This is a genomic window from Inquilinus sp. Marseille-Q2685 (assembly GCF_916619195.1).
GTDB lineage: Bacteria > Pseudomonadota > Alphaproteobacteria > DSM-16000 > Inquilinaceae > Inquilinus.
Genome location: NZ_CAKAKL010000002.1, coordinates 1,684,721 through 1,796,635, shown reverse-complemented (window position 1 = coordinate 1,796,635; position 111,915 = coordinate 1,684,721). Strand labels below are relative to the sequence as shown.

The 111,915-nt window shown below is 70.1% G+C and carries 108 protein-coding genes, 1 tRNA gene and 1 riboswitch (2 of these 110 only partly in view); of the genes, 52 read left to right on the top strand and 57 right to left on the bottom strand.

Going from position 1 to position 111,915, the window contains the following annotated elements; genetic code table 11:
• The 4 genes from LG391_RS17525 to LG391_RS17510 form a co-directional block, all read left to right on the top strand.
• Positions 1–627, top strand: the end of a protein-coding gene (locus LG391_RS17525) for an MFS transporter (RefSeq protein WP_225769287.1). The gene continues 765 nt to the left of window position 1, outside the view; 627 of the gene's 1,392 nt are visible here — the last part of the coding sequence; its start codon lies beyond the left edge, outside the window; its stop codon occupies positions 625–627.
• A gap of 64 nt (positions 628–691) precedes the next feature.
• Entirely contained in the window at positions 692–964 is a 273-nt protein-coding gene (locus LG391_RS17520; protein WP_225769286.1) for a CopG family ribbon-helix-helix protein, read from the top strand.
• Positions 961–1,275, top strand: coding sequence for a type II toxin-antitoxin system RelE/ParE family toxin (locus LG391_RS17515; protein ID WP_225769285.1), 315 nt, complete (start codon positions 961–963; stop codon positions 1,273–1,275). Before LG391_RS17520 ends, LG391_RS17515 begins: the two co-directional genes overlap by 4 nt.
• 63 nt (positions 1,276–1,338) lie before the next feature.
• Positions 1,339–1,980 carry a LysE family translocator gene (locus LG391_RS17510; RefSeq protein ID WP_225769284.1) on the top strand — a complete coding sequence of 214 codons (642 nt, stop codon included), beginning with the start codon at positions 1,339–1,341 and terminating at the stop codon, positions 1,978–1,980.
• 2 nt (positions 1,981–1,982) lie between these two features.
• Here the strand turns inward: LG391_RS17510 and LG391_RS17505 are convergent, their stop codons facing one another.
• Positions 1,983–2,963, bottom strand: a complete 981-nt coding sequence (locus LG391_RS17505) for a tripartite tricarboxylate transporter substrate binding protein (RefSeq protein ID WP_225769283.1) — start codon at positions 2,961–2,963, stop codon at positions 1,983–1,985.
• Between the two features lie 230 nt (positions 2,964–3,193).
• Here LG391_RS17505 and LG391_RS17500 point away from each other — a divergent pair, with 230 nt between their 5' ends.
• Positions 3,194–4,135, top strand: a complete 942-nt coding sequence (locus LG391_RS17500) for a metFprotein (protein WP_225769282.1) — start codon at positions 3,194–3,196, stop codon at positions 4,133–4,135.
• Positions 4,136–4,479: 344 nt separating this feature from the next.
• Here the strand turns inward: LG391_RS17500 and LG391_RS17495 are convergent, their stop codons facing one another.
• Together LG391_RS17495 and LG391_RS17490 are read right to left on the bottom strand one after the other, a co-directional pair.
• Positions 4,480–5,040 carry a hypothetical protein gene (locus tag LG391_RS17495; protein WP_225769281.1) on the bottom strand — a complete coding sequence of 187 codons (561 nt, stop codon included), beginning with the start codon at positions 5,038–5,040 and terminating at the stop codon, positions 4,480–4,482.
• Between the two features lie 177 nt (positions 5,041–5,217).
• Positions 5,218–6,099 (bottom strand): YihY/virulence factor BrkB family protein, encoded by an 882-nt coding sequence (locus LG391_RS17490; RefSeq protein ID WP_225769280.1) that lies wholly within the window; start codon positions 6,097–6,099, stop codon positions 5,218–5,220.
• A 130-nt stretch (positions 6,100–6,229) separates the two neighbouring features.
• Here LG391_RS17490 and LG391_RS17485 point away from each other — a divergent pair, with 130 nt between their 5' ends.
• The 3 genes from LG391_RS17485 (at position 6,230) to LG391_RS17475 (ending at position 11,796) form a co-directional block, all read left to right on the top strand.
• Positions 6,230–8,557: a molybdopterin guanine dinucleotide-containing S/N-oxide reductase gene (locus tag LG391_RS17485; protein ID WP_225769279.1), complete on the top strand. Its 2,328-nt coding sequence runs from the start codon at positions 6,230–6,232 to the stop codon at positions 8,555–8,557.
• Between the two features lie 224 nt (positions 8,558–8,781).
• Positions 8,782–10,092, top strand: coding sequence for an O-acetylhomoserine aminocarboxypropyltransferase/cysteine synthase family protein (locus LG391_RS17480; protein WP_225769278.1), 1,311 nt, complete (start codon positions 8,782–8,784; stop codon positions 10,090–10,092).
• A 291-nt stretch (positions 10,093–10,383) separates the two neighbouring features.
• Positions 10,384–11,796, top strand: a complete 1,413-nt coding sequence (locus LG391_RS17475; protein ID WP_225769277.1) for a M20 family metallopeptidase — start codon at positions 10,384–10,386, stop codon at positions 11,794–11,796.
• Positions 11,797–11,962: 166 nt separating this feature from the next.
• Here LG391_RS17475 and LG391_RS17470 read toward each other — a convergent pair whose 3' ends face one another.
• From LG391_RS17470 to gnd, 3 genes are read right to left on the bottom strand one after another with little or no spacing between them, the layout of a single operon-like run.
• Positions 11,963–12,820, bottom strand: coding sequence for an HAD family hydrolase (locus tag LG391_RS17470; RefSeq protein ID WP_225769276.1), 858 nt, complete (start codon positions 12,818–12,820; stop codon positions 11,963–11,965).
• A complete protein-coding gene (zwf, locus tag LG391_RS17465) occupies positions 12,802–14,331 on the bottom strand; it encodes a glucose-6-phosphate dehydrogenase (RefSeq protein WP_225769275.1) in 1,530 nt (509 codons plus the stop codon). The genes LG391_RS17470 and zwf overlap by 19 nt, the downstream gene beginning before the upstream one ends.
• Before the next feature lie 3 nt (positions 14,332–14,334).
• Positions 14,335–15,318, bottom strand: coding sequence for a phosphogluconate dehydrogenase (NAD(+)-dependent, decarboxylating) (gene gnd / locus LG391_RS17460; protein WP_225769274.1), 984 nt, complete (start codon positions 15,316–15,318; stop codon positions 14,335–14,337).
• Positions 15,319–15,460: 142 nt separating this feature from the next.
• Between gnd and LG391_RS17455 the strand changes: the two genes are divergently transcribed.
• From LG391_RS17455 to LG391_RS17440, 4 genes are all read left to right on the top strand, one after another.
• Positions 15,461–17,917, top strand: a complete 2,457-nt coding sequence (locus tag LG391_RS17455; RefSeq protein ID WP_225769273.1) for a glucan 1,4-alpha-glucosidase — start codon at positions 15,461–15,463, stop codon at positions 17,915–17,917.
• Between the two features lie 53 nt (positions 17,918–17,970).
• Positions 17,971–18,759 carry an ROK family protein gene (locus LG391_RS17450; protein ID WP_225769272.1) on the top strand — a complete coding sequence of 263 codons (789 nt, stop codon included), beginning with the start codon at positions 17,971–17,973 and terminating at the stop codon, positions 18,757–18,759.
• A 165-nt stretch (positions 18,760–18,924) separates the two neighbouring features.
• Positions 18,925–19,773 (top strand): alpha/beta hydrolase, encoded by an 849-nt coding sequence (locus LG391_RS17445; protein ID WP_225769271.1) that lies wholly within the window; start codon positions 18,925–18,927, stop codon positions 19,771–19,773.
• Between the two features lie 32 nt (positions 19,774–19,805).
• Positions 19,806–21,362: an ABC transporter substrate-binding protein gene (locus tag LG391_RS17440; protein WP_225769270.1), complete on the top strand. Its 1,557-nt coding sequence runs from the start codon at positions 19,806–19,808 to the stop codon at positions 21,360–21,362.
• A 386-nt stretch (positions 21,363–21,748) separates the two neighbouring features.
• On the opposite strand, the gene cynS is transcribed toward LG391_RS17440, so the two are convergent.
• The 4 genes from cynS to arfB all read right to left on the bottom strand — a co-directional run bounded on the left by cynS (position 21,749) and on the right by arfB (position 24,486).
• A complete protein-coding gene (cynS, locus tag LG391_RS17435; RefSeq protein ID WP_225769269.1) occupies positions 21,749–22,234 on the bottom strand; it encodes a cyanase in 486 nt (161 codons plus the stop codon).
• A 69-nt stretch (positions 22,235–22,303) separates the two neighbouring features.
• The gene (locus LG391_RS17430; protein ID WP_225769268.1) at positions 22,304–23,026 is read right to left on the bottom strand and encodes a site-2 protease family protein; all 723 of its coding nucleotides are present in this window, start codon (positions 23,024–23,026) and stop codon (positions 22,304–22,306) included.
• Between the two features lie 19 nt (positions 23,027–23,045).
• Positions 23,046–23,975, bottom strand: a complete 930-nt coding sequence (locus tag LG391_RS17425) for a DUF2167 domain-containing protein (RefSeq protein ID WP_225769267.1) — start codon at positions 23,973–23,975, stop codon at positions 23,046–23,048.
• Between the two features lie 94 nt (positions 23,976–24,069).
• A complete protein-coding gene (gene arfB / locus LG391_RS17420; protein ID WP_225769266.1) occupies positions 24,070–24,486 on the bottom strand; it encodes an alternative ribosome rescue aminoacyl-tRNA hydrolase ArfB in 417 nt (138 codons plus the stop codon).
• Between the two features lie 82 nt (positions 24,487–24,568).
• Between arfB and LG391_RS17415 the strand changes: the two genes are divergently transcribed.
• From LG391_RS17415 to LG391_RS17390, 6 genes are all read left to right on the top strand, one after another.
• Positions 24,569–25,477, top strand: coding sequence for a LysR family transcriptional regulator (locus tag LG391_RS17415; RefSeq protein WP_225769265.1), 909 nt, complete (start codon positions 24,569–24,571; stop codon positions 25,475–25,477).
• 95 nt (positions 25,478–25,572) lie between these two features.
• Positions 25,573–26,307, top strand: a complete 735-nt coding sequence (locus tag LG391_RS17410; RefSeq protein WP_225769264.1) for a gamma-glutamyl-gamma-aminobutyrate hydrolase family protein — start codon at positions 25,573–25,575, stop codon at positions 26,305–26,307.
• Positions 26,307–27,197 carry a serine hydrolase gene (locus LG391_RS17405; RefSeq protein WP_225769263.1) on the top strand — a complete coding sequence of 297 codons (891 nt, stop codon included), beginning with the start codon at positions 26,307–26,309 and terminating at the stop codon, positions 27,195–27,197. The genes LG391_RS17410 and LG391_RS17405 overlap by 1 nt, the downstream gene beginning before the upstream one ends.
• A gap of 8 nt (positions 27,198–27,205) precedes the next feature.
• Complete coding sequence (locus tag LG391_RS17400) at positions 27,206–28,207, top strand: peptidoglycan-binding protein (RefSeq protein WP_225769262.1); 1,002 nt, start codon at positions 27,206–27,208, stop codon at positions 28,205–28,207.
• Positions 28,208–28,272: 65 nt separating this feature from the next.
• Complete coding sequence (locus LG391_RS17395) at positions 28,273–28,728, top strand: hypothetical protein (RefSeq protein WP_225769261.1); 456 nt, start codon at positions 28,273–28,275, stop codon at positions 28,726–28,728.
• Positions 28,729–28,761: 33 nt separating this feature from the next.
• Positions 28,762–29,394, top strand: coding sequence for a hypothetical protein (locus LG391_RS17390; RefSeq protein WP_225769260.1), 633 nt, complete (start codon positions 28,762–28,764; stop codon positions 29,392–29,394).
• 390 nt (positions 29,395–29,784) lie between these two features.
• Here the strand turns inward: LG391_RS17390 and LG391_RS17385 are convergent, their stop codons facing one another.
• Positions 29,785–30,441, bottom strand: a complete 657-nt coding sequence (locus LG391_RS17385) for a hypothetical protein (protein WP_225769259.1) — start codon at positions 30,439–30,441, stop codon at positions 29,785–29,787.
• A 15-nt stretch (positions 30,442–30,456) separates the two neighbouring features.
• Entirely contained in the window at positions 30,457–32,718 is a 2,262-nt protein-coding gene (locus tag LG391_RS17380) for an ATP-dependent helicase (protein WP_225769258.1), read from the bottom strand.
• Positions 32,719–32,822: 104 nt separating this feature from the next.
• Between LG391_RS17380 and LG391_RS17375 the strand changes: the two genes are divergently transcribed.
• Positions 32,823–33,305: a GNAT family N-acetyltransferase gene (locus LG391_RS17375; RefSeq protein WP_225769257.1), complete on the top strand. Its 483-nt coding sequence runs from the start codon at positions 32,823–32,825 to the stop codon at positions 33,303–33,305.
• A 4-nt stretch (positions 33,306–33,309) separates the two neighbouring features.
• Here LG391_RS17375 and LG391_RS17370 read toward each other — a convergent pair whose 3' ends face one another.
• From LG391_RS17370 to LG391_RS17330, 9 genes are all read right to left on the bottom strand, one after another.
• Complete coding sequence (locus LG391_RS17370) at positions 33,310–33,828, bottom strand: hypothetical protein (RefSeq protein ID WP_225769256.1); 519 nt, start codon at positions 33,826–33,828, stop codon at positions 33,310–33,312.
• A 29-nt stretch (positions 33,829–33,857) separates the two neighbouring features.
• A complete protein-coding gene (locus LG391_RS17365) occupies positions 33,858–34,379 on the bottom strand; it encodes a pentapeptide repeat-containing protein (RefSeq protein ID WP_225769255.1) in 522 nt (173 codons plus the stop codon).
• Between the two features lie 47 nt (positions 34,380–34,426).
• Positions 34,427–35,359 carry a DMT family transporter gene (locus LG391_RS17360; RefSeq protein ID WP_225769254.1) on the bottom strand — a complete coding sequence of 311 codons (933 nt, stop codon included), beginning with the start codon at positions 35,357–35,359 and terminating at the stop codon, positions 34,427–34,429.
• 152 nt (positions 35,360–35,511) lie between these two features.
• Positions 35,512–36,438 (bottom strand): ABC transporter substrate-binding protein, encoded by a 927-nt coding sequence (locus tag LG391_RS17355; protein WP_225769253.1) that lies wholly within the window; start codon positions 36,436–36,438, stop codon positions 35,512–35,514.
• A 69-nt stretch (positions 36,439–36,507) separates the two neighbouring features.
• On the bottom strand, positions 36,508–37,512 hold the full coding sequence (locus LG391_RS17350) for a ribose ABC transporter permease (protein WP_225769252.1): 1,005 nt from the start codon (positions 37,510–37,512) through the stop codon (positions 36,508–36,510).
• Positions 37,513–37,525: 13 nt separating this feature from the next.
• Positions 37,526–39,085, bottom strand: coding sequence for a sugar ABC transporter ATP-binding protein (locus tag LG391_RS17345; protein WP_225769251.1), 1,560 nt, complete (start codon positions 39,083–39,085; stop codon positions 37,526–37,528).
• Positions 39,066–40,325: an ROK family transcriptional regulator gene (locus LG391_RS17340; RefSeq protein ID WP_225769250.1), complete on the bottom strand. Its 1,260-nt coding sequence runs from the start codon at positions 40,323–40,325 to the stop codon at positions 39,066–39,068. The genes LG391_RS17345 and LG391_RS17340 overlap by 20 nt, the downstream gene beginning before the upstream one ends.
• A gap of 156 nt (positions 40,326–40,481) precedes the next feature.
• Positions 40,482–41,861: a HAMP domain-containing sensor histidine kinase gene (locus tag LG391_RS17335; protein ID WP_225769249.1), complete on the bottom strand. Its 1,380-nt coding sequence runs from the start codon at positions 41,859–41,861 to the stop codon at positions 40,482–40,484.
• A gap of 1 nt (position 41,862) precedes the next feature.
• Positions 41,863–42,522: a response regulator transcription factor gene (locus tag LG391_RS17330; protein WP_225769248.1), complete on the bottom strand. Its 660-nt coding sequence runs from the start codon at positions 42,520–42,522 to the stop codon at positions 41,863–41,865.
• 171 nt (positions 42,523–42,693) lie between these two features.
• Between LG391_RS17330 and LG391_RS17325 the strand changes: the two genes are divergently transcribed.
• The 3 genes from LG391_RS17325 (at position 42,694) to LG391_RS17315 (ending at position 48,111) form a co-directional block, all read left to right on the top strand.
• Complete coding sequence (locus LG391_RS17325) at positions 42,694–43,473, top strand: MipA/OmpV family protein (RefSeq protein ID WP_225769247.1); 780 nt, start codon at positions 42,694–42,696, stop codon at positions 43,471–43,473.
• An 88-nt stretch (positions 43,474–43,561) separates the two neighbouring features.
• Entirely contained in the window at positions 43,562–44,776 is a 1,215-nt protein-coding gene (locus tag LG391_RS17320) for an efflux RND transporter periplasmic adaptor subunit (protein ID WP_225769246.1), read from the top strand.
• Positions 44,777–44,790: 14 nt separating this feature from the next.
• On the top strand, positions 44,791–48,111 hold the full coding sequence (locus tag LG391_RS17315) for an efflux RND transporter permease subunit (protein ID WP_225769245.1): 3,321 nt from the start codon (positions 44,791–44,793) through the stop codon (positions 48,109–48,111).
• Between the two features lie 93 nt (positions 48,112–48,204).
• Here the strand turns inward: LG391_RS17315 and LG391_RS17310 are convergent, their stop codons facing one another.
• The 5 genes from LG391_RS17310 to LG391_RS17290 all read right to left on the bottom strand — a co-directional run bounded on the left by LG391_RS17310 (position 48,205) and on the right by LG391_RS17290 (position 52,157).
• Positions 48,205–48,597, bottom strand: coding sequence for a GFA family protein (locus LG391_RS17310; RefSeq protein WP_225769244.1), 393 nt, complete (start codon positions 48,595–48,597; stop codon positions 48,205–48,207).
• Positions 48,598–48,718: 121 nt separating this feature from the next.
• Entirely contained in the window at positions 48,719–49,444 is a 726-nt protein-coding gene (locus LG391_RS17305) for a class I SAM-dependent methyltransferase (protein WP_225769243.1), read from the bottom strand.
• A gap of 10 nt (positions 49,445–49,454) precedes the next feature.
• Positions 49,455–50,363, bottom strand: a complete 909-nt coding sequence (metF, locus tag LG391_RS17300; protein WP_225769242.1) for a methylenetetrahydrofolate reductase [NAD(P)H] — start codon at positions 50,361–50,363, stop codon at positions 49,455–49,457.
• On the bottom strand, positions 50,360–51,310 hold the full coding sequence (locus tag LG391_RS17295; RefSeq protein WP_225769241.1) for a metalloregulator ArsR/SmtB family transcription factor: 951 nt from the start codon (positions 51,308–51,310) through the stop codon (positions 50,360–50,362). Before LG391_RS17295 ends, metF begins: the two co-directional genes overlap by 4 nt.
• A gap of 220 nt (positions 51,311–51,530) precedes the next feature.
• Positions 51,531–52,157, bottom strand: coding sequence for an HAD family phosphatase (locus LG391_RS17290; protein WP_225769240.1), 627 nt, complete (start codon positions 52,155–52,157; stop codon positions 51,531–51,533).
• Positions 52,158–52,223: 66 nt separating this feature from the next.
• On the opposite strand from LG391_RS17290, the gene maiA reads away from it, so the two are divergent.
• From maiA to LG391_RS17275, 3 genes are all read left to right on the top strand, one after another.
• Entirely contained in the window at positions 52,224–52,865 is a 642-nt protein-coding gene (gene maiA, locus LG391_RS17285; RefSeq protein ID WP_225769239.1) for a maleylacetoacetate isomerase, read from the top strand.
• Positions 52,866–53,053: 188 nt separating this feature from the next.
• The gene (locus LG391_RS17280; RefSeq protein ID WP_225769238.1) at positions 53,054–54,319 is read left to right on the top strand and encodes an MFS transporter; all 1,266 of its coding nucleotides are present in this window, start codon (positions 53,054–53,056) and stop codon (positions 54,317–54,319) included.
• On the top strand, positions 54,306–55,196 hold the full coding sequence (locus tag LG391_RS17275; protein WP_225769237.1) for an amidohydrolase: 891 nt from the start codon (positions 54,306–54,308) through the stop codon (positions 55,194–55,196). Before LG391_RS17280 ends, LG391_RS17275 begins: the two co-directional genes overlap by 14 nt.
• Positions 55,197–55,198: 2 nt before the next feature.
• On the opposite strand, the gene LG391_RS17270 is transcribed toward LG391_RS17275, so the two are convergent.
• A complete protein-coding gene (locus LG391_RS17270) occupies positions 55,199–55,609 on the bottom strand; it encodes a VOC family protein (RefSeq protein WP_225769236.1) in 411 nt (136 codons plus the stop codon).
• 66 nt (positions 55,610–55,675) lie between these two features.
• Between LG391_RS17270 and xth the strand changes: the two genes are divergently transcribed.
• Both xth and LG391_RS17260 read left to right on the top strand, forming a co-directional pair.
• Positions 55,676–56,455, top strand: coding sequence for an exodeoxyribonuclease III (gene xth, locus LG391_RS17265; protein WP_225769235.1), 780 nt, complete (start codon positions 55,676–55,678; stop codon positions 56,453–56,455).
• A gap of 29 nt (positions 56,456–56,484) precedes the next feature.
• Positions 56,485–57,069, top strand: coding sequence for an SOS response-associated peptidase (locus tag LG391_RS17260; RefSeq protein ID WP_225769234.1), 585 nt, complete (start codon positions 56,485–56,487; stop codon positions 57,067–57,069).
• A gap of 270 nt (positions 57,070–57,339) precedes the next feature.
• Here the strand turns inward: LG391_RS17260 and LG391_RS17255 are convergent, their stop codons facing one another.
• A complete protein-coding gene (locus LG391_RS17255; protein WP_225769233.1) occupies positions 57,340–58,326 on the bottom strand; it encodes a quinone oxidoreductase in 987 nt (328 codons plus the stop codon).
• A 93-nt stretch (positions 58,327–58,419) separates the two neighbouring features.
• Between LG391_RS17255 and LG391_RS17250 the strand changes: the two genes are divergently transcribed.
• Positions 58,420–59,295: a LysR family transcriptional regulator gene (locus LG391_RS17250; RefSeq protein ID WP_225769232.1), complete on the top strand. Its 876-nt coding sequence runs from the start codon at positions 58,420–58,422 to the stop codon at positions 59,293–59,295.
• A 6-nt stretch (positions 59,296–59,301) separates the two neighbouring features.
• Here LG391_RS17250 and LG391_RS17245 read toward each other — a convergent pair whose 3' ends face one another.
• From LG391_RS17245 to LG391_RS17220, 6 genes are all read right to left on the bottom strand, one after another.
• The gene (locus tag LG391_RS17245; protein ID WP_225769231.1) at positions 59,302–60,603 is read right to left on the bottom strand and encodes an O-acetylhomoserine aminocarboxypropyltransferase; all 1,302 of its coding nucleotides are present in this window, start codon (positions 60,601–60,603) and stop codon (positions 59,302–59,304) included.
• A gap of 5 nt (positions 60,604–60,608) precedes the next feature.
• The gene (locus LG391_RS17240; RefSeq protein WP_225769230.1) at positions 60,609–61,097 is read right to left on the bottom strand and encodes a CoA-binding protein; all 489 of its coding nucleotides are present in this window, start codon (positions 61,095–61,097) and stop codon (positions 60,609–60,611) included.
• Between the two features lie 7 nt (positions 61,098–61,104).
• Entirely contained in the window at positions 61,105–61,917 is an 813-nt protein-coding gene (locus LG391_RS17235) for an enoyl-CoA hydratase (protein ID WP_225769229.1), read from the bottom strand.
• Between the two features lie 116 nt (positions 61,918–62,033).
• The gene (locus tag LG391_RS17230; protein ID WP_225769228.1) at positions 62,034–62,951 is read right to left on the bottom strand and encodes an NAD(P)-dependent oxidoreductase; all 918 of its coding nucleotides are present in this window, start codon (positions 62,949–62,951) and stop codon (positions 62,034–62,036) included.
• A gap of 13 nt (positions 62,952–62,964) precedes the next feature.
• Positions 62,965–63,423 carry a carboxymuconolactone decarboxylase family protein gene (locus LG391_RS17225; RefSeq protein ID WP_225769227.1) on the bottom strand — a complete coding sequence of 153 codons (459 nt, stop codon included), beginning with the start codon at positions 63,421–63,423 and terminating at the stop codon, positions 62,965–62,967.
• Between the two features lie 26 nt (positions 63,424–63,449).
• Entirely contained in the window at positions 63,450–63,890 is a 441-nt protein-coding gene (locus LG391_RS17220) for a cupin domain-containing protein (RefSeq protein ID WP_225769226.1), read from the bottom strand.
• Between the two features lie 89 nt (positions 63,891–63,979).
• Between LG391_RS17220 and LG391_RS17215 the strand changes: the two genes are divergently transcribed.
• Both LG391_RS17215 and LG391_RS17210 read left to right on the top strand, forming a co-directional pair.
• Positions 63,980–65,386, top strand: a complete 1,407-nt coding sequence (locus LG391_RS17215) for a PLP-dependent aminotransferase family protein (protein WP_225769225.1) — start codon at positions 63,980–63,982, stop codon at positions 65,384–65,386.
• A 111-nt stretch (positions 65,387–65,497) separates the two neighbouring features.
• Positions 65,498–66,403: a LysR substrate-binding domain-containing protein gene (locus tag LG391_RS17210; RefSeq protein ID WP_255646677.1), complete on the top strand. Its 906-nt coding sequence runs from the start codon at positions 65,498–65,500 to the stop codon at positions 66,401–66,403.
• A 39-nt stretch (positions 66,404–66,442) separates the two neighbouring features.
• Here LG391_RS17210 and LG391_RS17205 read toward each other — a convergent pair whose 3' ends face one another.
• A complete protein-coding gene (locus tag LG391_RS17205) occupies positions 66,443–66,637 on the bottom strand; it encodes a DUF2798 domain-containing protein (RefSeq protein WP_225769223.1) in 195 nt (64 codons plus the stop codon).
• Between the two features lie 248 nt (positions 66,638–66,885).
• Here LG391_RS17205 and LG391_RS17200 point away from each other — a divergent pair, with 248 nt between their 5' ends.
• Complete coding sequence (locus tag LG391_RS17200) at positions 66,886–67,350, top strand: DUF6130 family protein (protein ID WP_225769222.1); 465 nt, start codon at positions 66,886–66,888, stop codon at positions 67,348–67,350.
• Between the two features lie 73 nt (positions 67,351–67,423).
• Positions 67,424–67,846 (top strand): PaaI family thioesterase, encoded by a 423-nt coding sequence (locus LG391_RS17195; RefSeq protein WP_225769221.1) that lies wholly within the window; start codon positions 67,424–67,426, stop codon positions 67,844–67,846.
• A 6-nt stretch (positions 67,847–67,852) separates the two neighbouring features.
• Here LG391_RS17195 and LG391_RS17190 read toward each other — a convergent pair whose 3' ends face one another.
• Complete coding sequence (locus tag LG391_RS17190; RefSeq protein ID WP_225769220.1) at positions 67,853–69,682, bottom strand: calcium-binding protein; 1,830 nt, start codon at positions 69,680–69,682, stop codon at positions 67,853–67,855.
• 290 nt (positions 69,683–69,972) lie between these two features.
• Here LG391_RS17190 and LG391_RS17185 point away from each other — a divergent pair, with 290 nt between their 5' ends.
• The 3 genes from LG391_RS17185 (at position 69,973) to rpsI (ending at position 72,241) form a co-directional block, all read left to right on the top strand.
• A complete protein-coding gene (locus tag LG391_RS17185) occupies positions 69,973–71,100 on the top strand; it encodes a helix-turn-helix transcriptional regulator (RefSeq protein WP_225769219.1) in 1,128 nt (375 codons plus the stop codon).
• A 201-nt stretch (positions 71,101–71,301) separates the two neighbouring features.
• Complete coding sequence (rplM, locus tag LG391_RS17180; RefSeq protein ID WP_225769218.1) at positions 71,302–71,760, top strand: 50S ribosomal protein L13; 459 nt, start codon at positions 71,302–71,304, stop codon at positions 71,758–71,760.
• Between the two features lie 4 nt (positions 71,761–71,764).
• Complete coding sequence (rpsI, locus tag LG391_RS17175) at positions 71,765–72,241, top strand: 30S ribosomal protein S9 (RefSeq protein WP_304608500.1); 477 nt, start codon at positions 71,765–71,767, stop codon at positions 72,239–72,241.
• Here the strand turns inward: rpsI and LG391_RS17170 are convergent.
• Both LG391_RS17170 and LG391_RS17165 read right to left on the bottom strand, forming a co-directional pair.
• Complete coding sequence (locus tag LG391_RS17170; RefSeq protein WP_225769217.1) at positions 72,159–73,103, bottom strand: hypothetical protein; 945 nt, start codon at positions 73,101–73,103, stop codon at positions 72,159–72,161. The genes rpsI and LG391_RS17170 overlap by 83 nt on opposite strands.
• Before the next feature lie 90 nt (positions 73,104–73,193).
• Positions 73,194–73,751 (bottom strand): helix-turn-helix transcriptional regulator, encoded by a 558-nt coding sequence (locus LG391_RS17165; RefSeq protein ID WP_225769216.1) that lies wholly within the window; start codon positions 73,749–73,751, stop codon positions 73,194–73,196.
• Between the two features lie 81 nt (positions 73,752–73,832).
• Here LG391_RS17165 and LG391_RS17160 point away from each other — a divergent pair, with 81 nt between their 5' ends.
• From LG391_RS17160 to LG391_RS17150, 3 genes are all read left to right on the top strand, one after another.
• Positions 73,833–74,948 carry an aminotransferase class I/II-fold pyridoxal phosphate-dependent enzyme gene (locus LG391_RS17160; protein WP_225769215.1) on the top strand — a complete coding sequence of 372 codons (1,116 nt, stop codon included), beginning with the start codon at positions 73,833–73,835 and terminating at the stop codon, positions 74,946–74,948.
• 99 nt (positions 74,949–75,047) lie between these two features.
• Positions 75,048–76,007, top strand: coding sequence for an N-acetyl-gamma-glutamyl-phosphate reductase (gene argC / locus LG391_RS17155; protein ID WP_225769214.1), 960 nt, complete (start codon positions 75,048–75,050; stop codon positions 76,005–76,007).
• Positions 76,008–76,011: 4 nt separating this feature from the next.
• Positions 76,012–76,563 carry a gamma carbonic anhydrase family protein gene (locus LG391_RS17150; RefSeq protein WP_225769213.1) on the top strand — a complete coding sequence of 184 codons (552 nt, stop codon included), beginning with the start codon at positions 76,012–76,014 and terminating at the stop codon, positions 76,561–76,563.
• 3 nt (positions 76,564–76,566) lie between these two features.
• Here the strand turns inward: LG391_RS17150 and LG391_RS17145 are convergent, their stop codons facing one another.
• Positions 76,567–77,553, bottom strand: coding sequence for a lysophospholipid acyltransferase family protein (locus LG391_RS17145; RefSeq protein WP_225769212.1), 987 nt, complete (start codon positions 77,551–77,553; stop codon positions 76,567–76,569).
• A gap of 260 nt (positions 77,554–77,813) precedes the next feature.
• Between LG391_RS17145 and LG391_RS17140 the strand changes: the two genes are divergently transcribed.
• Both LG391_RS17140 and LG391_RS17135 read left to right on the top strand, forming a co-directional pair.
• Entirely contained in the window at positions 77,814–78,014 is a 201-nt protein-coding gene (locus LG391_RS17140) for a hypothetical protein (RefSeq protein ID WP_225769211.1), read from the top strand.
• A gap of 33 nt (positions 78,015–78,047) precedes the next feature.
• Positions 78,048–79,418 carry a tetratricopeptide repeat protein gene (locus LG391_RS17135; RefSeq protein ID WP_225769210.1) on the top strand — a complete coding sequence of 457 codons (1,371 nt, stop codon included), beginning with the start codon at positions 78,048–78,050 and terminating at the stop codon, positions 79,416–79,418.
• Positions 79,419–79,520: 102 nt separating this feature from the next.
• Here LG391_RS17135 and LG391_RS17130 read toward each other — a convergent pair whose 3' ends face one another.
• Entirely contained in the window at positions 79,521–80,249 is a 729-nt protein-coding gene (locus LG391_RS17130; protein ID WP_225769209.1) for a DUF6065 family protein, read from the bottom strand.
• A 98-nt stretch (positions 80,250–80,347) separates the two neighbouring features.
• Here LG391_RS17130 and LG391_RS17125 point away from each other — a divergent pair, with 98 nt between their 5' ends.
• Complete coding sequence (locus LG391_RS17125) at positions 80,348–81,121, top strand: transporter substrate-binding domain-containing protein (RefSeq protein WP_255646674.1); 774 nt, start codon at positions 80,348–80,350, stop codon at positions 81,119–81,121.
• 39 nt (positions 81,122–81,160) lie between these two features.
• Here the strand turns inward: LG391_RS17125 and LG391_RS17120 are convergent, their stop codons facing one another.
• The 5 genes from LG391_RS17120 to coaA all read right to left on the bottom strand — a co-directional run bounded on the left by LG391_RS17120 (position 81,161) and on the right by coaA (position 83,848).
• Complete coding sequence (locus LG391_RS17120) at positions 81,161–81,391, bottom strand: hypothetical protein (RefSeq protein ID WP_225769208.1); 231 nt, start codon at positions 81,389–81,391, stop codon at positions 81,161–81,163.
• Between the two features lie 25 nt (positions 81,392–81,416).
• On the bottom strand, positions 81,417–81,581 hold the full coding sequence (locus LG391_RS17115; protein WP_225769207.1) for a hypothetical protein: 165 nt from the start codon (positions 81,579–81,581) through the stop codon (positions 81,417–81,419).
• Positions 81,582–81,682: 101 nt separating this feature from the next.
• On the bottom strand, positions 81,683–81,892 hold the full coding sequence (locus tag LG391_RS17110; protein ID WP_026873756.1) for a cold-shock protein: 210 nt from the start codon (positions 81,890–81,892) through the stop codon (positions 81,683–81,685).
• A gap of 214 nt (positions 81,893–82,106) precedes the next feature.
• Positions 82,107–82,865: a phosphotransferase family protein gene (locus LG391_RS17105; protein ID WP_225769206.1), complete on the bottom strand. Its 759-nt coding sequence runs from the start codon at positions 82,863–82,865 to the stop codon at positions 82,107–82,109.
• Positions 82,866–82,867: 2 nt separating this feature from the next.
• Complete coding sequence (gene coaA, locus LG391_RS17100; protein WP_225769205.1) at positions 82,868–83,848, bottom strand: type I pantothenate kinase; 981 nt, start codon at positions 83,846–83,848, stop codon at positions 82,868–82,870.
• 104 nt (positions 83,849–83,952) lie between these two features.
• Positions 83,953–84,063: riboswitch (SAM-I-IV-variant riboswitch) on the top strand.
• 44 nt (positions 84,064–84,107) lie between these two features.
• Between coaA and LG391_RS17095 the strand changes: the two genes are divergently transcribed.
• Positions 84,108–84,383, top strand: a complete 276-nt coding sequence (locus tag LG391_RS17095; protein ID WP_225769204.1) for a hypothetical protein — start codon at positions 84,108–84,110, stop codon at positions 84,381–84,383.
• A gap of 6 nt (positions 84,384–84,389) precedes the next feature.
• Here LG391_RS17095 and phaC read toward each other — a convergent pair whose 3' ends face one another.
• Complete coding sequence (gene phaC / locus LG391_RS17090; protein WP_225769367.1) at positions 84,390–86,120, bottom strand: class I poly(R)-hydroxyalkanoic acid synthase; 1,731 nt, start codon at positions 86,118–86,120, stop codon at positions 84,390–84,392.
• A gap of 353 nt (positions 86,121–86,473) precedes the next feature.
• Between phaC and LG391_RS17085 the strand changes: the two genes are divergently transcribed.
• The 6 genes from LG391_RS17085 (at position 86,474) to LG391_RS17060 (ending at position 93,220) form a co-directional block, all read left to right on the top strand.
• The gene (locus LG391_RS17085) at positions 86,474–87,490 is read left to right on the top strand and encodes an OmpA family protein (RefSeq protein ID WP_225769203.1); all 1,017 of its coding nucleotides are present in this window, start codon (positions 86,474–86,476) and stop codon (positions 87,488–87,490) included.
• 43 nt (positions 87,491–87,533) lie between these two features.
• Positions 87,534–88,754: an LL-diaminopimelate aminotransferase gene (locus LG391_RS17080; RefSeq protein ID WP_225769202.1), complete on the top strand. Its 1,221-nt coding sequence runs from the start codon at positions 87,534–87,536 to the stop codon at positions 88,752–88,754.
• Complete coding sequence (locus LG391_RS17075; protein WP_225769201.1) at positions 88,751–90,043, top strand: homoserine dehydrogenase; 1,293 nt, start codon at positions 88,751–88,753, stop codon at positions 90,041–90,043. Before LG391_RS17080 ends, LG391_RS17075 begins: the two co-directional genes overlap by 4 nt.
• Before the next feature lie 143 nt (positions 90,044–90,186).
• Positions 90,187–91,158 (top strand): class II fructose-bisphosphatase, encoded by a 972-nt coding sequence (gene glpX, locus LG391_RS17070; protein WP_225769366.1) that lies wholly within the window; start codon positions 90,187–90,189, stop codon positions 91,156–91,158.
• Between the two features lie 175 nt (positions 91,159–91,333).
• A complete protein-coding gene (gene recJ, locus LG391_RS17065) occupies positions 91,334–93,106 on the top strand; it encodes a single-stranded-DNA-specific exonuclease RecJ (RefSeq protein ID WP_225769200.1) in 1,773 nt (590 codons plus the stop codon).
• A 38-nt stretch (positions 93,107–93,144) separates the two neighbouring features.
• Positions 93,145–93,220 (top strand) — tRNA-Glu (locus LG391_RS17060).
• 331 nt (positions 93,221–93,551) lie between these two features.
• Here the strand turns inward: LG391_RS17060 and LG391_RS17055 are convergent.
• From LG391_RS17055 to dgoD, 4 genes are all read right to left on the bottom strand, one after another.
• Positions 93,552–95,933: a right-handed parallel beta-helix repeat-containing protein gene (locus LG391_RS17055; RefSeq protein ID WP_225769199.1), complete on the bottom strand. Its 2,382-nt coding sequence runs from the start codon at positions 95,931–95,933 to the stop codon at positions 93,552–93,554.
• 386 nt (positions 95,934–96,319) lie between these two features.
• Complete coding sequence (locus tag LG391_RS17050; RefSeq protein ID WP_225769198.1) at positions 96,320–97,060, bottom strand: FadR/GntR family transcriptional regulator; 741 nt, start codon at positions 97,058–97,060, stop codon at positions 96,320–96,322.
• Positions 97,053–97,829, bottom strand: a complete 777-nt coding sequence (locus LG391_RS17045) for an SDR family oxidoreductase (protein WP_225769197.1) — start codon at positions 97,827–97,829, stop codon at positions 97,053–97,055. Before LG391_RS17045 ends, LG391_RS17050 begins: the two co-directional genes overlap by 8 nt.
• A gap of 1 nt (position 97,830) precedes the next feature.
• On the bottom strand, positions 97,831–99,003 hold the full coding sequence (gene dgoD, locus LG391_RS17040) for a galactonate dehydratase (RefSeq protein ID WP_225769196.1): 1,173 nt from the start codon (positions 99,001–99,003) through the stop codon (positions 97,831–97,833).
• A 203-nt stretch (positions 99,004–99,206) separates the two neighbouring features.
• Between dgoD and LG391_RS17035 the strand changes: the two genes are divergently transcribed.
• The 4 genes from LG391_RS17035 to LG391_RS17020 are packed head-to-tail and all read left to right on the top strand — an operon-like array spanning position 99,207 to position 105,056.
• The gene (locus tag LG391_RS17035; protein WP_225769195.1) at positions 99,207–100,133 is read left to right on the top strand and encodes a carbohydrate ABC transporter permease; all 927 of its coding nucleotides are present in this window, start codon (positions 99,207–99,209) and stop codon (positions 100,131–100,133) included.
• Positions 100,133–100,978 (top strand): carbohydrate ABC transporter permease, encoded by an 846-nt coding sequence (locus tag LG391_RS17030; RefSeq protein WP_225769194.1) that lies wholly within the window; start codon positions 100,133–100,135, stop codon positions 100,976–100,978. The genes LG391_RS17035 and LG391_RS17030 overlap by 1 nt, the downstream gene beginning before the upstream one ends.
• Before the next feature lie 22 nt (positions 100,979–101,000).
• The gene (locus tag LG391_RS17025; RefSeq protein WP_225769193.1) at positions 101,001–102,290 is read left to right on the top strand and encodes a sugar ABC transporter substrate-binding protein; all 1,290 of its coding nucleotides are present in this window, start codon (positions 101,001–101,003) and stop codon (positions 102,288–102,290) included.
• Between the two features lie 57 nt (positions 102,291–102,347).
• Positions 102,348–105,056 (top strand): glycoside hydrolase family 2 TIM barrel-domain containing protein, encoded by a 2,709-nt coding sequence (locus LG391_RS17020; protein ID WP_225769192.1) that lies wholly within the window; start codon positions 102,348–102,350, stop codon positions 105,054–105,056.
• 149 nt (positions 105,057–105,205) lie between these two features.
• Here the strand turns inward: LG391_RS17020 and LG391_RS17015 are convergent, their stop codons facing one another.
• From LG391_RS17015 to LG391_RS16985, 7 genes are all read right to left on the bottom strand, one after another.
• Positions 105,206–106,663 (bottom strand): substrate-binding domain-containing protein, encoded by a 1,458-nt coding sequence (locus LG391_RS17015; protein WP_225769191.1) that lies wholly within the window; start codon positions 106,661–106,663, stop codon positions 105,206–105,208.
• Between the two features lie 347 nt (positions 106,664–107,010).
• Positions 107,011–107,817 carry a calcium-binding protein gene (locus LG391_RS17010; RefSeq protein ID WP_225769190.1) on the bottom strand — a complete coding sequence of 269 codons (807 nt, stop codon included), beginning with the start codon at positions 107,815–107,817 and terminating at the stop codon, positions 107,011–107,013.
• Between the two features lie 247 nt (positions 107,818–108,064).
• Positions 108,065–109,951: a Gldg family protein gene (locus tag LG391_RS17005; RefSeq protein ID WP_225769189.1), complete on the bottom strand. Its 1,887-nt coding sequence runs from the start codon at positions 109,949–109,951 to the stop codon at positions 108,065–108,067.
• Between the two features lie 5 nt (positions 109,952–109,956).
• Entirely contained in the window at positions 109,957–110,691 is a 735-nt protein-coding gene (locus tag LG391_RS17000; protein ID WP_225769188.1) for an ABC transporter permease subunit, read from the bottom strand.
• A 1-nt stretch (position 110,692) separates the two neighbouring features.
• Entirely contained in the window at positions 110,693–111,451 is a 759-nt protein-coding gene (locus LG391_RS16995) for an ABC transporter ATP-binding protein (protein ID WP_225769187.1), read from the bottom strand.
• Positions 111,448–111,783, bottom strand: coding sequence for a DUF3467 domain-containing protein (locus LG391_RS16990; RefSeq protein WP_225769186.1), 336 nt, complete (start codon positions 111,781–111,783; stop codon positions 111,448–111,450). Before LG391_RS16990 ends, LG391_RS16995 begins: the two co-directional genes overlap by 4 nt.
• A 26-nt stretch (positions 111,784–111,809) precedes the next feature.
• On the bottom strand, positions 111,810–111,915 hold the end of the coding sequence (locus LG391_RS16985; protein ID WP_225769185.1) for a peptidylprolyl isomerase. It continues 818 nt past the right edge of the window; the window shows 106 of its 924 coding nt (coding positions 819–924); its start codon lies beyond the right edge, outside the window — the gene reads right to left on this strand; it ends in the stop codon at positions 111,810–111,812.

Here is a 111,915-nt window from a genome sequence, read left to right as displayed (position 1 = left end):
CGGCTGTTCCCCTCCGACGCCTTCACCTTCGGCTCGACCGTCGGCGCCGGCCTCTGGGTGGTGCTGCTGATGCCGGTGGCGCAGGCGGCGACCACGGTCTATCTCAACATCACCATCCAGCATCTCTGGGGCTACGGCCCGACCATGGCCGGCTATGTCAGCGCCCTGATGGCGCTGGCCTGGAGCGGCTCGGCCGTGCTGGTGGCCGGCATCGTCCGGCCGGAGGCGCAGCGCCGGCTGATCCGGCTCGGGCCGTTCCTGCTGGCGCTCGGCCTGCTCGGGGTGATGGCGGCGCTGGCGGGGGGCCAGCCCCGGCTCCTGGTGCTGTGCCAGGTGTTGATCGGCGCCGGCTTCGGCATCTCCTGGGCCTTCCTCAGCCAGGCGGTGATGGAGGCGGCGCGGCCGGGCGAGCGCGACGCCGCCTCGGCCCTGCTGCCGACGCTGCAGTCCGGCGGCTACGCCATCGGCGCCGCGGTGTCCGGGCTGATCGCCAACGCGGCCGGCATGGCCGCGGCGCTGACGCCGGAGGCGATCATCCCCGCCGCCACCTGGGTCTTCGGCATCGCCGCGCTGCTCGGCACGCTGGGGTTCCTCGCCAGCTTCGGGGTGCGGCCGGGCGGGCGGTAAAGTAGACTTCGATGCGCCGCAGCTTCTGTGCTAGAATGTACACAATCGCACACGGGAGCGGATGATGGCCGAGAGCACCACCATGACCATCCGGCTCGACCCCGAGGTCAAGGAGAAGCTGGGCCGGATTGCGCGGGACACGCGCCGCAGCCGGTCATTCCTGGCTGCGGAGGCCGTCGCGGCCTTCGTCGACCGCGAGCTGGAGATCATCGAGGGCATCCAGCGCGGCCTCGCTGATATGGAGGCGGGCCGGGTCGTGCCGCATGAGCAGGTCATGGCCGAAGGCCGCACCATCATCAGCGCTGCAAAGGCGGCGAAGAAGGCCGGCCGCGGGTGAGGACTGTCGTCTGGTCCGACGCCGCCCGGCGCGACTATCTCGACATCATCCGATACATCTCCGAGGACGACCCTTTCGCCGCGGACTCGGTCGCGGATCGGCTGGATGCGGCTGCCTCGCGGCTCGCCCATATGCCGACCGGCCGTCGGGGGCGCATTGTCGGGACCTATGAGAAGATCGTGACGGGACTGCCCTACATCATCGCCTATGCCATCGGTGCGTCGCCGACGGGCGGCGAGGCGGTGACCATCCTGCATGTCATCATGGCGCGCGTGACTGGCCGGCTGGGCGCTGGCCAACGTAGCGTCTGACTCGACTCTGCGCCGGCCGCGCCGCTACCGTCGCCAGAGTAACGAGCGGAACGGGAGGTGGCGATGCTGGCGGGTTCGATCCTGGCGTTTCTCGGGGTGTCGGCGCTGGTCATCGTCACGCCCGGGCCGGACACCGCAGTCACCGTTCGCAACGCCCTGCTCGGCGGCCGCGCCGGCGGGATCTTCACGGCGCTGGGCGTCTCGGTCGGCCAGGCGGTCTGGGCCTTCGCCACCAGCCTCGGCATCGTCGCCCTGCTGGTGGCGTCCGAGCCGCTGTTCCTGGCGATGAAATATGCCGGCGCCGCCTATCTTGTCTGGCTCGGCCTGCACGCGCTGCGGGCCGCCTGGCGGCCGGGCGAGGGTGGGGAGGACGCCGCCGCCGCCGCGAGGCCGGCCCGGCGCCTCGGCCGCGGCGCGGCGTTCCGCCAGGGGCTGGTCAGCGATCTCGGCAACCCGAAGATGGCGGTGTTCTTCGCCAGCCTGCTGCCGCAATTCGTGCCGGCGGGCCAGCCGGCCTTCACCGCCTTCCTCGCCCTCGGGCTGGTGTTCAGCCTGATGACCTTCGCCTGGCTCGCCGCCTATGCCGTCGCCGTGGCCAAGGCCGGCGACGTGCTGCGCCGGCCGCGCATCCGCCGGGCCATCGAGGGCGTCACCGGCGCGCTGCTGATCGCGCTCGGCCTGCGGATCGCGGCCGAACAGCGGTAGGGCTACTGCGCGGTGGCGCCGGAGGCCTCGACGATCGGCTTGTACTTCGCCTTCTCGGCCTTGATATAGGCCGCGAACTCCGCGGCGGTGCTGCCGATCGGCTTGGCGCCCAGCGGCTCGATCCGCGCCCGCACCTCGGGCAGGCGCATGATCCGCTGCACCTCGGCGCTCAGCTTCTCGACGATGGCGGGCGGCGTGCCGGCCGGGGCCAGCAGCCCCTGCCAGGAGGTGATGTCGAAGCCGGGAATGAACTCCGCCATCGCCGGCACGTCCGGCAGGGTCGGCGTCCGCTCCAGCCCGGTCACCGCCAGCGGCCGCACGGTGCCGGCGCGGGCCTGCTCCATCGCCGTCGGGATGTTGTCGAAGATCATGTCGACATGGCCGGCGACGACGTCGCCCAGCGCCTGGGCGCTGCCCTTGTAGGGCACATGGGTCATGTGCGAGCCGACATGGATCTCGAAGGCAGCGGCGGCGAGGTGGATCGAGGTGCCGAAGCCGGAGGAGGCATAGCTGTGCCCGTCCGGCTCGGCCTTCAGGAGCGCGATCAGCTCCGGCACCGACTTGGCCGGGAAGGACGGGTTGACCACCAGCAGGTTCGGCAGGGTCGCGGCCAGGGAGATCGGCGCGAAATCGGCCTCGGCGTCGTAGCCCAGGTCCTTGAACACCCAGGGGTTGATGGCATGGGTGCCGACCGTGCCCATGCCCAGCGTGTAGCCGTCCGGCTCGGCCTTGGCCAACTGCTCGGTGCCGATGCCGCCGCCGGCGCCCGGCTTGTTCTCGACCACGAAGGGCTGGCCGAAGGTCTTGCTCATCTCGTCGGCCAGCAGGCGGCCGAACAGGTCGGTGTTCCCGCCCGGGGCGAAGGGCACGATGATGGTGACCGGCTTGGCCGGCCAGGCGTCCTGGGCGGAGGCCCGGCCGAACGGCAGCAGGGCGGCGGGCAGCAGGACGGCCAGGCAGACGCACAGCGCTGACTTGGACATGGTTCCCCCTTCGATGACGGCGGCCTCGCGCGGGCCCGCTTCCGGTCCTACTATGCCAAAGCCCGTCGCCGCTGGCACGCGCGGGACGCCGTCGCCGCAGGGTGTCGCAATCGCGCCGCGGTGTCGCCTTCCGGACAGTTCCCGTCGTCGGCGATGCAGCGCGGAGGCCCCGGCATCACCATCTTGTCATCAAGCGCCGGTGATGGCGCCGTGCTCACGGAGGACGGTGGATGCTGGGGTTCAATCGGTCGGCCAAGGTTGTCTCTCTGCCGACGCCGAAGACGGCGGTGGTCGATCTGTTCCACGGCCTCTCGATCGAGACCGCGCCCGGCATCGCCGCCAAGACCGCCAGCTACGGCGCGCATCTGCCGGCCGGCACCCCGGTCTACGTCACCATGCTGCCGGGCGCCGATCTCGGCGAGATCGTGCAGACCGCGGCGCGGCTGCGCGGCGAGGGGCTGGTGCCGGTGCCGCACATCGCCGCCCGCAGTCTGGAAAGCCGGGCCCAGCTCGACGACTATCTCCGCCGCCTCGCCGGCGAGGCCGGGGTCGACCGGGTGCTGGTGATCGGCGGCGGCGTGTCGACGCCGGTCGGCCCGTTCGACCGCAGCATGCAGGTGCTGGAGACCGGCCTGCTGCAGCGGCACGGCGTCAGGACCATCGGCGTCGCCGGCCATCCGGAGGGCAGCAAGGACATCCCGGCGGAGGAGATCGCCCGCGCCGTCGCCGAGAAGAACGCCTACGCCAAGGCGACCGGCACGGAGATGTACATCGCCACGCAGTTCTGCTTCGACGCCGAGGCGATCATCGTCTGGGACCGCGCGCTGCGCCGCGCCGGCAACGAGCTGCCGATCCATCTCGGCCTGGCCGGCCCGGCCAAGCTGAAGAGCCTGATCCACTACGCCGCGATGTGCGGCGTCGGCCCGTCGATGCGGTTCCTGACCCGGCAGGCGATGAACATCGCCAAGCTGGCCTCGGTGTCGGTGCCCGACAGGCTGCTGACCGAGCTGGCGGACTATCGCGCCAAGGACCCGGGCTGCGGCATCGCCCAGCTGCACCTGTTCGCCTTCGGCGGGCTGGAGCGCTCGGCCCGCTGGGTCAAGGCGATGCAGGAGGGCCGCTTCACCCTCGACGGCCGCGGCGGCTTCGCCATGGACGAATCGCTGGACTGATCCCGGACCACCGGTCCCGGAACGGAAACGGGCGCCCCTAGGGCGCCCGTCGTGTTTCGGCCGTGTGCCGGACGCCTGGCCCGGATCTCCCACACCCCCTATGCCCTGCGTCGCCTTGCGGCGAGTCGGATGCGGGGGCGGGACGCGAAAAGCGTATAGGGACATACGGTTGAGCGGCCCGCCCCCGCAGGCGGCCGCCGCAAGACGACCCTTCGGGCCGGTTGAAAATGCCGACAGGGTGCGTCGAACGGCTTGCCCGATGCATAAGCATCGCGCTGCGCCGCTCTCCTGCCCCGTCGGCATTTTGAACCGGCGCAGGTCGCAGGGGGTGTGAGATATCCGGGCTAGGAGGCGTCCGGGATCAGCTTGGCGCGCAGCGACCGGCGCGCCTCGTGGTCCAGGCGCTGCAGCGCCTCGCGGATCTGCTGGGTGATGGCGCCGGCCTCGGCGTCCGGGTTGCGGAAATAGGCCTGGGCCTCGGCGATCAGGGCCGGCAGCGCGGCGGCGGCGGCCTTGGCCGCGGCGGCCGGCGACGACGCCTTCGCCGCCATGCCGCGGATGCTGGTGGCCAGCTCGGCGGCGGAATTCTTCCAGCCGGCGGGGCCGGTGTCGGACAGGTCGGTCGCCGCCTCCTCGACGATCTGGTCGATCAGCACGCCCGAATCCCGCGCCCCGGACCAGGAGGCGGCGAGGCGCCCGTCGCGGTCGCGCACCTCGGTCCAGCGGAAGGTCTGGCGTTCCTCGTCGGTCAGGATGCGCTCCACCCGCGCGAACATGCCGCTGACCGGCCGGGACCAGGCGGCGGGCAGGGCCGCAAGCTGCTCCCGCACCCTGGCATCGACGCGCGCGCCGCAACTCTTGAGCAACTGCTTCAGACGCTGTGGGGCCCGCTGCTTGATCGCCATCTCTCTTCGCTCTCCCTACTACCTACTGCCGACCTGTGTACGCCCCGGCGCATTGCTCCCGTCGTTCAGGGGCGCCACGACTCCAGACGTTCCAATCAAATGGGCTTCGTCCCGTAGAATCAAGTCACAGCCGGTCGTGATTGGCGAGTCATTCCTTGGGTTTAAGACAAATCGGCGTCAGGGGCCGCGCCGGCCCTTGCGGTCCCGCTCGCGCTCGATCTCGGAGTTCAGCTCGGCGCCGATCAGGAAGATCACCGTCGACAGCCAGATCCAGGTCAGGAAGCCGATGACGGCGCCGAGCGAGCCGTAGGTCGCGCCGTAATTGGCGAAGCGGGCGACGTACCAGGAGAACAGCATCGACCCGCCGAGCCAGACGGTGGCGGCGATCACGCCGCCCCAGTTCAGCCAGTGCTCGCGCCGGCCGCCGGGGCCGTAGCGGTAGACCAGCGTCAGGGCCGCGATCGTCGCCAGGTACAAGGCCGGCCAGCGCAGCAGCCGGATCAGCGTGCCGGCGGCGGATTCCAGCCCGATATAGGTCAGCACGATCGGCGCCGCCACCACCACCGCCAGGGCCAGCACGGCGAAGCCGATGGCGCATAGGGTGAACAGCAGCGACACCAGGTTCAGCCGGATGAAGCCGCGCCGCTCCTCCTCGTCATAGGCCACGTTCAGCGCGTCGAACATCGCCTTGACCCCGGCATTGGCGCTCCACAGCGAGATCGCGAGGCCGGCGAAGAAGGCCAGGCCCAGGCTCTTCGGCGGCTGGCTGGCGATGCGCTGCAGCTGCCCGGCGATCAGCTCCAGGCTGCCGGCGGGCAGGATGAAGGCCAAGTCCTCGATATTCCGCTGCACGGTCGAGACGTCGGCGACCAGGCCGTACAGCGAGACGAACACGCCGATCGCCGGGAACAGCGCCAGCAGCGTGTAATAGGCGACGCCGGCGGCCAGCGCGAAGACCCGGTCCTCGCCGATCTCGCCCCAGACCCGCCACAGCACGACGCCCCCGCGCCGCGCCCTGCGCCGCCACCGCCGCTCCGTCGTCCTGGTCTCCGCCGCCATCGCGATTCGGCGCCTCCCCCCGTCCGGGCAACCATAGGTGTTGGCGGCCATGACGGAAATCCGGTTGACGACGGCATTTCGGCTGCGACCATCTGGGGCCCCGCTGCTGCGACCACAGGGAGACCTGCCCGTGCCCCGTCTGAGCCCGTCCTCCAGCCATTACGGCGCAGTCATGGCCGTCGTCGACGGCGACAAGATGGTCGGCATCCAGCCCTATGCCAGCGACATCGACCCGTCGCCGATCATCAACTCGCTGCCCGGCATGGTGCACGGCAACCTGCGCATCCCGCAGCCGATGGTCCGGGCCGGCTGGCTGGCGAAGCGGCACAGGAGCGACGGCAGCCGCCGCGGCGCTGACGCCTTCGTGCCGGTGTCGTGGGAGACGGCGCTGGAGCTGGTGGCGGGCGAGCTGCAGCGGGTGCGGACCGACCACGGCGCCGAATCCATCTATGGCGGCAGCTACGGCTGGGGTAGCGCCGGGCGGCTGCACAACGCGCCGACCCTGCTGCGCCGCATGCTGGGCTTCACCGGCGGCTACACCGCCTCGGTCAACAACTACAGCTTCGGCGCCGCCCTGCCGCTGATGCCGCACATCATCGGCGACTTCAACCGGGTGCTGGTCGAGACCACCGACTGGCGCAGCATCGCCGCCGACGGCCGCCTGGTCGTCGCCTTCGGCGGCATGCCGCCGCGCAACAGCCAGATCGCCTCGGGCGGCACCGGCAAGCACACCCAGCGCGACTGGAACCGCCGCAGCCGCGAGGCCGGGGTGCAGTTCGTCTATATCGGCCCGGTGCGCGACGACATGGCGGAGGAGGCGGGCGCCGAATGGCTGGCGCCGCGGCCGAACACCGACACCGCGATCATGCTCGGCCTGGCCCACACTCTGGTGGCCGAGGGGCTGTACGATCGCGGTTTCGTCGACCGCTACACCACCGGTTTCGACCGCTTCCTGCCCTACCTCATGGGCCGGTCCGACGGCACGCCGAAGGACGCCGACTGGGCGGCCGCGATCTCCGGCCTGTCCGCCGACACCATCCGCGGCCTGGCCCGGCGCATGGCCTCGCAGCGCACGCTGATCAGCCTCAGCTGGTCGCTGCAGCGCTCCGACCATGGCGAGCAGCCCTACTGGATGGGCACGGTGCTGGCGGCGATGCTGGGCCAGATCGGCCTGCCCGGCGGCGGCATCGGCTACGGCTACGGCGCCGAGGCCAATGTCGGCTCGGCCAGCGACGGCCGCAGCCGCACCCGCATCGTCCCCGGCCCGAACCCGACCGGCCGCTACATCCCGGTCGCCCGCATCTCCGACCTGCTGCTGCGGCCGGGCGAGACCGACGACTACAACGGCCACAGGATCACCTATCCCGACACCCGGCTGGTCTACTGGGCCGGCGGCAACCCGTTCCACCACCACCAGGACCTCAACCGCCTGCTGCGCGCCTGGGCGAAGCCGGAGACGGTGATCGTGCAGGAGCCGTGGTGGACGCCGGTGGCCCGCCGCGCCGACATCGTGCTGCCGGCGACCACCAGCTTCGAGCGCAACGACATCGGCGGCGCCGCGCGCGATCCCTACATCCTGGCCATGCCGCAGGCGATCCCGCCGGTCGGCCAGGCGCGCAGCGACTTCGACATCCTGACCGAGCTGTCGGACCGGGCCGGCGCCCGCGAGGCCTTCACCGAGGGCCGCGACGAGATGGGCTGGGTGCAGCATTTCTACGAGAACGACCGCCGCACCGCCGCCGAGTCCGGGATCGAGCTGCCGGGCTTCCAGGAGTTCTGGGAGATCGGCCATGTCGAGCTGCCGCTGTCGGCCAGGCCGAAGATCCTGCTCGAGGCCTTCCGCGCCGACCCGGTGGCCAACAAGCTGCCGACGCCGAGCGGCCGGATCGAGATCTTCTCCGACCGCATCGCCGGCTTCGGCTATGACGACTGCCCGGGCCACCCGATGTGGTTCGAGCCGGCGGAATGGCTCGGCTCGCCGGAGACCGAACGCTTCCCGCTGCACCTGATCTCGAACCAGCCGAAGACCCGGCTGCACAGCCAGCTCGACGCCGGCGTGACCAGCCGCAGCGAGAAGGTGGCGGACCGCGAGCCGGTGTGGATCCACCCGGCCGACGCCGCCGCCCGCGGCATCCAGGACGGCGACGTGGTGCGGCTGTTCAACGACCGCGGCGCCTGCCTCGCGGGCGCGGTGGTCACCGACCGGGTGATGCAAGGCGTGATCCAGCTCGCCACCGGCGCCTGGTACGACCCGGAGGTGCCGGGCGAGATCGGGGCCATGTGCAAGCACGGCAACCCGAACGTCCTGACCCGGGACAAGGGCACCTCGCGGCTGGGGCAGGGGCCCAGCGCCCACACCTGCCTGGTCGAGATCGCCAGGCTCGAAGGCCCGGCGCCGCGCGTCACCGCCTTCGACCCGCCCGTGATCCTCGACCCGAGGGCCGAGGCGGCGGAGTAGGGGGGAGGCGCGTCCTCCCCTGCTGTCATTGCCGGGCTTGACCCGGCAATCCAGAGAATGTCGACACCTTCTGGATGCCCGGGTCAAGCCCGGGCATGACAGTTTGTGCACATGAATTTGTATTATAACAAAATCAACATTCAAAACCGATATTTATAAATTGAACATCGATCAGATCGCGTTAATATATCTCCCGACGCCGCTGCCTTCCTCGGGAGAGTTCCATGTCCGAACCGGCGCTTCGCCCTGAAACCCTGGCCCTCCATGCCGGCTGGCGGGCCGACCCGGCGACCGGCGCCGTGGCGGTGCCGATCTACCAGTCGACATCCTTCCAGTTCCAGGACACGGAGCATGCGCGGAAGCTGTTCGCGCTGGAGGAGCTGGGCAACATCTACAGCCGCATCGGCAACCCGACGGTCGACGTGCTGGAGCAGCGCGTCGCGGCGCTGGAGGGCGGGGCCGCGGCGCTGGCCGTCGCCTCCGGCCAGGCGGCCTCGGCCTTCGCGGTGCAGAACCTGGCCCGTGCGGGCGACAACATCGTCAGCTCGACCGACCTCTATGGCGGCACCTGGAACCTGTTCGCCAACCGTCTGGGCGAGCAGGGCATCGAGGTTCGCTTCGTCGACCCGGCCGACCCGGAGAATTTCCGCCGCGCCGTCGACGACCGCACCCGCGCCTTCTACGCCGAAAGCCTGCCGAACCCGAAGCTGACGGTGTTCCCGATCGCCGAGGTCGCCGCCATCGGCCGCGGGTTCGGCATCCCGCTGATCGTCGACAACACCGCGGCGCCGGTGCTGCTGCGGCCGCTGGAGCACGGCGCGGCTGTGGTGGTGTACTCGACCACCAAATACATCGGCGGCCACGGCACCTCGATCGGCGGGCTGATCGTCGACGGCGGCAATTTCGACTGGGCCGCGCACCCTGAACGGCAGCCGGCGCTGAACACGCCGGATCCCAGCTATCACGGCGCGGTCTGGGTCGAGGCGACGAAGCCGCTCGGCCCCGTTGCCTATATCGTCAAGGCGCGGACCACGCTGCAGCGCGACCTCGGCGCCTCGCTGTCGCCCTTCAACGCCTTCCAGATCCTGCAGGGGCTGGAGACGCTGCCGCTCCGGATCGAGCGGCATTCCCGCAACGCCGGCGCGGTCGCCGCCTTCCTGGCGCAGCGCAAGGAGGTGACGCGGGTCATCCATCCCTCGCTGCAGACCGGCGCGGCCCGGGAACGGGCGGAGAAGTACCTGAAGGGCGGCTATGGCGGGCTGGTCGGCTTCGAGCTGGCCGGCGGCGCTCAGGCCGGGCGGCGCTTCATCGACGGGCTCAGGCTGCTGTACCACGTCGCCAATATCGGCGACGCCCGCAGCCTGGCGATCCACCCGGCCTCGACCACCCATTCGCAGCTGACGGCGGAGGAGCAGCGGGCCAGCGGCGTGACCGAAGGCTATGTTCGCCTGTCGGTCGGCATCGAGCATATCGACGACATTCTCGCGGACATCGAGCGCGGCCTGGCCGCGGCAAGGTTGGCCGAGGCGGCCTGACCTTAAGCAGGCTCCATCCATCTATCCTCCCCCTCCCCTCGCGGGAGGGGGTAGGGGGAGGGGGGTTGTCGATGAGGTAATGGGTACAGGGCAGCCAGGACGGCTGTCTTCTCCGACGGTCGTCCGGCATCGGTCCCGGCGGCGCCAGTACCCCCCTACCCCCTCCCGCAAGGGGAGGGGGGATGAAACGGGACAGGCCTGCTTTCCTGCCGCAGGGGCTTGGCGAGCCGCCCCCCATTTGCGACCGTTGCAGCGCCGGGCCCCGACGCCCGGCCTCCAGCGGAGGCAGGGATGACACGGGACGCGGCGATCGCCGGCGCGGCGCGCTATTTCGACGAGGGCGGCTTCCTGGCCGATCTCGACCGCCGCATCGGCATCCGCACCGAGAGCCAGGCGGCCGACCGCGCGCCGCTGCTCGACTACCTGCAGCGCGAGATCGGCCCGAGCCTGGCCCGGCTCGGCTTCGACCTGCACCTCGTCCCGAACCCGGCCGCGCCCGGCGCCCCGGCGCTGATCGCCCTGCGGCAGGAGGGCGACGGCCTGCCCGGCGTGCTGTGCTACGGCCATGGCGACGTGGTGCTGGGCGCGCCGGAGCGCTGGCGGGCCGGGCTCGACCCCTGGCGGATCACCGTCGAGGGCGACCGCTGGTACGGCCGCGGCACCGCCGACAACAAGGGCCAGCATTCGATCAACATCGCCGCGGTCGAGCAGGTGCTGCAGGCGCGCGGTGGCCGGCTCGGCTTCAACATGGCCTTCCTGGTCGAGACCAGCGAGGAGATCGGTTCGCCCGGCCTGGACGAGATCTGCGCCGCGAACCGCGACCTGCTGGCCGCCGACGTGCTGATCGCCTCGGACGGGCCGCGGCTCGATGCGGGCCGGCCGATGATCGCGCTGGGCACCCGCGGCGTGATCAATTTCGACCTGCGCCTGACTCTGCGCGAGGGCAGCCACCATTCCGGCAACTGGGGCGGCCTCCTGCCCAACCCAGCCACCATCCTGGCCAATGCCGTCGCCGCGCTGGTCGATGCCCGCGGCGCCATCCGGGTGCCCGGGCTGCGGCCGCCGCCGGTACCGGAGTCCGTGCGCCGGGCCCTGGCCGATGTCGCCATCGCCCGCGACGCCGAGGGCGCGATGCTGGCCGAGGGCTGGGGCGAGCCGGGGCTGAGCCCGGCCGAGCGGGTGTTCGGCTGGAACGCGCTGGAGGTGCTGGCCTTCACCGCCGGCACGCCGGACGCGCCGCAGAACGCGATCCCGCCATCGGCCCGGGTGCACTGTCAGCTGCGCTTCGTCGTCGGCACCGACGTCTCGGACCTGCCGGGCACGGTCGGCGCCTATCTCGAGTCCCAGGGCTTCCGCGGCATCGAGGTCAGCGAGTCCGGCACGCCGATGCCGGCGACGCGTCTCGACCCCGACGACCCCTGGGCGCGCTGGGCCGCCGGCTCGATCGCCGCCACCACCGGCGCCGCGCCGATGGTGCTGCCCAATGTCGGCGGGTCGCTGCCGAACGAAGTCTTCGCCGGTACGCTGGGCCTGGCCACGGTCTGGGTGCCGCACTCCTATGGCGGCTGCCGCCAGCATGGGCCCGACGAGCATTTGCTGGCCCCGCTGGCCCGCGAAGGGCTGCAGATGATGACGGGGCTGTTCTGGGATCTCGGCGAGACCGGCGCCGCCGTGGCGCGGCAGCGTCAGGTCCATACTGGATAGGCCGGAGCCACCCCCTCACCCGAAATCGCTGCGCGATTTCGACCTCTCCCCAAGGAGAGGTAAAGGAGGCCGCAGCTCGAATTCCCCTCTCCTCGGGGAGAGGGAGGGGCCCGGCGCGAAGCGACGGGAGGGTGAGGGGGCAGGGCCGTGCAGTTGGAGCTGGCGCCTATGCCCTCGGCGCCCGCGGCAGCAGGAAGCGGTCCACCGCCTGGGCGAAGCCGTCGGCGTCGTTGCCGGCGGTGACGAAATGGGCCAGCGCCTTCACCTCGTCGATGGCGTTGCCCATGGCGATCGACAGGCCGGCGGCGCGGAACATCGGCACGTCGTTGGCGGCGTCGCCGATCACCGCCACCGCGGCCGGGTCCACCCCCGCCGCCGCGGCGATGCGGCCGACCGCGTGGCCCTTGTCGGCCTCGGGGTGGTTGATGTCGAGATAGTAGCGCTGCGACCGGGCGGCGATGGCGCTGCCGCCCAGCAGGCCCCGCAGCTCCGCCTCGCAGCGGGCCAGCCTCTCGAAGTCGCCGGAGGCGCCGACGATCTTGCCGGCGCGCGCCAGATAGGGGTCGAGATCGGCGACAATGGTCGGTTCGAACCCCACCGTGCGCCGCTCCAGCGGCACATATTCCCCGTCCGGATCGGTCGCGATCCACTGATTGTCGGCGAACACCCAGGGATCGGCGCCGAAGCGGCGCAGCGTCGCCAGCGCGATCCGCGCCGCCGCCTCCGGCACCGCGAGTTCCGACACCACGCTCCCGTCGGGCCGGAAGATGGTGCCGCCGTTGAAGCCGCCCAGGGGCAGGGCCAGGCCCAGCTGCATGATCAGCCCGGCCAGGCCGCGCGGCGGCCGGCTGGAGACGATCGAGAAGCCGATCCCGGCCTCGCCCAGCCGGCGCACCGCTGCCACCGAGGCCGGGGTCACCACCTTGTCCGGGTCGGCCAGCGTGCCGTCGACGTCGGAGATCAGCAGGGCGATGCGCCCAGCGGGGGCGGCGGGGTGCTCCGGCATCAGGTCAGCGGCAGCCATTGGTACCCGTCCCGCGCCAGCAGCTCGTCGGCGCAGGCCGGGCCGTCGCTGCCGGCCGGGTAGATGTCCGGCGGGTCGGTCAGCCCGGCCCAGAGGGTCTGGATCGTCTGCACCTCGGACCAGCCGGACTCGATGTTGTCGGCGCGCTGGAACAGCGTCGGGTCGCCGGTCAGGCAGTCGTAGATCAGCGTCTCGTACCCGGTCTGCGGCTCCGCCTTGAAGTGCTCGGCGTAGCGGAAATCCATCTCGACCTGGCCCAGCCGCATCTCCCGCCCCGGCACCTTGGCGGCGAAGCGCAGCGAGATGCCCTCGTCCGGCTGGATGCGGATCACCAGCAGGTTCGGCGTCGGGGCGTTGACCGCGTCGCGGAACAGCACCGCCGGCGCCCGCTTGAACTGGATCGCGATCTCGGTGCGCCGCACCGCCAGCGACTTGCCGGTGCGCAGGTAGAACGGCACGCCGGACCAGCGCCAGTTGTCGATCGCCAGCTTCATCGCGACATAGGTCTCGGTCCGGCTGTCCGGCGCCACGTCCGGCTCCTGCCGGTAGGCCGCGCGCGGCTTGCCCAGCACCGTGCCGGCGCCGTACTGGCCGCGCACCACCACCTTGGCCGCCTCCTCGGGCGTCAGGTCGCGCACCGCCTCGACCACCTTGGCCTTCTCGGTGCGCACCGCGTCGGCGTCGAAGGAGTTCGGCGCCTCCATCGCGGTCATGGCCAGCAGCTGGAACAGGTGGTTCGGCACCATGTCGCGCAGCGCCCCGGTGGCGTCGTAGAAGCGGCCGCGCCGCTCCACCCCCACCGTCTCGGCCGCGGTGATCTGCACATGCTCGATATGGTCGCGGTCCCAGATCGGCTCGAAGATGCCGTTGCCGAACCGGAAGGCCATGATGTTCTGGACCGTCTCCTTCCCGAGATAGTGGTCGATCCGGTAGATCTGCCTCTCGGATGCCACGGCCAGCAGCCTGGCATTCAGGTCCCGCGCCGAGGCCAGGTCGGTGCCGAACGGCTTCTCAACCACCAGCCGGCGGAAGCCGACGTCGCTCTCGTCCAGCAGGCCCGCGGCCGACAGCGCGGTGGCGATCGGGGCGAAGAAGCGCGGCGCCACCGCCAGGTAGAACACCGCGTTGGACTTGCCGGTGGCCTTGCCCCGCTGGTCCAGATGCTCCGCCAGCCTCTGGAAGGTGCCGGGATCGGCGAAGTCGCCGGTCAGGTAGTGGATGCCGGCGGCCAGCCGGCCCCAGGCGGCCTCGTCGATGGCGCCTTCGATGCCGATCGTGTGGAGCGCCTGGCCGAGGGTCTTGCGGAAGCCCTCGTCATTGTTCTCGACCCGGTCCACCCCGAGGATCTCGAAGCCGGGGTCCAGCAGGCCCTCGCGCATCAGGTGGTAGAGGGCCGGGGTCAGGAGGCGTCCGGTCAGGTCGCCCGAGGCGCCGAAGATGACGAAGGTGCAGGGCGGGGCCGGCGGGGTGCCCGCCGGCTTCGCGGGGGAGGGCGAGATCAGCGCCGCCATGGCTCAGCCGCCCGCCGCCCGTTCGACATGGCCGCCGAATTTGTGCCGCATCGCCGACAGCAGCTTCTCGCCGAAGGTGTGCTCCTGGCGCGAGCGGAAGCGGACATAGAGCGCGGTCGACAGCACGTCGGCCGGCACCGCCTCCTCCAGCGCCGCCATCACGGTCCAGCGTCCCTCGCCGGAATCGGCGACCGACCCGGTGTAGTTCGACAGGCTCTCGTTCTCGGCCAGGGCGATGGCGCTGAGGTCGAGCAGCCAGGAGGAGACGACGCTGCCGCGGCGCCACACCTCGGCGATGTCGGCGAGGTCCAGCGTGTAGCGCTCGGCCTCCGGCAGCTCCTTCGAATCCTTGTTCTTCAGGATGTCGAAGCCCTCGGCATAGGCCTGCATCAGCCCGTATTCGATGCCGTTGTGCACCATCTTGACGAAGTGCCCGGCGCCGGCCGGCCCGGCATGGATGTAGCCCTTCTCGGCCCGCGGGTCGCGGCCCTCGCGGCCCGGCGTGCGCTCCACCGTGCCCAGCCCCGGCGCCAGCGCCGCGAAGATCGGGTCCAGATGGTCGACCGCGGCCTTGGTGCCGCCGATCATCATGCAGTAGCCGCGCTCCAGCCCCCAGACGCCGCCGGAGGTGCCGACGTCGACATAGTGCAGGTCCTTCGGCTCCAGCGCCGCGGCGCGGCGGATGTCGTCCTTGTAGAAGCTGTTGCCGCCGTCGATGATGATGTCGCCGGGGCTCAGCAGGCCGGCCAGCGCTGTCACCGTGTCCTCGGTCGGCGCGCCGGCGGGCAGCATCACCCAGACCGCGCGCGGCGGCGTCAGCCCGGCCACCAGGCCGGCCAGGTCCGCGGCCGGCGTGGCGCCGTCGGCGGCCAGCGCCTTGATCGCCTCGGCGCTGCGGTCGTAGACGACGCATTCATGGCCGGCGCGCATCAGGCGCCGGGCGATGTTGCCGCCCATGCGGCCGAGTCCGATCACCCCGAGCTGCATTCCACAGGTCCTCTCGTTTCCTTCGGCTGCGCTGATGGTAGCGTACCAACGCGTGATGACGCCGATGGTGCGCCCGCGCCGCGCCGGTTTCGAGTCCGAATGACCGGACGGGCGGCGATCGGGCGCCGAGGGAGGACATGCGATGGATCGAGGCGAGCAGCCGCCGGGCGCGCCCGGCGGGCCGGCGCGGTGGACGTCCAGCGCCAAGTCGGGGGTCGGCACCGCCCTCTCCGGCACCAGCCGCGTGTGGTTCACCCTCAGCCACGGCATCCTGAACGAGATCTACTTTCCGCGAATCGACACCGCCTGCGTCCGCGACCTCGGGCTGATCGTCACCGGCCCGGGCGGGTACTTTGCGGAGGAGAAGCGCGACGCCCGGTCGGAGACGCGGATGCTCGAGGCCGGCGTGCCGGCCTTCCGGCTGGTCAACACCGCGCTGGACGGCCGCTGGCGGATCGAGAAGTCGGTGCTGGCCAACCCGCTCGGCCCGGTGCTGCTGCAGGAGATCGTCTTCACCCTGCACGAGGGCGAGCCGGCGGACCACCGGCTGTTCGCGCTGTTGGCGCCGCATCTGGTCAATGCCGGCGCCGACAACACCGGCTGGGTCGACGACTATAAGGGCACGCCGATGCTGTTCGCCCGCGGCACCGATGGCGTCTCGCTGGCGCTGGCCGCCTCGGTGCCCTGGCGTGCCCGTTCGGTCGGCTATGTCGGCACCTCGGACGGCTGGCAGACGCTGTCGCGGACCGGCGCGCTGAACCCGGCCTGGCGCCGGGCCGAGAACGGCAATGTCGCCCTGGCCGGGGAGATCGACCTGGCCGCCGCGCCCGATGGCCGCTTCCTGCTGGCGCTCGGCTTCGGCGAGCGGCCGGAGGAGGCGGCGCACCACGCCTTGGCTGGTCTGCAGTGCGGCTTCGCGGCCGCGCGCGACCTCTATGTCGAGGGCTGGCGGCGCTGGCAGTCCGGGCTGCTGCCGCTCGACGGCACCGCCGGCTCCGAGACCGTCGCCTACCGCACCAGCACGGCGGTGCTGGCCAGCCACCAGACCGTGGAGTTCCCCGGTGCGGTGATCGCCTCCCTGTCGATCCCCTGGGGCTTCGCCAAGGGCGACGAGGATCTCGGCGGCTACCACCTGGTCTGGCCGCGCGACCTGGTCGAGACCGCGGGCGGATTCCTCGCCGCCGGGGCGGCGGCCGAGGCCAGGGCGATCCTCGGCTATCTGCAGGCGATCCAGGAGGCCGACGGCCACTGGTCGCAGAATGTCTGGCTCGACGGCACCCCGTACTGGAACGGGGTGCAGATGGACGAATGCGCCTTCCCGATCCTCCTGGCCGACATGCTGCGGCGCGAGGGCGCGCTGAGCGGGGAGGAACTGGCCCGCTTCGTGCCGATGGTGCGGCGCGCCGCCGGCTTCATCCTGCGCAACGGCCCGGTCACCGGCCAGGACCGGTGGGAGGAGGATGCCGGCTACTCGCCCTTCACTTTGGCGGTGGAGATCGCGGCCCTGCTGGCCGCGGCCGACATCCTGGAGCCGTCGAGCGCCGAGGAGGCGCGCTGGCTGCGCGAGACCGCCGACGCCTGGAACGACGAGGTCGAGCGCTGGACCTTCGCCGAGGGCACGGCGATCTGCGGCAGGCTCGGCCTCAAGGGCTACTATGTCCGCATCGCCCCGGCCGATGCGGCGGATGCGGCCTCGCCGCTCGACGGCTATGTGCCGGTGAAGAACCGGCCGCCGGGCGACGATGCGCGCAAGGCCGCGCTGCTGATCAGCCCCGACGCCCTGGCCCTGGTGCGCTTCGGCCTGCGTGCGCCGGACGACCCGCGCATCGTCGACACGGTGCGCGCGATCGACGCGGTGCTGAAGGCGGAGCTGCCGCAGGGCCCGGTCTGGTACCGCTACAACGACGACGGCTATGGCGAGCATGCGGACGGCGCGCCCTTCGACGGCACCGGCATCGGCCGGGCCTGGCCGCTGCTGACCGGCGAGCGCGCGCATTACGAGCTGGCCGCCGGCCGCGTCGACGCGGCCAGGGCGCTGCTGGCGACGCTGGAGCGGTCGGCCGGGGAGGGCGGGCTGCTGCCGGAGCAGGTGTGGGACGCCGACGACATCCCGGCGCGCGAGCTGTTCCGCGGCCGGCCCTCGGGCAGCGCCATGCCGCTGGTCTGGGCTCATTCCGAGCATATCAAGCTGCTGCGGTCGCTGCGCGACGGCCGGGTGTTCGACCTGCCGCCGCAGCCGGTGCGGCGCTACCAGGTCGACAAGGTGGTCTCGCCGGTCCGCTGCTGGCGCTTCAACCAGAAGCGGCGGGCCCTGCCGGCCGGCAAGGCGCTACGCCTCGAGCTGCCGGCGGCCGCCACGGTGCACTGGACCCTGGACGATTGGGGCACGATCCGCGACGACACCACGGCCGGGACGCCTTTCGGCCTGCATGTGCTCGACCTGCCGACGGCTTCGGCGCCGCCCGGCACGCGGATCCGCTTCACCTTCCGGTGGCGCGATCCCGAGCGGTGGGAGGGCGCCGATTTCCTGGTGACGATCGACGGCGAGACCGGCATCGCCGTCGGCCACGCGGCGGCCGATGCGGCCGGCGAAGATTGACGCTGCCGGAAAACGGCCGACATGCTGACAACGGTCACCAAGGAGGAACGCGCGTGAAGCCTGGCATCCTGGCCATCGATGTGGGGGGCACGGGGCTGAAGGCCGCCGTGATCGACGACCGCGGGCGGATGCGGTCCGACCGGCAGCGGGTGCCGACGCCGCATCCCTGCCCGCCGAAGCTGTTCCTCGACACCATCGCGGCGCTGGTCAAGCCGCTGCCCGAATTCGACCGCATCGCCGTCGGCTTCCCGGGCGTGGTCCGCGACGGCCGGGTGATCACCGCCCCCAATCTCGGCACCGGGGACTGGGCCGGCTTCGGCCTGGCCGCCGCCCTGTCGAAGCGGCTGGGCGGCGCCCCGGTGCGGATGGTCAACGACGCCGAGATGCAGGGGCTGGCCCTGGTCGAGGGCAAGGGGCTGGAGCTGGTGGTCACGCTCGGCACCGGCGTCGGCACGGCCCTGCTCCGCGACGGCGTGCCGACGCCGCATCTGGAGCTGGCGCACCACCCGCTGTCCAAGAGCGGCAAGACCTATGACGAGTATCTCGGCAACGCCGCCTACGAGAAGATCGGCAAGAAGCGCTGGAACAGGCGGGTGAAGCGGATGCTGGAGGTGCTGGAGATCCTGCTGCATCCAGACCGGATCCATCTCAGCGGCGGCAACGCCAAGCATATCGACTTCGAGCTGCCGAAGGGCGTCGCCATCGCCTCGAACGAGGCCGGGCTGGAAGGCGGCGCCGGGCTGTGGCGCGAGCCGGCGGCCCCGCGCAGGCCGGCGGCCAGGCGCCCGGCCGCCAAGCCCGCGCCCGCCAAGCGCACCGCGACCCGCCGCGCGAAGGTCTGACCGGCCGGAGGCGCGATCCCGCGGCCGCGATCGACCGGCCGTTCCAGAGTCTTGCGTTTCCAGATCATGAAGGACTGAAGCTTCGCCTGAATCGCCGCAATAGTGCTTTTCATGCGCCTAAAAACATGCCTCACTCTCCGGAAGGGACGAGGCAGGGGAGGCGTCATGGCGCGGCCGCACGGGCACGGACGGGTGCTGACATCCAGCGATTTCGGGGCGACCACGGTCTATGCCTGCGGCCTCGACCAGCGCTTCAGCTACTGCGCCTATGTGCCGGAGGATTACGACGAGGACGGTCGGGACCGCTGGCCGCTGGCGGTGATCGTGCACGGCACCGAGCGCGGCATGCAGGCCTATCGCGACGGCTTCGCCGATTTCGCCGAACGGCACGGCGTGATCGTGCTGGCGCCCTTGTTCCCGGTCGGCATCACCGAACCGGGCGACCTGTCCAGCTACAAGCTGCTGCGCGCCGGCGACCTGCATTACGACGCCGTGCTGCTGGCGATGATCGCCGAGACCCAGGCCCGCTACCGGATCGAGGGCGACCGGGTGCTGATGTACGGCTTCTCCGGCGGCGGCCACTTCACCCACCGCTTCCTCTATCTGCATCCGGAGCGGCTGCTGGGCGCCTCGATCGGCGCGCCCGGCGTCGTCACGCTGCTCGATTTCGAGCATGACTTCTGGGTCGGGGTGCGCAATTTCGAGGCGGTGTTCGGCAAGCCGCTCGACCTCGACGCCATCCGCCGGGTGCCGGTGCACATGGTGATCGGCGGCGACGACACCGAGACCTGGGAGATCACCGTCAAGCCGGGGGACGCCTGGTGGATGCCGGGCGCCGACATCGCCGGCCGGAACCGCCAGGACCGGATGCGATCGCTGCGCCGCAGCCTGGAGGTCCAGGGCGTCGCCGTCCAGCAGGACACCATCCCCGGCATCGGCCATGACGACCGCAAGCTGCTGGGCGCGGTGAAGAGCTTCTTCGGGGAGGTGCTGGCGCGGCGAAAAGCGGTCTGAGGTTCACCGACAACGACAAACAGGGGGCAGTGATGAAGGCGATGTTCGGCGGGCTCGCGCTCGCCCTGGTCCTGGCTGCCGGCGCTTCGGCCCAGGACACGCCGCGCGACGGCGGCACCATCACCGTGGCGCTGAACGCGGATATCCGCAGCAGCGACCCCGGCATCAACCGCGACGGCAACACCGACACAGTGATGCAGCATGTGGTCGAATCCCTGGTCGGCTACCGCGAGGACCTCACGGTCGGCCCGGCCCTGGCGGAGTCCTGGACGGTCACGGATGACGGCCGCACCTACGACTTCAGGATCCGCAAGGGGGTGCTGTTCCACAACGGCAAGCCGGTCACCTCGGCCGAGGTGAAATGGAGCTGGGACCGGCGCTGGGCGACCGACAGCTGGACCTGCCGGCCGCTCTTCGACGGCAGCGCCGGGCTGAAGGTCGAGGCGGTGGAGACGCCGGACCCCGAGACGATCCGCTTCCGCCTGGCCGAACCGAACGCCCTGTTCCTGGCGCAGCTGGCCAACATCCAGTGCTTCGCCACCGGCACGATCAGCCCCGACAGCCTCAACCCGGACGGCAGCTGGAACGCGCCGGTCGCCACCGGCCCGTACAGGCTGGCCTCCTGGAAGCGCGGCGAGGCGGTGGTGCTGCAGCGCTTCGCCGGCTACAAGCCGCTGTCCGAACCCGGCAGCGGCTATGCCGGCGCCCGCATCGCCCATGCCGACACCATCCGCTTCCAGATCGTGCCCGACCCGGCGACGGCGGAGGCGGCGCTGGCCACCGGCGGGGTCGACCTCATCTCCAGCCTGGCGCCGGGGCAGATCGACCAGGTCAAGGCTAATGGCGGCACGGTCGAGACCGCCCAGGGCCTCGGCTGGTCGGTGGTCCTGGTCCAGACGGCCGATCCCCTGCTGTCCGACCTGCGCATCCGCCGGGCGATCGCCCATGCGCTCGACCTGAAGCAGATCGCCCAGGCGCGGACCTACGGCCTGACCGAGGCCAACCCGTCGGCCGTGGCCCGCAGCAGCACCTTCTTCGACGAAAGCTTCCTCGACTGGCCGGCCTACGACCCGGCCAAGGCGCAGGCGCTGCTGCAGGAGGCCGGCTACAAGGGCCAGCCGATCACCATCCAGACCAACAAGCGCTACGACGGCATGTACGACAACGCCGTGATGATCCAGGCGATGCTGGCCGCGGCCGGGATCGACGCGCGGCTGGAGGTGCTGGACTGGGCGACGCAGCTCGACAACTACATCGCCGGCAAGTTCCAGCTGCAGTCCTTCGCCTTCTCGGCCCGGCTCGACCCGTCGCTGCTGTACGGCATCCTGATCGGCAGCAAGGCCGAGGACCCGGGCAACCAGTGGGACGACCCGAAGGCGGCGGAGCTGCTGGCCCGGTCGATCCGCACCGAGGATCCGGCGAAGCGCAAGCAGGCGCTGACGCAGCTGCACGCGCTGATGGCGCAGCAGCTGCCGATCATCGGCCTCTACTACGACCCGGCGGTCGACGCGGTGGGGCCGAAGCTGAAGGGCTACAAGCCCTGGGCCGCCGACAAGCCGCGGCTCTGGGGCGCCTGGAAGGCGGAGTGAGGGAGCCGATCGCCTTCTTCGGATCTCCCCCTCCCCTTGCGGGCTACGGCATTCACACGTCGATCGGTGACACCGACGGCGGGCATATGAGCAGATTGCCTCTCCCGCTTGCGGGAGAGGTCGGACATCCGAAGGATGTCCGGGTGAGGGGATGGCGGCCTTGCCGGAAGCACAGCTTTGCGGCGAGCGAGCGCATGATCCGCTCTTGTCCTGAAACGCTGGCCCTGGTGTCGCGGCCGGACCGCCCTCACCCGGTCTCGCTGCACGAGCCCGACCTCTCCCGCAAGCGGGAGAGGCAGAAGGATGGTGCTCCGAGATCTGTGAATCCGATAGTCCCGCAAGGGGAGGGGGAGAGCGGATTTCCAGGCTTCAGTCTCTCGGTCGTCCTACTCCTCCCTGTACCCGAATGTCTGGGCGTTGCCGGTGGCGCCGTAATAGCGGTAGGGCAGGAACTTGCCGGACATGGTCAGCTTCACCCGGTCGCCGTTGGGGTCGGGCTGGCGCTCCATCTGGAAGTCGAAATCGATCGCCGACATGATGCCGTCGCCGAACTCCTCCTGGATCAGCTCCTTCCAGGTGGTGCCGTAGACCATCACCAGCTCGTAGAAGCGGTAGATCAGCGGGTCGGTCGGCGGCGCCTGGAACGAGCCGCGATAGGGCGGCTCGTTCAGCATGCGCTGCTCCGCCGGGGTCAGGCCGAACAGGATCGCGGCTTCCGCTGCCTGCGGCTTGGTCAGCTTCATCTGCCCCAGCAGCGCGGCGGTGACCAGCACCGGCGAATGGCCGCCGATGGTCTCGGCGATCTCGCGCCAGGTCCAGCCCTTCTCCCGCTTGATGTCCAGGATCTTCTCGGTCAGCTCCTCGCGCTTCATGGGGCGTCCTCTCCGATCGGTGATTGCGAACCGATCGCAGGATCATGCAACGGCCGTGCCAGCGCGGGATCAGAAGGCGCGGCTGCCCTCCAGCATGCCGTGCACGCTGTAGGTCATGATCGCCAGCAGCGCGGTCAGGCCGAGATACAGCACGCCGTATTCGATCCGGGCGTCCAGCGGCGCGTTGTAGTAGGCCTGGGCCTCCGGGCTGTTGGGGTCGTGGCGCCAGGCCTTCAGCACCTGCGGCGCCGCGAACAGCGCCACCAGCAGCAGCACCGGGCTGGGCCGGTACAGCAGCAGGCCCAGCATGATCGGCGCGCCCAGCAGCCAGACCCGCGGCGACAGGATCGCCGTGATCCGGCCGCCGTCCAGCGGCGAGACGGGCAGGAGGTTGATCAGGTTCAGGAAGAAGCCGGAATAGGCCACGGCGAGCAGCAGCCGGCTGTCCACCTCCCGCGCCCAGAAATAGGCGGCGAAGGCGCCGAGGGTGCCGAGGAACGGGCCGGCGAAGGCGACATAGGCCTCGGTCTCGACATTCATCGGCTGCTGCTTCAGCTGGATCCAGGCGCCGACGAAGGGGATGAAGGTCGGCGCCCCCACATTCAGCCCGCGCCGCTTCGCCGCGATGTAGTGCCCCATCTCGTGCACCAGCAGCATCAGCACGAAGCCGGCGGCATAGCCCCAGCCGAAGACGAAGGCATAGGTGACCAGCGACAGCAGCATCGTGCCGCCGGTCACCGCCAGCGGACCGAACTTCAGGCCGCCGACCAGCAGGAGAAGCGCCTTGATCATGACCGGTGCCGGGCTCCTCTCAGGCGACGCCGCCGTCGCGCGGTTTGCGCCGGAACAGCTTGGCCAGGGCGACGCCGAGAACGCCGAACCCGATGACGAAGACCTTGGCGAATTTCAGCACGAAGGCGCCGATGATGGCGATCAGCCCCAGCTTCTTCGCCGCGACGCCGGCCACCAGTGCCGCCAGCCCGTATTCGGCGACCCGGTCGGTGCTCTCGTTGAAGTCCGCGTAGCGCTTGCCGGGGTTGTAGCTGATCGCGCCGAGCAGCTCGCGGGCGTATTTCTTGTCGCCCTCGATCGTCGCCGTCGACGTCACCAGGTTCAGGCCGAAATAGCCCTCGCGTCCCAGCGCATAGGTCTTGTAGTTGGCCGTGCCCTGGTCCTGCGGGTTGTCCTTCTCGACCACCTTGGCGGACCAGACCAGGCGATGGGTCGCGGCATCGTATTGCGGCACCTCGATCCAGCCGGTCACGGCCAGGGGCGGAAAGCCGCGGGCGATCCGGTCCTGGTTCTCGGCCTCGGTGCCGTCCTTCAGGCTGGCCAGCAGCTCGTCGGCATTCCAGTCCTTGGCGTCGTCGTCGCGGATATAGCCTTCCTGGGTGTAGTCGATCGACGCCGACCAGTTCTCGTCGCTGAGCGGAAACACCAGGCCGATCAGCGTCGGGCTGGCGCCGTTGCCCCAGGCGCGCAGCAGGCGGGCCGATTCCTGCTTCGGCACGAAGGCATAGCCTTCGGGCAGGGCCAGCGTGCCCTGGTCGATCAGCGGAATCTCGGCAGGCCCCTGCTGGACCACCTTCCTGGCCGCATCCCACGCGGCATCCTGCTCCGCCTGGATCGCGGCCGCCTGGTCGGCAGGTGTGGTCGCGGGCGGCGTCTGCGCGGCGGCGGTGCCGGCCAGGGCCAGCGTCAGCGCGATCGCGAGCACGCGATGCGACAGGCCAAACCTCATGATGATGTTCCCCTCCGGTGTCCCACGGCCCCCCGGCGCATGGGACGATCATCATAAGCGCGCAAGATGGCGGCAATTTGAAGCGAATTCTTCCTCAGTCCTCGCCCGGGCTGCCGCGCATCCGCTTCACCGCTGACCGCTTGCTCTTGGCGTCGAGCCGCCGGATCTTGCTGCCCAGCGTCGCCCGGGTCGGCCGGCGCTTCTTGGGGGCGACGGCGGCGCGCTGGAACAGCTCGACCAGCCGGGCCAGCGCCTCGGCCCGGTTGCGCTCCTGGCTGCGATGCTCGCGGGCGGTGATGACCAGCACGCCGTCCTTGGTCAGGCGCTGACCGGCCAGCGCCTCCAGCCGGGCCCGCATGTCGTCCGGCAGCCCGGCGCGGTCGACCGGATAGCGCAGCTGCACCGCGGTCGCGACCTTGTTCACGTTCTGCCCGCCGGGGCCGGAGGCGAGGATGAAGCTCTCCTCGATGTCGCGCTCGTCCAGCGCGATGCGGGCGGTGATGCGGATCATGGCCGGGACCCTCGCACGGCCGGGCGTGCTTGTCATGCCCCCGCCGCTGTGCCATGCCGGACCCCGGGAGGACTCCGGTACGATGACCATCAGGCTGAGGCATATCGAGGCGCTGCAGGCGGTGCAGAAGGCCGGGTCGATCACCGGCGCGGCCGAGCTGCTGAACGTCTCGCAGCCCGCTGTCAGCAAGCTCTTGCGCCATGCCGAGGACCAGCTGGGCCTGCGCCTGTTCGAGCGGGTGAAGGGCAAGCTGGTGCCGACCCGCGAGGCCAAGCTGCTCGAGGTCGAGATCGACCGCACCTTCGCCGGGCTGGAGCGGATCTCCAGCATCGCCGCCAACCTCCGGCGCGGCCGCGAGGGCCATGTCCGCATCGCCTGCCTGCCCAGCCTCGGCTTCGGCTTCATGACCGAGCAGATGGCCTCGTTCCACCGCCGCCACCCGGGCGTCAGCTTCGACCTGCGCACCCACCACACCCGCGAGATCCTGGATCTCGTCGCCACCAACAGCCTCGACCTCGCCATCGCCTATGAGCCGGTGCTGCCGCCGGGCATGCGCAAGATCGCGATCGGCACCTCGCGGCTGGTGCACCTCTCGACCGCGCCGCTCCGGCCCGGCGAGGCGGCGGAGATCACGCTCGACCGGATCGACGTGGAGACGCTGATCGGCGTCGACCCCGACACCTCGATCGGCGCCACCCTGTCCGACGCCTTCGACCGCGCCGGCATCCGCTACGCCCCGAAGAACCTGATCCAGACCTACTATCTGGCGCTGCCGCTGGTGCGCTACGGCGCCGGCTCGGCCATCGTCGACGAGCACACGGCCCAGGCCTGGGCGGTGCCGGACGTCACCGCCCGCGCCATCGTGCCGGAGATCACCCTGCCGATCACGGCGCTGCACCACGAGAACTACCCGCTGTCGCAGGCGGCGCATCTGTTCCTCGACCACCTGACCGGCAAGCCGACCCAGCGCACCCGCAGCGCCAGGCGATAACGGCCGATGCGGATCCCATAACCGGCCGGAATTTGACAGGGACGAGCAGGGCCGGGCATCACGGAGGAACCCGTTCCGCTTCCTGCAGGACCATCATGCCCAGCGCGAAACCCGTCATCGGAGTGACCCTGGATGCCGAGGAGGCGGGCGGCTATTCCTCCTCGCCCTGGTACGCGCTGCGGCAGAACTACTGCGGATCGCTGGCGGAATACGGCGCCGTGCCGCTGGCGCTGCCGCATCTGGTCGACGCCGTCGACCGCTATCTCGGCCTGTGCGACGGCGTCGTCGTCACCGGCGGCGGCTTCGACGTCGACCCCTCGCTCTACGGCGCCGGCTCGGTGCACGAGACGGTGAAGACCAAGCCGGTGCGCACGCAGTTCGAATGGGCGCTGGTGCAGGGCGCGGTGGCGCAGAACAAGCCGGTGCTCGGCATCTGCGGCGGCGAACAGCTGCTGGCGGTGGTGCTGGGCGGCACGCTGGTGCAGCACATCCCGGCCGAGATCGACAACGCGCTCGACCACAGCCCGGAGCGCAAGATCCACGATCCTGCGGGCTGGAAGGCGGCGCATGAGGTCGAGGTCGCGCCCGGCACGCTTCTGGCCCGCATCACCGGCGCGGCGCGCTTCGGCGTCAACAGCTCGCACCACCAGGCGGTGAAGGCGGCGGGGCCGGCCCTCGTCGTCTCCGGCGTCGCCCCCGACGGGGTGGTCGAGGCGGTGGAGCATCCGGGGCAGCGCTTCTGCCTCGGCGTGCAATGGCACCCGGAGTACCTGCGCAGCGAGGCCGACCGCGCCGTGCTCGCCGCCTTCGTCGCCGCCTGCGCCGGCTGATGGACGCGCCCGCCATAGGACCGCAGCTGGTCCGCGACCTGCTCGACGCGTTCGAGGGCGAGGTCGGCCCCGAGGATTTCGGCCTGAGCGTCCGGCTCTATCCCGGCCGGCTGCGCGACGGCGCCGCCGACCGCTACTCGGACGGGCCGGTCTTCGGTCATCGCGACGAGGTCGCGGTGTACCCGGCCAGCACCTGCAAGAGCTTCTACCTGGTTGCCTTCCAGCACTGGGTCGAGGCGGGGCTGCTGCAGCCGGACGAGGAGGATCTGCGGGCGCTGTCGGCGATGATCCGCCAGTCCAGCAACGACGCCACCACCTACCTGTTCGGCCGCATGACCGGCACCACGCCGGGGGGACCGCTGCCGGAGGCGGAGATGGCGGCGTGGTGGGACAGGCGCCAGGCGATCCAGCGCTGGTTCGAAAGCTGGGGCTGGCCGGAGTTCGATCGCCTCCGGCTGTGGCACAGCACCTACGAGGATTCGCCCTATGGCCGCGAGAAGGCGGCTCGGGCCCATGGCGGCAATCTGATCGCCCCGCGCGCGGCGGCGGCGCTGCTGCACGGCATCGTCGCCGGGCAGCTGGTCTCGCCCGCCGCCTGCGGCCGGATGATGGAGCTGCTCGACCGCGAGCCGGAGCGCGACCCGGACCGGCTGCCGCCCGGCTATGAGGACCAGGTGCGCGGCTTTCTCGGCGAAGCCCTGCCGCGCGACGTCCGGCTGTGGTCGAAGGCCGGCTGGACCGGGGAGACCCGGCACGACATGGCCTATTGGGAGGCTCCGTCCGGCCGCAGCCTCGTCGCCGCGGTCACCACGGTCGGCCGGCACATGGCCCGGAACCGGCGCTTCCTGCCGGCGGTCGGCGCCCGCCTGCACATGCTGCTCGAAGCCTGAGGATCCGGATGCCGCCCGTCTGGCACGATGACGACCGGTCGCCGAACTACGCCCATCTCGGGGCGCCCTTCGCCGACACCCTCTTCACGGCGGGGGCCGGAGCCTTCGAGACGCTGTGCCGCCTGTCCCCCTTCCCGCCCCGCGGCACGAAGATCCTGTTCGGGCTGCGCGGCTGCGCCCCGGCCGAGCCGGACTCCGCCGGCAGATGGTCCGAGGCGCTGCGACTGCGCGAGGCCCGCCCGGATCATCACGTGCCGCGCTGCGTCCTCGGGGTCTGGGACCGGCCGGCGGGGCGGCTGGCCGCCTGGCCCGGCTCGACCGTCCCGAACGCGCACTACATGCAACGGCAGGCCGAGGCGCCGGACCGGCGCATCGCCAACATGCTGGCGCCCGGGCTGCACCCCTATGTCGTCGGCCCGCATGTGCCCGCCGGCCGCCCGGCGGAGGAGGGGGCGTTCCAGCTCGACCGCACCGTCGAGGTGCCGGTGTGGCGCTCGCTCGACGCCGCTGGCTACGACCTGACCGGCCGTTTCGACATCTGCGCGCCGGAGGACAACATCCACGCCGCCGGCTGGCCGGGCGACGGCATCGAGTTCTCCTCGGCCGGCTGCCAGACCCTGCCGGGCCGGCACCTGCCGCCGGCCGACCCGACCGGCGCCTACGCCGCCTTCCGCGTGGCGGCGGGGCTCGCTGCCGGCCCGGACCCGGCCGAGACCGGCCTGGCCTTCGACGACCTGCTGGTCACGGGCCGGCACCTGCGCTTGGTGGCGGAGCGTGGCGCGAATTCCGCTCTGGCGCGGCTGATGCCGGGGTCGAGCGGCCACGAAGTGCGGCTGCTGCAGGACGCCTTCATCGGCCTCGGGCTGATCCCGGACTGGGGCTTCACCGCCGGCGTGTTCAACGGCTTCACCGCCAAGGCGGTCTACGACTGGCAGGCCGCCTCCGGCCGGGTCGCGGACGGCGTGCTGCGGCCGCGGGAGGCGGAGGCGCTGGGCTTCCCGCTGGGCTGAGCCGGGACAGGGGTTCCCATGGCGGCAGCGGCATCTAGCTTCATCGGAAACCGAGGGGCTTCGCGATGAAGGCGCTGCAGTTCCTGGCCGTGGTGCTGACCGCCCTGGCGCTGATCCCGGGCGGCGCGCATCTGCTGGCCATGCCGAACAAGCTGGGCTTCGACGAAACCGCCTATTTCACGGTCCAGGGGATCTATCGCGGCTGGGCTCTGCTCGGCATCCTGCTGGTCGCGGCAATCGCGGCCGACCTTGCTCTGGCGGTCGGATCGCGGCGGCAGCCGGTGCCGTTCCGGCTGGCCCTGGCCGGCGCCCTGTGCCTCGCCGCCACCCTCGCGGTGTTCTTCCTGTGGACCCACCCCGCCAACCAGGCCACGGCGAACTGGACCGCCGTGCCGGACGACTGGGCGGCGCTGCGGCTGCAATGGGAATACTCCCACGCCGCCAACGCGATATTGACGTTCATAGCCCTGTGTCTGGTCACGCTCTCGGCCCTGCGCTGGCGGCCTCCACGATCGCAGTAGTATTATCGGCTGGGTATGTTCATGCTATGTTCCATGGACGCGACGCAGACCGATCGGACATCGGAGGCCGCGCCCGCTCCTCAGGAGGAGCGGGCGGCCCGACATCTGCGCATGCTCGCCCGGGCGGCGGACGTCCATATGGAGATCATCGAGGCCACCCGCACCGAAGCGGTGGAGGCGCCGCAACCCGGGGTCGACTATGGCCAGCGGATCGCCGTCGTCACCCGGTCGCTGCGGCTGACCCTGCTGCTGGAGGACAAGCTGTCGCGGCAGGCGGAGGAGAAGCGCAAGGCGGCGGCGCAGCGCGAGGCGGCGCAGGAGGACTGGCACGGGCTGCGGGTGCAGCTGGCGATGATGGCGGCGGCCTATGAGGTGTCCGGGGACGGCGAGGAGGCCGACCGCCGTGAAGCCGAGATGCATGAGCGGCTGGAGCGGCCGGAGGTGGTGGAGCTGATCGAGGCCAGCCGGCCGGAGGTGGCGGTGGCGGCGCTGTGCCGGCGCTGGGGCTATCCGGTGCGGGTGGAGCAGTGGCTGGAGATGGCGGACGAGGCGATGGAGGAGCTCGGCTTCCTGCCGCCGCAGGACGGCGAGGACGATCCGCCTGCGGACCCGCCCAAGCCCCGCTCGGCCGCCCCTGCCCGCCGCAAGCCGCCGGATACCGGGTAGACGCGATCCCTCCAGCTGTCATTGCCGGGCTTGACCCGGCAATCCAGAAAATGTCGACGCATCTCTGGATGCCCGACCTCGGGCATATCAGCTGGGGAACGGGAACTGGTTCGCGTGCCGCGAACCCAACCCGCGAAATCGACACCGCCGCAGCCTTCCATTCTCCCCCTCCCCTTGCGGGAGGGGGCAGGGGGAGGGGTCTGCGCGCGTCCGCGCGCGAATGGGCAGGGCGCCGAACTCACCGTCCATGCCGGCTGCGGCAGTCTGGGCCGGCTCGATCCGAGAGAACCCCCTCCTGCAAGGGGAAGGGGAGGATCAAAGGCATAGGTCGAGTCGAATGGCTGAGCTCTGAAAAGGTCTCGCTTGCGGGAGAGGTCGGGCGGTCCCGCTCTACGGCCCGGCCTTCAGCACCAGCGGCGACAGGTCGGTGACCTTGTCCTTCAGCGCCGCGGCCAGCTCGGCCGGGCAGGCGGTGCCGACGCCGGACAGGCTGCACAGGCGCAGGTCGTCGATGTCGGCGCCGCCTTCGGCGATCTGGGAAGACGACAGCGGCAGATGCGCCTTGTCGTAGCCGGCCAGCGGCCAGATCCGGCGCGCGACGTAGATCGCCTCGCGGCCGACGGCGATGTGCAGCAGCTGCATCTCGCCTTGGCCGTCGGCCTTGCGCCTGGTGCAGCCCAGCGCGGTGCGGACGGTGCCGGCCGGGTCGTTCCGGACCTGGCCCTGGACCACGTCGTCGCAATCCTGTTTCAGGGCGTCGGCGCTCTCGCGGATGAAGTCGGCCGGGTCGCTGCCGCCCAGGCCGCCGATGCGGGTCACGGTGATGCTGCCCTCCGCGGCCCGGGCCGGGTCGGCGCGGCGCCATTCGACCACGGTGGTGCTGCCCTCGGTGCCGGCGAAGCTGCGGGTCCAGCCGGCCGGCAGGGTCAGGGCCAGGATCTCGCCGTTGCCGCCGGGCAGGACCAGCGTGCTGCCCGTCTCCGCCGCGGCCGCGCCGGATACCCCCAGCGCGGCCAGCAGCGCCAGCGCCGCGCCTCGAACCATCATCTTCATCCTGCTGCCTTACTGTCCTGCCTCGGCGGCGGGGACGACGAAGCTGTCCATCACCCGCTTCTCGCCGGAATGGTCGAAGGCGATGGTCAGCTTGTCGCTGTCGACGCTCCTGACCTCGCCATAGCCGAACTTCTGGTGGAACACCCGGTCGCCGATGCTGAACGCCCGGGACGGGCGCGGCCGGGCCTGCACCTCATAGCCGCTGCCCTCGATCACCGTCGGGGCCCGGCGCATGAAGCCGGCCTGGGACGGCGCCGTCCACAGCCGGGTCGGCGCCGCCTCCGCCGCGAAGCGGCCATAGCCGCCGTCGCCGAAGCCGGTCTCCGACGTGACCTCGACATGGGCGTCCGGCAGCTCGCCGACGAAGCGCGAGGGCAATGCGGTCTGCCATTGCCCGTGGATGCGCCGGTTGGCGGCGGCGGAGACATAGGCCCGGCGCTTCGCCCGGGTCAGCCCGACATAGGCCAGCCGCCGCTCCTCCTCCAGCGCCGCGATGCCGCCGTCGTCCAGCGCGCGCTGGTTCGGGAACACCCCTTCCTCCCAGCCCGGCAGGAAGACATGGGCGAACTCCAGCCCCTTGGCCGCGTGCAGGGTCATCAGCGTCACCTGCTCGCCGGTCTGGCCGGCCTCGTTCTCCATCACCAGGCTGACATGCTCGAGGAACGCCTGGAGGGTCTCGAAATCCTCCATGGCGTTGATCAGCTCCTTCAGGTTGTCCAGCCGGCCCGGCGCCTCGGGCGACTTGTCGGCCTGCCACATGGCGGTGTAGCCGCTCTCGTCCAGCATGGTCTGGGCCACCTCGACATGCGGGGCCTGCTCCAGCATCCGGCGCCAGCGCTCGAAATCGCCCATCAGGGTCCGCAGGGCGCCGCGCGGCTTCGGCTTCAGCTCGTCGGTCTCGATCAGCCGCAGCGTCGCCTCGGTCAGCGCCACGCCCTGGGCGCGGGCGACCGTGTGCAGCAGCTGCACGGTGGCGTCGCCCAGGCCGCGCTTCGGCACGTTGACGATGCGCTCGAAGGCCAGGTCGTCGTCCGGCTGCGCCACCACCCGCAGATAGGCGATGGCGTCGCGAATCTCCTGCCGCTCGTAGAAGCGCGGGCCGCCGACCACGCGATAGGGCAGGCCGAGCGTCAGGAACCGCTCCTCGAACTCGCGCATCTGGAAGCCGGCGCGCACCAGCACCGCGATCTCGTTCAGCGGCACCTTCTGCCGCTGCAGCCGCTCGATCTCGTCGCCGACCCAGCGCGCCTCCTCCTCGCCGTCCCAGACGCTGCGGACGATGACGGACTCGCCGCCCTGCTCCTCGGTGAACAGGGTCTTGCCCAGCCGCCCCTGGTTGTGCGCGATCAGCCCGCCGGCGGCGCCCAGGATGTGGCTGGTGGAGCGGTAGTTCTGCTCCAGCCGGATCACGGCGGCGCCCGGGAAGTCCTGCTCGAAGCGCAGGATGTTGCCGATCTCGGCGCCGCGCCAGGAATAGATCGACTGGTCGTCGTCGCCGACGCAGCACAGGTTGCGGTGCTTCTGCGCCAGGAGGCGCAGCCACAGATACTGCGAGACGTTGGTGTCCTGGTACTCGTCGACCAGGATGTAGCGGAACCGGTCCTGGTAGTCGGCCAGGACGTCCGCATGCTCCTGGAAGATGGTCAGGTTGTGCAGCAGCAGGTCGCCGAAATCGCAGGCGTTCAGCGTCCGCAGCCGCTCCTGATAGGCGATGTACAGCTGCAGCATGCGGCCCTGCGCCACCTCGCCGGCATCGGCCGGCTTTAGCTTGGCCGGGGTCAGGCCGCGGTCCTTCCAGCGCTCGATCACGCCCAGCAGCACCCGGGCCGGCCAGCGCTTCGAATCGATGCCGTCCGCCTCGATCAGCTGCTTGATCAGCCGGATCTGGTCGTCGGTGTCCAGGATCGAGAAGTTGGAGCGCAGCCCCACCAGATCGGCATGGCGGCGCAGGATGCGGGCGGCCAGGGCGTGGAAGGTGCCCATCCACCAGCCCTCGGTCGGGGTGCCCAGCAGGTGGGACACGCGCTCGCGCATCTCGCGGGCGGCGCGGTTGGTGAAGGTGACGGTCAGCACCTGGCTCGGCCAAGCCTTGCGGGTCGACAGGATATGGGCCAGGCGGGTGGTCAGCACCCGGGTCTTGCCGGTGCCGGCCCCGGCCAGCACCAGCACCGGGCCGTCCAGCGTCTCGACCGCCTGGCGCTGCGCCGGGTTCAGGTTCTGCAGGTACGGCGGCTCGAAGCCGGCCGGCATGTTCCGGGAAAGTTCGACCATGCGTCTCCTATAGCATGACCGGGCTGCGTCGGAACCTTCGGCGTCCGGTTGACGCAGTCGCAGGCTCCGTTGAGGATCGCCGCGACCCTGCTTGAGAGCCTGCCATGACCGACCTCGTGATCCGCCCCGCCGAGCCCCGCGACGCCAGGGAGATCCTGGCGATGATCACCGAGCTGGCGGTGTTCGAGCGCGAGCCCGACGCGGTGCTGGCGACCGAGGCCGACCTGCTGCGCGACGGCTGGGGGCCGGATCCGAAGTTCGAGGCGCTGATGGCCGAGCGCGGCGGCCAGGTGCTGGGCTTCGCCCTGTTCTTCTCCAGCTACTCGACCTGGGAGGGGCGGGAGGGGATCTATCTCGAGGATCTCTATGTCCGCGACGCCGCCCGCGGCCTCGGCGTCGGCCGGGCGCTGGTGGCCCGGATCGCGCAGCTGGTGGTGGCGCGCGGCGGCAAGCGCCTCGACCTCTCGGTTCTGACCTGGAACCCGGCGCGGGAGGTCTACGAACGGCTGGGCTTCGAGCACAAGTCGGACTGGACCGGCTACAGGCTGAGCGGCGAGAAGCTGGCGGCGCTGGCGAAGGCGGGCTGACGGGCTACCGGTTCCGTTGCCGGAAGAACTCCAGGATGATGCAGAGGACGACCGGCACCAGGTTGAGCGCGACGATCGTCCCGGTCAGTCCGGTGTCGAGATAGAGGCCGAGCGACAGCGCGCCGCGGAACGGCTCCAGCCCGATGCCGTAGGAGGGCGTGATCGACATCGTCGAGACGTTGGCGACCAGCGTCACCGGCAGCCGCGCGATCATGTGGAAGTGGTAGGCCACTCCGGCGGTGTAGAGGATCGGGATCTGGCTGGCCTGGACCAGCAGGGACAGGGAAAAGCCGAGGCCGCGGCGCTTCCACAGCAGGGCGCCGGCGGCGATGCAGAGCAGCATCAGCAGCGCCGCGGCCAGCAGGACCAGCCACTGCGTCGCGGCGATGATCGCCGAGCCGTCGCGATAGATCCGCTCGCCGATCTCGGTCAGGCCTGCGATCCCGCCGACGATCTGGATCACCGCGATGACGCGGTCGAGGGGGAGGGCGAAGCCCCGGGGAGTGCGGTCGGTGCTGGTCATCGGTCGCTCTGTTCGCTCTTCGGCCGCCGCTATTCGCACAGCCCGATCGAGCCCTCGGCGCAGATCTTGGCGCCGTCGGTCCAGGTGGCGCCGGACAGGTCGGCGCCGCGGAACACGGTGCCGCGCAGCTCGGCCCCGGTCAGGTTGGCGCCGCGCAGCCTGGTACCGACGAACCGGGCGTTGCGCAGGTCGCTCTTGCTCAGGTCGGCGCCGGTCAGGTCGGCGTCGGTGAAGTCGGTGTTGGTCAGGCGCGCGGAATCCAGCTTGGCGCCCTGCAGGGTGGTGCGGATGAACTTGGCGCCATAGGCCTCGGCGCCGGTCAGGATCGCCCCGTCCATCGTCGCCCGGGTCAGGCTGACGTCGCGCAGCTGGGCACCGGTCAGGTCGACGCGGCTCAGGACCCGGCCGTCCTGCAGGCAGCGCCGCCAGTTCACCCCCGGCGCCGCGGCATCGGTGCAGCCGGCCCATGCCGTCGCGGCCGGGCCGAGCAACAGGGCGACGGAAAGGGTGAGGGCCCGGGCGACTCGGGAGCCGAAGGATGCGACCGACATGGCCGGACAGTCACCGATTCCCACGACTCAGCGCAAGCGCGCCGACGTCACATCGACTTGCCGACCGGGCGGATGATCCGGCGCTGCCGCTCGCGGAGGGCGATGAACAGGCTGGAGCCGACGATCACTGCGGTGCCGAGCAGCTCGATCGGCGTCGGGAACTCGCCCCAGGCCAGGAAGCCGAGGCCGAGGGCGAAGACCAGCGAGGCGTAGTCGAAGGGCGCGATCACCGAAGCCGGGGCCAGCTGATACGCCTTGGTCATCAGGATCTGGGCGACACCGCCCAGCACGCCGACTGCGACCAGGATCGGGATGTCGATCGGGTCCGGCCAGACGCCGACGAAGGGCAGGGTGGCGGCCCCGACCACGGCGCCCGACAGGGTGAAGTAGAAGACGATGGTGACGTTCGATTCGGTGTCCGCCATCTTGCGGATCGAGACCATGGCGAAGGCGGTGGCCAGGGCCCCAGCGAGCGCCACCAGCGCGCCGAGCGAAACGCCGGTGGCGGGGGTCGGATGCACCACCAGCAGCACGCCGACGAAGCCGACCACCACCGCGCTCCAGCGGTAGATCCGCACCGTCTCGCCGAGCAGCGGGATGGCGAGCAGGGTGATGAACATCGGCGCGGCGTAGCCCAGCGCCGTCGCGGTCGCCAGCGGCAGCATGCCGAGCGCGGTGAAGCCGCAGAACATCGCGACGAGGCCGGAGCCGGAGCGGCGCAGATGCCCGCCCAGCCGCTCGGTCTTCAGCACCCGGAAGCCGCCGAGCCGATACACCAGCCACAGCACCGGGATCATGGCGAAGAAGCTGCGGACGAAGACGATCTGCCCGACCGGATACTGGTCGCCCAGCTGCTTGATCAGCGCCGACATGCAGGTGAACAGGGCGGCCGAGGCCAGCTTATAGCCGATGGCGGGCAGAATGGAGGCCGGGGCCGCTGCCTCAGCGGACCCTTTCGGTTCGGCCTGGGAGATCGTCATCGGAAACGGGGCCCGTTGCGGCTCGATGTTCCCCAAGACTTACGCCGGACGAATCGGCAGGGCCATCGCCGATCGCGCCGGGTCTGCCATGCGCCGCGGTTCCGGACAGGAAACCTGGGCTGGGTCCGCGAACCCAGCCCAGGCGACGATGCTTACTCCCCGGTCCAGCCCTTGTAGTCGTTGACGTTGTCGCGGGTGACGAGGGTCGAGGGGATCAGGGTCGGATCCTGGGCCGGCTTCTGGCCGTTCAGCAGGCCGACGCCTTCCTGCACCGCCTTGCGGGCCATGAAGAACGGGTCCTGGGCCGAGGACGCCTGCACCAGGGTGTTGCCCTTCAGGGCGGCGACGATGTCGGGGGCGCCGTCGACCGAGGTGATGATGATGTCGCTGCGGCCGAGCTGCTTGGCCGCCAGGTCGGCGCCGATCGCGGTCGGGTCGTTGATGGCGAAGACGCCGTCGATCTTCTCGAACCGGGTCAAGAGGCTCTGCATTACCGCCAGGCCGCCGTCGCGCGAGCCCTTGGCGTCCTGGTCGCCGGACAGGATCTTCAGGTCAGGCAGCTTGTCCCAGACGTTGTGGCAGCCCTTGACCCGGTCGACCACGGCCGAGACCTGGGGGCCGTTGATGATGACGACGTTGCCCTTGTTGCCGAGCTTGTCGGCGATGTACTTGCAGGCGATCTCGCCGGCCTGGACGTTGTCGGTCGTGACCGTGGCGTCGGCGCCCTCGGCCGCGGTGTCGACCGCGACCACGGTGATGCCGGCGGCCTGCGCCTTCTTGATCGCCGGGCCGATCGCCTTCGGGTCGCCCGGGTTCAGCAGGATCATGTCCACGCCGGCGGCGATGAAGTTGTCGATCTGGGTGAACTGCTTGCCCAGGTCGTAGTCGTAGCCGACGGCCTGGACCTCGACGTCCGGGTTGGTCTTCTTCGCCTCGAACTCCGCGCCCTTGGCCAGGGCGACGAAGAACGGGTTGCCCATCGAGCCGAGCGAGACGCCGATCTTCTTGAGATCCTTGGCCTCGGCGGCGCCGACCGAAAGCGCCAGCGCGACGCCGGCGAGCAGGACATGTTTCAGCACGTGGATCCTCCCCTGGTCTCTGCGATGGAGCCGGCGGGGCGACCAGAGATCCCGCCGGCGCTGGGAACCTCAGGTGCGGGCCGATCCCTGCAGGCGCAGCCGGTCGAGCGCGACGGCGCCGATGATGATCAGGCCCTTGATGATGTACTGCCAGACGTCCGGCACCCCGACCAGGATCAGCCCGTTCGACAGCACGGCGATGATCAGCGCGCCCACCAGCGTGCCCCAGATCGAGCCGATGCCGCCGACGAAGGAGGTGCCGCCCAGGATCACCGCGGCGATGGCGTCGAGCTCGTAGCTGACGCCGAGCTGGGTGCCGTTGGCGGCGTAGAGCCGGGCGGCCGACATCACCCCGCCGAGGCCGGCGAGCAGGCCGGAGGCGCCGTAGACGAACAGCAACACGCGCCAGACCTTGATGCCGGACAGCCGGGCCGCGTCCGGGTTGCCGCCGACCGAGTAGATGTGCACGCCCAGCACCGTCCGCCGCAGCACCAGCCAGGAGATCACGATCACCAGGAAGGCGATGATCACCAGCCAGGGCACGCCGAAGAGGGTGCCGTTGCCGATGAAGTCGAAGGACAGGGACGGGTTGAACACGGTGGTGTCGCCGCCCAGGAGGCGGGCGATGCCGCGCACCGCGGTCAGCGAGCCGAGGGTGACGATGAAGGGCGGCAGCCGCAGGAAGGCGATCAGCACGCCGTTGGCGAGGCCGAAGCCCAGGCCGGCGAGCAGGCCGAACAGGATGCCGACCATGCCCATGTCGGGGATCAGCGATCCGATCACCGCGACCATGGCGGAGGCCGCCAGGATCGAGCCGACCGACAGGTCGATGCCGCCGGTCAGGATGACGAAGGTCATGCCCGCGGCCAGAACGGTGTTGATCGCGGCCTGCTGCATCACGATCGACAGGTTCTGCCAGGAGGCGAAGCGGCCCCCCTCGCTCATGAAGTAGAAGGCGATGCACAGCAGGACCAGCACCGGCAGCATGCCGAGGGTGCGGATCAGGCCCTGGATCATCAGCCGGCGTTCGGCGTCGCGGTTCACGGCGGAGGTGGTGGCGGCGTTGTCGGCCATGATTGACGATCCCTTACTGGACGGTGGCTGCGGCGGGGTCGGTGATGCCGGTGGCGAGGGCCATGATCGCCTCCTGGGTCAGCGGGCGGCCCGAGGCGCCGCCGGCCTCGCCCTCGATCCGGCCCTCGCGCATGACGAGGGCGCGGTCGGCGATGCCGATCACCTCCGGCAGCTCCGAGGAGATGACGATGACGCCGATCCCGGCCTTCGCCAGCCCGTCGATGATGCGATAGATCTCCGACTTGGCGCCGATGTCGACGCCGCGCGTCGGCTCGTCGAGGATCAGGATGCGCGGCTTGGTCTCGAGCAGGCGTGACAGCAGCACCTTCTGCTGGTTGCCGCCGGACAGCGCCCCGACCGTGACCTCGGGGTTGGCCACCCGGATCTTCAGCGCGGCGATGGCGTCCCGCGCCCGGACCTTGGCGCGGGCGCGGTCCAGCACGCCGCCGGCCCGGGCATCGGTGCCGCAGACCACGAGGTTGATGTTGTCCTGCACCGACATGTCGAGGAACAGGCCCTGGCCCTTGCGGTCCTCGGTCAGGTAGGCGATGCCGGCGGCGATGGCGTCGCCCGGCCCGTGGATCTGCAGCGGCTTGCCGTCGAGGGCGACCTCGCCCGCGGCCTTCGGCTCGGCGCCGAAGATCAGCCGCGCCAGCTCGGTGCGGCCGGAGCCGACGAGGCCGGCGATGCCCAGCACCTCGCCTTCGTGCAGCTCGAAGCTGCAGCCGCGCACCCGGTGCCCGTCGGCGATGTCGCGGACCGCGAAGATCACCCGGCCGCGGCTCTGATGCGCGTCGTGCTCCTTCTTGTAGAAGCCGGAGATGTCGCGCCCGACCATCATCTTGACCAGGGCCTCGGCGGACAGGCCGTCGCGGTCCAGCGTGCCGACATAGCTGCCGTCGCGCAGCACCGAGACGCGGTCGGACAGCTCGTAGATCTCCGACATCCGGTGGCTGATGTAGATGATCGCCAGCCCCTCGGCCTTCAGCCGGCGGATCAGCTCGAACAGCCGGTCGGTCTCGCGCGCCGACAGGGCGGTGGTCGGCTCGTCCATCACCAGGATGCGGGCCTGGGCGTGGATGGCGCGGGCGATCTCGACCAACTGGCGCTCGGCGATCGACAGGGCGCCGACCAGCGTGGTCGGGCGGAAGCTCGCGCCCAGCCGCTTCAGCACGTCCTCGCAGCCCGCCAGCATGGCCTTGCGGTCGACGAAGGGGCCGGATTTCGGCTCGCGGCCGAGATAGATGTTCTCCGCCACCGTCAGGTTCGGCGACAGGCTCAGCTCCTGGTAGATCACGGCGATGCCCAGCTGCTTGGCGGCGAGCGGGCCGTTGATCGTCACGTCCTTGCCGTCGAGGCGGATGGTGCCGCCGGCATCGGCCTGGTAGGCGCCGGACAGCACCTTCATCAGGGTCGACTTGCCGGCGCCGTTCTCGCCCATCAGGGCATGGATCTCGCCCGGATAGACGGTCAGGTCGACCCGGGTCAGCGCCTTCACCCCCGGAAAGGTCTTGGAGATGCCCCGCATCTCCAGGACCGGCGCGGGGGCGGCGTTAGTCTGCGGCTGCAGCATGGTCGCGCCATCCTCTCTCGTCGGCGCTGCGGGTCAGGATCGAGGCCCGCGGCGAGAAGCTGAAGAACATCGGCAGGCTGGCGGCGCCGATGGCGCCGGCGTCGCAGCCGAAGGAGCCGTGCAGGAGGCGCGGCGGCTGGCCGGCCTCCGGCACGGTGGCGGCCAGCCGCGCCTGCAGCCGGCCGATCAGGGCGTCGATCAGCCCGTCGTCGATATCGGCGTCGATGATCACGCTGCGCACCTCCAGCAGGGCGGCGGCGGACCAGATCGCGTCGGTCAGGGCGTCGACGCAGTCCCCGACCCATTCCGCCACCGCCGGCCGGCCGGCGGCGATCGCGGCCTTCAGGTCGGCGCGGCCGCCGCCCGGCAGGCCGTGGAAGGCGAGGTGGCGCGACAGCGCGTTCAGCGAGGCCCGGGTCAGCAGGATGTCGCGGCCGTCGGCGGGGGGGGGGGCGGAGGCGAGGCGCCCCGGCCCGACCGGCAGCAGCGCCACGTCGCCGGCATTGCCGGTCGGGCCGCGCAGGCAGTCGCCGCCCAGCACCACGCCGCCGCCGATGGCCGGGCCGATGAACAGGTACAGGAAATCGTCGATGCTGCGGCCGATGCCGTAGAACAGCTCGGCCACGGCGGCGGCGGTGCCGTCGTTCTCGCCGAAGACGGGCAGGCCGGTCGCCGCCTCCAGCATCGCCGCGAAATCGACCGTGTCCCAGGCGGCGAAATCGGCCGGCGGCAGGTCCAGCTGGTGCAGCCAGGCGCCGAGATTGTAGGGCTGGGCCAGGCCGATGCCGGCCAGCTTCGGGCGGTCGGCGGGGGCCAGGACGGCCAGCAGCTCCTCGACGTCCCGGCGGGCGACGCGCAGCGCCTCGGCCGGGGCGGGCAGGAGACCGTCATGGCTGCGGCGGGCGATCACGGCGCCGCCGAAATCGATCAGCACCGCCTCCATGCTGCGCCGGTCCAGCCGCACGCCGATGCCGTAGGCGCCCCTCGGCGCCAGCCGGTACAGGGGGGCGGGCTGGCCGCGGCCGCCATCGTGCCGCTTGCCGAGCGAGACGATCAGCCCATCTCTTTCGAGCTGTGCGATGATGCCGCCGATCGCGGTGTTGGTCAGGTCGGCCAGCCGGGCCAGCTCGGCCTTCGACGCCTCGCCGGCGCGGCGCAGGGTCTGCAGCACCAGCCGCTCGTTGTAGCGGCGGAGCTGCACGGAATTCGTGCCGCGGCGGATGGCGGACGATCGTCGCACTTCCTGACCTTCCTCCCGGGCACGTGGTCGAGATTAATTGAACGCGATGGAATTAATCCCGATGCGCCGTCCGCGTCAAGGGACGGTTTCTCCCGTTCCTGCGCCGGGCTGTGACAGGAGCTTTCGCGGCCGGGGCGATGCCGAAGCCGTCAACCATTAGTATGAGGTCCGGTGGTCCGGCAGCACCGGGGGCGGAGCGCTCGGCAGCCGCAGGCGGACATGCAGCCCGCCGAGCGCGCCGGGTTCCAGCCGGTCCACCGGCACATTCATGCGCCGGCACAGCTCGGCGACGATCGAGAGGCCGAGGCCGACCCCATTGCCCCCGGAGCGCCCGAGCCGCTGGAACCGCTCGAAGGCGCGTTCAAAGGCTTCCGCCGACAGGCCGGGGCCATCGTCTTCCACCAGCAGGTCGACGGAGGCCGGCTGGACTCGGGCGACCGTGACGATGACACGGCCCGGCGAGGCGGCGTACTTCACCGCGTTCTCGACGAGGTTCCGCAGCACGATCGCCAGCAGCTCAGGGTAAGCCGTGACGGCGGCCGACCGGGGTGAGTCCAGCGTGACCTCGACGTCGCGCTCATTGGCCGATGGGACCAGGTCGGCGATGACGGACTGAACGAGCTCGATCAGATCGATGCGGCTCCCGGGGCTCCGCGTGAGATCGATCGACTGCGACCGGGCGACGTCGAGCAACTGCGCGACCAGACGGCCCGCCCGGTTCGTGGCCTCCAGGATATTGGCGAAGCGCGGCTGGATGCGCTCGGGTACGTCACCTTCGAGGGCCTCCACCTGCGCCCGGATTGCCGTCAGCGGGGTACGCAGCTCGTGGGCCGCGTTCGACACGAAGTCGCGCTCGTGTTCCAGCACCAGCTGCAGCCGCGCCATCAGGCCGTTGAGCGCGTGGGCGACCCCTCGCAGCTCGCTCGGGGCCTCCGCCTCGTCCAGCGGCGCGAGGTTTTCCTCGCTGCGATCGCGGACCTGGTCGGCGAATGCGCCGAGCGGCTTCAGGCCGGAGCGGATGCCGACAGTCATGGCAAACCTGATCAATGCCGCCGCGATCAGGACATAGCCCGCGACCAGGCCGGCCACCTGGAGCGAGGAGAAGAACGGCTCATATGTGTCGACGCCGATCGCGACCCGTGTGCCGGTACGCTCGTCCTCGAAGTTGTCGATGGTCACCGAATCGCCGTGGATATCGACCGTTCCCTTCACGGGCAGAGCCAGAAGTTGTTCTGCCGGCAGCGGCTCCGAGGCATAGAGCAGTTGCCCGTTCCGGCTGATCACGATCAGGTAGTCGTGGAGGTCGACTTCGAAGTCGGAGCTCCGTTGCGGTGTGAGCAGCGGAAACACCGTCGGCGAAGCCGGCTGTGTCGATGCGAAGGCCAGCATCAGCTGTGCCGTGTGAGCGGTCCGGCTGTGGAACGACTCGTTGTACTCCAACGCGACGGCGGCCACGATCAGGAGGGATGCCGGCGCCCAGACCGCCGCGATCAGCCAGGCCAGTCGACGGTGCAGGCGCGCGCGGATCGAGGGCATGCTATTCCCTCGGCAGCATATAGCCGACCCCGCGGATCGTCTGGATCAGATCGGCGCCCAGCTTGCGGCGGATCTGGGAGACGAACACTTCCAGCGTGTTGCTCTCGGCCTCCCCGCTCCAGCCGTAGAGGTGATCCTCGAGGGCGTGCCGGGTGAGGACCCGCCCCTGGTTCTCGACGAACAGCATCAGCAGCGCGAACACCTTCGGCGTCAACGTGATGCTTTCGCCGCCGCGCAGCACGGCGAAGGATGCGGGATCGATCCAAAGGTCCCGGTATTGCAAGCCCTCCGACGGGCGGTCGCCGCGGCGACGGGCGAGCGCGCGGCAGCGGGCCAGCAGCTCCTCCATGGCGAACGGCTTGACCAGATAGTCGTCGGCGCCGAGGTCGAGGCCGCGGACACGGGCATCCAGCTCGTAGCGCGCGCTCAGGATCAGGATCCGCAGGCCCTGACCGCCCGCCCGCTGTTCCCGCAGGACCTCGAGGCCATCCCGGTCCGGCAGGCCGAGGTCGAGGATCATCAGGTCGAAGGCGTCCAGGTCGGTGATCCCGCCGAGGCCGGCGGCGTTCTCGAGCCAGTCGACGGTCATGCCGGATCGGGTCAGGCGCGTGCGGATGGCGTCGCCGATCAGCGGATCGTCCTCGACGAGCAGGATGCGCATGACTCACTCCCGGTTGGTCGGGCGACACGGTTCCATCGGAACCTGAAGCGAAGCTGAATCGCCGCCTTCCCCATGTTCAGGTCCGGTTCAGGCATCGGTGGCAGGGTCCACGCCGAATCCGACCCAACATAAGGCATAGCCAATATGGGAAGCACATCGTTCGGCCGCGGGATGGTCCTGGCGGCGACCCTCTGCGTCACGGCGGCGGTCCAGGCGGCGGCGCGGAGCGCGGCGGCCCAGGACCAGCCTCCCGCGGAATGGTCGTTCACCCTCGGCGCCGGCGCCATGTATGCGTCGGATTACGAAGGGTCCGACGACTACACGGTGATGCCGTTGCCGTTCGTGGAGGTGTCCTGGCAGGATCGCATCCGTCTGAGCGGACTGGGGATATTCGCTACGCCATTCATGACCGACGGCCTGCGGTTCGACCTCGGCGTCAAGTACGAGTTCGGGCGCTATGAGGACGACAACGACGCCCTGAAGGGGCTCGGCGATCTCGAGGTCGGCGCAGTCGCGGTCGTCCGCTTCGGCTATGAGGCCGGTGCCGTGAACCTCGGCCTGGAAATCGCCCGTGACCTGACCGGCGACCGCAACGGCCTGACGGCCACCGCCGAGGCGGAGTACGCGATCCAGCTGCTCGACGACGTCCGGCTCAGCATGACCCCGCACCTCACCTGGGCCGACGACGAGTACATGAGCAACACCTTCGGCATCACCGCGGCCCAGGCTGCGCGATCCGCCCGCGGACTCGCCAGCTACGATGCCGGCAGCGGTCTGAAGGACGTCGGCATCAATCTCGGCGTTGGATACGCGCTGACCGACTCGATCCAGGTCATGGGCCAGGTCGGCTACAGCCGGCTGCTCGGTGACGCCGCCGACAGCCCGCTGGTCACCGATGAGGGCAGCGCCGATCAGTTCTCCGCGATGCTCGGTTTGGCCTACCGCTGGTAGCGGAGCGAGGGGCGGCGGACGCGCTCTCCGTTTCCACCCTCCCCAAGCCTGCTGGACGACGGCTCGATCGACGGATCGGTGAGGTGAGATGGTTTCGGTGTTCTGTCGTGGCGGTCGACTGAAGCCTTGGAGGCTTCTGTTGTTCTGCGCCTGCGCGGCGGCGGCGGTCATCCTGGATTTCGGCGTCCTGGCCGAGGAAGCAAGGCCGGACCAGCAGCGGATCCTGCCGTCGATCATCGTCACCGAGGCTGTGGAGCGCAGGATCGGCGATCATGTTCTTGCGACCGGCTCGATCGAGGCGATCGAGGAGATCCTTGTCTCGCCGCTCGTTGACGGGCTCTCGATCCGGGCTTTGAGCGCCGATATCGGAGACCGGGTCGAACAGGGCGGCACGCTGGCCGTCCTCGATGGCGATGCGCTGTTTCTGGAGAAAGGTCAGCTCGAGGCGAGAGTCGCCAGGGCGGAAGCCGCGGTCGTTCAGTCCCAGGCACAGCTTATCGAAGCCAGGGCGAATTCGGAGGAGGCGACGCGCGTCGCCGATCGCGCCGAGCTTCTGTCGGCCAACAAGACGGTCTCGCGGGCGGAGGTCGACCGGCTGAAGGCGCTGGCCACCGCCTCGGAGGCCCGCCTCGGTGCGGCCGAGCAGGCCCTGGCCATTGCGGTGGCGGACGCCAGGCTGGCCCGCGCGCAGCTCGATGACATCGACCTGCGTCTCGCCCGCACGGCCGTCAAGGCTCCCGTCGGCGGCGTGATCTCTGCCAGGAATGCCAAGGTGGGCGGCGTCGTCGCCGGCAGCGGTCTGCCGCTCTACACGATCATCCGCGACGGTCTCATCGAGATGAAGGCCGAAGTGGCCGAGGCCGACCTCATCAAGCTCGCGGTCGGGCAGTCCGCAGCGGTCAGGCTCGCCGGCAGCAGCACGACCGTCCAGGGGAAAATCCGCATGGTGAGACCGACGGTCGATCCGCAGACGCGTCTCGGCACCGTCCACATCACCATCGCCGATACGGCCAAGGCCCGAGCGGGCATGTATGCGAGCGCAACCATCATCGCCGAAGAGAAGCAGGCGGTCGTCTTGCCGCGGACGTCCGTCACGTCAGCGCACGGCATATCCACGGTCCGCAAGGTCGAAAATGGCGTCGTGCGGCTGGTGCCGGTGACGGTCGGCATCCAGGACGGGTCATTCGTCGAGATCCTCTCCGGCCTCGAGGCGGGCGAGCAGGCAGTGGCAAAGGCCGGCGCCTTCGTGCGCGACGGTGACCGGATCATTCCGGTCAAGCCGGCCCAGCCGTTCACCAACTGACCGGACTCGAGACCATGAACCTCTCTGCCTGGTCGATCCGCAATCCGATCGCGCCGATTCTGGTGTTCTTCGTGCTCGTCGTGCTGGGCTGGCAATCGTTCAACGCCTTGCCGATCACGCAATTCCCGAACATCGACATTCCGATCGTCTCGATCGTCGTCACGCAGAGCGGCGCCACGCCGGTCGAACTCGAAACCCAGGTCACCAAGCTGATCGAGGACGAGGTCGCCAGCATCTCCGGTGTCGATCACATCGGGTCGACGATCACTGACGGGCGATCCGCGACGTCTGTCACCTTCCGCCTGGAGGTGCCCACCGCCCAGGCCGTGCAGGATGTCGAGGATGCGGTCGACCGGATCCGCGGCGATCTTCCGGCCGCGATCGATCCCCCGATCGTATCGAGAGTCGAGTTCGAAGCTCAGGCGATCCAGACCTTTGCGGTCTCCTCGCCCGGCATGACGCTCGAAGATCTGTCCTGGTTCGTCGACGACACGGTCGTCCGGGCCATCCAGGGGCAGCGTGGCGTCGGCCGCGTCGAGCGCCACGGCGGCACCGACCGTGAGATTCGCGTCGAGCTCGATGCCGATCGTCTGGACTCCTTCGGCATCACCGCGGCCGACGTCAACGGGCAGCTCCGCCGGATGAACCTGGATCTCGGCTCCGGCCGCGGCCAGGTCGGCGGCAGCGAACAGGCGATCCGCATGCTGGGCGATGCGCGCGACGTGGCCAAGCTCGCCGACACGATGATCTGGCTGCCGAACGGCCGCTTCGCTCGGCTGTCCGCACTCGGCCAAGTGGCTGATATCGTCGAAGAGCCTCAGTCCTTTTCCCGCTTCAACGGGACCCCGGTCGTGACGTTCTCCGTGTTCCGGGCCAAGGGCGCCAGCGAGGTGAGCGTCGCCGAGTTGGTGGCCAAGACGCTCGACGACATCCGCGCGAAGCACCCCGGCGTCACCATCGAGATGGTCGACGATGCGGTCTCCATCACCCGTGGAACCTACGAGGCCGCACTGGACGCCCTGATCGAGGGCGCGCTCCTTGCCGTCCTCGTCGTGCTGGTGTTCCTGCGCAGCTGGCGATCGACGCTGATCGGGGCGGTCGCCCTGCCGCTGTCGGCCGTTCCGACCTTCTGGGCCATGGAGCTGCTCGGCTTCTCGCTGAACCAAGTCAGCCTGCTGGCCGTAACGCTCGCGACCGGCATCCTGGTCGACGACGCGATCGTGGAGATCGAGAACATCGCGAGGCACGTCCGGATGGGCAAGTCGCCCTACCGTGCCGCGATCGATGCCACGGACGAGATCGGCCTCGCGGTGATCGCCACCACCCTCGCCCTGATCGCGGTGTTCCTGCCCGTCTCCTTCATGCCCGGCATCCCGGGGCAATACTTCATCCAGTTCGGCCTGACGGTCGCGGTCTCCGCCTTCTTCTCTCTCCTGGTCGCCCGCCTGATCACGCCGGTCATGGCGGCCTATCTGATGCGCCCGACGGATATCGGCGTGGATGGTCATGGCCGTGCCGACAGCGGCATCATGAAGCTCTATGCGCGCCTCCTCGGGGTCACGACCCGCCGGCGCTACACGACGCTGCTCGCCGCCATCGGCTGCCTGGGCGTCTCCATCCATTTCATGGCCCAGATCCCGGGCAGCTTCATGCCGCCGGAGGACGATTCTCGCATCACCCTGGCGATCGAGCTGCCGCCGGGCGCGATGCTCGAGGATACGGAACGCATGACGGCGGCAATCTATAATCGGATCAAGGATATCGCTGGTATCCAGAGCGTCCTGGTGCTCGGCGGCGTGTCCCCGCGCGGCGATCTCGAGCTGAGGCTCGCCACCGTCACCGTGCTTCTCGAACCGCTCGACCATTCGCTCTTCACCAAGGTCATGAACACCGTAGTCGGCTGGATTCGGATCGCCGACCTCTATTTGCCGAAGCCGCCGTCGGCCGGCCGAACCAGGCCTCAATCACAGATCGAAGCGGACATCCTGGGCCGGCTGCGTTCGATCCCCGATGTCCGCGTCTTCAAGGTCAACGAAGAGGGCACGCACGACCTGTCCTTCAACCTGCTGTCCGAAGACGAAGCGGATCTGGACCAGGCGGTCGCGATGCTCGAGGCGAAGCTGCGTGCCGACCCGCTGTTCATCGATGTCAGCACGGACGGTTCCTTGCCCCGGCCGGAACTGCAGATCCGGCCGCGCGGCGACCGGATGGCTCGACTTGGCGTCATGCCGGAGCAGATTTCTCAGGTCATTCGTGTCGCCACCATTGGCGACACCGACGAGCAGCTGGCGAAGATCGCGCTCGGCGGACGGCTGATCCCGATCCGTGTGCAGCTCGACGGCGACTTCCGCACCGACATCGCCGCAATCCGCAACCTGAAGGTCGAGACCGGGGCCGGATCGACCGTTCCGCTGTCCAGCGTCGCGGAGATCGACACTTCGGAGGGACCGGGTTCGATCAGGCGCCATGACCGCCACCGCGTTGTCGCACTGGGCGCGAACCTGCCGGCCGGCGTAGCACTCGACACTGCGTCCGAACGCTTCAAGCAGCTCGCGGCCGAGGCCGACCTTCCTGCGACGGTTGCGTTTTTCGAGAGCGGCGATGTCGAGCTGCAGGGGGAGGTGCAACAGAGCTTCGCCAATGTGATGATCCTGGCGCTGATGCTGGTGCTGGTCGTCCTGATCCTGCTCTTCAGGGACGTGGCGCAGCCTTTCACGATCCTGTTCTCGCTGCCGCTCGCGATCGGCGGTGTCGCGGCGGGGCTGATCCTGACCCGGAACGCGCTCTCGATGCCGGTGCTGATCGGCATCCTCATGCTGATGGGCGTCGTCAGCAAGAACGCCATCCTGCTCGTCGACTTCGGCATCGAGATGATGCGTCGCGGCATGGACCGTACGGTCGCGATCATCGAAGCCGGGCGCAAGCGGACGCGGCCGATCGTCATGACCTCGATCGCAATGTCCGCAGGCATGCTGCCCTCCGCGCTCGGCGTCGGCGAAGGCGGCTCCTTCCGCGCCCCGATGGCGATCGCCGTCATCGGGGGCATCATTGCGTCGACGGTCCTGAGCCTCGTCGTCGTCCCCTCCTTCTTCCTGATCATGGACGACCTCTCACGGCTGCTCGTCCGCATCTTCGGCCGCTGGGTGGGCAAAACGGACGAGGACGGGCCGCCGCCCGATCGCGAAGCGCTGGCCAAGCTCGCCGCCGAGCGGGGCAGGGCGGTCGAAAGTCCGGGCGAGCGCGTCAGGATGCCGGATGCGATCGTTCCCGATCAGTTCGGATCTCAGGACCCGCCTGAAACCGGCCATCGCAGCCAGCCCCCGAAACAAACATGACCGTGCGATCCCGAGCCCTAACCAATTCGAGATGTCGATCAAGGCGTACCTCTCCGTCACCTTGTCATGACACCTTCGCGCCGCTCCTGCGACCTACTCCTCGAAGCGGCCCGTGGCGTCGCGATCGCGGTCGTACCGTCTCGTGAGCGGAAACGGCGGCAACCAGGACTCGCGGCGGATGATCCAGCTTTCGTAGGTCGGCATCAGCTGGTCGGGGGCGTCCAGGGCGCCCAGGTTCACTTCGATCTCGTCCGCGCTGCGGGCGAAGACGGAGGAGCCGCAGCGGGGGCAGAAGAACCGCCCGGCATAGTCGCGTGTCTCGCCTTCGATCGTCACCGCATCCTGAGGGAACACCGCGGACGCGCTGAAAAGGGCTCCATGATGCTTGCGGCAGTCGAGACAGTGGCAGAGGCCGACCCGATATGGGCGCCCCGACGCCACAATCCGGACGTTGCCGCACAGGCAGCCGGCGGTGAAGCGGTCCATGCTGCGCCTCCTCTGACATCAAGCGGACGGAATGGTTGCAACGAACGGCACTGTCATTGCAATGGCCCGCTGCGGGCGGCGCAGCGGCACGAATGTCGCGGTTCGAGGATGCGAACCCGACCTATGCGGAGCCGGGCACCGGCAGCTCGGCGATCCGCCACAGGCCCAGCGCCTTATCGCGATAGGCGCCGCCCTCCTCGGTGCAGCCCTCGACGATGACGCGGTGCGGCGCCGGCAGGCCGAAAGGCGGGCGCTGCAGGTTCAGCGGCCGCCAGTCGCCGTCGGCGATGGCGCGGTTGCCCTGCAGCTCGAGGAAGGTGGTGGTCAGCAGCCAGGTCGAGCCGGAGCGGCGGAGATTGGCGAAGGCGGCGGCGATGCTCTCGGCCGAGAGATGCACCAAGCAGTCGCGGCACAGCACGACATCGGCCTTCGGCAACAGGTCGCGGGTCAGGTCCAGGCGCAGGAAGCGGCGCCGGCCGGTCTCGCCGTAGCGCACGATGTTCTTGGCGACCAGGTCGGCGACGATGTCGCCGCCGGTGTATGAGATGCCGTCGAGATCGGTCCGGCTCATCCAGCCGAAATCGCCGCAGGGCAGGTCGAGCAGCGAGGTCGCGCCGAGCTCGCGCAGCAGGGCCGGGATCGCCTGGCGCAGCCGGGCGGTGCCGTCGAGGCCGGAGCCCAGGCCCGAGCGCGACTCCTCGGCGCCCCAGACGTTGTTGCGCCAGATGTAGTCGAAGGTGTCGGCCAGGCCGAGCCCGGCCAGCGCCCCGGTGTGGCGGCGGTAGACGCGCTGGGCCAGCGCCTCCGGCCGGTCGGCGTCGGCGAGCGGCTTGATCTCATTCGTCATCGCGGGCCTTTCAGGCGGCGCAGGCCTCGGCCCGGCGAGGGCGGATGCCGAGGAAGCGGCAGATCGCCAGCGTCAGCTCGGCCCGGTTCAGGGTGTAGAAGTGGAACTCCTCCACCCCATGGGCCTGCAGCTGCCGGCACTGCTCGACCGCGACCGAGGCGGCGACCAGCTGGCGCGTGTCCGGGGTCTCGTCCAGCCCCTCGAACAGCATCTCCAGCCAGTCCGGGATGGCGGCGCCGCAGGCGGTCGCGAACTCCTTGGTGCGGGCGAAGTTGGTGATCGGCAGGATGCCCGGCACGATCGGCAGGCCGATGCCGGCCGCGGCGGCACGGTCGCGGAAGCGCAGGAACGCCTCGGTGTCGAAGAAGAACTGGGTCAGCGCCCGGTCTGCGCCGGCATCGGCCTTGCGCTTCAGGTTGTCCAGGTCGAACTCGGCCGAAGGCGCCGCCGGGTGGACTTCCGGATAGGCCGCGACCGAGATGTCGAAGGGGGCGATGCGGCGCAGCCCCGCCACCAGGTCGACAGCATAGGCATAGCCGTCCGGCCGCACCTCGTAGGGCGCGCCGCCGGGCGGGTCGCCGCGCAGCGCCACGATGCGGCGGATGCCGGCGGCCCACAGGGCGCGGGCGACGCCGTCGATCTCCTCGCGCGAGGCGCCGACGCAGGTCAGGTGCGAGGCGGTGGGCAACCCGCTGCCGTCCTGGATCCGGGTGACGATGCCGAAGGTGCGGTCGCGGGTCGACCCGCCGGCGCCGTAGGTGACCGAGACGAAGTCCGGCGCCAGCGGCGCCAGCCGCGTCACCGTCTCCATCAGCGTCGCCTCCGCCGCCTCGGTCTTGGGCGGGAAGAATTCGAAGCTGACGATGGGGTCACGGCGGCCGGCTTCGGCCGGGGCATTCGCATGGGGGAGGTGGGTCATGCCGCGGCTCTCCGTTGCGCCGCCCGCCGGGCGGGCCAGATGGTGACGGTGAGGGGGGCGCCGGGCAGATGCACCGGCGGTTCGGCGTCGAAGCCGGCCCGCTCCAGCCAGCGGGCGAAGATGTCGTCGGGAAAGCCGAGCCAGCGATGGGCGTGCTCGGTGCGCAGATTCTCGACATCGTGCGGCGCGAAATCGGCGACGATCAGCCGGCCGCCGGGGCGCAGCACCCGCGCCGCCTCGGCGATCGCCGCGGCCGGGTCCTCCAGGTGATGCAGCACGTGGTGGACCAGCGCGACGTCGAAGGATTCGCCGGGCAGCGGCAGCTGGTACAGGTCGCCCTGCCGCACCTGGCAGTGCCGCTGCAGCCCGGCGCGCTCGATATTGGCGCGGGCCACCGACAGCATCTCGCGCGACAGATCGATGCCGACCGCGCGGCGCACCCGCTCGCCCAGCAGGATCAGCATGCGGCCGCTGCCGGTGCCGAGGTCCAGCAGGTCGCCGATCTCGCCGGGCGGCAGCAGGTCCAGGATCGCCTGCTCGACCGCGCTGTCGGCGATGTGCAGGGTGCGGATCTCGTCCCAGTGCGAGGCGTTGTCGCGGAAATAGCCGGCGGCGGCCTCGGCGCGCTGGCGCTTCACCGCCTCCAGCCGCTCCAGGTCCAGCCCGACCGTGGCGTCGGCGTCGGGGATCAGGTCGACCAGGCTGCGCGCCAGCTCGGCCACCGCGCCGGTCTCGGCCAGGCGGAAGAAGGCGTAGGTGCCCTCGCGGAACCGGTCCAGCAGGCCGGCCTCGGCCAGCAGCTTCAGGTGGCGCGACACGCGCGGCTGGCTCTGGCCCAGGATCTGCGTCAGGTCGGTGACCGACAGATCGCCATGGGCGCACAGCATCAGGATCCGCAGCCGTGTCGGCTCGGCCGCCGCCCTCAGCCCCTGCAGCAGACGCTCCACGACCCTCCGGCCTCCCGCTCCTCAGCTTGCACCGAGGGGAGGATAGCAAACTCCCAGCAAGACATAAACATGTCTTTATGTGTTTGTGTGGAGCGCCTGCGGGATAGCCCTATAAACGTCATTGCGAGCGCAGCGAAGCAATCCAGGGGCCGGTGCGCACCGGCCCCTGGATTGCTTCGTCGGCTTCGCCTCCTCGCAATGACGAGAGGGGATGAGGCGCCTACAGCGCCCCCATCTCGATCAGCTCCCGCCGTGCCTGTTCGGGCGATTCGAAGCGGATGGCGCGCATGCCGACGGCGCGGGCGCCGGCGACGTTGTCGGGGTTGTCGTCGATGAAGATGCAGTCCGAGAGGGTGAGGCCGAAGCGGCTCTCCAGCAGCCGGTAGATCCGCGCATCGGGCTTCAGCAGCTTCTCATGGGCCGAGACGATGACGCCGTCGAACCAGCCCAGGAACGGCCATTTGGTCAGCGCCAGCGCGAACTTCTCGGCCGAGAAGTTGGTGATGGCATAGACCTTGTCGCCGCGGTCCTTCAGCCCCTTCAGGATCTCGACCGTGCCCTCGATGACATGGGGCACCATCTCCTCCCAGCGCTCGTCGAAGGCGCGGATCAGGGGCTCGTGATGCGGGAACTCGGCGACCTTCGCGGCGACGGCCTCGGCGAAGGGCGTGCCGGCATCCATCGACAGATTCCAGTCATGGGTGCAGACTTCGGCCAGGAACAGTTCCATCGCCGCCTCGTCCGCGAACAGCTTGCGATAGAGATGCCGCGGGTTCCACTCGAGCAGCACGGCGCCGATGTCGAAGACGACGGTCGGACGCGGCAGGTCCGGGCGTGACGAGGTCATGGCAAGAGGCTCCGCTTCGGGCTATGTGGAGTCGCTGGTAGCACGCGGGGAAAGCCGACCCAAGCCATGAAGCTGCACACCTATTACCGCTCCTCGGCCGCCTATCGGGTCCGTATCGCCATGGCGCTGAAGGGGCTCGACTACGATTCGGTGTTCCATCATCTGCGCCGGGGCGAGCAGGCGGCCGAGCCCTACCGCTCGCTGAACCCGCAGAAGCTGGTGCCGGCGCTGGAAGGCGAGGGGGCGGTGATCACCCAGTCCCTCGCCATCATCGAATATCTCGAGGAAACCCATCCCAACCCGCCATTGCTGCCGCCCGACCCGGCAGGCCGGGCCCGGGTGCGGTCGATCGCGCTGTCGATCGCCTGCGAGATCCATCCGATCAACAACCTGCGCGTGCTGCGCTATCTGCGCTCGCCGCTCGGCCATGACGAGGCGGCGATCGAGGAGTGGTACCGGCACTGGGTGGCGGAGGGTCTCGGCGCGCTGGAGATCCAGCTGTCCCGATCGCCGGACACCGGGGCCTTCTGCCACGGCGCGATGCCGACCGTCGCCGATTGCTGCCTGATCCCGCAGCTGTACAACGCCCGCCGCTTCGACTGCGACCTCAACCCCTATCCGACGCTGCTGGGGATCGAGGAGCGGGCGGTGGCGCTGCCGGCCTTCGCCGAGGCGGCGCCGGAGCGCCAGGGCGACGCGGAAGCCTAAGACCGTGCCGGAAACACGCCGGCGCGGCCGTCTAGCGGCGGTTCCTGCGCTTCCGGTGCTCACGGACCAAACGTCCGCTGCGCTCCGGTTCTCGGAACCATCGCTATCCGACGCACGCCGACGCGTTTCCGACACGGTCTCCTGAACAACCACCGGTCCCAAAATCCGGTAACAAACGAGGGGGCAGCATGACGACGGAGACGGCCGACACCAGCCCGACCGCCTGGTTCCAGGAGATGACGCCGCCGGAGCGGCGGACCTTCTGGGCCTGCTTCGCCGGCTGGGGCCTGGATGCGATGGACGTCCAGATCTACAGCTTCGTGATCCCGACCATCATCGCGCTGTGGAGCCTGACCAACGCCCAGGCCGGCCAGATCGCCACGGTGACGCTGCTCTGCTCCGCCGTCGGCGGCTGGGCCGCGGGCCTGCTGGCCGACCGCATCGGCCGGGTGCGGACGCTGCAGCTGACCATCCTGTGGTTCTCGGTCTTCACCTTCCTCAGCGGCTTCGCTCAGAGCTTCGAGCAGCTCTTGATCGCCCGCGCCCTGATGGGCTTCGGCTTCGGCGGCGAATGGGCCGCCGGTGCCGTGCTGATGGGCGAGGTGATCCGGGCCGAGCATCGCGGCAAGGCCGTGGGCACGGTGCAGTCGGGCTGGGCCATCGGCTGGGCGGTGGCGCTGATCGTCAAGACGGTGCTGTTCCTGGCCTTCGACCCGTCCGTCGCCTGGCGCTACCTGTTCTTCATCGGCATCCTGCCGGCGGTCCTGGTGTTCTTCCTGCGCCGCTTCGTCGACGAGCCGCCGGTGTTCGCCGAGACGCAGCGCCGGATCGCCGAGACCGGCGACCGGCCCGGGCTGCTCGAAATCTTCTCCGGCCCGGTCCTGAAGATCACGATCCTGACCTCGCTGCTGACCACCGGCGCGCAGGGCGGCTACTACGCCATCACCACCTGGCTGCCGAGCTATCTCAAGGGCCAGGGCCTGTCGGACATCGGCAGCAGCGGCTATCTCGCCGTGGTCATCGCCGGGTCGTTCACGGGCTATCTGGTCGGTGCCTATCTCGCCGACCGGATCGGGCGGAAGAAGCTGTTCTTCCTGTTCTCGGCCTGCGCCATCGTCATGGTGTTCGCCTATACCAGCCTGAACCTGAGCAACGAGGCGGTGCTGCTGCTGGGCTTCCCGCTCGGCTTCTTCGGCTCGGGCTATTTCAGCGGCGTCGGCGCCTTCCTGACCGAGCTGTTCCCGACCCGGGTGCGCGGCTCCGGCCAGGGCTTCGCCTACAATTTCGGACGCGGCGTCGGCGCCCTGTTCCCGATGCTGGTCGGCTATCTCAGCGCCGGCATGCCGCTGGGCCGGGCGATCGCGGTCTTCGCGATCGGCGCCTACGCCCTGCTGTTCGTCGCCGCGCTGGCCCTGCCCGAAACCAAGGGGAAGACCCTGCATGTCGACGGCTGACCCGCTGCCCACCGCGCCGCTGTGCCAGGGCCCGGACCCGGCGCCGCGGCCGCCGCGCCGGATCGTGCTGCCGGCCGGGGCCTGCGACACCCACGCCCATGTCATCGGCGGGCCGCCGAATTACCCGCTGGTCGCGACCCGCAGCTACACCCCGCCCGAGGCGCCGCCGGAAGCCTATCTCGGCATGCTCGACGCGGTCGGCATGGCCCGCGGCGTGCTGGTCCAGGTCAGCGTGCACGGCACCGACAACCGGCTGATGGTCGAGACGCTGCAGGCCAACCGCGGCCGGCTGCGCGGCATCGCCGTGGTCGAGGCCGACGCGCCCGACGTGGAGCTGGCGCGGCTGAAGGACGCCGGCGTGGTCGGCCTGCGCCTCAACGTGCTGTTCGGCGGCGGCGTCGGCTTCGACCGGCTGGAGCGCTTCGGCGACCGCTGCCGCGAGCTGGGCTGGCACCTGCAGTTCCTGCTCGACGCCCGGACGCTGCCCGAGCTGGCACCGCGGCTGGAGCGGCTGCCGGTACCCTTCGTCGTCGACCATATGGGCCACATGCCGGTCTCGGCCGGGATCGGCCATCCCGGGTTCCAGGCGCTGCTGGGCCTGCTGCGCCGGGGCAAGGGCTGGGTCAAGCTGTCCGGCGCCTTCCGCGTCTCGACGGCCGGCCCGCCCTATGCCGACACCATCCCCTTCGCCCGCGCCCTGGTCGAGGCCGCGCCGGACCGGATGGTGTGGGGCAGCGACTGGCCGCATGTCGCGCATCCCGGTCCGATGCCGAATGTCGGCGAGCTGCTGGACCTGCTGGCCGACTGGGTGCCCGACCCGGCGCAGCGCGACGCCGTCCTCGCCGCCAACCCGGCCCGGCTGTACGGCTTCGGCTGAGCCTACGGGATGTGCGCGAGCTCCAGCTTGATCCCGTCGGGATCGGCGAAGAACACGGCGTAGTAGCCGGGGGCATAGCCGTACTCGGCGGGCGCATCCAGGACGGTCAGGTCGCGCTCCCGCAGCAGGCGGTGCAGCGCGTCGACTTGCTCGCGGCTGTCGGCATGCCAGCAGATGTGGTGCAGCCCTGGGGAGTACCGGTCGTGGCCGAGATAGGCGCGATCGGGTTTCGCCGCGACCAGGGTGAAGCGCTGCGGGGCGCCGCCGGCGGGTGCGTCCCAGGCGGCGCGGTCCGGGTCGATCTTCACCAGCTTGAAGCCGAGGAACTCCAGCACCGGCCGATAGAACGCCGCCGAGCGCTCGACATCGGTGACCGTCAGATAGATGTGGCTGAGCGAACCGAGCCTGGCCATGTGCGTTCTCCCGATCGGGCGTCCTGGACTCGGAACGGGATCCGCCGCGTCGCCGTTCCGCAGCGCATGAGAGTCGCGACCTTCAACGTCAACGGCATCAACGGCCGCCTGCCGGTGCTGCTGCGCTGGCTGGGCGAGGCGGCGCCCGACATCGTCTGCCTGCAGGAGCTGAAGGCGCCGCAGGAGCGGTTCCCGGTCGCCGCGATCCGCGCCGCCGGCTATGGCGCGATCTGGCATGGGCAGAAGGGCTGGAACGGCGTCGCCATCCTGGCGCGCGGCACCGAGCCGATCGAGACCCGTCGCGGCCTGGCGGGCGATCCGGACGACAGCCACAGCCGCTACATCGAGGCGGCGGTCGCGGGAATGCTGGTCGGGTGCCTGTACCTGCCGAACGGCAACCCGGCACCCGGGCCGAAATTCGACTTCAAGCTGCGCTGGTTCGAACGGCTCGCCGCCCGTGCCGCCGAGCTGCTGGCCTCCGGCGCCCCGGTCGTCCTGGCCGGCGACTTCAACGTCATGCCCACCGACTTCGACGTCTATAAGCCGGAGCGCTGGGTCGACGACGCGCTGTTCCGGCCGGAGGTGCGGGAGGCGTTCCGGCGGCTGACAGCGCAGGGCTGGATCGATGCGCTGCGAAAGCGGCATCCAGGCGAGCGGATCTATACCTTCTGGGACTATGTCCGGAACGCCTATGCCCGCGACGCTGGGCTCAGGATCGACCATCTGTTGCTGAGCCCGGGACTGGCCAAGCGGCTGAAGGCGGCCGGCGTCGACCGGCATGTCCGCGGATGGGAGAAGGCCAGCGATCACGCGCCGGCCTGGATCGATCTCGGGAAGGCCCGGTAAGCTGCAGCGCGAAGAGGGGGGGGACGCCGATGTGCAACGAGTACAGCTCGAAGGTGGATGTCGCGACCGTCAACCAGGACTTCGCGGCCGCGGGCATCGAGCTCCGCGCCTCCGAGGGCACGCCGAACCTCGAGGCGCGGGACAGCATCCGGATCACCGAGACGGCGCCGATCGTCCGCATGGCCGAAGGCGGGGCGGGCGACCTGGTGCAGCGGCGCTGGAGTTGGCCGGGGCCGGGCGGCAGGCCGGTCTACAACTTCCGCTCCGACGGCCGTGAGTTCGCCACCGGCCGCTGCCTGATCATCGCCGACGGCTTCACCGAGTTCACCGACCCGGCGGAGCCGGGCAAGAAGCGCAAGGACAAGTGGCGGTTCACCCGGACAGGACAGCCCTGGTTCTGCATCGCCGGGATCTGGCGGGCCGCGCCCGATGTGGGCGAGGCCTTCACCATGCTGACCACGCCGCCCGGGCCGGACATCGCGCCCTACCACGACCGCCAGGTCGCCCTCCTGGACCGCGCCGACTGGGCCGCCTGGCTGGATCCCGCCGTGTCCGCGAAGACCCTGCTGAAGCCGCTGCCGGCAGGGAGCCTGACGGTCGTGCAGATCGGCTGACCTAGGCCGGATTTCTCACACCCCCTGCGTCCTGCGCCGGTTCAAAATGCCGACAGGGCAGGAGAGCGGCGCAGCGCGATGGGGATGCATCGGGCAAGCCGTTCGACGCACCCTGTCGGCATTTTCAACCGGCCCGAAGGATCGCCTTGCGGCGGCCGCCTGCGGGCGCGGGCCGCTCAACCGTATGTCCCTATACGCTTTTCGCGTCCCGCCCCCGCATCCGACTCGCCGCAAGGCGACGCAGGGCGTAGGGGGTGTGAGAGATCCGGGCTAGACCTCCAGCAGCACCGACCCGCTGGTACGGCCGGCCTCCAGCGCCCGGTGGGCTTCCGCCGCCTCGGCCAGGGGGTAGACCGCGCCGATCAGCGGCCGCAGCCCGGCCTCGACCTCGGCCAGCACCTCGGCCGCGGCGCGGGGATAGACCACCGGGTCGGGCAGGTAGTGGCGCAGCACGCTGGGCCGGGCCAGGGCGATCGACCGCGCGGGTCCCAGCTCGCCGACATCGATCGTGGGCAGGCCGCCGCCGACCTGGCCGAGGCTGGCGATCAGGCCGTAGGGCGCCATGGCGTCGAAGGTCCGGAGCAGTGTGTCGCCGCCGACGCCGTCGATCGCCATGTCGGCGCCGCGCCCGCCGGTCGCCTCGCGCACCGCGGCGACGAAGTCGGTCTCGCGGTAGAGGATCGCGTGGTCGACGCCATGCGCCTTCGCCACCCCGGCCTTGCGGGCGTCGCCGACCGTGCCGATCACCGTGGCGCCGCGCCGCTTGGCCCATTGCGTCGCGATCACGCCGACGCCGCCGGCCGCGGCCTGGATCAGCACCGTGTCCCCGGGGCGCAGCGGCCGCACCCGCTCGAACAGCATATGGGCGGTCAGGCCGCGCACCAGCACCGCGGCGGCGACGTCGAAGCCGATGCCGTCGGGCAGGCGGATGGCGCGCTCGGCCGGCAGCAGCCGGCGTTCGGCGTAGCTGCCGGCGGGCAGCCCGGCATAGGCGATGCGGTCGCCCTCGCGGAAGCCGGTCACGCCCGGGCCCACCCGCTCCACCGTGCCGGCGCCTTCGACGCCCAGCCCGGCCGGCAGGGCCGGCTGACCGTAGAGGCCGGTGCGGTGGTAGATGTCGACGAAATTGACCCCGGCGAAGCGCTGCCGGACCAGGATCTCGCCCGGACCGGGCTCGGCCAGGGTGACGGTGTCGAGCGACAGCGCCTCCGGCCCGCCGGTGGCGTGGATGCGGATGGCGCGGGTGGTGGTGGACATGCGGCCTCCTCGGTTCGGTCGGGCGAAGATGGATCCGGTATGATCCGTTCGGAAGTCCGGGAATTCGCACGAAATCCGTGCAAAGATGCACGGATGGAATGGGGTGATGTCCGCTACTTCCTGGCCCTGGCGCGGGCCGGCTCGCTGTCCGCCGCCTCGCGCCGGCTGGGCGTCGAGCACACCACCGTGGCCCGGCGGGTCGATGCGCTGGAGGCGGCGCTTGGCACCCGGCTGTTCGACCGGCTGCCGCGCGGCTGGCGCCTGACCGCGGAGGGCGAACGCCTGGTCGAGGACGCGGCGCGGCTGGAGGAGGAGGCGCTGGCCTTCGTCCGGCGCGCCGCCGGCGGCGCCGGGGTTGCCGGGCCGGTCACGGTCTCGGCCCCGCCATTCCTGGCCAACCACTTCGTGGCGCCGCGTCTCGGACCGTTCCTGGCCGCCCATCCCGGCATCGTGCTGACCCTGATCGGCGAGAAGCGGGCGGCGCTGCTGGGCCAGCGCGAGGCCGACCTGGTGCTGCGCCTGTCGCGGCCGACCGAGCACGGCGCCGTGGCCCGCCGCGTCGGCACCATGGCCTTCGGCCTCTACGCCGCGCCGTCCTATCTGGAAGGCCGGCGGCCGGAGGACTGGGTGTTCCTGGGCGACGACGACTCCTCGGGCGAGCTGCCGCAGCATCGCTGGATGCTGGCCTTCGCCGGGCCGCGGCCGCTGGTGCTGCGCAGCAACGACATGACCACGCTGCTCACCGCCGCCCGCGCCGGCATCGGCATCGCCGCCTTGCCCTGCTTCGTCGGCGAGGCCGATGCGGGCCTCACCTGCGTCGAGGCCGACCGCGAGGGGGGCGGCAGCCGCGAGATCTGGATCGGCATCCATGAGGACCTGCGCCGCTCGCCCCGGATGCGGCTGGCGATGGACGCCATCGCCGCGATCTTCGCCCGCGAGCGCCGGCTCCTCGAGGGAGCCGGCGGATAGTCGCAGTTACGCCCCCGTCGCGGCCCGCAGCGCCTGGTCGAGGTCGGCGATGATGTCGCCGACCGATTCCAGGCCGATCGACAGGCGGATCACCTCCGGCCCGGCGCCGGCGGCGCGCAGCCCCTCCGGCGTCAGCTGGCGGTGGGTGGTCGAGGCCGGGTGGATGATCAGCGAGCGGGCGTCGCCGATATTGGCCAGGTGGCTCAGCAGCTCCACGCCCTCGACCACCTTCACGCCGGCGTCGAAGCCGCCTTTGACGCCGAAGGTGAAGACGGCGCCGGCGCCGCGCGGCAGGTACTTCTTGGCCAAAGCGTGGTACTTCGAGCCCGGCAGGCCGGCATAGTTCACCCACTCCACCGCCGGGTGGGTGGACAGGAACTCCGCCACCTTCTGCGCATTCTCGATGTGCCGGTCCATCCGCAGCGACAGCGTCTCGATGCCCAGCAGGGTCAGGAAGGCGTTCAGCGGCTGCTGGTTGGTGCCGAGGTCGCGCAGGCCGACCGCGTGGCCGTAGAAGGTGTAGGCCAGGTCGCCGAAGGTCTCGAAGAAGCGCAACCCGTGATAGCCCGGCTCCTCGGCGGTCAGCCCCTTGAACTTGTCGGACTGGGCCCAGTTGAAGCGGCCGGAATCCACCACCACGCCGCCGACCGAGGTGCCGTTGCCGGACAGGAACTTGGTGGTGGAGTGGACGACGATGTCGGCGCCGTGCTCGATCGGCCGGCACAGATAGGGGGTGGCCATGGTGTTGTCGACGACCAGCGGCACGCCGAGGTCGCGCGCCACCGCGGCGATCGCCTCCAGGTCGCTGACCACGCCGCCCGGATTGGCCAGGCTCTCGACGAAGATCGCCTTGGTCTTGTCGTTGGCGGCGCGGCGGATGGTCTCCGGATCGTCGGCATCGACGAAATGGGTGGTCCAGCCGAAAGCGCGCCTGAAGCTGTTGCCGAGCTGGTTGATCGACCCGCCATAGAGCTTGTTGGCGGCGACGATCTCGGCCCCCGGCTCCATGAAGGGGAACAGGGCCAGGAGCTGGGCGGCGTGGCCGGAGGAGGTGGCGATCGCACCGACGCCGCCCTCCAGCGAGGCCATCCGCTCCTCCAGCACCGACACGGTCGGGTTGGTCAGGCGGCTGTAGATGAAGCCCAGCTTCTGCAGGTTGAACAGCGAAGCGGCGTGGTCGACATCCTCGAACACGTAGGAGGTGGTCTGGTAGATCGGCGTCTGCCGCGCGCCGGTGGTCGGGTCGGGCCGTGCGCCGGCATGGATCGCCAGCGTCTCGAAGCCCGGGCCGCCGCTATTCTCGGACATGATCCTCACCCTCTTTTCTGGATCTTCGACGAAATCACGCGCGACGAGGTGCCCATCCAGCTCAGCTCGCCGTTCAGCCGCGCCCATTCGATCTTCGGGCAGCGGTTCATCACCACCTGGATGCCGGCGGCTTCCGCCTTCGCCGCGGCGGCGTCGTTGCGCACGCCGAGCTGCATCCAGATCACCTTGGGCCTGACCGGCAGGGCCAGCGCCTCGTCGACCACCCCGGCCGCGGCCTCGCTGTTGCGGAAGATGTCGACCATGTCGACCGGCTGCGGCACGTCGGCCAGCCGGGCGTAGACCGTCTCCTTCAGGATGGCCTGGCCGGCCACGCCCGGATTGACCGGGATGACGCGGTAGCCCTTGCCCTGCAGATAGGTCATGGCGAAGTAGCTGGGCCGGTTCCAGTTCGGGCTGGCCCCGACCATGGCGATGGTCTTCACCCCGCGCAGGATGCCGCGCAGATAGGCGTCGTCGTAGCGCTCGTGGTCCATCCCGGCCTCAGCACCCCTGCCAGACGGGCGGTCGCTTCTCGATGAAGGCGTCGATGCCCTCCTCGGCGTCGCGGGCCAGCATGTTCCGCACCATCACCTCGCTCGCATATTCATAGGCGCCCTGCAGCCCCATCTCGGCCTGCTCGTAGAAGGCCTCCTTGCCGATCGCCAGGGTCAGCGGCGACTTCTCCGCGATCTGGCGGGCCAGGGCCATCGTCTCCTCGGCCAGCCGCCCGGCCGGCACCACGCGGTTGACCAGGCCCAGCTCGCGCGCCCGGTCGGCGGTCACGGCGTCGCCGGTCAGCAGCATCTCCATCGCCGGCTTGCGGCCGACGGCGCGGGACAGGGCGACCATGGGGGTGGAGCAGAACAGGCCGATATTCACCCCCGGCGTGGCGAAGCGTGCCTCCTCGGCCGTGACGGCCAGGTCGCAGGTCGCGACCAGCTGGCAGCCGGCCGCGGTCGCCATGCCCTGGACCTGGGCGATCACCGGCTTGGGCAGCCGGGTGATCGCCAGCATCAGGGCCGAGCACTGGGCGAAGATCCGTTCGTAATGCTCGCGGCTCGGGTCGCCGCGCAGCTCCTTCAGGTCGTGGCCGGCGCAGAAGGCCGGGCCGGATGCCGCCAGCACCACGACCTTGACGGATTCGTCCTGGCGGATCGCCTGCAGCTCGGTCTCCAGCGCCAGCATCAGGGCCAACGACAGGGCGTTGCGCGCCGCCGGGCGGTTCAGGGTCAGCACGGCGACGCCGTCGGCATCCTGCCGCAGCAGCGGGACGTCCTTCGCCGGGAAAGCGGCGGGCAGCGGGTCGGCGGACATGGCGGTTCCTCGGGTCCGGTCGGTGCGGCACGCACTCTACCCCGATGCCCGGCGGATGAAACAGACGTCTTCCCGATCCTGCCGCCACGATGCCCGGCCGAGAGCGACGGCCTCGCCTACGTCCCAGGGCCCTTCCACAGCAGCGGCCGCGGCGTGAACCCGAGCTGCGCCTTGGCCCGGCCGTTGGATGCCCCGGTCAGGCGCGTGTGGTAGTAGACGGCCTCTTCGCCGATGGTCGCCAGCGCGTCCTCCACGCCGATCCGCGGCGGCTCCGGCGCATCGACCCAGCGGGCGAAGGCCGGCAGCCATTCGGCGACGGGCAGCGGGTCGTCATCGACGATGTTGTAGACGCCCGGATCGGCCGTCAGCGCGGCGACGGTCGCCGCGACCGCGTCGTCGATATGGACGAAGGACCAGACCGCGTTGCCGTTGCCGATGATCCTCGCGTCGCCCCTGCGGACCTGATCCGCGATGGCCCCTTCCGGCCGGTACCAGGTGCCGGGGCCGTAGAAGAAGCCGTAGCGCAGGACGACCCCGGCCATCGACGGCGCCGCGAGCACCCGGCCCTCGTACTCGCCCATGACGCGCGTGCTCTCGCCGACATCGCCGGGCGCATCGGCCCTGAAGCCGGCACTTTCGTCGGCGAGCCGGCCGGCGGGTGCATCCAGGAAGAAGCCGCGGGACTGCATGATGTAGCGCCCGACGCCCAGCTCCCGCGCCGCGGCGAGGAGGTTGCCGCCGCCCTCGCGATGGAGCCGGGTGTCGTCCGGCAGGGACTTGACGATGTCGGCGGGATCGGCCGGCAGCCACGTCAGCTGGTCGATCACGACATCCGGCCGGGCCGCCGCGATCGCGGCCCGCACGGCCTTCGGGTCGAAGGCATCCGCGAAGGATGCCGCGGCCCCCAGCTCGCGCAGCCGGTCCACGCCCCGGCCGGCGCGGATCATGCCGGTCACCTGGTGGCCGAGCGTGCACAGCGCGCGCACGAGCGGCAGGCCGACGGCGCCGGTGGCGCCTGCAACGAAGATCCTCACGAGCACCTCCCTGTCACTGGGCGGCCAGGACGGCCTGCGGCGTGTTGCGGAAGCTGATCGCCATACGATTGTAGGCGTTCATCAGGCCGATCGCGATGGTGAGGTCGACCAGCTCCCGCTCCTCGAACACCGTGCGTGCGGCCTCATAGGCCGCGTCTGGCACGCCGGTCTCGGAGACGCGGGTCACCGTCTCGGCCCAGGCCAGGGCGGCGCGCTCCCGCCCGTCGAACAGGGGACCGGCTTCCGCCCAGGCCTGGACCAGCGCCAGCTTCTCGATCGGCTGCCCCTTCTTCAGCAGGTCGCGCATATGCATGTCGAGGCAGTAGGCGCAGTTGTTGATCTGCGAGATGCGCAGATAGACCAGCTCCACCAGCGTCGCGGGCAGGCCGCTCTGCATGACGTAGCCGTAGACGCCGCCGAGGGCCTTCACCCCTGCCGGCGCGATCTGGTTGTAGTCGAGACGCTTGCTCATCCGTTCGCACTCCTCGCCAAGCGGGATTACTGGACCGGGGTGGTCAGGACCGTGTCGTCGGTGTCGACGACGAAGACGGCGAGCAGCCTGGCCGGCCGGGTTGCGCTCGCATTGCGGCTGACGGGATGGCTGGACCCCGGCGCTTCGTAGAAGCTCTCGCCGGCGCGGTAGACCCGGACGGGCTCGTCGTTCACCTTGGACTCGATCTCGCCCGAGAGGACATGGCCGTAGATGAACGCCGACTTGGCGTGGATGTGGGACGGCGAAGCCCCGCCCGGCGCATAATCGACGATCAGGGCGACCAGCGACTTGCCCGGGATGTTGGGGATCGCGTGCTCGAAATTCGTCGTGACGGTCTCGCCCGTGGCCTGGGCCGCGGCGGTCGTGGCGGCATCGCCCGGGCCGTGGGCCGCAGCCGGCGCCGCGACGGCAAGAGAGGCGGCGATGACGATGGATCTGATGAACATGGCGGGGTTCTCCTTTCCCCCGCCAAATTGATCCCTTGCTGGGTCAGGAATAAGCACCAGGAATCGACAAAAGTCGTGTACCACGGGCCATGGCAAAGCCTCTCTCCCTGCAGCTCGACCGATCCGCGAAGACGCCGCTGACGGAGCAGATCCGCAAAGGGATCAGTGCGGCGATCGAGAGCGGCGTGCTCGCGCCCGGCGCGCGCCTGCCGTCCTGGCTGGACCTGGCGGCGCAGCTCGGCGTGGCCCGCGGCACGGTGCGTTCGGCCTATGAAAGGCTGTCGGACGACCAGCTCATCGTCGCCTCGCGCGCGACCGGCACCCGCGTCGCGGCCCGGCCCGCTCGTCCCGTCCGGAAGGAGCCGGCGCCCGATCCCGGGTCGTTCATGGAGATGTATCGCGAGCTCACGGCCGGGCCGGCGATCTTCCAGATGGGCGTGCCCGCGCAGGAGACCCTGCCCGCCAAGCTCCTCGCCAGGATCCGTGCACAGGCCATCCGCGCGGAAGCAAGCGCCCCGGCCATCTATCCGGATCCGCGCGGCGAGTTCGAGCTGCGGCGGGAGATCGCCGCCTATCTCGCGGTCGCGCGCGGCATCGAATGCTCGCCCTCCCAGGTCATCGTCACCGCCGGATACAGCAGCGGCCTCGGGCTGGCGCTGCGGGTGCTCGGCCTCGAGGGGCGCAAGGCCTGGATGGAGGATCCCGGCTTCCCGTTCACCCGGCATGGGCTGGAGCTGGCGCGGCTGGCGATCGTGCCGGTCCCGGTCGACGCCGACGGCATCGATGTCGACCACGGCCTGCGGCACGCTCCCGATGCGGCGCTGGCCGTCGTCACCCCGGGCCAGCAAGCGCCGCTCGGCACCGCCCTGTCGCTGGCCCGGCGCCTGCGCCTCCTGGAATGGGCGGCCCAAGACGGCGCCTGGGTGATCGAGGACGACTATCTGGGCGAGCTGCAGCTGAAGGGGCGGGCCACGCCGGCCCTGGCCTCGCTCGACCGGGCCGGGCGCGGGATCCATATCGGCTCCTTCAGCAAGACCATCAGCCCGACCTGGCGCCTGGGGTTCGTGGTCGCCCCCGCGCCGCTGGCGTCAAGGTTCGCCGAGGTCGCCGCGTGCCTCGCCCCGGCACCCGGGCCGGGCATCCAGCTCGCGACCGCGGCGTTCATGCGCGAGGGCCATTACCTGCGGCATCTCCGGCGGACCAAGCGCCTCTATGCCGCCCAGCGCGACGCCCTGCTGGACTGCCTTCGGCCGCGCGCCGGGGAGGTCACGGTCGCCGGGCTGGCCGCGCTGCTTCCGCTGCCGGCCGGCGCGCCGGACCTGACCATCGCCCGGGAAATGCTGGCCTTCGGACTGGCGCCCATCCCGCTGTCGCTCTGGTACGCGTCGCCGGCCTCGGCACGATCCGGCCTGCTGCTGGGAATCGCGACGGCGCCGCAACGGCACCTCGCGCGATCATGCGACCGCCTCTGGAGCGTCATCGAACGCTTCGCCTGAGGAGCCATCTTGCGGCTGTCCCCGCGGATCGAGCCTGGGCATCGATCGCCGGCCGGGATACCTTGACGGTCGAAACCCAGTCGCCGGGGCCGGATGGATCGATTCGATGCGATGCGGGTCCTGCTTGCGGTGGTCGAGGCTGGCAGCCTGTCGGCCGGCAGCCGGAGGCTGAACGCCCCCTTGCCCAGCGTCAGCCGCAAGGTCGCCGATCTCGAGCGGCATCTCGGCGCCAACCTCATCATCCGCACCAACCGCAACCTGCAGCTCACCGATGCGGGGCGCGACTATGTCGACGCCGCCCGGAAGATCATGGCGGACCTTGAAGAGGCCGAGCGCCGGGCGTCCGGCGAGTATCAGGCGCCGCGCGGCACGCTGACGATCACGATGCCCGTGGAGTTCGGCAGCCGCTACGTGCTGCCGATCGCGCTGGACTTCATGGACCGGCACCCGGACGTGACCTTGAACCTGCTGTCGCTGGACCGCTCCGTTCACCTGGTGAACGAGCAGGTGGACATCGCCATCCGGCTCGGCGATCTCCCCGACAGCTCCCTCTATGCCGTCAAGGCCGGCGAGTTCCGCCTGCTGACCTGCGCCAGCCCGGCCTATCTGGAACGGCACGGCGCGCCCGAACACCCCACCGACCTGTCGAGCCATCACGGCATCATGTTCAACAACCGGTCGTTCTTCTGGTCGTTCACCGTCGACGGCGAGCAGATCGAGGTGGCACCCCCGGGCCGGATCGAGGTCAACACCGCGGCCAATTGCGTCGCCGCGGCACTGGCCGGCGTCGGCATCGCGCGTCTGTTCGACTATCAGATCCCCGGGGAGCTGTCCTCCGGCGCGCTCGTGCCGATCCTGACGGAGTACGGCGGCGAGCCGAGGCCGATCCACATGATCTATTCGCGCCAGGGGCTTGTCACCCTGAAGGTGCGTGCCTTCATCGACTGGGCCCTGCCGCGGCTGCGGGCGGCCAGCAGCGGTTATGGGCGCAGCGATCCGGCAGGGTCGCTTCCGTAGCGCTGCGCCGGCTCAGTTGACCAGGCGGTCGACCTGCGTCTACAGGCGCGGGCCGAGCAGCAGGATGGCGGGAATGACGATCACATAACCGGTGCCCCAGGAGCGCAGCCATGTCAGGGCGAAATCCTCCGAGAAGCCCAGGTTGAGCGCCAGAAGGACGAAGGAGATGATCCCCGTCGTCACGACGCCCATCGACAGGGCGAAGGCGATCTTCCGTTTCGTTTGCGTGTTCATGTCTCCCTCACGGGCGGCCGGCTGATGCCGGTGGGACCAGCCTGCCGTCGTTGAACCCGACGTTCCCGATCCGGCGGTTGGCCGGCACCGAATATCGCGCATCGCGTCTCCCGGCTGGAGAGCGGGAATGCGAGAGGCTGGCTCTCATTTTCTCCGGGTACGGGCTCATCCCCGGTAAGCCCAGATCTTCGCCGTTCATGGCAGCCCGAGACCGGGCCTGCCGACACGCAGGATCAAGGAGCATTGAGATGTCGAAGCTTGCCATGATCACGGCCCTCGGATTGGCCGCGACCGCCCTTCTGACGGCGGCGGGACCGGCGGTCCGGGCCGAAACGCCGAGCGCCGGGCCGACGCAGTATCTTCCGCTCCGGACCGAGCCCGAACCGAAGCTCCATGTCGACCCGCCCCTCGCCGAGCCGCTCGTCGGCAGGAGAACGGCCATCATTCCGTACCGGACGGAGAACTTCCGGATCCTGCCGATCTTCGGCGTCGGCGCGAGCGACGTGTCGCCGCGGGCAGGCCACCTGCATGTCACGGTCGATGACCTGCCCTGGCACTGGGCCGACGCTGGCGGCACGGGCGCCATCGTCCTGGCGGGACTCCCGGCCGGCGAGCACAAGGTGCTGATCGAGATCGCCACCCCCGAGCACCATGTGATCTCCGGCAAGGCGGTTTCGTTCACGGTCCCGGCGGCCCCCGGGCAGCACCACTAAGGCGGCGCATGCGGGAGCTTGCGGCGGCCGCCGCGCTCCGCCCTACTGGCGGAAACCGGAGGGGAGGGCGGCGATGCAGCCGGCGATCGAGGCCGAGGTGATGGAGGCGATCATCCGCGAGGGCGTGCCGCTGATCGGCGCCTTCGGCGTGACGGTCGCGGCGCTGGGGGCCGGCACGGCGACGCTGGTGATGCCCTGCCGCGAGGATTTCGTGCGGCCGGGCGGCACCATCACCGGCCCGGCCCTGTTCGGCCTGGCCGATGTCGCGCTGTACGCCGCAGTGCTCAGCCGGATCGGCCGGGTCGAGCTGGCGGTCACCACCTCGATGGCGATCACCTTCCTGCGCCGCCCGGCCCTGGTGCCGGTGATCGCGGAGGCCCGCCTGCTCAAGCTCGGCAAGCGCCTGGCCTATGGCGAGGTGCTGCTGTTCTCGGAAGGCGAGGACGAGCCGGTGGCCCACGCCACCGGCACCTACTCGATCCCGCCGCGCAGATGAGGCCCGCTACAACACGAAGTCTCCGGCCTTGAGGGCGATGACCCCGGTCAGCGCGATGTGGAAGTCTGAGACGCCGTCGCCGTTGATGTCGCCCCCGATGACGGTGGTGTTGCCGGACGTGGCATAACGCAATTGCCCGGCGACATGGCCGAAGGCGGCCGTGCCGATGAAGCTGAAGGCCTGGTCGCCGGCGGTCGCCGACCTGGCATCGATGGCCGACAGGTCGATCCTGTCGCCTTGCGACCGGCTGAAGTCGGTGATCCGGTCGGCGCTGGCGCCGACACCGCTGTGCGATCCGGCGGAGAAGGCGAAGCGGTCGGCCCCGGCGCCGCCGGTCAGGACGTCCCGCCCGGCCCAGCCGTTCAGCACATTGGCAAGGCTGCTGCCGGTGATGGCATCGGCGCCGCCCGAGCCGACGGCGTTCTCGACGCTCGTGTAGATGTCCCCGAACGCCTCGCCGGACGACCCGACCCGGGTGCCCAGATTGACCGTGACGCCGGCGGCCGCGGTCGCGTAGGAGGCTGTGTCCAGCCCCGCGCCGCCGTCCAGGGAATCGGCGCCGGCGCCGCCGCGCAGGATATCGTTCCCGCCGAAACCGCGCAGCGTGTTGGCGCCGCCGTTGCCGGTCAGCAGATCCGCGCCCTGGCTGCCGTTGAGGTTCTCGATGCCGACATAGGTGTCGCCCTGGGCATAGCCGCCCGCGCCCTTGCCGGTCGCGAGGTTGGCGGTGACGCCCGTGCTGCTCTCCGAATAGGTCGCGATGTCGGCGCCGTTGCCGCCCTCCAGCCGGTCGGCCCCCGACCCGCCCCGCAGGATGTCGTCGCCGTCGAAGCCATAGAGCCGGTCGCTGCCGGCCATGCCCCACAGGGTGTTGTCGCCGGATCCGCCGGCGATGTAGTTGGCGAGGGCATTGCCCGTGCCGGACAGGTCGCCGTATGTCAGCACCAGGTTCTCGATGGCCCCGAACCCGACGAGCGAAAGCGAGACGGAACTCTCGATCCCATCGATGCCGCCGTCGGCATACTCCCTGATATCATCGAGAAACACGCCGGTCGGGGAGAAGTCGACCGCGCCGACGACATAGACGTCGCCATCGGCACCGCCGTTGAGGTAGTCGACCCCGGCGCCGCCGGTCAGCCGGTCGGATCCGGCGTCGCCATCGAGCCGATCGTCGCCTGCACCGCCGGCGATCGTGTCGTTGCCCTCTTCACCGGAGCAGTAGTCCTGGCCATCACCGGCATCGAGCGTATCGTTTCCGTCGCCGGCCCGGAGATCATCATCTCCCGAACCGCCGTAGATCGTGTCGTCGCCCAGGGCTCTGCGATCGACGAAATCGTCACCCGAACCGCCGTCGATATAGAATCTGCCGTCCCCATAGGCGCCGAAATAGTCGTTGCCAGTCCCGCCGTAAATAGAACTGGTCAGGCCGGTAGAGACGGCGTGGCTGATGGAAATGTAGTCGTCCCCGGCGTCTCCGGAGTACGTTCCATTTTCGCCCCGAGCATCGTAGATGTAGTCGTCTCCGTGGCCGCCGGAGAGCTGGTCATTGCCGCTGTAGCCGTCGATATGGTCGTCGCCGTATCCGCCATAGAGTTTGTCGTTGCCGTCATTGGCGTCGCCATAGGAGGTGCCGCCATCCAGGTCGTCGTCGCCATAGCCGCCATAGATCGTGTCGTCGCCGAGGTCGCCGTAAAGAGTATCCTCGCCGTAGCCGCCATCGATCAGGTCGGCGCCGGAATCGCCCCGCACGAAATCGTTGTCGCCATAGGCGTAGATCTGATCGTCGCCGATCGTTCCGTTTATGGTGTTCTTTTCGCCGTCGCCATAGATCGCCATGTCAGCCTTCCTGGTTGATCTGAACTTGCCGCGGATATCGAGTAGGGTACCGCTGGCCGGCCGCGGCGGCGTCGTACGAACGGCGGATGTGTGCGGGCAGGGGTGGCGTTACTGTACGGGTTTCGGGTTCGCAGGGATCCGTCGGAAGAATGGGCGGGGCGATCGGGGCATCTAACCCCCGGCCAGGTTATGGCGGGCCGGCCACAATCCGGGCCCGAGGATTGCCCTGATCCGCTCGTCTTGTGGCCCCTTTCCAGGGGGCATTCGGGGCGAGCATGTTGGCGGAGGCGGTGTCCGGAGCGGTCGAGCGGATCTATGACGCGGCCCTGCGGCCGGAGGGATGGACGGACGGCCTCGACGCCGTACGCAAGCTGGTCGGGGCCGGACACGCGGTGCTGCTGACCCGGGAGGCGGGACGGCCGGCCGCCGGCCTCGCCGTCGGTGTCGACCGCGATCCTCTGGACCGGCTGGTGGACGCGGCCGGCAGCGGCGGCCCGGCGGAGGCCTGGCTGCGGGCGATCCCGGCGGGGCGGGTGGTGGCGTCGTCCAGCCTCATGGCCGATGCCGACTTCCTGCGGACCGAGATGTACAACGAGATCGTCCGGCCGATGGACGGCTTCCGCGCCGGCGTCTTCGCTTGGCACGGCCAGGTGCGGTCGCACACCGTCGCGGTCTGCCGGCCGCCCCGGCTCCGGGATTTCGCGCCGGCGGAGCTGCAGGCGCTGCAACTGGTGATGCCGCATTTCGCGGCGGCGCAGCGCCTGCGCCGGCGGCTGGCCGCCAGCGAGCTGCTGGCGGCGGAGAGCCGGTCGGTGCTGGAGGCGCTGGACAGCGGCGTGATCCTGGTGGATTCCGACTGCCGGCCGCATTTCGTCAACGGGCGGGCGGCGGAGATCGCCCGGCGGCATCGCGGCCTGCGGCTGGCCTCGGCCGGGGTGGCGGCGGCGCTGCCCGCCGAGACCGCCTTCCTGCGCCAGCTGGTGGCGGCGATGTCCGCGATCGTGGCGCGGCCGGCCGACGCCGCCCTGCCGCGATCCGCCGCCGCCGCCTCGGCCCGGCTGTGCCTGACGGATCCGGAGGGCGGCGCGCCCCTGGTGCTGACGGTCGTGCCCGTCACCGCCGTCGACCCCGTGGACGGGCGCTGCGGCCCCGCGCGGGCGGCGATCTTCCTGGCGGCGCCGGACGCCGCCCGGTCGGTCGACGAGCGGGCGCTGGTCGCCGCCTTCGGCCTGACCGCGCGGGAGGCGGAGGTGGCAGCGCGCCTGGCCTCCGGCGCGACCATCGGCGGCCTGGCGGAGGAATGGGGCATCAGCGCCAACACCGTCCGGGGCTATCTCAAGGCCGTGTTCGACAAGACCGGCACCCATCGCCAGGCCGATCTGGTCCGGCTGGTGATGCAGGGCTTCGCCGCGGCGTAATCCGGCTATAGTGCGGAACGCCAGCGATCCTGCGGCCTACGGGGAAGGTATTTAAATACCGTTCCGCTAAGTCGCTGTCGTGTCTCTGCTTTTTTCCATTGACGCCGGCGGGCCGGGCGCGTAGACAGCCGCGTCTCGCCGGGGCCCCTCTCAAGGGGCTTCCGGCGGCATCCGTTCCCGACCCTCGATCAAGGGCCCGTCATGAAGACATATTCCGCCAAGCCCGCCGAGGTGGAGAAGAAGTGGATCGTGGTCGACGCCGACGGCGTCGTTCTCGGTCGGCTCGCCAGCATCATCGCGATGCGCCTTCGCGGCAAGCACAAGACCACCTTCACCCCTCACGTCGACACCGGCGACAACGTCATCGTCGTCAATGCCGAGAAGGTCCGTCTGACCGGCAACAAGCGCCAGGACAGCATCTTCTACTGGCACACCGGCTATGCCGGCGGCATCAAGGGCCGGTCGAAGGGCCAGATCCTCGACGGCGCCCATCCGGAGCGCGTGATCGAGAAGGCGGTCGAGCGCATGATCACCCGCGGGCCCCTGGGCCGGAAGGTCATGGGCAACCTCAAGGTCTATGCCGGCCCGGCGCACCCGCACGAGGCGCAGCAGCCCGAGGTGCTGGACGTCGCTGCCATGAATCCGAAGAACAAGAGGTAAGGCCGTGGCCGATCTGCAGTCCCTCTCCGATCTGAAGCCGACCCTCGAAGGCGCCGTGGCCGAGGCCGCGCCGGTCGAGCCGAAGCGCGACGCCCAGGGCCGCTCCTACGGCACCGGCCGCCGCAAGGACGCCGTCGCCCGCGTCTGGATCAAGCCCGGCACGGGCAAGGTCACCGTCAACGGCCGCGACCAGGAGGTCTACTTCGCCCGCCCGGTGCTGCGCATGCTGCTGCAGCAGCCGTTCCTGGTGTGCGACCGGACCAACCAGTTCGACGTCATCTGCACCGTCACCGGCGGCGGCCTTTCCGGCCAGGCCGGCGCGGTCCGGCATGGCCTCAGCCGCGCCCTGGTGGCCTATGAGCCGGCCCTGCGCGGCGCGCTGAAGGCGCACGGCTTCCTCACCCGCGACCCGCGCGTGGTCGAGCGCAAGAAGTACGGCAAGGCCGGCGCCCGCCGCAGCTTCCAGTTCTCCAAGCGCTGATCCGGACCGTTTCGGATCCATTGTTCGGCAAGGGGCGCCCTCGGGCGCCCCTTCGTCGTTTTGCGGGCCGTCTTCGGGGCGAGGGCGTGGTCGCGACCAGGGTCGGTGTCACCACGGCCGGGCTGGCCGGTCCGGCCGGGGCGGGGGCGGCGACGGTGGTCGCCACGGTCGGGATCACCGCCGGCCGGGTCGGCTCGATGGCGGTGACGCCGGCGAAGCGGCGGCCGTAATCGCTGATCCGCACGCCGTTGTCGTCAGCCGGGTCGTAGACGCCGGCGGTGGCGAGGAAGCGCTCGGTCCCGTCAGGGCCGCCCAGATGCATCATCGCGCGCAGCCCGTCCCAGGTGATCGGCACCCCGGCGACATAGCCGCCGATCCGCCGGTCCAGCCCGCGCTGGGCGATCTCGCGGTCGAGATGGGCGAGGTGCAGACGGAAGGCCGCGACCTGCGCCGCCGGCGTGTCCAGGAAGTCGCCGATCGACCGGACCCCGGGATAGCCCGGGATGTGAAAGGTGCCGCGCCAGCGGTTGCGGGTGTCCTCCGCCGTCAGCGGCTCGCCAGGGTCATAGATGCCGGCGATCGCCGCCGCCGATTCGCCGAGCTGGAACAGCCCGGCATAGCCGCCCTTGTTCATCTGCAGCGGATCGCGGCTGCTCTCGGCCGCGGCCAGGAGGTCGGCGAAGGCGTGGTCGCTGGAATGCGGGATGTCGGCCGGGATGTCCGGGCCGAGCGAGATCGCGGGGCCGACCGGCGGGATCGAGACAGCCAGATCCGGCGCCGGGGGATTCTTCGCCGGCGCGGCCGTCATCAGCAGGCTGCCGGCGACGATGGCCAGCACGGCGTTGCGTCGCGATGAGGTCATCCGATCGCCGCTCTGGTGAATCCGCGGGCCGCATGGTGCCGGCCGAAGCCAGGCGAGGCAAGCATACTTTGCCCGATGGGGCGGAATGACTCAGCCCCGACCGCCCGGGCTGACCACCTTGACGAAGCGCACCGGCCCGCCTTCCGCCCGGTAGGCATAGGGCCGGTCGCTGGCCAGGCGCAGCGCGTGGCCGGCGGGGGCGGCGAGGGCGGCGCCGTCGACCTCCAGCACCAGCGTGCCCTCCAGCACCCGGATCAGCTCGACCGTCCCGGCCGGGTCCGGGGCGGCGTCGTAGCGGGCGCCGGCTTCGAGCGTCCAGTCCCACAGCTCCGCGCGGCCGCCGGAGGCCAGCAGGCGGGCGCTGCCGGCCTCGGACTGCCACATCGTCGCGAACTCCCCGGGCGGGATCACCCGCGCCGGCACCGCGGCCTCGCCGCCCACCAGCTCGGCGAAGCCGATGCCGAGCGCCGCGGCGATCTCCGCCAGCGTGGCGATGCTCGGGGTGGGTTCGGCTTTCTCGATCAGCGCCAGCATGCGAGGCGACACGCCGCTGCGCTCGGCCAGCGCCGCCTGGCTCAGACCGCGCCCCTGGCGCTCCTGCCGCAGCCGCAGGGCGATCCGCTGCAGCACCTCATGCGACGATGTCATCGGTCTTGAGCTCGCATCTTGTTGCCGATCGAGATGTAATATATTGCAGTGCTCATGGCGACGGATTTCGGGGATGCGGCGATGACCTTCCAGCCTTTCGAGCTCGAGCAGTGGCAGTCGGAATGGGAGCACACGGTCGAATACAACCTGGCCGACAGCTCGGTTCGCTGCGCCCCGGTGCGCGAGGTGCTGGGGCCGGACTCGGTCGACCGGCTGCTTGACCAGGTGCTGTTCTATCCGCAGGTGAACGGCACAGACGCGCTGCGGGCGCGGATCGCCGGGCTCTATGACGGCGCCGCCGCCGACCAGGTGCTGGTCACGGCCGGTGCGTCCGAGGCGAACCAGGTCCTGTGCCAGGCGCTGCTGTCGCCGGGCGACGAGATCGTGGTGATGGAGCCGGGTTACCGCCAGGTCTGGGGCATCGCCCGCAATCTCGGCTGCACGGTGAAGAGCTTTCCGCTGCGGCCGGAGGAGAACTGGCGGCCGGACCTCGACGCGCTGGAGGCCGCGGTCGGGCCGCGCACCCGGATGATCGCGATCGTCAACCCGAACAACCCGACCGGCAGCATCCTGACGGCGGAAGAGGCGGCGCGGATCACCGCCATCGCCGCCAGGGCCGGCGCCTGGCTGCATGTCGACGAGGTCTATCGCGGCACCGAGCGGCTGGCCGACACGGAGACGCCGAGCTTCTGGGGCGGCTACGAGCGCACGGTGGTGGTCGGCAGCCTGTCCAAGGCCTACGGCCTGGCCGGGCTGCGCGTCGGCTGGCTGGTGGGGCCGAAGGAGCTGGTCGAGGCGGCGTGGCGCCGGCACGAATACGTCGTCATCGCCACCGCCGGCCCGTCGATGCTGCTGGCCGAGCTGGCGCTGGAGCCGGCGACCCGCGCCCGGCTGGTGGCCCGGCAGCGCGAGCTGTCGCGCCGCGGCTGGGAGGGGCTGGAGCGCTGGATCGGCGCCAATGCCGACCTGGTCTCGGCGGCGCCGCCGGCGGCCACGGCGCTGGGCTTTGTCCGCGTCCATCTCGACCTGTCCTCGGTCGCGGTAGCCGACGCCATCCGCCGCCGATCCTCGGTGCTGGTGGCGCCGGGCGCGTATCTCGGCGCCGAGCATCACCTGCGCATCACCCATGGCTACGAGCACGCCCCGGCGGCGCTGGACCGGATCGCGACGGTGCTGCGGGAGCTGAAGGCGGGCTGAGGCGTCCCGCAAATATCGGCCATGACCGCGTTGCCGGTTCGGCCTCGGCCCGGGATGTGTTAAGTGATCGCTGACTGATCTCTTTCCGAGGGCAAGGCGATGCCGGCGACGGTGTTCATCGATGGCGAGGCTGGAACGACGGGGCTGCAGATCCGCGACCGTCTGGCCCGCCGCGCCGATGTCGAGATCGTCAGCCTGGCCGACCATGAGCGCAAGGACCCGGCGGCGCGCCGGCGGCTGCTGAATTCGGTCGACGCCGCCATCCTGTGCCTGCCCGACGACGCCGCGCGCGAGGCGGTGGCGATGGTCGAGAACCCGGATGTCCGGGTGATCGACGCCTCGACCGCCTATCGCACCGCGGAAGGCTGGACCTACGGCTTCCCGGAGCTGGCGCCCGGCCAGGCCGAGGCGGTGGCGAAGTCCAAGCGCATCTCCAACCCGGGCTGCTACCCGACCGGCGGCATCGCCCTGCTGCGGCCGCTGATCGACCGCGGGCTGGTGCCGGCGGAGTATCCGGTCACGGTCAACGCGGTCAGCGGCTACACCGGCGGCGGCAAGAGCCTGATCGCCCGCTACGAGACCGAGCACAAAGGGGCGCCCTTCTATCTCTACGGGCTGAAGCTGGCGCACAAGCACGTGCCGGAGCTGCAGCGCTGGTCCGGCCTGGCGCATGCGCCGATCTTCGTACCCTCGGTCGGGCGTTTCGCCCAGGGCATGCTGGTGTCGCTGCCGCTGCCGCTGTGGTCGCTGCCGAAGCAGCCCTCCGCCGCCGATCTGCATGCGGCGCTGGCCGAGCACTATGAGGGCCAGGCCTTCGTCTCGGTCGCGCCGCTGGCCGACAGCGAGGCGGCGGCGGAGCTGGAGCCCGAGGCGCTGAACGGCACCAACCAGCTGCGCCTGTTCGTCTTCAGCAACGCCAAGGAGCGGCAGGCGCTGCTGGTCGCGCAGCTCGACAATCTCGGCAAGGGGGCGTCGGGTGCGGCGGTGCAGAACCTGAACCTGGCGCTGGGCCTGGCCCCGACCGCCGGGCTGCTGCCGGCGCGGCCGCAGGCGGCCTGAGCCGATGGCCGCGGGCGCGGTGATCCTGCCCTATCGCAACAAGCAGCCGCGGATCGCGCCGGACGCCTTCATCGCGCCCGGCGCGGTGGTGATCGGCGATGTCGAGATCGGGCCGGGCACCAGCGTCTGGTTCGGCTGCGTCATTCGCGGGGACATGCAGCCGATCCGCATCGGCGCCCGCAGCAACATCCAGGACGGCACGGTGATCCATGTCGCCTCGGCCGACGGGCCGACCCATATCGGCGACGACGTCACCATCGGCCATATGGCGCTGATCCATGCCTGCACGCTGGAGGACCGCAGCTTCGTCGGCATGAAGGCCTGCGTCATGGACCGGGCGGTGGTGGAGAGCCGCGCCATGGTCGCGGCCGGGGCGCTGCTGACCCCCGGCAAGCGCGTGCCGGCCGGCCAGCTCTGGGCCGGCAGCCCGGCCCGCTTCGTGCGCCCCCTGACTGACGAGGAGCACGAGCATCACCGCAAGCTGGCGGAGGGCTATGTCGCACTCGGCGTCGAATACCGCGCCAATGTGGTTCTGGATGCGGGGACGGCTCTCTAGCCGTCAGTCCTTTAGCGCCGCCAGGCTGGCCTTGTAGGCCAGCACGCGCTGCCGCATCTTGCGCGGCCGCGGCATCATCCAGCGCTTGTGCAGCCACAGCCACTGTTCGGGCCGGGCACGGACCCAGCCCTCGACCACCTCGTTCAGCGCGATCGTCGCCGCCTCGATATCGGCCTTGCGGTCGCCGCTGCGCGGCATCGACAGCGGCGGCTCGAACACCGCGCGGTAGCGGGCGCCGGCCAGGCGCTCGATCCGCACCGGAATGACGTCGCAGCCGAGGTGGTAGGCCATGGCGACCGCGCCGGGCGAGGTCATGGCGTCATGGCCCATGAAGGGCACCTTCAGCCCGCCATTGTAGCGCTGGTCGACCATCATCCCGAGCACGCCGCCGGCCCGCAGCACCGACAGGGCGCGCTTGGCGTCCGAGCCCTCCATCCGCTTCTCCAGCAGGATGGTGCCGACCGAGCTGCGGATGCGGTGCAGCAGCCGGCCGACCAGCGGGTTCTTCGGCGGCCGGGCGATGGCGGTGAAGGGCACGCCGTGATTGGCGGCGACCGCGGCCCCGACCTCCCAATTGCCGAAATGGCCGATCGCCATCACCACGCCCCGGCCGCCCTCGCGGGCGGCCAGGAAATGCTCGATGCCCTCGACCTGGACGCGGCGGGGCCGCCGGGCCTCGCTGCGGCGCAGCCGGCCGAGATGCGGGAACTCGGCGATCACCCGGCCGAGATTGTCCCACATGCCGCGGACCACGCGCTCGCGATCGGCGGGGGACAGTTCCGGCATCACCAGCCGCAGATTGGCATCGGCCCGGCGCGAGGCGCCGAGGCGCGGCCCGAGGGTGCGGCCGACCCAGCCGCCCAGGCCGGAGGCGGCGTCGAGCGGCAGCGCCCGCATCAGCCCGTAGAGAGCGTAGAGGCCGGCCGCCTGCGTGGCCGCGGCGGCGTGCCGGCGGCCATGGCGCCGCAGCTGCTTCCGGAGGCGCCGCATGCGCGCCGTCCAGCCCGGCTGGGCCGGTTCCGAAGAATGGGTTGTGCGGAAAATGGGATGCCTCGGTTTGCTGGGGCCCGGTTCTCGAGCGGTCCGCGGCGGCGTTCGTTGGAGCCTACTCGTGGCATGAACGTCTTTCCGGCGCCAGATGTTTCGTGTTTCCGGATATTTCTCTCAAAATCGGTGAGGCCGCGCATGCGGCCTTGCGCCCGACAGGCAAGGGGCCATATCACGGCGGCCCAGCCCGAAAGGAGAGGCCAATGAAGAAGCCCCTGCCGAAGGCCGGGCCGAAGCGGCGCGATCCGCACGCGCTGATCGCCCGCCGGCTCGGCCACAAGATCGTCCCGTCCGGCAAAGTCTACAGCCGCAAGGACAAGCACCGAAGCCCCCGCCGACCGGACGGGGGCTTCGGCATTTCGGGGGTGACGCAGGACACAAGCAGCGCGGGACGGGCGGGTTAGGTTATCCTGGGTGGGTCACAGGAGGATCGGGTCATGGGCCTTCACGACAGCCGCGGCGTTCCGGTCTCGACCGCCAGCCGCGCGGCGCTGGACCGGTACGAGGCCGCCCTCGACCGGCTGCACAGCTATTTCCGCGACCCGCTGGCCGAGATCGAGGCGGCCCTGGCTGAGGATCCGGGCTTCGTCATGGGCCACTGCCTGCGCGGCACGCTGATGGCGCTGGCGACCGAGAAGGCGGCCGAGGCGCCGCTGCGGGAGAGCGTCGAGGCGGCGGAGGCGCTGGCGGCCGGCGCCAATGAGCGCGAGCGCGGCCACATCGCGGCGCTGCGGGCCTGGCTGGAGGGCGATTTCTCGGGGGCGGTCGACGCCTGGGGCCGGGTGGCCGAGGCCTGGCCGCGCGACGGGCTGGCGCTGCAGGCGGCCCATCTCGGCGATTTCTATCTCGGCCACACGCGGCTACTGCGCGACCGCATCGCCCGGGCGCTGCCGGGCTGGGACGAGGCGGTGCCGGGCTACGGCTACGTCCTCGGCATGCACGCCTTCGGCCTGGAGGAGACCGGCGACTACCGCGCCGCCGAGGCGACCGGCCGCCGCGCCGTGGCGCTGCAGCCGCGCGACCCCTGGGCGATCCACGCCGTCGCCCATGTCATGGAGATGCAGGGACGGCTGCCGGAGGGCGTCGACTGGCTGACCGGCCGCACCGGCGACTGGGCGCCGGACAACATGTTCGCCTTCCACAACTGGTGGCATCTCGCCCTCTACCATCTCGACCTCGGCGAGACCGGCACGGTGCTGCGGCTCTATGACGAGGCGATCCGGCCGCAGCCCTCGCCGCTGGCGCTGGAGACGCTGGATGCGACGGCACTGCTGTGGCGCCTCCATCTCCGTGGGGTCGATGGCGGCGGCCGCTGGGCCGAGTTGGCCGACACCTGGGCGCCGATGGCCGAGGACGGCTACTACGCCTTCAACGACATGCACGCGATGATGGCCTTCGTCGCCACCGGTCGCGACGCCGATGCCGACCGGCTGCTGGCGGCGCAGGCCCGCAGCGTGGCGGCCGGCGGCACCAACGCGGCGATGACGGCGGAGGTCGGCCTGCCGGTGTGCCGGGCGCTGCGCGCCTTCGGCGCCGGCGACTACGGCATGGTGGTCGAGCTGCTGGCGCCGGTGCGGGCGGTGGCGCACCGCTTCGGCGGCAGCCACGCCCAGCGCGACGTGCTGAGCCTGACCCTGGTCGAGGCCGCGCTGCGCGGCGGGCAGGCGGATCTCGCCCGATCCCTGGCGGCGGAGCGCACCGAGGCCAAGCCCGGCAGCCCCTTCAACTGGCGCCTGTCTGCCCGTGCCCTGCGGCTGGCGGGGGACGAGGCGGGGGCTGCGGCGGCGGAGCAGAGAGCCGGCGCGTAGGTTGGGTTCGCTGCGGCGAACCCAACATCCCGCAGCCCGAGCCATAGTTGGGTTCGCGGGCGCGAACCCAACCTAAGAAGCTTGCAATGACGGACGGGAAGCTCATTCCTCCCGGAACGGCTTCAATCTCAGCTTGGTCTGGTGCTGCGGGGCGGGCGTCCCGTTAGTGTCCAGGCCACGGTAGTAGCCCTTCTGCCACTTCGCCTCATTGGCCTCGGTGCCGGGCACGGCGAGGTCGGCCAGGAAATCGGCACGGCCCCGGTGGAAGGCCCAGTAGCGGGCTTCGAGCAGCGGGTCGTCGGCCAGCGGGCGGAACTCCGGCTCCACCGCCTCGACCGCGTCCCGTGCCAGCGGGAAGAACAGGCAGAAGGGCTCGCCGGCCGCGAACTCGACCAGGTGGTTCGGCCGGGTGAAGCGCCAGTTCATCGTGAAGCCGTAGGGCGACCAGTCGGTCTCGACCACGCCGGTCAGGGGGGCGATGCCGTCCTTCGGCGCGTTGGTTGGGCCGGAGACCCAGAGGTTGAAGCCCGGCTCGGTGCGCAGCAGCAGGGGCACGTGGAAGGTCAGGATGCCGCTGCCGAAATGCCCGACCGCCGGGGCCGGGCCATCACCTTCGGCCTCGACCCGCACCGATTCCGGCGCCGTGCCGCCGTCCCACCAGACCCGGATCGGGCTCGGGCACAGGATCTCCCAGCCATGGGCGTTGGCGATGTTGAGCGGCAGGCAGCGATAGGCGAAGCCCTCCGGCGTCGCCGACATCCAGTCGCGCGTGGCCGGGGCCGGCCGGATCTCGGGATGCGGCCCGCCGATGGTGTAGGCGATCAGCTTCATGGCGAGGATGGTAGCGGCGGCCGGCCGCGGCGACGACCCTGTTGGTAGCGTCCCAATTGTCCGACTAAGATCCTCGCCGACTCAAACCGGGAGGAACCATGCGCCTGCTCGCCGCCGCTCTGCTGCTCGTCCTGCCTGCCGCCGCCGCGACCGCGGCGGACCGCGTCGACACGCTCGACGCCGTGGCCAAGGCCGGGGTGCTGAAGGTCTGCACAACCGGCGACTACAAGCCCTTCACCTATCTCGACCCGGCCAAGGGCGAGTACGAGGGCATCGACATCGACATGGCCCGTGACCTGGCCGCGGCGCTCGGGGTGAAGGCGGAGTTCGTCAAGACCAGCTGGAAGACGCTGATGGCGGACTTCACCGGCGGCGCCTGCGACATGGCGATGGGCGGCATCAGCGTGACCTTGCAGCGCCAGAAGCAGGCCTTCTTCAGCATCCCGATCGATGTCGACGGCAAGACGCCGATCACCAGATGCGAGAATGTCGAGAAGTTCCAGACGGTGGAGCAGATCGATCAGCCCGGCGTCACCGTGATCGAGCCGCCGGGAGGTACCAACGAGGCCTTCGTGCGCGAGAAGATCAAGGCGGCGACGATCACCATCTTCCCGGACAACACCAAGATCTTCGACGAGATCCTGGCCGGCCGGGCCGATGTGATGATCACCGACGCCAGCGAGTCCCGGCTGCAGCAGAAGCTGCGCCCCGGCCTGTGCGCCGTGCATCCCGACCAGCCCTTCACCTTCGCCGAGAAGGCCTATCTGCTGCCGCGCGGCGACGTGGTGTTCAAGGCCTTCGTCGACCAGTGGCTGCATCTGCGCCTGCACGACGGCAGCCACGCGAAGTTCAGCGCGGCGTGGATGGGGTAGGGGAGAGAGGCGGCGGCCCCGGGCCGCCGCGCCGACCGGCTATTGGCCGCGCAGCCGGGTCATGGTCTTGATCGGGCCGCGGGGATTGCCGGACATCTCGGCGATCTTGCGGTCCTGGGCCTCGATGAAGGCGCGTGCCGGGGCGTCGCCGTCCAGCCCGTCGGCCTCGGAGCGGGGAACCTTGCGGTTCGAGCTCAGCGTTCCGTCCTGGTAGACGATGTTGAACAGCACGAAGCCGCTGTCGTTGGGTTGCTTCTTGGTCCGGGCCATGTCGGCACTCCGGTGACGGGTCGGGTCAGGACGGCTCGGTCTCGTCGTCCCGGGGTGGCGCGTCGCTCTCCTGGGCGGCCTTGCGGCGCGCGGTCTCTTCCTCGCGCTTCTGCAGTTTCTCCTGCTTCTTCTGTTCCTTGGCGCGGTTTCGCTCGCTGCGCTGCTGATTGTAGTTCGGCTTGAACGGCATGGCGGCCTCCTTCTGACGCGATGCGTCCGCATCGCTGCTTGTCACAAGAAAAGGAGCGCCCGACGGCGCGGGCGCTCCTGATCCGCTCCACGACCGAAGGCTCAGACGGCCTTCAGGTTCTCCGCCGAGGTCTTGCCGCGCTTCGGGTCGCGCTGCTCCTCGTAGGAGATCTGCTGGCCTTCGTTCAGGCCGCGCAGCCCGGCGCGTTCGACGGCGGAGATGTGGACGAAGACGTCCGGGCCGCCGTTCTCCGGCTGAATGAAGCCGAAGCCCTTGGTGCTGTTGAACCACTTCACGGTGCCGATCGGCATCGCTTTTCCTCCAGTTGAGGGGTGGCGCCGCGCGGAACTGCGCGACGCATCAAACGGAAAGGGGAAAGGCGAGGGATCCGCGGCCGCGAGGGCATGGCAGGCCGGCCGTCCAAACCAGAATGACCCCCTAAACATGGGGGAATACAGGCGCAATGGCAAGGTCGACGCGGAATCGGCTCGGACATGCTGGGCCGGCACAGCCGGATCCGGGGGGTCAGGGCGGCGATCCGGATGCGGCCATCGTCATCAGCCCGTCAACCTCCTCCTGCACGTCCTCGGCCAGGCGGGCGGCGGCGACGAAGGGCAGCCAGGCGAAGATCCGGTCCCGGCTTTCGCCCGCAGCCGCGGCGTAGGCATCGATATAGGCGGCGGCCAGGTCCGGCGCCACGGGCCGGATCAGCACGTAGGAGCGGCAGACATCGGCGGCGGGATCGCCGGCGCAGGCGTCCAGCCAGTCGACCACCATCTCCCGCCCCGGCGGCCCCAGGATGTTCCAGGGGTGGAAGTCGCCGTGGCACAGGCGGTCGCCCTCCGGCAGCGCGGCCAAGCCGTCCAGCAGCCGGCGCCGCAGCACCTCGTCCGGCATCCCGGCACGGCCGATATTCGCCGCCAGCCGCGCCTTCAGGCTGCCGAGATGCGTTCCCGGCCGGCCGTGGATCGCGATCTGCAGCCGGGCCATCCGCTCCAGGCAGGCCGGCACCTGGTCGGGCCGGCGGTGCATCGTGTCGGCAAGGGACGGGCCGTCGGCGCGGGTCATCGCGATGCCCCACCGGCCCTCGATCTGCCCCACGCCCCGGACCGACGGCGCGGGCAGCCCGAGCGTCTCGACCAGCGCCAGGATCGACGCCTCGCGGAACGCCGCCCGCTTCGGCGCGGCCGCCGTCGTCCGATACAACTTGACCACCAGGTCGCCGGCGTCGAAGACCTCGGCCTCCTTGCCCGATCCGATCAGCGGTCCGAGCGGCAGGTCCATGGTCACATCCGGCGCAGGGCGACGGCGTCGACCGAATGGTCGGCGGCCTTGTGCAGCACCAGCCGGGCGCGTTGCCGGGTCGGCAGGATGTTCTCGCGCAGGTTCACCCCATTGATCTGGTCCCAGATCTCGCGGGCGGCGCGGCGGGCCTCGGCCTCCGGCAGGTCGCGCTGGTGATGGAAATAGGAGGACGGGTCGCGGAACGCGGTGCGCTGCAGCAGCAGGCGGCGCTCGACGAACCAGCGGGCGATGTCCTCCTCCGCGGCATCGACATAGACCGAGAAGTCGAAGAAATCGGAGGTGACGACCGAGGCCCCGGCCGGGGCCTGCAGCACGTTCAGCCCCTCGAAGATCAGGATGTCCGGCCGGCGGACCACCTGCTTCTCGCCGGGCAGGATGTCGTAGGCGAGGTGGGAATAGACCGGCGCCTCGACCTCCGGCCGGCCGGACTTCACCGCGGCCAGGAAGCCGATCATCCGGCGCAGGTCGTAGCTCTCGGGGAAGCCCTTGCGGCGCATCAGCCCGCGCTCCTCCAGCACCGATTTCGGCCAGAGGAAGCCGTCGGTGGTCACGAGCTCGACCCGCGGGTGGTCGGGCCAGCGCGACAGCAAGAGGCGCAGCAGCCGCGCGAAGGTGCTCTTACCCACGGCGACGCTGCCGGCAATTCCGATGATGTAGGGCGGTGGCGGGCCGGGCCGGCCGAGGAAGGCGTCCTGCACCCCGTCGAGCCTGCGGGCGGCGGCGACGTGCAGGTTCAGCAGGCGCGACAGGGGCAGCAGGATGTCGGCGACATCGGCCTGCGACACCGGCTCGTTCAGCCCGCGCAGTTCGGCCAGTTCGGCCTCGGACAGCGCCATCGGCGTCGAGGCCCGGAGCGCCGCCCATTCGGCCCGGGTGAAGCGGTCATAGGCCTGGGGCCGCGCCGCGAACAGATCGGGCACGGGCCGGGCAGGGATGGGCCGGGCAGGGGAGGGATCGGGCATCGCAGGCTCCCGCTGGAGGACGGGATCAGGGTCCGACGATCCGGGGGCTGCAGGCAAGGGGGCGCCATCCCTCTTGCGCCGGACCGCGCGGCGCGCTAAATCCGGCCTCGCATCCAGAGTTGGGCTGACGCCCACGCCAACCTGCCTTCCCGGGCAAGGTGGTGGCCTCTCGCAAGAGGGGCGATGCGGCCGGACCGGCAACCAAACGGGTCGAACGCCGCGCGTCAGCCCTCCTCGCAACCGCGAAGGAGGGTTTTTCATGTCCGCATCCGCTTCCGCCGCGATTCCGCTCGCTGGCCCCGGCGACACCATCGAGCGGCTCGACGAGCGGCCCTGTCCCGGCCCGCGCGACCCGCACCGGCGGGAGATCCTCTACGCCGTGGTGCATCGCGGCGCCGGGCTGTGGACCCATCTCTACCGCGTCGTCCTGACCGCCGCGCTGCGGCCGGAGATCCATCTCGACCGGGTGCTGGAGGGCGACCGCCTGGCCGAGCTGCGGCGGGTTCATGCGCCGGCGGCGAGCCTGGCGGCGTGAGGCTCCTTACGTCGCACGAACATACCGTCCCGGCGCGTCCTCGATCGGGGTCAGCTTGCCGTCACCGGGATGCCGGGCCGGGACCTGGCCGCCAGCGTGGCGAGAGATCCATTTCTGCCATTCCGGCCACCAGGAGCCTTCGACCTGCTTCGCCCCCTTGAGCCAGGATTCGGGGCTCGCCGGCGTCCGGGTGTTGACCCAGTGGCAGTACTTCTTCGCCGCCGGCGGGTTGACCACACCGGCGATGTGGCCGGAGGCGCTGAGGCAGAAGCGCACGGGGCCGCCGAACAGCTGGGTCGCGGCGTAGGTCGACGCCCAGGGCGCGATATGGTCGTCGCGGGTCGACAGCATGAAGCTCGGCGTCTTGATCGTGGTCAGGTCGATCGGCACCCCGGCCAGGGTGATGCCGCCCGGCTGCACCAGCCGGTTCTCCTGATACATGTTGCGCAGGTAGAAGCTGTGCATCGCGGCCGGCATCCGGGTCGCGTCGCTGTTCCAGTACAGCAGGTCGAAGGGGAAGGGGTCCTTGCCCAGGAGATAGTTGCTGACGACGAAGGACCAGATGAGGTCGTTGGCACGCAGGAGGTTGAAGGTCGTCGCCATGGCCGAGCCTTCGAGATAGCCCTTGCCGGACATCTTCGCCTCGATCGTCCGCAGCTGCTCCTCGTCGACGAAGATGCCGAGCTCGCCCGGATCGGTGAAGTCGGTCAGCGTGGTCAGATAGGTCGCGCTCCTGATCCGGTCGTCCTCGCCCTTGGCCGTCATCCAGGCCAGGGTGCTGGCCAAGAGCGTGCCGCCCAGGCAGTAGCCGACGGCGTTGACCTCGCGCTCGCCGGTCGCCTGCTCGATCGCGCCCAGCGCCGCCAGCGGGCCCTCCAGCATGTAGTCGGCGAAATTCTTGCCCGCGAGCCGCGCGTCCGGGTTGACCCAGGAGATCACGAAGACGGTGTGGCCCTGCTCCACCGTCCAGCGGATCAGGCTGTTCTGCGGCTTCAGGTCGAGGATGTAGTACTTGTTGATCCAGGGTGGGATGATGAGGAGGGGCCGCCGCGCCACCGTCTCGGTGGCCGGGTCGTACTGGATCAGCTGCATCAGATCGGTCTCGAACACCACCTTGCCGGGGGTGACGGCGATGTTGCGGCCGATCTCGAAGGCGGTGCGGTCGGTCATGCTGATGGCCAGCTGGCCCTGGCCGCGCTCCAGGTCGGCCAGCATGTTCTCGAGGCCGCGGACCAGGTTCTCGCCGCGCGATTCCAGCGTGCTGCGCAATACCTCCGGATTGGTGGCGACGAAGTTGGACGGCGCCATCGCGTCGATGAACTGCCGGGTGTAGAAATCGACCTTCTTCGCGGTCTTGGCGTCCAGCCCTTCGACCTGGCGGACCGAACCCTGCAGCCAGCGGGCGGTCAGCAGGTAGGACTGCTTGATGAAGTCGAACACCGCGACCTCGCTCCAGGCCGGGTCCTTGAAGCGCTTGTCGCTCTTCTCCGCCGTCACCACCGGCTCCGCCTCCTGGCCCAGCAGGCGCTGGGCGGTGCGGCTCCACAGCGTGGCATAGTCCTGCCACAGCGACATCTGGGCCTGCATCAGCCGGGTCGGGTCGGCCATCAGCCGCTGGGTCATGGCCAGGAAGGCCGAGCCGATGTTGAGCGGGTCCAGCTCCGGCGTCTCGGCGCGGCCCTGCTTCTCCAGGAAGGCGGTGACCAGCCGGGCGCTGCGCTCGGCGATCTCGACCATGCGGCGCGCCAGCTCGGCCGGATCCGCCGGCGGCGGGGCCTCCGGCGCCGCGGTGCCGGGCTTCGCCCGGGTCTCGGGCTCGGCTTCGCCGGACTTCGTCCGGGCCTTGGGACTGGCGTCACCAGACTTCGTCCGGGTCTTGAGCTTTGCTTCGCCGGACTTCGTCCGGCTGGGGGCCGCGCGGTGGCGTTCGGTCATGGCCAAGGATCCCCTGTCTGCGGCGGCATCGCCCGAGGCGCGGAATCGGGCGTAGAATGCCGCTTATCCGCCACTTTGCACGGCCATCCTCTTTCCAGTCCACCCTTTCAACGAAGTGTGCTAGGCACGTGCCCATGCGTCGCACCGGCTCTCTCATGATCGCTTCCGCCCGCCCCGGCCTTCCGGTCCGTGGCGCCGTTGCCACCGTCGCCCTCGGCCTCGCGCTCGCGGGCTGCGGCGGCCGCATCTTCGACGGCACGCCCTATGCGGGCGACGTCCAGGCCTCCGTGCCCAAGGTCGAGACCGCCGAGGTCACGCCGCTCGGGCCGGCCGAGGCGCCGCCCGTGCCCAGCGTCGGCGGCCCGCTGGGCACGGCGCAGGCGGGCGACACCAGGACCTACACCCTGCCCGCGCTGGCCCAGACCGATGCCGACCGCGCCGCGATGCAGCAGGCCCGGGCGCAGCAGCAGGCGACACAGCAGCAGCGCCGGGCGCAGATCGAGCAGCAGCGCCAGGCTGCCTTCCAGCGGCAGCAGCAGATCGCGCAGCAGCAGGCGGCGGCGCAGCAGGCACAGCAGCAGCCGACCGGCACGGTGGCGCCGATGAGCTTCGGCCAGCGCCGCAACACCGCCGCCCCGCCGGCGATGGAGTCGATGCCGCGTCCGGCCTCGGAGCAGGCCTATCCCAATCTCGGCAGCGTGCCGCAGAAGCCGACCGACCTGCCGACGCCGGAACAGCAGGCCGCGGTGCGCAGCCAGCTTGAGGCCGACCGTGCCGCCTCGGGCGCGCCCGGCGCACTCAGCTTCGGCAACCGCGGCGCCGGCCAGGCCGCGGCGCCCGCCCCGGCGGAGGAGTCGAAGCCGGCCTTCAGCTTCAACAACCGGGTCGCCGGCACGGTCAAGTTCGACGGCGGCAGCACGACACTGCCGGCCTCGGCCAGCAGCACGATCGAAAACGTCGCCAAGACGGCGCAGAGCCCGAAGCTGCGGGTGGTCGGCTACGGCGCCGGCGACGGCGCGGCCCAGGCCAAGGCGCGGGCCGAGGCGGTGGCCGCGGCGCTGCGCGCGGCCGGCGTCGACCCGGCCCGAATCGTCACCGGCGGCTCGGCCGACACCCGGCCGAACATCACCGACGGCCAGGCCGCCCGCGTCGAAATCTATCTCGCTCAATAGGCTCAGCACCGGACGCCCCGACGGGCGTCGGGGGGACACGTCGATGACCGATCAGGACTTCCACCGAATCAAGCGCCTGCCGCCCTATGTGTTCGCCGAGGTGAACGCGATGAAGGCGGCGGCGCGAGCTCGGGGCGAGGACATCATCGATCTCGGCATGGGCAACCCCGACGGACCGCCGCCGAAGCATGTGATCGAGAAGCTGACCGAGGCGGCGCAGAATCCGCGCAGCCATGGCTATTCCACCTCGCGCGGCATCCCCGGCCTGCGCCGGGCCCAGGCCGCCTATTACCAGCGCCGCTTCGGGGTCGAGCTCGACCCCGAGAGCGAGCTCGTGGTCACCATCGGGTCGAAGGAAGGCCTGGCCAACCTGGCCCAGGCGATCACCAGCCCGGGCGACATCATCCTGGTGCCGAACCCGAGCTACCCGATCCACATGTTCGGCTTCATCATCGCCGGCGCCGCCATCCGGTCGCTGCCGATCACGCCGGGCGCGAACTTCATGGAGGTGCTGGAGCGGGCGGTGCGGCACAGCGTGCCGAAGCCGACCGCGCTGGTGCTGAACTATCCGTCGAACCCGACGGCCGAGGTGGTGGACCTCGATTTCTACCGGCCGATCGTGAAGTTCTGCCGCGAGCACGGCATCTGGATCCTGTCCGACCTGGCCTATGCCGAGATCTATTTCGACACGGCGCCGCCGCCCTCGATCCTGGCGATCCCCGAGGCGCGCGACATCGCGGTCGAATTTACGTCGCTGAGCAAGACCTACTCGATGGCCGGCTGGCGCATCGGCTTCGCAGCCGGCAACAAGCGCCTGATCGCGGCGCTGGCGCGGGTGAAGTCCTATGTCGACTACGGCGCCTTCACCCCCTTGCAGGTGGCGGCGACCGCGGCGATCAACGGGCCGCAGGAGTTCGTCGACGAGATGCGGGCACGCTATCGCCTGCGTCGCGACACCCTGGTCGAGGGGCTGCGCGCCGCCGGCTGGCCGGTGGAGAAGCCCGAGGCCAGCATGTTCGTCTGGGCGCCGATCCCGGAGGCCTTCGCCAGCATGGGCTCGCTCGCCTTCTCCAAGCTGCTGCTGGAAGAGGCGGGGGTGGCGGTGGCGCCCGGCGTCGGATTCGGCGAATACGGCGACGGCCACGTCCGCATCGCCCTGGTCGAGAACCACCAGCGCATCCGCCAGGCCTGCAAGAACATCAAGACCTTCCTCAGCCGGCGGCGCAACGACCCGCAGCCGGTCAGCCTGAAAGCGGTATCGTGACTCCCGTTCTGAAAATCGGCATCGCCGGCCTCGGCACGGTCGGCGGCGGCGTCCTCCGCCTGCTGCAGGCGCATGCCGACCTGCTGGCCCAGCGCAGCGGCCGGCGCATCGTCGTCGCTGCCGTCTCGGCCCGCGACCGCCACCGCGACCGCGGCGTGCCGCTGGACGGCGTGCGGTGGTACGACGACGCCGTGGCCCTGGCCGCCGACCCCGAGGTCGACGTGGTGGTCGAGTTGATCGGGGGATCCAACGGCATCGCCAAGGCCGTCTGCGAGACAGCGATCGTCCATGGCAAGCAGGTTGTCACCGCCAACAAGGCGCTGCTGGCCGTGCACGGCCCGGCGCTGGCGGCCCTGGCCGAGGAGGCCGGCGTGGCCCTGGCCTTCGAGGCGGCGGTGGCCGGCGGCATCCCGGCGATCAAGGGCGTGCGCGAGGGCCTGGCCGGCAACCGCATCGACGGCGTGTTCGGCATCCTCAACGGCACCTGCAACTACATCCTGACCGAGATGCGGACCACGGGCCGCGAATTCGCCGAGGTACTGGCCGAGGCCCAGAAGCTGGGCTATGCCGAGGCCGACCCCAGCTTCGACGTCGACGGCATCGACGCCGCGCACAAGCTGGCGGTGCTGGCGGCGCTGGCCTTCAACGCCCGGGTCGAGTTCGACGACCTGCACATCGAGGGCATCCGCCAGGTCTCGGCGCTCGACATCGCCTATGCGCAGGAGCTGGGCTACCGCATCAAGCTGCTGGGCATCGCCCGGCGCACCGATGAGGGGCTGTCGCTGCGCGTCCATCCCTGCATGGTAGCTGAGGCCTCGCCGATCGCCCATGTCGAGGGCGTGTTCAACGCCGTGGTGGCGCAGGGCGACTTCGTCGGCCAGGTGATGATGACCGGCCGCGGCGCCGGCGCCGGCCCGACCGCCTCGGCCGTGGTCGCCGACCTGGTCGACCTCGCCCGCGGCCTGAAGGTGCCGGTGCTCGGCGCCCCGGCCGCGCGGCTCGAGCGCGCCGCCGTGGTGCCGATGGACCATCGCCGCGGCGCCTACTACCTTCGGCTGATGGTGGTCGACCGTCCGGGCGTGATCGCCGACGTGGCCGCGGCCATGCGCGACCAGCAGATCTCGGTCGAGAGCCTGCTGCAGCGCGGCCGGTCGCCGGGCGACGCGGTGCCGCTGGTGATCATCACCCATGAGACGGACGAGGCGGCGATGACCCGGCTGCTGGCGGCGCTGGGCGCGCTGGACGCGGTGCTGGAGCCGCCACATGTCATTCGCATCGAAGATCTGTGATCATTCCGGGTACCGGCTGTCACCGAAAGCCGGTACACCCGTCGCACGATGTGTCCGCCGTCGCCCGTGAGGGCCGATGCGGCGGAGACGAGCCCGAGAGGATCGGAGAGACGATGAAACGGCCGGAAGCGAAGTCCCAGGTGATGGATCGCAACCTTGCGCTCGAGGCGGTGCGGGTGACGGAAGCCGCAGCCCTCTCCGCGTCGCGGCTGATGGGCCGCGGCGACGAGCGCCAGGCGGACCAGGCCGCGGTCGACGCGATGCGGCAGGCGCTGAACAGCCTCGCCATCGAGGGCGAGGTGGTGATCGGCGAGGGCGAGCGCGACGAGGCGCCGATGCTCTATATCGGCGAGAAGGTCGGCGCCGGCGACGGGCCGGAGATCGACATCGCCCTCGACCCGCTGGAGGGCACCACCATCACCGCCAAGGGCGGGCCGAACGCGCTGGCGGTCATCGCCATGGCCAACAAGGGCGGCTTCCTCAAGGCGCCCGACGTCTACATGGACAAGATCGCGGTCGGCGGCGACCTGCCGAAGGACCTGATCGACATCGACGCAAGCCCGGCCCAGAACCTCAAGGCGCTGGCTCTGGCCAAGCGGGTCGCGGTCTCCGACCTCGTGGTCTGCGTGCTGGACCGGCCGCGCCACCAGGAGCTGATCGCCCGCGTGCGCGAGGCCGGCGCCCGGATCATGCTGATCTCCGACGGCGACGTCTCCGGCGTCATCGCCACGGCCCAGCCGGAGACCGGCGTCGACATGTATCTCGGCACCGGCGGCGCGCCCGAGGGCGTGCTGGCGGCCTCGGCGCTGCGCTGCATCGGCGGCCAGATGCAGGGCCGCCTGCTGTTCCGCAACGACGACGAGCGCGAGCGCGCCAAGCGCCAGGGCATCGAGGACTTCACCCGCGTCTACGGGCTGCTGGACCTGGCCGGCGGCGACGTGATGTTCGCGGCCACCGGCGTCACCACCGGCCCGATGCTGCGCGGCGTCCGCCTGATCCCGGGCGGGGCGATCACCCATTCGATCGTGATGCGCTCGAAGAGCGGCACGGTCCGGACCATCGAGGCGCGGCACGACTTCCGCCGCAAGGCCGGCTTCGAGTTCGTCGGCGGCTAAGAACGGCGCATCGGGAGGCAGCCCTTCGCTGCGGCTTGTCTTCCGTCGTCATTGCGAGCGAAGCGAAGCAATCCAGGGGCCGGTGCGAGCCGCCCCTGGATTGCTTCGTCGGCTTCGCCTCCTCGCAATGACGAGAGAGTTAGGATGAGGGGGAAGAGGTTATGAGGCAGGGGCGTTGACCGCGCCGGCGCTGTTCGGCGTCGAACGCTCCGCCAAGGGCGCGCGCTGGATCGGCCGCGCCGCCGACGACAGGCTGGCGCTGGCCCTCTCCCAGCGCCACGCCCTGCCGGAGCTGGTCGCCCGGGTGCTGGCGGCGCGCGGGGTCGGCCTCGACGATGCGCCCGCCTTCCTCAATCCGACGCTGCGGGCGCTTCTGCCCGACCCCTCGGTGCTGCGCGACATGGACCGCGCGGCGGAGCGCATCGCCCGGGCGGTGACCGGCGCCGAGGGCATCGCCGTGTTCGGCGACTACGACGTTGACGGCGCCACCTCGACCGCGCTCCTGGTCCGCTATCTGCGCGCTCTCGGGGTCGAGCCGCAGATCCACATCCCCGACCGCATCGCCGAGGGCTACGGCCCGAACGCTCAGGCGCTGGAGAAGCTGCGCGCCGGCGGCGCCCGCCTGGTGGTGACGGTCGATTGCGGCACCACCGCCTTCGACGCCCTGGAAGGCGCCGCGGCCTCGGGCCTCGACATCGTCGTGCTCGACCACCACACCGCCGAGCCGCGCCTGCCCAAGGTGGCGGCGGTGGTCAATCCGAACCGGCTGGACCAGGATCCGGGCCTGGGACAGCTCGCCGCCTGTGGCGTCACCTTCCTGGCGCTGGTGGCGCTCAACCGCACCTTGCGCAAGGCCGGGGTCTTCGCCAACAGGGCCGAGCCGGATCTGATGGCGCTGCTCGACCTGGTGGCGCTCGGCACCATCTGCGACGTGGTGCCGCTGACCGGGCTCAACCGGGCGCTGGTGGGGCAGGGGCTGAAGGTGATGGCGCAGCGCCGCAACACCGGCCTCGCCGCCCTGGCGGACGTGGCGCGGGTGACCGAGACGGTCGACGCCTACCACGCCGGCTATATCCTGGGGCCGCGGATCAATGCCGGCGGCCGCATCGGCCGGGCCGATCTCGGCGCCCGCCTCCTGGCCACCGAGGACCGGGCCGAGGCAGCGCGGATCGCGGCGCTGCTGGACGAACACAATGTCGACCGCAAGACGGTCGAGGCCGAGGTGATGGCCGCAGCGACCGCCCAGGTCGAGGTCACGGAGTCCGGGCCGGTGATCCTGGTGGCGGGTGAGGGCTGGCACCCCGGCGTGGTCGGCATCGTCGCCGGCCGGCTGCGCGAGCGCTACGGCCGCCCGTCCTGCGTGGTCGGGATCGAGGGCGGCATCGGCAAGGCGTCAGGCCGCTCGGTGCCCGGCGTCGATCTCGGCGCCGCGGTGATCGCGGCGCGCCAGGCGGGGCTGCTGCTGTCCGGCGGCGGCCACCGCATGGCGGCGGGCTTCACCGTGCGCCAGGAGCGGATCACCGAGCTGCGCGCCTTCCTGGCCGAGCATATCGACGGCCAGGTCGACGAGCCGATGGTGCCGCTGGTCGAGCTCGACGGTACGCTGGTGGTGGAGGCGGCGACGGTCGAGCTGACGGAGACGCTGTGCCGCCTCGGCCCCTTCGGCGCCGGCAACCCGGAGCCGCGCTTCGCCCTGCCGCGGGTGCGGGTGGTGGCGGCATCGGTGGTCGGCAGCGGCCATGTCGCCTGTACCCTGGTCGGGCCGGATGGCGGCCGCCTCAGGGCGATCGCCTTCCGCTGTGCCGACCAGCCGGTGGGCCAGGCCCTGCTGCGCCGCGACGCGCTGCTGCATGTCGCGGGCACGCTCAGGCTCGACCGCTGGAACGGCAACACCCGGGTGCAGCTGTTCGTCGAGGACGTGGCGCCGCTCTGGGCCGAAAACGCTTGATTTCCCCGGCCGCTGCCGGTAGGTCTCTGCGCCGCGCCGACCCCTTCGTCTAGAGGCCTAGGACATCGCCCTTTCACGGCGGTAACACGGGTTCGAATCCCGTAGGGGTCGCCAAGACTGGCGTGCTGGCTGTCGGAACGCGCCGCGTCGACCAGCACGCCAGCCAGAGGAAGCGGCCACCGCCTGGGCCGCGCCGCCCGAACGATGGGTGGCGACAGGGGCGGCCAAGATGGATCCGCCGGCTCCGGGTCGGTAGGCCGCCCCGTGAAAATCATCTGGTCCGAGGAGAAAGGGCTGGCGTCGAAGGAGGCCTGCCCAGTCGGCATGGCCGATAGGAGGCGATCGATGCGGCGATCAGGCCGAGGACATAGCCACCTCATCACTACCGAAGCCCCAAAGGGGCCCCGCTGATGCGAGGCCCCCAAAATCAGCAACTCCGTTCCCGTCAGGTCGGGATCGTCTGTATCGAGAATTTAATGTGCTGGAAGAATCCAGCGCTCACGGTGTCAGGGTTTGGAGGGTTGGGCACGTTCGCATTGGCCCCGACGCGGAAGAACAGAGAGTCCCGTTGAGCGGCATTGGTGATCGGCATGCGCTGCGTATAGTGTTTCCACGTCGAGCTGGTGATGTTCGTCCGAACCCGTTTGGTCGCGCCGTTGATGGTGGAGAAGGTCGAGAAGTAGAGGGTCCCGCTCGTTGCCTTCGCCCAGAAGTCAACGATCAGGATCTGGTTCCAGAGAGCCTGCGCGGCATTTGTTGCCGCGTTGGGGCTGACATTTACGAAGCTGTCGGCCCCGGCGGTGCCCGTAATGGCAATCGAGCCGACTCCGCCGATGATGTTGGTGGTATCGTATGACCAGGCAGTGCCGGAAGTCCCTCCATAAGTCAGAAAGGATGTGTTGGCCGGTTTGGTCGTAAACGACGCGTCGCTGTCAATGAATGTCCAGGGCATGATTGGCGCGTCGGTGATGATGCCACTGAACTTGCGCCGGTCGGAGCTGCTATTGGGGATGTAGTATTTCCCAAGGGGGAAGGTGCCCATGAAGATGTTGCCGCCAAACTTCAGAAGGGCGTCGCCGTCTCCAGGGTCATTGTCGAGCGACAGGTTGGGAGTGCCGTTGGCGAAGCCATTCCAGGTGATGCCGGCGCGGGTTGACTTGATCGACCCGGCCGAGGCGCCCTGGTTCGAGACCAACGTGTTCCCCATGACCGTGACGCTGTCGCCGGTCGCGACGATGCCGGCCGTGTAGACGGCATCGGCCACGCTGTCCTGCCCCCAGCCCCAATCCTTGCAGGTGTTCCCCATGATGGAGATCTGCTTGGCATGATGGGTCATCGCGACAGCGGCGCCCTTGCACCCCTCGATGACGTTGTTCGCGACGGTGACGCGCTCCGGCGGGATTGGCGACGCTTCGTCGTCGGCGATCACGACGCCGCTGTCCCCGGATCCCAGGATCGTGTTTCCGGTGACGGAGACGTTGAAGCTGTCGGAGTTGATGTTGATCGGCTCCAGGCCACGCCAACCGATCATCCGCAATGTCGTGCCGGGTGCCGGGGGCACGGCAAATGTGACCTCCCAGTCCGTCTCGTTCCCGCCGCTGGTGTCGACGATCGTCACGCCCGTCACAGCGAATGGCACATCATTGACCAGGATGGCGCGCCTCGGGCACGGAGCCGGCTGCAAGAAGCCGTCTCGGAATTTGAAGGTGAACGTATTGGTCGAGCCGTTGCCGACGCGGGGTCCATCGCCGGTGTTTGGTGCGGCGGTCGGGTCGATATACGAGAGCAACGTGTCGCCATGCAGGCTGTTGCCGGTGATCGTGACGTTCTTGGCGTGCCGCGTCTGGATACCGAAGCCGCGCCAGCTTCGAATGGTATTGCCGGTGACCACGCAGCCGAAGGCATTGTAGGATCCCATCGCGATCGGCGTGCCGACACCGACTGACGATGTGCCGTCCATGACGTTGCCGTTGATCGTGACGTTCGGCGCGAAGACCGACACGTAGTTCCCGACGCCTCCGTAGAAATGGTTGCCTTCGATAATCGCACCTTCGCCCGGCAGCTCGACGGCGATGGCGAACTCGGCGTCGTTGGCGTCGATCGTCAGGCCGCTGATCTTGGTCCGCGGCGTCGCCACGCGGATGCGCTTGCCGTTCGAAAGCTTGATCGTGCCGCCGCCGCTGATGCTCACCGGCCCGCGGGCATAATCAGCCACCACATAGGCGACCACCGTGCCGCGATACGAGGGCTGCAACGGAAGAGCCTTGTTGAGCGTGATCTTATATACCGGCGGCGCTGGCGGCGTGCTGGTGAGTATGAAACCCGTCGTCGTCGTTGCCTCATAACTGCCGTCCGCAAAGGCCACCGGTTGCCGGGTGGTCGCGTCAAGCAAGCTGACGACGGACCCGATCGGGATATCGATAGTGATGCGCGTGATACCGGTGATCTCCGTGCTGTTGTTCGTGGCTACTCCGACGAAGGTCCGCGCCGTACAGATATCCTCGGTAGCCAGGTAGGTCTTGTCGGCCGGGATCTGGACGGCTGTTGTGACTGGCGAGATAAGGCAGTTGAGCAGCGCAGCGGTGTCGTCAGTCGTGCCGCCACCCGCCGCGCCGAACATTGTGGGGTTGATGACCTGCTCGGTCAGTTCCCACCATGCACCATCAAGTGATTGAAACGCTCCGGCATGGCCGGGATTTGGCTCCACCTTGCGATATTTGCCGCCTCCACCGTCAACGGGGGTCCCATAGCCATTGAGCTTAAGGAAGAGGACCGATGGATCGATAGCAGCGCTCGCCGCTTGGGACCTTGTGTCAAATTCGAGCATTCCATAATCCCTCGTGTACATTGGAATGTATAATGATGCCTTCTTTAAAAATCACTCGCAATAAACATTGCGTTAAATGACCGAATGTGTGTAAAGTCGATCATTGTGTCTTTAAAGTATTTCACACTCTGTTTGCTGCTCATGCGATCGCGAGATCCATGGTAGTGTTGCTTGGAGATTATTTCGGACGCGGACCGGCTTGGCGGCCCTATTCCTTGGCATTGCCGGTACCATTCTGTTGGGGTGCTGCCGCCCCTTTCACCAACCTCCGGTGGAGCGCCTGCTGATGGTGGGCGCCCTTTCCCGACACTTAGCGCTCAGGCCCGGCCCAGGGCTCCCTCACCATGCTCCGGGCCGGGTTTCCTGAGGGTTGTCCGGCGAGGATCTCAGTCGCCCATGAAGAGGGCGAGATCGATGGCGGCGATGTCGAGGAGGCGGGACATCGAGGCGTGGGCGCCCTCGGGATCGCGAAGGCGGATGCGCTCGACCACGTCGCGGTGATAGGGCAGCGAGTCGGCCGGGGAGCGGGCCTGTCCCGTCGAGATGCGGAAGGAATAGGCGAGCGCGGCGCTGATCGTCGTCCACATCTGCTGGAAGACCAGGTTGTGGCTCGCGCGCAGGAGGCCGCGATGGAAGTCGATATCGGCCTCGTTGAAGGCGGCGATGTCGTCCGGCATCGCCCCTTCCATGCGCTCATAGGCGGCCTCCAGCTCCGCGACGTCCTTCGCCGATGCGCGGGCTGCGGCGAAGCGGGCCGCGGCGGGCTCGATCACCCGGCGGGCCTCGAGCAGGCTGCGGACGAATTCCGGGCTCGGCGGGCAGGCCATCGACCATTCCAGCATGTCCGGGTCGAGCAGGCTCCAATCCTCGAGATCGCGCACCAGGGTGCCGACGCGGGGCCGCGTGCGGACGAGACCCTTGGCGGACAGGACGCGGATCGCCTCGCGCAGCGCGCTCCGGCTGATCTTCAGGGTGTCGCAGAGCTCGGTCTCGGAGGGCAGCAGCGACCCCGGCTTGAACTCGCCCGACAGGATGCGGGTCGCGATCGCCCGCACCACCTGGCCGTGGATGCGGGGCTTCGAGAGCGTCCGTCCTCCCGCCCCGGCGACCGGCGCGGCCTCATTCATGATAGAGCACCGAGCGGCCGCCATCGATGACGATGCAGGCGGCGTTGATGAAGGGCGCTTCGTCGGAGGCGAGAAACACCGCCGTCATCGCGACCTCCTCCGGCCTGCCGATCCGCTTCGGCGGATGGAGCTCGCAGACGCGCCGGCGCTCGGCCTCCGGGTCGGGAAAATTGTTCCAGTGGTCGATCGCGAGCTGGGTCTCGATGTAGCCGGGCGCGATCGCGTTCACGCGCAGCCCCTCCGACGCATATTCGACGCCGAGGGCCCGGGTGAGGCCCAGGAGCCCGTGCTTCGCGACCGGGTAGGGGAAGCTGCCGGGGATGATCGTGAAGGCGTGGGAGGAGGCGATGTTGACGATCGCGCCCGACCGTGCCGTCCGCATCGCCGGGAGAACCGCCTTCGTCATCCGCCAGACGCCGTCGAGATCGACGGCGAAGCAGCGCCGCCATTCCTCGTCGCTGGTCTCGTGCGGCGGGTGGAAGACGTTGATGCCGGCGTTGTTGACCAGGATGTCGACGCGGCCAAAGGCGGAGAGCGCCGTTCGGGCGGCGGCTTCGACCGAGGCCGCGCTGGTCACGTCGGTCTCGACGAAGAGGGCGTCGCGGCCGGCGTCGCGAAGCCGTTCCGCTATGGCCGTGCCCGTCCCGGCGTCGCGTTCGGCGATGACCACCGCCGCGCCCTCGGCCGCGAAGCGCTCGGCGATGGCCGCGCCGATGCCGCGGCCGGCGCCGGTCACGATCGCAACCTTGTCCTTGAGGCGATCCGCCATCTCACCAGTCCACGATCGTGCCGTCGGCGAGGACGGCGTGCTGTGTGTGGATCACCTCCTGCGCGAAGGGATGGCGCGCGCATTCGGCTTCGTCGATATCGACCCCCAGGCCGGGCGCGTCCGGCACCTGCCAGAAGCCGTCGACCATCCGGATCGGGCCCTTCACGACGTCGAAATACCAGGGCACGGCGCCGACCATCTCCTCCTGGATGACATGATTCGGCGTCGACACGGCGAAATGCAACGCCGCGACGCCGGCGATCGGCCCCAGCGGGTTGTGCGGCGCGACGCCGATCCCGAACGTATCGGCGATCGCCGCGATCTTCTTCGCCTCGAGCAGGCCGCCGCAATGGCAGATGTCGGGCTGGATCACGCTCACCGCCCGGCTGGTGACGAGGTCGGTGAATTCGGCGCGCTCGACGAGGCGCTCGCCGGTCGCGACCGGCACGGAGGTCCGGGCGGCGATGGCCGTCAGCCCCGCCGTGTCGCCGGGCGGCAGCGGCTCCTCGACGAACATCGGCCGGCCCGGCGCGAGCGCGTCGATATAGGCGAGCGCCGCCCCGACCGAGGCCGGGCGGCCGTGGAAGTCGACCATGATCTCGATCTCCGGCCCGACGGCGGAGCGGAGCGCTTCCATCAGGCGCGCGACCTTGCCGATCTCGGGCAGTGGCGCGTGGAAATGCGTGTAGGGGATGAACACCGCCTTGAAGGCGCGATAGCCGCTCTCGACCACGGCGCGGGCGCGCTCGACCAGCGGGTCGACCTCCAGCGTCTCGTAGACGGCGCGCATGTCGCCGAGGCCGAGATGGGTGTAGACGCCGACCTTGTCGCGCACCTTGCCGCCGAGCAGGCGCCAGACCGGCACGCCGAGCTCCTTGCCGAGGATATCCCAGAGCGCAACCTCGATCCCGGAGATCGCGCTCGTCGCCACCGCGCCGAGCCGCCAGAAGGACTGCTTCTTCATGGCGCGCACCGCCTGCTCGATGTCGCGCGGGTCGCGGCCGATGATCAGCGGCGCGAGATCGTCGATCGCGCCGACCACCGCCCGCGTCTTCCATTCGAGCGTCGCCTCGCCCCAGCCGTGGAGCCCGGGCTGGTCGGTCTCCACCTTCACGAAGACCCAGTTCCGCATCTCGGCATTGACGATGCGTGTCCGGATGGCGGTGATCTTCACCGGGTCTCTCCCTCTTGTCTGATTTATTATTGTTATGAATGGGAGAAGCCCGAGCGTCAAGCCGACCACGGAAGCGGATCGAGTTCGTACGAAGCGAAGCGTTATCAGAGATTGCAGCACCTCAAAAAGTCCATGAGGGCTTGACCCTTTCTCAATTATCGGATGTTTAATAGGCAACGATCCGATAAAAGGAGGCAGGGAGGATGCAGCTCGGCAGCGCCTCAGCGGTTCCGTCATCCGGGCGCCGGTTCAGCCGGGATGGCGCCTTCTATGCGACCGTGGCGCCCTTCTTCGTCATTTTCGCCGTCTTCAGCCTCTTCCCGGTCCTGTTCTCGCTTTATCTCGGCTTCAACCGCTGGGACGGCTTCGGCGCGCCGGAATTCGTCGGCCTCGACAACTATCTCCGCGCCCTCGCCGATCCGGTGTTCCGCCAGGCGATCTGGAACACCTTCGTCGTCTGGATCGCCTCGTCGGCGGCGACGGTGGCGCTCGCCTTCGGGCTCGCCGTCCTGGTCAACGAGTTCGTGGTCATCGGCCGGCAGTATTTCCGCGTCGTCTTCCTGTTTCCGCTCCTGGTCGCGCCGGCGATCTCGGCGATCATCCTCCGGGTGATGTTCTCGTCGAATGGCGGCATCGTGAACACGCTGATCGGCGCGGCCGCGGGCAAACCCTTCTACTTCGACTGGCTCGGCTCGGAAGCATGGATCAAGCCGCTCGTCGTGCTCCTCGTCGTCTGGCGCTGGACCGGCTGGCATTTCCTCATCTTCCTGTCGGGCCTGCAGTCGATCTCGCGCGACCTTTACGAGGCGGCGCGGATCGACGGCGCGAGCCGGCTGCAGGTCTTCCTGCGCGTGACGGCGCCGCTGATGCTGCCGACGCTCGGCTTCTCGATCACGAACGCCACCCTGGGCGGGCTGCAGATCTTCGACGAGCCCTATGTGCTCACCGCGGGCACGGGCGGCACCGACAATGCGACGACGACGCTCGGCATGTATCTCTACGCGACCGCCTTCACCAATTTCGATTTCGGCCTCGGCGCGGCGGTCTCCTGGTACATCTTCGCCGCGATCACGCTGCTGACGGTCCTTTATCACCGCCTGCTCGGGCGGATGACGGCGGGGACGGCGTGATGACCGGCTTCTTCGCCAGGCGCGAGCGGCGCGCCAACGTCCTGATCACGATCGGACTCGGTCTGTTCTCGCTGGTCTTCATCCTGCCGCTCTACTGGACCGCGGTGATGGCGACGCGGCGGCTGGAGGAAGTGTTCCAGTTCCCGCCGCCGGTCTTCTTCGGCGATGCCCTCCTCGAGAATTTCGCCCGCATCCAGGCGGTCTACGAGCCGTTGGCGCCGCTGGTGAACAGCCTGATCGTCGCCGTGCCGAAGACGATCGGCCTCGTCCTGGTCAGCGCCCTCGCCGGCTATGGCTTCGCCCGCTATCGGCGCGCGAGAGGCCACCGGCCGCTGCTGGTGCTCGCCTTCGCGACGCTGTTCTTCCCGCCTTCGCTGGCGCTGATCCCGTTCTTCCTCGAAATGAACTGGTTCGGCTGGCTCGACACCTTCTGGCCGCTGATCGTGCCGGCCCTCGCCTCGGGCTTCGGCGTGATCTGGATGTACACCTACATCTCCGGCACCGTGCCGCACGAGCTGTACGAGGCATCGGAGGTCGACGGCGCCGGCGCCTTCTCGGCCTTCTTCCGGATCGTGCTGCCGATCATCAGGCCCGGCCTCGCCGCGCTCGGCGTCTGGACGCTGATCAGCACCTGGAACGATTTCCAGCTGCCGCTCGTCATCCTGACCGACCAGGCGAAGTTCACGGTCCCGCTCGCGCTCAGCTCGCTGAACTCGATCTATTTCGCCGACCTTCCGGCCGTGATGCTGGCCACCCTGATCGGCCTCGTGCCGGTCTTCATGATCTTCGGCTTCCTGAGCCGGCAGTTCATCAGCGGCCTGACGGGCGGCGCCGTGAAGTCATGACCGATCGAAGGGAGGACCCGACATGAAGAGACGCTGGACCATCATGGCGGCGGCGGTGCTCGGCCTCGCCGCAAGTCTGCAGGCCGCGGCGGCGCAGGAGACGCCGAACACCGGGATCTCGGGCACCGTCAGCCTCTGGACCTGGCCGCACAACGACCGGACGCTGTCGTCGCTGCTGCCGGAATTCAACAAGGCCTATCCGAACATCAAGGTCCGGATCCAGGGCTTCCCGTCCGGCAAGAACGTCTACCTGAACAAGCTGCTCTCGGCTCTGCTCGCCGGCACCGGCCCGGATGTCGCGATGGTCGAGATCAACAACGTCGCGCAGCTGAGCGGGAAGCAGCAATTCGCCGATCTCTCGAAGCCGCCCTTCAACGCCGGCGCGCTCAAGGCCGATTTCGCGCCCTTCGCCTGGTCGAAGATCGAGGATCCGGCGACGGGCCGCATCTTCGCGCTGCCGAAGCACACGGGGCCGGGCGCGCTGTTCTACCGGCGCGACCTGTTCGAGGCGGCGGGCCTGCCCGGCGATCCCCAGGCGCTCGCGGGCACGCTCAAGGACTGGAACGCCTTCATCGAAGCCGGCAAGAAGATCGCGAAGCCGAACGAGCGTTGGATGGTGGGGACGGGTAACGAGCTGGTCCGCGCCTATATCGCGCAGCGCGGCGTCTCGTATTTCGACAAGGACGGCAATCTGCTGGTGAACGGTCCCGTCTTCAGGGAGGCGTTCGAGCTGGTGGTGAAGGCGCGCGACGCCGGGCTGATCTCGCCCTTCGCCATGTGGACGCCGGAATGGCAGGGCGCCTTCGCCCGCGGGCAGATCGCGACCGTCGTCATCGGCAACTGGTTCGGCGGGCTGCTGAAGAGCGCCTATGCGCCGGGAGACGCCGGCAAATGGGGCGTCGTGCCGGCGCCGGCGGCGGAGAACGGCGTCTCGGCCTTCAACTGGGGGGGCGACTTCCTGGGCATACTCGAGACGAGCGAGAACAAGGAAGCGGCCTGGGCGCTCGTCAAATGGATCGCCATGAACGACACCAGCCTGAAGCTGCAATATGAGAACGGCGATCTGTATCCGGCCTATACGGCGGCCGGGAGGGCGTCCTGGATCAATTTCCAGGACCCTTATTACGCGGGCCAGAACACCAACGAGATCTTCGCCAAGGTCCAGGCCGAGATGGTGCCGCAGACCACCAACCCGCTCGATTCCATCGCCTATCTGGCGGTGGAGACGGCGGTGAACGCCGTGGTGACGAGCGGCAAGCCGGTCGACGCGGCGCTCGCGCAGGCAGAGGCCGAGATCAAAGCCAAGATGTGAAGCCGGGCATTTCGTGCCCGCGCCCCGGCTTCTCTGTCATGATCATCCGGAGTGACAATGCTGTTCGAGACATCCCTCGCCGGGACCTGGTCCTTCGCGCTCGATCCCGATCACCGCGGCCTGAAGGAGGCTTGGTCCGGACGCGACCTCGACGACACCATCGCGCTTCCCGGCAGCGTCGACGAGGCGCGGAAGGCGCCGGCCAATCCGGACAGCACCATGGCGCATCTCTCGCGCCGCCACCCCTATGTCGGCCGCGCCTGGTACGGCCGGTCCTTCGAGGTTGCGGCAGGGGCGGAGGGGCTCTACCACCAGCTCGTGCTGGAGCGGCCGCATGGCGAGGTGACGGTCTGGCTCGACAGCGTGAAGATCGGCCGCGACCGCAGCCTGTCGACGGAGCACCGCTTCCTGCTCGGCAAGCTCGCGGCCGGCCCGCATCGCCTGGTTCTGATGATCGACAATGAGCGTGTCGAGGCCGTCGGCGAGGCGATCCGGCATACCGGCGTCGAGGATGTCGCCCATTCCAACACGGATCACACCCAGACCAACTGGAACGGCGTCGTCGGCTCGCTGCGGATCGAGGCCTCGGCCGGTGCGATCGGCTGCGTCGCCATCCATGCCCCGACGCGCCGGGCCCGGATCGACATCGAGCTCGACGGGTTCGACGCCGACATCCATCACCCGACCTTCTGGGCCGGCGAGGCCGAGGACCGGCTGGTCCTGCGGTTCCGGCTCGCCGGCATCGCGGAGCCGCTCGTCATCGAGCGACCGGTCACGGTCCGCAGCGGCTTCACGCCGGTCTCGATTCATGTCGATCTGCCGGAGACGGCGGGTCTTTGGGACGAGTTCTCGCCGGTCGTGCACCGGCTGGATGTCGAGTGGTCGCGCAACGGCGTCCCGATCGACCGGCACGGGACGGGCTTCGGCATCCGCTCCTTCACCCGCGATGGACGACGCCTGCGCCTGAACGGCCGGGCGGTCTTCCTGCGCGGCACGCTCGATTGCTGCATCTTCCCGCTCACCGGCTATCCGCCCTGCGACGTCGACGGCTGGCGCAAGGTCTATTCGACCGTGAAGGCCTACGGCCTCAACCATGTGCGCTTCCACTCCTACTGCCCGCCGGAAGCGGCCTTCGTCGCGGCGGACGAGATGGGCGTGCTGCTCCATGTCGAGACGCCGGTCTGGGCCGTGCTCGGCTCCGACCCCAATCTCGACCGCTTCATCCATGAAGAATCCGAACGGATCGTCCGCGCCTACGGCAACCACCCGTCCTTCGTGATGATGGCGGTCGGCAACGAGCCGCACGGGCCGGGGCTGCACGCCTTCCTGTCGCGCTGGGTCGCCCACTGGACCGAGGCCGATCCGCGCCGGCTCTACACCGGCTGTTCCGGCTGGCCGACGATCGCCGAAGCCGACTATGCCTCGAAGCCGGAGCCGCGATCGCAGCGCTGGGGCGAGGGGCTCGCCGGGCGGCTCAACGCGCATGCGCTGGAGACGATGACCGACTGGAGCGCCTATCGCGACGCGGTCGACATGCCGCTGGTGACGCATGAGATGGGCCAGTGGTGCGTCTTCCCGAACCTCGATGAGATCGGGAAATACCGGGGCGTCGTCGAGGCGCGGAATTTCATCCGGGTCCGGGACGACCTCGCCGGGAAGGGCATGCTCGACCTCGCCGGGGAGTTCCTGATGGCGAGCGGCAGCCTGCAGACGAAGCTCTACAAGGAGGATATCGAGAGCGCGCTCCGGACCAGGGATTTCGCCGGCATCCAATTGCTCGGCCTGCAGGATTTCCCCGGCCAGGGCACGGCGCTGATCGGCGTCGTCGACGCCTTCTGGGACGAGAAGCCCTATGTCTCGCCCGAGGCGTTCCGCGAGTTCTGCGCCCCCGTCGTGCCGCTGGTCAGGAGCGAGCGCTTCGTCGTGACGCGGGGCGAGCCGATCAGGGCGGCTGTCGAGATCGCGCAGTTCGGACCGGCGGACATCGGGGACGCCGTGCTGCGCTGGTCGCTGACCGACGCCTCCGGCAAGGTCGCCGGCCAGGGTGAGATCCGGGCTCGAAATCTCGCGACGGGCGATCTCCATCGGATCGGCGATCTCGTGATCGAAACCGGCGGCCTGGCCCAGAACCGCTACGAGCTCCTGCTCGAGCTTGCCGGGACCGGATACCGCAACCGCTGGGGCTACTGGGTCCTCGAGGAGGCCGGGGATGCGGCGCCGCTCGAGATCGTGCCGGATCTGGACGAGGCGGTCCTGCGCCGGATCGAGGACGGGGAAACCATCGTCTGGTCGCCCGATCCGGAGGCGATCCGGCAGGACAGCATCCTCGGCTTCACGACCGTCTTCTGGAACACGCTCTGGACCCGCCGCCAGCCGCCGCACACGCTCGGCCTCCTGATCGACCAGGACCATCCGATCTTCCAGGCGTTCCCCAGCGACCGCGCGTCCGATTGGCATTGGTGGGAGCTCGTTCATGGCCGCGCGGCGCTCGATCTCGGCGGGCTCGGCCTGTCGCCGATCGTCCGCGTCATCGACGACTGGAACTCGAACCGGGACCTCGCGCTTCTCGCCGAATGCCGGATCGGGCGCGGCCGGCTGGTCATGAGCGGGATCGACCTTGCAAGCGGCCTCGACCGGCGCCCGGTCGCCTCGGCGTTCCGGAAGGCCCTGGCCCGTCATCTCGCCGGCAACCAGGACAGGCGGCAGCCTGCCTCCCTGGATCGGGAAACGGTGCTGGATTGGTCGGCAGCCCTGAGAGCGCGCTGACGACGCTGCGGATCGTGCAGGCCGGGAGCGAGGCGATGGCCGTGCAGGTGGACAACAGCTGAAAAAGAGAGGCCCGTCTCCATTGACGGGAGACGGGCCGGACGTACCGGGGCCGGATCGGATCCGGCCCCGGCCCTCGGAATGACGTATCAGGTACCGGAGCTGATGGTGCAGGTGCCGGAGATCGGACCAGTCCGGACGCCGGCCGTCGCGCTGTTGACCCAGGCCCAGACCCGGCTCCGCGCCGTCGAACTCGGCATCGTGAAGCCGGCGTTGTTCGCGATCTGGGTGGCGACGGAGAGCGGGGCGGTGGCGTGGTTGCCGGTGATCCAGGAGATGAAGTTCTTGATCGTGGTGGCCTCGGCCGCCGGGAAGTAGCAGGTGTACAGGTCGAGCATCGTGAAGCCGATGATCGGATAGACCGACGCGCCGGCCGGGTTGCGCAGCGCCGCGGTGTCGAGCGCGGCGCTCCAGGCGGCAGCCGTCTGGGTGGTCGTGCCCGCGAAGGTGTTGGTCGCGGCCCCGACATTGGTGATCGACGGCGCGATCGGGGTGTGCTCGCCGGGGGTCGGGGTGGTGTCGCTCACGCGAGCGGCCCAGTTGGTCTGGTTCTGCAGGTTGGCCACGACCGGCGCCGGCGAGACCTCCGGCGTGGAGACCTGCCGGGTGAAGTCCGGGCTGACATAGCCGATGGCGCCCGTCGTGCTGGCGACGGTGCTGGCGACGCCCTCGCTGCCGGCGGCCGACAGGAAGCTGGCCGGCCAGGCCACGGTGGTGCCGGCGCCGAGGTTCCAGGGGGCGAGATTGCCCGGGTTGGACGGGTGATTGTTGCCGTCTGCGATCGGGTTGGCGTTGGTGCCGCAGACCTGATTCAGATGGCGCGTGAACAGGAAGGTGGTGCCGCTGGAGTCTGAGCGACGGACGACCCGGATCGGCAGGTTCGCGTGCAGTTGGGTGTTGTTGTTGTCGTAGGTGAGGATCGGGTCGTTCCAGTTGGTGATCGTGCCGGTGAAGATGCCGCACAGGGCCCGGCGCGACAGGTAGAGGCCGCTGGTGCCGCCGGCCGGGGTCGAGCGGGCGATGTTGAGGCCGGTGACGTTGACCGGGATCGTGACCGAGGTGCCGACGGTCGGGATCTGGATCGCCGGGCCGCGGGCCGCGCCGGCCGCGCTGTTATAGGCGCTGATCTGGGTGCTGTTCAGCGTCGCGTCGCTGCCCGAGAAGTCCCAGAAATTGGGGCCGGTGCCGTAGCCGTTGGTGCCCTCGTTGTAGACGATGGTGGCGTTCTCGTACGGAGTGCTGCTCGGCTGCGCGTTCGGCGACTGCTGGTTGATCAGGGCCGTGATGCCGCCGCCGCTGCCCACCGGGGCATAGGCGATGGTCGCCGAGCTGTCGACCGGGAAGCCGGCCGCGGCGGTGCACAGCGCGTCGCGCGGATGCTGCGCGGAGTTCAGCACGGTGCCGAAGCAGTCGAACCAGGAGCGATACACGCCGAAGGGCAGGGTCGCGCCGCCGGCATAGAGGGTCTCGGCCGAGGCCGGGGCGGCAAACAGCATGCTGCCCGCGGCGAGCGCGAGGAGGCTGCAGGACTTCAGACGGATGGACAAGGTCGTCTCCTTCCTGACATGAGGATGAGTCGAGGCGATGACCGCCGTCGCGGCGGTCATTTGCACGGGGAAAGGGACGAAGCCTGACCAGACCCATTCCCCCTTCCGAATTCCTCCGTTCTGGAAGAAACAAAAGTGGGTCGTGCCAGGATAGACTTTCTCCCCTCTTCCGTAACTATGATTGCAGATCTTTCTGATGAATCGATTATTGATTCGTTTAATATTCGTGAACTTCAATATGGAAATAATTTGGGATAAATATTGATTCTATATTTGAGGTTATCCGATAACCCGTCGAAGCGGAAACCGGAGCAACCGTGCTCCCGCTTCGACGGTTCGATGATGCGTTAGAGGACGAAGTCGCTGGCGGTCAGCGTCAGTGACTCGGTCCCATGCACCTCGATCGCGAAATCCGCGATCTTGTCGCCGTTCACATCGCCCTGGACCAGGGCGGTCGCGGCGTCGACCTGCTCGATCCGCAGCTGCCCGGCCTTGCCCGAGAAGGTGTCGGTGCCGATGAAGCTGAAGGCTTGGTTGCCGCAGGCCGTGCTCTTGGCGTCGATTGCCGACAGGTTGATGACGTCGTGATCGGCCGCGCTGAAGTCGGCCACGATGTCGGCCAGCGCCGGCGTGCTCTCAGAAACCCCGGCGAAGACGAAGGCGTCGGCGCCGGTGTTGCCCGTCAAGGTATCGTATCCGGCGCCGCCGGTGAGGACATCATTGCCATCGCCGCCGTCGATGATGTCGTCGCCGCTGCCGCCGACGAGCACGTCGCTGCCCTCATCGCCGGAGATCAGGTCATGGCCGGCGCCCCCGAGCACGACGTCATCGCCGCTGTTGGCGGTGATCGAATCGTTGCCGTCGCCGCCATGCAGGACATCGCTGCCCTCGCCGCCGCCGATCAGATCGTCGCCCGCGCCGCCATCGGCCACATTGGTTCCGGCACCGGTATCGATGGTGTCGGCACCGGCGCCACCGGTCAGGGCATCGTTGCCGTCGCCGCCATAGAGCGAGTCGTCGCCGTCGCCGCCATTCAGCAGGTCGTTGCCGGCGCCGCCGTCGAGAGCGTCGTGGCCTCCGAGGCCCTTGATGACGTCGTCACCCGCGGTGCCGAACAGGAAATCATCATTCGCGGTTCCCGTGATCTGGCTCATGTCTTCCCCCTATCAAGGTTCGCACGATCCGTGCGGAAGCGGCCCCGGCGCCTTGGCGAAGTGCGGCAGCCGCTGATGTCCGCCCTAGAATGCCAAGCGGATGTCGGGGATATTACAGAAATACTATTGCAATCATGAGACTCTGTTGTGAATAAATCAAATTGTATTTGAAATATATCCAAAAGATAATGATTCTCGTGAATGTTGATTCGCGAGTCTCAAGATAATCAAGAGTCAATATTATATCTTAGGTTGACATGCGAAGCCTCCTTCGGAATGGTCGGATGGCCATGATCATGAAGGTGAGAAGAAGGATTGCGGCCGGGACGGCTGCGACATTGAGCCAGACCAAGGCTCTCTCGATCGTCTCGACATCGGCGCGCAGCGCCTGCCGGACCTCGCGCAGCTCCTGCCGAGTGCCGACCACCTTGGCGCGCAGATCCTCGATCGCCTGGCGCGACGGTTCGGCGCCGCCCTCGGTGCTCTGCGCCGCAGCCATGTCGCGCTGGAACCGGGTCAGCCGCTCGGTCAGTGCCGCCTCGCTGTCCTGCAGCCGCGCCGCCGCGGCACGGCCGATCTCGGCGATCCGGGTGAAAGGCCGCGCGCCGGCGGCCCGGTTGCGCAGGGCCGACAGGTCCTGCGTCCCGGACAGCTCCTCCAGCAGCGCCAGCAGGAAGTCGCCATTGGCGGCGAAAGCCCGGGCCGGCTGCCCGGGCTGGCCGCGGGCGATCCAGAAGCGGTCGTCGAGGATGTCGGTGTCGGCGATCACCACGAGATTCAGCGCGTCGGTTTCCAGCTTCCGCCCCGGCGGCGGGGCGCCTTCGACGGCGACGCCGTCCGGCAGCTGGTCGGCGAAGGCGCTGCGGGCATGACCGCCGACCCGCGCCGCCAGCACCAGCCGCTCGTTGCCGGACGGGTGGGCAGCCCACAGCGCTTGCGGATCGGTGCGCGGCACGATCTCGCCGACATCCACCGGCGTGCCGTGGTCGCTGGTGAACAGCAGCGGCGAGAAGCGCGTGGTCGCGCCCATCAGCGGCCGCAGGATGCCCGCGGTGCCGACCGTGATCGGGCCCAGCCCGGCGAAGGCCGGGTCTGCGGCGTCGCGGTTCTGCTCGGCCAGGGTCAGCCAGACCAGGTGCTGCAGCTTCAGCGGCCGGCCGTCGTCGCGCCGGATGGTGATGCTGGAGGCCAGGGCCCGGTCGCCGGCGACCCGGCCGATGTCGAGCCCCAATCCCCAGCTTGGCCCGAACGCGCCGAGGGCGGAGAAGGAGGCGCCGCGCGCCGCCTGCTCCGGCAGCCGCTCCGCCGCTGCCTCGGACAGCGGATCGACCAGCACCAGGGCGTGGCCGCCAGCCATCAGGAACTGGTCGATCGCATATTGCGCGGCCGGCGGCAGGTCGCGCGGATGCACCAGCAGCAGCACGTCGATCGTCGCGGGGTCCAGGGCCGCCGTGCCCTTGGCCGCCAGATCGTTGATCGCGATCGGCTTGACGTCGAAATCCTTCTGCATGTCGCGATAGGCGGTGAAGGCCGGCAGCACCCGGCCGCCGAAGGCCAGCGCGCCGCCCAGCGGCAGGGTGCTGACCACCGCCACCTGGCGCCGGTCCGGCGAGGCCAGCCGCGCGATCATGCGGGTCAGCTGCAGGTCCAGCGTCGGCTCCTCCTCCGGCCGCAGGAAGGGGATCGCCACCCGGTCGGCGGCGCTGCTGCCGACCAGGCCGAAATAGATCGGGTCGCCGCCCTTGGTCAGCGGCAGGCCCAGCAGCCCGTCGGCAACGGCGCGGTCCTCGGCGTCGCTGAACGGCTCCGGGATCTCGCGCCGCAGCGTCAGCCGGTCGCCGGCGGCGGCGGCATAGTCCTCCAGCCGCGCCTCGACCCGGCGGGCGTATCCGGCCAAAGCGGGGGACGCGGCGGCGAGCTGGTCGGACACCACCAGCCGCAGCGTCACCGGTTGGCTCAAGCCCTCGAGCACCGCGTGGGTGGCGGCGTCGAGGGCGTGGCGGCGATCCTCGCTGAGGTCGAGGCGGTGCCCGCGCAGGGCGCCATCGGCCCAGAGATTGACGCCGACCGTGGCCGCGAGTGCGAGGGCCAGGGCGGCGAGTCCGGTCAGGCGGTGCCGGAGCGGTTGCCGCATCGCCGTCACCCCGCCCGCCGCAGGCCGAGCGCCACTGACGCCGCGAAGAGGAAGAAGGCGGTGACGGTGGCGAAGAAGATCAGGTCGCGCAGGTCGATGATTCCGCGCGCGATCGGCCGGACATGCGGCAGCACGCCGAACACCGCTACCGCGTCGGCGATCCCGGCCGGCAGCCGGTCACCCAGCAGCCCGGCCAGCGCCGGCGCGCCCGGGATGGTGACGAGGAGGCACAGGGCGACGCCGAGGATGAAGGCCACCACCTGGTTGCGGGTCACGGCGCTGGCGGCGGAGGCGACGGCGAGATACAGGCCGGCGACCAGCAGGCTGCCGGCGTAGCCGGCGGCGATCACCCGGTGGTCCGGGTCGCCCAGCCAGGCGACGGTCAGCCACATCGGGAAGGTCAGGGCCAGGGCCAGGGCCATCACCGCCCAGCCGGCCAGGAACTTGGCCAGCACGGCGGCGCCGGGTCCGATCGGCAAGGTCAACAGCAGCTCGACCGGGCCGGTGCGTGCCTCTTCCGCCCACAGCCGCATGGCGATGGCGGGGGCCAGCAGCAGGGACAGCCAGGGCAGGAAGGCGAAGAACGGGTCCAGGTCGGCCTCGCCGCGGCCGAAGAAGTCGCCGGCATAGATCGGCAGCGCCCCGGCCAGGACCAGGAAGACGACGACGAAGACGGCGGCGTTCGGCGTGGCGAAATAGCCCGCCAGCTCGCGCCGGAACAGGGCGAGGCCGGCGCGCATCTCAGGCCGCCTCCGCCGGGCGCGGCACGTCCGGCAGGGGCTGGGCGCCCGGCAGGGTCAAGGTCCGGAACAGCCCGGCCAGCCGGCCGTCGGGAGAGCGCCTGGCCAGGGCGGCCGGGGTGTCGTCGGCGCGGATCCGGCCGGCGGCCAGGATCACGGCGCGGCCGCACATCGCCTCGACCTCCTCCAGGACATGGGTCGAGACCAGGATCGCCTTGTCGCGGCCCATCTCGCGGATGGTGTCGTGCATCTGCTGCTTCTGGTTGGGGTCGAGCCCGTCGGTCGGCTCATCCAGGATCAGGATCGGCGGGGCCGGCCGCAGCGCCGCGGCCCGGGCGGGGCGCCGCCGGGAGCCCCTGGACAGGGGCTCGATCGGCCGGCGCAGCACGGGCCCGAGCTCGACCCGCTCGGCCGCCGCCACCACCGCCGCGCGCCGGGCCCGCCCGGCCAGCCCGTGCACGCCGGCGACGAAGCCGAGCAGGCCGGACGGCGTCATCTCGGGATACAGCGGCGCCCCCTCCGGCAGGTAGCCGAGCCGCCGCCGTGCCGCGATCGGGCGCCGCCGGACATCGATCCCGTCGAGCGACGCGGTGCCGGCATCCGGCTCGAGATATCCGGCCAGCATGCGCAGCAGCGTCGACTTGCCGGCGCCATTCGGACCGAGCAGGCCGACCACCTCGCCGCGCCCGATCTCGAGCGAGACGTCGGCCACCGCGATCACGGATCCGAAGCGGCGATGCAGGCGGTCGGCGCGGATCACACCCGGCCCCTCTCCGCCGCGGCCGGGGCGGCAGCCTCGCCCGGAATATCGGCGATCGGCCCGAAGGTCCGCTCATACGACGCCACGGTCTCGGCCAGCTTGCGCGCCAGGTCCTTCATCGTCACCGGGCTCATCGCCAGGCTGACCAGCCATTCCGTGGCCATCGGCTCGGCCGAGGGCGACGGGCCGGATCCGACGACGATGCGGGCACGGCCGACCAGCAGCTGCGCTTCCGCCGCATTGGCGGTCAGGTGGAACAGCGAGAAGTAGCGGGTGTCGGGGGAGAAGCGCTCCCCGGCTCCGTTCGCCGCGCCGGTCTGCTGCGTGGTCATGCTCGTCTCCATCGGTTCTGCTCGGGTCACTGGGACGGGGCGGCGGGGGCCGCCGGCGCCAGCCGGGACAGGATCTCCGTCACCGCGATCTCGTTGATCGCCGGCGGGGCGGCGCCGACCAGGCCTTCGATG

Coding starts and splice junctions, on each gene's coding strand:
- LG391_RS17335 (WP_225769249.1), bottom strand. CDS start 41,861: ATGCCCTCGATCCGCGCGCGCCTGCACCGTCGACTGGCCTGGCTGATC.
- LG391_RS17305 (WP_225769243.1), bottom strand. CDS start 49,444: ATGACGAATGAGATCAAGCCGCTCGCCGACGCCGACCGGCCGGAGGCG.
- LG391_RS17365 (WP_225769255.1), bottom strand. CDS start 34,379: ATGTCGGTCGCATCCTTCGGCTCCCGAGTCGCCCGGGCCCTCACCCTT.
- LG391_RS17405 (WP_225769263.1), top strand. CDS start 26,307: ATGGACGCGCCCGCCATAGGACCGCAGCTGGTCCGCGACCTGCTCGAC.
- LG391_RS17145 (WP_225769212.1), bottom strand. CDS start 77,553: ATGCGGCGCCTCCGGAAGCAGCTGCGGCGCCATGGCCGCCGGCACGCC.
- LG391_RS17400 (WP_225769262.1), top strand. CDS start 27,206: ATGCCGCCCGTCTGGCACGATGACGACCGGTCGCCGAACTACGCCCAT.
- LG391_RS17045 (WP_225769197.1), bottom strand. CDS start 97,829: ATGGCGGATCGCCTCAAGGACAAGGTTGCGATCGTGACCGGCGCCGGC.
- LG391_RS17080 (WP_225769202.1), top strand. CDS start 87,534: ATGACCGATCAGGACTTCCACCGAATCAAGCGCCTGCCGCCCTATGTG.
- LG391_RS17345 (WP_225769251.1), bottom strand. CDS start 39,085: ATGCTGCAGCCGCAGACTAACGCCGCCCCCGCGCCGGTCCTGGAGATG.
- LG391_RS17085 (WP_225769203.1), top strand. CDS start 86,474: ATGATCGCTTCCGCCCGCCCCGGCCTTCCGGTCCGTGGCGCCGTTGCC.
- LG391_RS17115 (WP_225769207.1), bottom strand. CDS start 81,581: ATGCCGTTCAAGCCGAACTACAATCAGCAGCGCAGCGAGCGAAACCGC.
- LG391_RS17425 (WP_225769267.1), bottom strand. CDS start 23,975: ATGAGGTTTGGCCTGTCGCATCGCGTGCTCGCGATCGCGCTGACGCTG.
- LG391_RS17320 (WP_225769246.1), top strand. CDS start 43,562: ATGGTTTCGGTGTTCTGTCGTGGCGGTCGACTGAAGCCTTGGAGGCTT.
- LG391_RS17135 (WP_225769210.1), top strand. CDS start 78,048: ATGGGCCTTCACGACAGCCGCGGCGTTCCGGTCTCGACCGCCAGCCGC.
- LG391_RS17130 (WP_225769209.1), bottom strand. CDS start 80,249: ATGAAGCTGATCGCCTACACCATCGGCGGGCCGCATCCCGAGATCCGG.
- LG391_RS17150 (WP_225769213.1), top strand. CDS start 76,012: ATGGCCGCGGGCGCGGTGATCCTGCCCTATCGCAACAAGCAGCCGCGG.
- glpX (WP_225769366.1), top strand. CDS start 90,187: ATGGATCGCAACCTTGCGCTCGAGGCGGTGCGGGTGACGGAAGCCGCA.
- LG391_RS17470 (WP_225769276.1), bottom strand. CDS start 12,820: ATGGCTGCCGCTGACCTGATGCCGGAGCACCCCGCCGCCCCCGCTGGG.
- LG391_RS17110 (WP_026873756.1), bottom strand. CDS start 81,892: ATGCCGATCGGCACCGTGAAGTGGTTCAACAGCACCAAGGGCTTCGGC.
- LG391_RS17200 (WP_225769222.1), top strand. CDS start 66,886: ATGTCGAAGCTTGCCATGATCACGGCCCTCGGATTGGCCGCGACCGCC.
- LG391_RS17495 (WP_225769281.1), bottom strand. CDS start 5,040: ATGGCGATCAAGCAGCGGGCCCCACAGCGTCTGAAGCAGTTGCTCAAG.
- coaA (WP_225769205.1), bottom strand. CDS start 83,848: ATGCCCGATCCCTCCCCTGCCCGGCCCATCCCTGCCCGGCCCGTGCCC.
- LG391_RS17510 (WP_225769284.1), top strand. CDS start 1,339: ATGCTGGCGGGTTCGATCCTGGCGTTTCTCGGGGTGTCGGCGCTGGTC.
- LG391_RS17330 (WP_225769248.1), bottom strand. CDS start 42,522: ATGCGCATCCTGCTCGTCGAGGACGATCCGCTGATCGGCGACGCCATC.
- xth (WP_225769235.1), top strand. CDS start 55,676: ATGAGAGTCGCGACCTTCAACGTCAACGGCATCAACGGCCGCCTGCCG.
- LG391_RS17020 (WP_225769192.1), top strand. CDS start 102,348: ATGCTGTTCGAGACATCCCTCGCCGGGACCTGGTCCTTCGCGCTCGAT.
- LG391_RS17410 (WP_225769264.1), top strand. CDS start 25,573: ATGCCCAGCGCGAAACCCGTCATCGGAGTGACCCTGGATGCCGAGGAG.
- LG391_RS17505 (WP_225769283.1), bottom strand. CDS start 2,963: ATGTCCAAGTCAGCGCTGTGCGTCTGCCTGGCCGTCCTGCTGCCCGCC.
- phaC (WP_225769367.1), bottom strand. CDS start 86,120: ATGGTCGAGATCGCCGAGCGCAGCGCCCGGCTGGTCACCGCCTTCCTG.
- gnd (WP_225769274.1), bottom strand. CDS start 15,318: ATGCAGCTCGGGGTGATCGGACTCGGCCGCATGGGCGGCAACATCGCC.
- zwf (WP_225769275.1), bottom strand. CDS start 14,331: ATGGCGGCGCTGATCTCGCCCTCCCCCGCGAAGCCGGCGGGCACCCCG.
- LG391_RS17260 (WP_225769234.1), top strand. CDS start 56,485: ATGTGCAACGAGTACAGCTCGAAGGTGGATGTCGCGACCGTCAACCAG.
- rplM (WP_225769218.1), top strand. CDS start 71,302: ATGAAGACATATTCCGCCAAGCCCGCCGAGGTGGAGAAGAAGTGGATC.
- LG391_RS17325 (WP_225769247.1), top strand. CDS start 42,694: ATGGTCCTGGCGGCGACCCTCTGCGTCACGGCGGCGGTCCAGGCGGCG.
- LG391_RS17255 (WP_225769233.1), bottom strand. CDS start 58,326: ATGTCCACCACCACCCGCGCCATCCGCATCCACGCCACCGGCGGGCCG.
- LG391_RS17390 (WP_225769260.1), top strand. CDS start 28,762: ATGGACGCGACGCAGACCGATCGGACATCGGAGGCCGCGCCCGCTCCT.
- LG391_RS17445 (WP_225769271.1), top strand. CDS start 18,925: ATGGCGCGGCCGCACGGGCACGGACGGGTGCTGACATCCAGCGATTTC.
- LG391_RS17140 (WP_225769211.1), top strand. CDS start 77,814: ATGAAGAAGCCCCTGCCGAAGGCCGGGCCGAAGCGGCGCGATCCGCAC.
- LG391_RS17280 (WP_225769238.1), top strand. CDS start 53,054: ATGACGACGGAGACGGCCGACACCAGCCCGACCGCCTGGTTCCAGGAG.
- LG391_RS17170 (WP_225769217.1), bottom strand. CDS start 73,103: ATGACCTCATCGCGACGCAACGCCGTGCTGGCCATCGTCGCCGGCAGC.
- LG391_RS17500 (WP_225769282.1), top strand. CDS start 3,194: ATGCTGGGGTTCAATCGGTCGGCCAAGGTTGTCTCTCTGCCGACGCCG.
- LG391_RS17430 (WP_225769268.1), bottom strand. CDS start 23,026: ATGATCAAGGCGCTTCTCCTGCTGGTCGGCGGCCTGAAGTTCGGTCCG.
- LG391_RS17490 (WP_225769280.1), bottom strand. CDS start 6,099: ATGGCGGCGGAGACCAGGACGACGGAGCGGCGGTGGCGGCGCAGGGCG.
- LG391_RS17035 (WP_225769195.1), top strand. CDS start 99,207: ATGCAGCTCGGCAGCGCCTCAGCGGTTCCGTCATCCGGGCGCCGGTTC.
- metF (WP_225769242.1), bottom strand. CDS start 50,363: ATGACCCACCTCCCCCATGCGAATGCCCCGGCCGAAGCCGGCCGCCGT.
- LG391_RS17030 (WP_225769194.1), top strand. CDS start 100,133: ATGACCGGCTTCTTCGCCAGGCGCGAGCGGCGCGCCAACGTCCTGATC.
- LG391_RS17190 (WP_225769220.1), bottom strand. CDS start 69,682: ATGGCGATCTATGGCGACGGCGAAAAGAACACCATAAACGGAACGATC.
- LG391_RS17440 (WP_225769270.1), top strand. CDS start 19,806: ATGAAGGCGATGTTCGGCGGGCTCGCGCTCGCCCTGGTCCTGGCTGCC.
- LG391_RS17250 (WP_225769232.1), top strand. CDS start 58,420: ATGGAATGGGGTGATGTCCGCTACTTCCTGGCCCTGGCGCGGGCCGGC.
- LG391_RS17005 (WP_225769189.1), bottom strand. CDS start 109,951: ATGCGGCAACCGCTCCGGCACCGCCTGACCGGACTCGCCGCCCTGGCC.
- LG391_RS17245 (WP_225769231.1), bottom strand. CDS start 60,603: ATGTCCGAGAATAGCGGCGGCCCGGGCTTCGAGACGCTGGCGATCCAT.
- LG391_RS17415 (WP_225769265.1), top strand. CDS start 24,569: ATGACCATCAGGCTGAGGCATATCGAGGCGCTGCAGGCGGTGCAGAAG.
- LG391_RS17395 (WP_225769261.1), top strand. CDS start 28,273: ATGAAGGCGCTGCAGTTCCTGGCCGTGGTGCTGACCGCCCTGGCGCTG.
- LG391_RS17160 (WP_225769215.1), top strand. CDS start 73,833: ATGACCTTCCAGCCTTTCGAGCTCGAGCAGTGGCAGTCGGAATGGGAG.
- LG391_RS17380 (WP_225769258.1), bottom strand. CDS start 32,718: ATGGTCGAACTTTCCCGGAACATGCCGGCCGGCTTCGAGCCGCCGTAC.
- LG391_RS17210 (WP_255646677.1), top strand. CDS start 65,498: ATGCGGGTCCTGCTTGCGGTGGTCGAGGCTGGCAGCCTGTCGGCCGGC.
- LG391_RS17475 (WP_225769277.1), top strand. CDS start 10,384: ATGACACGGGACGCGGCGATCGCCGGCGCGGCGCGCTATTTCGACGAG.
- LG391_RS17220 (WP_225769226.1), bottom strand. CDS start 63,890: ATGTTCATCAGATCCATCGTCATCGCCGCCTCTCTTGCCGTCGCGGCG.
- LG391_RS17385 (WP_225769259.1), bottom strand. CDS start 30,441: ATGATGGTTCGAGGCGCGGCGCTGGCGCTGCTGGCCGCGCTGGGGGTA.
- LG391_RS17455 (WP_225769273.1), top strand. CDS start 15,461: ATGGATCGAGGCGAGCAGCCGCCGGGCGCGCCCGGCGGGCCGGCGCGG.
- LG391_RS17120 (WP_225769208.1), bottom strand. CDS start 81,391: ATGGCCCGGACCAAGAAGCAACCCAACGACAGCGGCTTCGTGCTGTTC.
- LG391_RS17520 (WP_225769286.1), top strand. CDS start 692: ATGGCCGAGAGCACCACCATGACCATCCGGCTCGACCCCGAGGTCAAG.
- LG391_RS17480 (WP_225769278.1), top strand. CDS start 8,782: ATGTCCGAACCGGCGCTTCGCCCTGAAACCCTGGCCCTCCATGCCGGC.
- LG391_RS17055 (WP_225769199.1), bottom strand. CDS start 95,933: ATGCTCGAATTTGACACAAGGTCCCAAGCGGCGAGCGCTGCTATCGAT.
- arfB (WP_225769266.1), bottom strand. CDS start 24,486: ATGATCCGCATCACCGCCCGCATCGCGCTGGACGAGCGCGACATCGAG.
- LG391_RS17195 (WP_225769221.1), top strand. CDS start 67,424: ATGCAGCCGGCGATCGAGGCCGAGGTGATGGAGGCGATCATCCGCGAG.
- LG391_RS17275 (WP_225769237.1), top strand. CDS start 54,306: ATGTCGACGGCTGACCCGCTGCCCACCGCGCCGCTGTGCCAGGGCCCG.
- argC (WP_225769214.1), top strand. CDS start 75,048: ATGCCGGCGACGGTGTTCATCGATGGCGAGGCTGGAACGACGGGGCTG.
- LG391_RS17375 (WP_225769257.1), top strand. CDS start 32,823: ATGACCGACCTCGTGATCCGCCCCGCCGAGCCCCGCGACGCCAGGGAG.
- LG391_RS17315 (WP_225769245.1), top strand. CDS start 44,791: ATGAACCTCTCTGCCTGGTCGATCCGCAATCCGATCGCGCCGATTCTG.
- maiA (WP_225769239.1), top strand. CDS start 52,224: ATGAAGCTGCACACCTATTACCGCTCCTCGGCCGCCTATCGGGTCCGT.
- LG391_RS17240 (WP_225769230.1), bottom strand. CDS start 61,097: ATGGACCACGAGCGCTACGACGACGCCTATCTGCGCGGCATCCTGCGC.
- LG391_RS17270 (WP_225769236.1), bottom strand. CDS start 55,609: ATGGCCAGGCTCGGTTCGCTCAGCCACATCTATCTGACGGTCACCGAT.
- LG391_RS17125 (WP_255646674.1), top strand. CDS start 80,348: ATGCGCCTGCTCGCCGCCGCTCTGCTGCTCGTCCTGCCTGCCGCCGCC.
- LG391_RS17350 (WP_225769252.1), bottom strand. CDS start 37,512: ATGGCCGACAACGCCGCCACCACCTCCGCCGTGAACCGCGACGCCGAA.
- LG391_RS17235 (WP_225769229.1), bottom strand. CDS start 61,917: ATGTCCGCCGACCCGCTGCCCGCCGCTTTCCCGGCGAAGGACGTCCCG.
- LG391_RS17215 (WP_225769225.1), top strand. CDS start 63,980: ATGGCAAAGCCTCTCTCCCTGCAGCTCGACCGATCCGCGAAGACGCCG.
- LG391_RS17225 (WP_225769227.1), bottom strand. CDS start 63,423: ATGAGCAAGCGTCTCGACTACAACCAGATCGCGCCGGCAGGGGTGAAG.
- LG391_RS17310 (WP_225769244.1), bottom strand. CDS start 48,597: ATGGACCGCTTCACCGCCGGCTGCCTGTGCGGCAACGTCCGGATTGTG.
- LG391_RS17165 (WP_225769216.1), bottom strand. CDS start 73,751: ATGACATCGTCGCATGAGGTGCTGCAGCGGATCGCCCTGCGGCTGCGG.
- LG391_RS17000 (WP_225769188.1), bottom strand. CDS start 110,691: ATGCGCGCCGGCCTCGCCCTGTTCCGGCGCGAGCTGGCGGGCTATTTC.
- LG391_RS17025 (WP_225769193.1), top strand. CDS start 101,001: ATGAAGAGACGCTGGACCATCATGGCGGCGGCGGTGCTCGGCCTCGCC.
- LG391_RS17360 (WP_225769254.1), bottom strand. CDS start 35,359: ATGACGATCTCCCAGGCCGAACCGAAAGGGTCCGCTGAGGCAGCGGCC.
- LG391_RS17370 (WP_225769256.1), bottom strand. CDS start 33,828: ATGACCAGCACCGACCGCACTCCCCGGGGCTTCGCCCTCCCCCTCGAC.
- LG391_RS17105 (WP_225769206.1), bottom strand. CDS start 82,865: ATGGACCTGCCGCTCGGACCGCTGATCGGATCGGGCAAGGAGGCCGAG.
- LG391_RS17205 (WP_225769223.1), bottom strand. CDS start 66,637: ATGAACACGCAAACGAAACGGAAGATCGCCTTCGCCCTGTCGATGGGC.
- LG391_RS17010 (WP_225769190.1), bottom strand. CDS start 107,817: ATGAGCCAGATCACGGGAACCGCGAATGATGATTTCCTGTTCGGCACC.
- LG391_RS17095 (WP_225769204.1), top strand. CDS start 84,108: ATGTCCGCATCCGCTTCCGCCGCGATTCCGCTCGCTGGCCCCGGCGAC.
- LG391_RS16990 (WP_225769186.1), bottom strand. CDS start 111,783: ATGACCACGCAGCAGACCGGCGCGGCGAACGGAGCCGGGGAGCGCTTC.
- LG391_RS17290 (WP_225769240.1), bottom strand. CDS start 52,157: ATGACCTCGTCACGCCCGGACCTGCCGCGTCCGACCGTCGTCTTCGAC.
- LG391_RS17050 (WP_225769198.1), bottom strand. CDS start 97,060: ATGAATGAGGCCGCGCCGGTCGCCGGGGCGGGAGGACGGACGCTCTCG.
- cynS (WP_225769269.1), bottom strand. CDS start 22,234: ATGAAGCGCGAGGAGCTGACCGAGAAGATCCTGGACATCAAGCGGGAG.